The 114502-nt window shown below is 37.4% G+C and carries 120 protein-coding genes, 6 pseudogenes and 3 riboswitches (1 of these 129 cut by a window edge); of the genes and pseudogenes, 54 read left to right on the top strand and 72 right to left on the bottom strand.

The genetic code is table 11. From position 1 onward, the window contains the following. Positions 1-141: the 5' end (the start) of an STAS domain-containing protein gene (locus ACFX4W_RS02455; RefSeq protein ID WP_013058183.1), read on the bottom strand. The gene continues 729 nt to the left of window position 1, outside the view; only the first 141 of its 870 coding nucleotides appear in the window; its start codon is at positions 139-141; its stop codon lies off the left edge, out of view. Between the two features lie 232 nt (positions 142-373). On the opposite strand from ACFX4W_RS02455, the gene ACFX4W_RS02450 reads away from it, so the two are divergent. Continuing rightward, on the top strand, positions 374-586 hold the full coding sequence (locus ACFX4W_RS02450; protein ID WP_016764987.1) for a cold-shock protein: 213 nt from the start codon (positions 374-376) through the stop codon (positions 584-586). A gap of 527 nt (positions 587-1113) precedes the next feature. Beyond that, positions 1114-1554, top strand: a pseudogene (locus ACFX4W_RS02445) (hypothetical protein); the annotation flags it as partial. 200 nt (positions 1555-1754) lie between these two features. On the opposite strand, the gene ACFX4W_RS02440 reads toward ACFX4W_RS02445, so the two are convergent. From ACFX4W_RS02440 to ACFX4W_RS02430, 3 genes are all read right to left on the bottom strand, one after another. Continuing rightward, the gene (locus ACFX4W_RS02440) at positions 1755-3266 is read right to left on the bottom strand and encodes a methyl-accepting chemotaxis protein (RefSeq protein ID WP_052500334.1); all 1512 of its coding nucleotides are present in this window, start codon (positions 3264-3266) and stop codon (positions 1755-1757) included. Between the two features lie 17 nt (positions 3267-3283). Beyond that, positions 3284-4927 carry a sensor domain-containing diguanylate cyclase gene (locus tag ACFX4W_RS02435; protein WP_052500333.1) on the bottom strand — a complete coding sequence of 548 codons (1644 nt, stop codon included), beginning with the start codon at positions 4925-4927 and terminating at the stop codon, positions 3284-3286. 454 nt (positions 4928-5381) lie between these two features. Then, positions 5382-6716, bottom strand: a complete 1335-nt coding sequence (locus tag ACFX4W_RS02430; RefSeq protein WP_043981160.1) for an SH3 domain-containing protein — start codon at positions 6714-6716, stop codon at positions 5382-5384. A 345-nt stretch (positions 6717-7061) separates the two neighbouring features. Here ACFX4W_RS02430 and ACFX4W_RS02425 point away from each other — a divergent pair, with 345 nt between their 5' ends. The 3 genes from ACFX4W_RS02425 (at position 7062) to ACFX4W_RS02415 (ending at position 9029) form a co-directional block, all read left to right on the top strand. Next, positions 7062-8273 (top strand): AGE family epimerase/isomerase, encoded by a 1212-nt coding sequence (locus ACFX4W_RS02425; RefSeq protein ID WP_043981158.1) that lies wholly within the window; start codon positions 7062-7064, stop codon positions 8271-8273. 133 nt (positions 8274-8406) lie between these two features. Continuing rightward, positions 8407-8709, top strand: coding sequence for a hypothetical protein (locus ACFX4W_RS02420; protein WP_028409496.1), 303 nt, complete (start codon positions 8407-8409; stop codon positions 8707-8709). A gap of 17 nt (positions 8710-8726) precedes the next feature. After that, complete coding sequence (locus ACFX4W_RS02415; RefSeq protein WP_155660409.1) at positions 8727-9029, top strand: hypothetical protein; 303 nt, start codon at positions 8727-8729, stop codon at positions 9027-9029. A gap of 46 nt (positions 9030-9075) precedes the next feature. Here the strand turns inward: ACFX4W_RS02415 and ACFX4W_RS02410 are convergent, their stop codons facing one another. Further along, positions 9076-10017 (bottom strand): magnesium transporter CorA family protein, encoded by a 942-nt coding sequence (locus tag ACFX4W_RS02410; protein ID WP_025750842.1) that lies wholly within the window; start codon positions 10015-10017, stop codon positions 9076-9078. A gap of 166 nt (positions 10018-10183) precedes the next feature. Between ACFX4W_RS02410 and ACFX4W_RS02405 the strand changes: the two genes are divergently transcribed. Continuing rightward, positions 10184-11041 carry an STAS domain-containing protein gene (locus ACFX4W_RS02405; protein ID WP_043981155.1) on the top strand — a complete coding sequence of 286 codons (858 nt, stop codon included), beginning with the start codon at positions 10184-10186 and terminating at the stop codon, positions 11039-11041. A 41-nt stretch (positions 11042-11082) separates the two neighbouring features. On the opposite strand, the gene ACFX4W_RS02400 is transcribed toward ACFX4W_RS02405, so the two are convergent. Next, complete coding sequence (locus ACFX4W_RS02400; RefSeq protein WP_043981153.1) at positions 11083-11307, bottom strand: hypothetical protein; 225 nt, start codon at positions 11305-11307, stop codon at positions 11083-11085. A 31-nt stretch (positions 11308-11338) separates the two neighbouring features. After that, positions 11339-12208, bottom strand: a complete 870-nt coding sequence (locus tag ACFX4W_RS02395) for an SDR family oxidoreductase (RefSeq protein WP_043981151.1) — start codon at positions 12206-12208, stop codon at positions 11339-11341. A gap of 222 nt (positions 12209-12430) precedes the next feature. Between ACFX4W_RS02395 and ACFX4W_RS02390 the strand changes: the two genes are divergently transcribed. Both ACFX4W_RS02390 and ACFX4W_RS02385 read left to right on the top strand, forming a co-directional pair. Further along, complete coding sequence (locus tag ACFX4W_RS02390; RefSeq protein ID WP_043981149.1) at positions 12431-12769, top strand: YflT domain-containing protein; 339 nt, start codon at positions 12431-12433, stop codon at positions 12767-12769. A 345-nt stretch (positions 12770-13114) separates the two neighbouring features. Next, positions 13115-13468 (top strand): annotated as a pseudogene (locus ACFX4W_RS02385) (SDR family oxidoreductase); the annotation flags it as partial. 45 nt (positions 13469-13513) lie between these two features. On the opposite strand, the gene ACFX4W_RS02380 reads toward ACFX4W_RS02385, so the two are convergent. The 5 genes and pseudogenes from ACFX4W_RS02380 to ACFX4W_RS02360 form a co-directional block, all read right to left on the bottom strand. Continuing rightward, positions 13514-15169 carry a M14 family metallopeptidase gene (locus ACFX4W_RS02380; RefSeq protein WP_043981145.1) on the bottom strand — a complete coding sequence of 552 codons (1656 nt, stop codon included), beginning with the start codon at positions 15167-15169 and terminating at the stop codon, positions 13514-13516. 481 nt (positions 15170-15650) lie between these two features. Further along, positions 15651-16235 carry a hypothetical protein gene (locus tag ACFX4W_RS02375; protein WP_162214687.1) on the bottom strand — a complete coding sequence of 195 codons (585 nt, stop codon included), beginning with the start codon at positions 16233-16235 and terminating at the stop codon, positions 15651-15653. A gap of 159 nt (positions 16236-16394) precedes the next feature. Continuing rightward, positions 16395-17474, bottom strand: a complete 1080-nt coding sequence (locus ACFX4W_RS02370) for a DNA alkylation repair protein (RefSeq protein ID WP_162214688.1) — start codon at positions 17472-17474, stop codon at positions 16395-16397. 2 nt (positions 17475-17476) lie between these two features. Beyond that, positions 17477-17959: a GNAT family N-acetyltransferase gene (locus ACFX4W_RS02365; protein ID WP_043981141.1), complete on the bottom strand. Its 483-nt coding sequence runs from the start codon at positions 17957-17959 to the stop codon at positions 17477-17479. 79 nt (positions 17960-18038) lie between these two features. Continuing rightward, positions 18039-18260, bottom strand: a pseudogene (locus ACFX4W_RS02360) (DUF2306 domain-containing protein); the annotation flags it as partial. Here ACFX4W_RS02360 and ACFX4W_RS02355 point away from each other — a divergent pair. After that, positions 18260-18769, top strand: coding sequence for a GerAB/ArcD/ProY family transporter (locus ACFX4W_RS02355; RefSeq protein WP_323618052.1), 510 nt, complete (start codon positions 18260-18262; stop codon positions 18767-18769). The pseudogene ACFX4W_RS02360 and the gene ACFX4W_RS02355 sit on opposite strands and share 1 nt — an antisense overlap. Before the next feature lie 74 nt (positions 18770-18843). Then, positions 18844-19311 (top strand): hypothetical protein, encoded by a 468-nt coding sequence (locus tag ACFX4W_RS02350; RefSeq protein ID WP_043981135.1) that lies wholly within the window; start codon positions 18844-18846, stop codon positions 19309-19311. A gap of 86 nt (positions 19312-19397) precedes the next feature. Here the strand turns inward: ACFX4W_RS02350 and ACFX4W_RS02345 are convergent, their stop codons facing one another. The 8 genes from ACFX4W_RS02345 to ACFX4W_RS02310 all read right to left on the bottom strand — a co-directional run bounded on the left by ACFX4W_RS02345 (position 19398) and on the right by ACFX4W_RS02310 (position 28116). After that, complete coding sequence (locus ACFX4W_RS02345; RefSeq protein WP_280560042.1) at positions 19398-20723, bottom strand: MFS transporter; 1326 nt, start codon at positions 20721-20723, stop codon at positions 19398-19400. Further along, complete coding sequence (locus tag ACFX4W_RS02340; protein ID WP_162214689.1) at positions 20710-22344, bottom strand: PEP-utilizing enzyme; 1635 nt, start codon at positions 22342-22344, stop codon at positions 20710-20712. Before ACFX4W_RS02340 ends, ACFX4W_RS02345 begins: the two co-directional genes overlap by 14 nt. Positions 22345-22366: 22 nt before the next feature. After that, positions 22367-23260, bottom strand: a complete 894-nt coding sequence (locus ACFX4W_RS02335; protein WP_280560043.1) for a PEP/pyruvate-binding domain-containing protein — start codon at positions 23258-23260, stop codon at positions 22367-22369. Positions 23261-23478: 218 nt separating this feature from the next. Then, on the bottom strand, positions 23479-23724 hold the full coding sequence (locus ACFX4W_RS02330; RefSeq protein ID WP_043981129.1) for a hypothetical protein: 246 nt from the start codon (positions 23722-23724) through the stop codon (positions 23479-23481). Continuing rightward, on the bottom strand, positions 23699-25258 hold the full coding sequence (locus ACFX4W_RS02325; protein WP_237074303.1) for a sodium:solute symporter family protein: 1560 nt from the start codon (positions 25256-25258) through the stop codon (positions 23699-23701). The genes ACFX4W_RS02330 and ACFX4W_RS02325 overlap by 26 nt, the downstream gene beginning before the upstream one ends. Positions 25259-25532: 274 nt before the next feature. Continuing rightward, positions 25533-26228: a FadR/GntR family transcriptional regulator gene (locus tag ACFX4W_RS02320; protein WP_013058211.1), complete on the bottom strand. Its 696-nt coding sequence runs from the start codon at positions 26226-26228 to the stop codon at positions 25533-25535. 224 nt (positions 26229-26452) lie between these two features. Beyond that, on the bottom strand, positions 26453-27082 hold the full coding sequence (locus ACFX4W_RS02315; protein ID WP_280560046.1) for a CPBP family intramembrane glutamic endopeptidase: 630 nt from the start codon (positions 27080-27082) through the stop codon (positions 26453-26455). 104 nt (positions 27083-27186) lie between these two features. Then, positions 27187-28116 carry a hypothetical protein gene (locus ACFX4W_RS02310; protein ID WP_280560047.1) on the bottom strand — a complete coding sequence of 310 codons (930 nt, stop codon included), beginning with the start codon at positions 28114-28116 and terminating at the stop codon, positions 27187-27189. Positions 28117-28230: 114 nt separating this feature from the next. On the opposite strand from ACFX4W_RS02310, the gene ACFX4W_RS02305 reads away from it, so the two are divergent. Together ACFX4W_RS02305 and ACFX4W_RS02300 are read left to right on the top strand one after the other, a co-directional pair. Next, positions 28231-28731: a GNAT family N-acetyltransferase gene (locus ACFX4W_RS02305; RefSeq protein ID WP_043981121.1), complete on the top strand. Its 501-nt coding sequence runs from the start codon at positions 28231-28233 to the stop codon at positions 28729-28731. Positions 28732-28803: 72 nt separating this feature from the next. After that, entirely contained in the window at positions 28804-29490 is a 687-nt protein-coding gene (locus ACFX4W_RS02300; protein ID WP_043981119.1) for a YoaK family protein, read from the top strand. A gap of 346 nt (positions 29491-29836) precedes the next feature. Here the strand turns inward: ACFX4W_RS02300 and ACFX4W_RS02295 are convergent, their stop codons facing one another. Together ACFX4W_RS02295 and ACFX4W_RS02290 are read right to left on the bottom strand one after the other, a co-directional pair. Continuing rightward, positions 29837-30046 carry a hypothetical protein gene (locus ACFX4W_RS02295; RefSeq protein WP_162215279.1) on the bottom strand — a complete coding sequence of 70 codons (210 nt, stop codon included), beginning with the start codon at positions 30044-30046 and terminating at the stop codon, positions 29837-29839. Positions 30047-30098: 52 nt separating this feature from the next. After that, the gene (locus ACFX4W_RS02290; protein WP_014458988.1) at positions 30099-30857 is read right to left on the bottom strand and encodes a DeoR/GlpR family DNA-binding transcription regulator; all 759 of its coding nucleotides are present in this window, start codon (positions 30855-30857) and stop codon (positions 30099-30101) included. A 164-nt stretch (positions 30858-31021) separates the two neighbouring features. Here ACFX4W_RS02290 and ACFX4W_RS02285 point away from each other — a divergent pair, with 164 nt between their 5' ends. Further along, on the top strand, positions 31022-31897 hold the full coding sequence (locus tag ACFX4W_RS02285; RefSeq protein ID WP_280560048.1) for a Cof-type HAD-IIB family hydrolase: 876 nt from the start codon (positions 31022-31024) through the stop codon (positions 31895-31897). 28 nt (positions 31898-31925) lie between these two features. Here ACFX4W_RS02285 and ACFX4W_RS02280 read toward each other — a convergent pair whose 3' ends face one another. Together ACFX4W_RS02280 and ACFX4W_RS02275 are read right to left on the bottom strand one after the other, a co-directional pair. Further along, positions 31926-32156: a YczI family protein gene (locus ACFX4W_RS02280; RefSeq protein ID WP_043981110.1), complete on the bottom strand. Its 231-nt coding sequence runs from the start codon at positions 32154-32156 to the stop codon at positions 31926-31928. An 11-nt stretch (positions 32157-32167) separates the two neighbouring features. Continuing rightward, positions 32168-33133: a 2-hydroxyacid dehydrogenase gene (locus tag ACFX4W_RS02275; RefSeq protein ID WP_043981108.1), complete on the bottom strand. Its 966-nt coding sequence runs from the start codon at positions 33131-33133 to the stop codon at positions 32168-32170. 126 nt (positions 33134-33259) lie between these two features. Between ACFX4W_RS02275 and ACFX4W_RS02270 the strand changes: the two genes are divergently transcribed. The 5 genes from ACFX4W_RS02270 to ACFX4W_RS02250 all read left to right on the top strand — a co-directional run bounded on the left by ACFX4W_RS02270 (position 33260) and on the right by ACFX4W_RS02250 (position 35751). Continuing rightward, positions 33260-33748, top strand: coding sequence for a DUF2500 domain-containing protein (locus tag ACFX4W_RS02270; protein WP_016765014.1), 489 nt, complete (start codon positions 33260-33262; stop codon positions 33746-33748). A 153-nt stretch (positions 33749-33901) separates the two neighbouring features. After that, positions 33902-34099, top strand: coding sequence for a hypothetical protein (locus ACFX4W_RS02265; protein ID WP_043981104.1), 198 nt, complete (start codon positions 33902-33904; stop codon positions 34097-34099). Between the two features lie 77 nt (positions 34100-34176). Continuing rightward, positions 34177-34617: a DUF5391 family protein gene (locus ACFX4W_RS02260; RefSeq protein ID WP_280560049.1), complete on the top strand. Its 441-nt coding sequence runs from the start codon at positions 34177-34179 to the stop codon at positions 34615-34617. A 194-nt stretch (positions 34618-34811) separates the two neighbouring features. Then, a complete protein-coding gene (locus ACFX4W_RS02255; RefSeq protein WP_176521205.1) occupies positions 34812-35444 on the top strand; it encodes a LysE family translocator in 633 nt (210 codons plus the stop codon). 166 nt (positions 35445-35610) lie between these two features. After that, complete coding sequence (locus ACFX4W_RS02250) at positions 35611-35751, top strand: hypothetical protein (protein ID WP_013058226.1); 141 nt, start codon at positions 35611-35613, stop codon at positions 35749-35751. Between the two features lie 86 nt (positions 35752-35837). On the opposite strand, the gene ACFX4W_RS02245 is transcribed toward ACFX4W_RS02250, so the two are convergent. The 14 genes from ACFX4W_RS02245 to ACFX4W_RS02180 form a co-directional block, all read right to left on the bottom strand. After that, the gene (locus ACFX4W_RS02245; protein ID WP_043981102.1) at positions 35838-36251 is read right to left on the bottom strand and encodes a DUF5301 domain-containing protein; all 414 of its coding nucleotides are present in this window, start codon (positions 36249-36251) and stop codon (positions 35838-35840) included. A 31-nt stretch (positions 36252-36282) separates the two neighbouring features. After that, positions 36283-36447: a hypothetical protein gene (locus tag ACFX4W_RS02240; protein ID WP_280560050.1), complete on the bottom strand. Its 165-nt coding sequence runs from the start codon at positions 36445-36447 to the stop codon at positions 36283-36285. A gap of 162 nt (positions 36448-36609) precedes the next feature. Beyond that, positions 36610-36810 carry a helix-turn-helix transcriptional regulator gene (locus ACFX4W_RS02235; protein WP_034276269.1) on the bottom strand — a complete coding sequence of 67 codons (201 nt, stop codon included), beginning with the start codon at positions 36808-36810 and terminating at the stop codon, positions 36610-36612. A gap of 187 nt (positions 36811-36997) precedes the next feature. Then, entirely contained in the window at positions 36998-37132 is a 135-nt protein-coding gene (locus tag ACFX4W_RS02230) for a hypothetical protein (protein ID WP_259468782.1), read from the bottom strand. Between the two features lie 176 nt (positions 37133-37308). Continuing rightward, the gene (locus ACFX4W_RS02225) at positions 37309-37809 is read right to left on the bottom strand and encodes a GNAT family N-acetyltransferase (protein ID WP_043981100.1); all 501 of its coding nucleotides are present in this window, start codon (positions 37807-37809) and stop codon (positions 37309-37311) included. 143 nt (positions 37810-37952) lie between these two features. Further along, positions 37953-38570: an acetate uptake transporter gene (locus ACFX4W_RS02220; protein WP_043981097.1), complete on the bottom strand. Its 618-nt coding sequence runs from the start codon at positions 38568-38570 to the stop codon at positions 37953-37955. Positions 38571-38712: 142 nt separating this feature from the next. Then, positions 38713-41007, bottom strand: a complete 2295-nt coding sequence (gene metE, locus ACFX4W_RS02215) for a 5-methyltetrahydropteroyltriglutamate--homocysteine S-methyltransferase (protein ID WP_377559222.1) — start codon at positions 41005-41007, stop codon at positions 38713-38715. A 149-nt stretch (positions 41008-41156) separates the two neighbouring features. Next, positions 41157-41345, bottom strand: a riboswitch (cobalamin riboswitch). A 79-nt stretch (positions 41346-41424) separates the two neighbouring features. Continuing rightward, positions 41425-41535, bottom strand: a riboswitch (SAM riboswitch). An 80-nt stretch (positions 41536-41615) separates the two neighbouring features. Next, entirely contained in the window at positions 41616-41867 is a 252-nt protein-coding gene (locus ACFX4W_RS02210; RefSeq protein WP_013058233.1) for a hypothetical protein, read from the bottom strand. 529 nt (positions 41868-42396) lie between these two features. Then, positions 42397-43272, bottom strand: a complete 876-nt coding sequence (locus ACFX4W_RS02205) for a metallophosphoesterase family protein (RefSeq protein ID WP_234943547.1) — start codon at positions 43270-43272, stop codon at positions 42397-42399. A 242-nt stretch (positions 43273-43514) separates the two neighbouring features. Next, a complete protein-coding gene (locus ACFX4W_RS02200; protein WP_377559221.1) occupies positions 43515-43703 on the bottom strand; it encodes a hypothetical protein in 189 nt (62 codons plus the stop codon). Between the two features lie 144 nt (positions 43704-43847). Further along, positions 43848-45227, bottom strand: coding sequence for a sugar porter family MFS transporter (locus ACFX4W_RS02195; protein ID WP_043981093.1), 1380 nt, complete (start codon positions 45225-45227; stop codon positions 43848-43850). 147 nt (positions 45228-45374) lie between these two features. Continuing rightward, positions 45375-46799 carry an L-arabinose isomerase gene (gene araA, locus ACFX4W_RS02190; RefSeq protein ID WP_230183242.1) on the bottom strand — a complete coding sequence of 475 codons (1425 nt, stop codon included), beginning with the start codon at positions 46797-46799 and terminating at the stop codon, positions 45375-45377. Between the two features lie 29 nt (positions 46800-46828). Beyond that, positions 46829-47527, bottom strand: coding sequence for an L-ribulose-5-phosphate 4-epimerase (locus ACFX4W_RS02185; protein ID WP_165574846.1), 699 nt, complete (start codon positions 47525-47527; stop codon positions 46829-46831). Then, positions 47521-49152, bottom strand: coding sequence for a xylulokinase (locus tag ACFX4W_RS02180; protein WP_043981088.1), 1632 nt, complete (start codon positions 49150-49152; stop codon positions 47521-47523). The genes ACFX4W_RS02185 and ACFX4W_RS02180 overlap by 7 nt, the downstream gene beginning before the upstream one ends. Positions 49153-49476: 324 nt before the next feature. Between ACFX4W_RS02180 and ACFX4W_RS02175 the strand changes: the two genes are divergently transcribed. Beyond that, positions 49477-50583: a GntR family transcriptional regulator gene (locus ACFX4W_RS02175; protein WP_043981086.1), complete on the top strand. Its 1107-nt coding sequence runs from the start codon at positions 49477-49479 to the stop codon at positions 50581-50583. Between the two features lie 90 nt (positions 50584-50673). Here the strand turns inward: ACFX4W_RS02175 and ACFX4W_RS02170 are convergent, their stop codons facing one another. After that, positions 50674-51657, bottom strand: coding sequence for an HD domain-containing protein (locus ACFX4W_RS02170; RefSeq protein ID WP_322552320.1), 984 nt, complete (start codon positions 51655-51657; stop codon positions 50674-50676). Between the two features lie 230 nt (positions 51658-51887). Between ACFX4W_RS02170 and ACFX4W_RS02165 the strand changes: the two genes are divergently transcribed. Continuing rightward, positions 51888-52268 (top strand): FixH family protein, encoded by a 381-nt coding sequence (locus ACFX4W_RS02165; RefSeq protein WP_377559220.1) that lies wholly within the window; start codon positions 51888-51890, stop codon positions 52266-52268. A gap of 45 nt (positions 52269-52313) precedes the next feature. On the opposite strand, the gene ACFX4W_RS02160 is transcribed toward ACFX4W_RS02165, so the two are convergent. The 5 genes from ACFX4W_RS02160 to ACFX4W_RS02140 all read right to left on the bottom strand — a co-directional run bounded on the left by ACFX4W_RS02160 (position 52314) and on the right by ACFX4W_RS02140 (position 55991). Further along, on the bottom strand, positions 52314-52691 hold the full coding sequence (locus ACFX4W_RS02160) for a hypothetical protein (RefSeq protein WP_028409531.1): 378 nt from the start codon (positions 52689-52691) through the stop codon (positions 52314-52316). Positions 52692-52764: 73 nt separating this feature from the next. Next, the gene (locus ACFX4W_RS02155) at positions 52765-53448 is read right to left on the bottom strand and encodes a hypothetical protein (RefSeq protein WP_043981080.1); all 684 of its coding nucleotides are present in this window, start codon (positions 53446-53448) and stop codon (positions 52765-52767) included. Between the two features lie 180 nt (positions 53449-53628). After that, positions 53629-54996, bottom strand: coding sequence for a nucleoside recognition domain-containing protein (locus ACFX4W_RS02150; protein WP_043981624.1), 1368 nt, complete (start codon positions 54994-54996; stop codon positions 53629-53631). Positions 54997-55009: 13 nt separating this feature from the next. After that, entirely contained in the window at positions 55010-55741 is a 732-nt protein-coding gene (locus ACFX4W_RS02145) for a FeoB small GTPase domain-containing protein (protein ID WP_043981078.1), read from the bottom strand. Beyond that, positions 55734-55991, bottom strand: coding sequence for a FeoA family protein (locus tag ACFX4W_RS02140; RefSeq protein ID WP_013058246.1), 258 nt, complete (start codon positions 55989-55991; stop codon positions 55734-55736). Before ACFX4W_RS02140 ends, ACFX4W_RS02145 begins: the two co-directional genes overlap by 8 nt. Positions 55992-56421: 430 nt before the next feature. Between ACFX4W_RS02140 and ACFX4W_RS02135 the strand changes: the two genes are divergently transcribed. Beyond that, on the top strand, positions 56422-57351 hold the full coding sequence (locus ACFX4W_RS02135; protein ID WP_043981075.1) for a DUF3298 and DUF4163 domain-containing protein: 930 nt from the start codon (positions 56422-56424) through the stop codon (positions 57349-57351). Between the two features lie 232 nt (positions 57352-57583). On the opposite strand, the gene ACFX4W_RS02130 is transcribed toward ACFX4W_RS02135, so the two are convergent. Further along, positions 57584-57751 carry a hypothetical protein gene (locus ACFX4W_RS02130; RefSeq protein ID WP_098247867.1) on the bottom strand — a complete coding sequence of 56 codons (168 nt, stop codon included), beginning with the start codon at positions 57749-57751 and terminating at the stop codon, positions 57584-57586. A 329-nt stretch (positions 57752-58080) separates the two neighbouring features. Between ACFX4W_RS02130 and ACFX4W_RS02125 the strand changes: the two genes are divergently transcribed. Beyond that, positions 58081-58461, top strand: a complete 381-nt coding sequence (locus ACFX4W_RS02125; RefSeq protein ID WP_377559219.1) for a VOC family protein — start codon at positions 58081-58083, stop codon at positions 58459-58461. 79 nt (positions 58462-58540) lie between these two features. Here ACFX4W_RS02125 and ACFX4W_RS02120 read toward each other — a convergent pair whose 3' ends face one another. Both ACFX4W_RS02120 and ACFX4W_RS02115 read right to left on the bottom strand, forming a co-directional pair. After that, entirely contained in the window at positions 58541-58924 is a 384-nt protein-coding gene (locus tag ACFX4W_RS02120; RefSeq protein ID WP_013058250.1) for a FixH family protein, read from the bottom strand. A gap of 205 nt (positions 58925-59129) precedes the next feature. After that, a complete protein-coding gene (locus ACFX4W_RS02115; protein ID WP_377559218.1) occupies positions 59130-59477 on the bottom strand; it encodes a DUF6054 family protein in 348 nt (115 codons plus the stop codon). Between the two features lie 145 nt (positions 59478-59622). Here ACFX4W_RS02115 and ACFX4W_RS02110 point away from each other — a divergent pair, with 145 nt between their 5' ends. Next, positions 59623-60042 carry a MarR family winged helix-turn-helix transcriptional regulator gene (locus ACFX4W_RS02110; protein ID WP_016765035.1) on the top strand — a complete coding sequence of 140 codons (420 nt, stop codon included), beginning with the start codon at positions 59623-59625 and terminating at the stop codon, positions 60040-60042. Between the two features lie 45 nt (positions 60043-60087). On the opposite strand, the gene ACFX4W_RS02105 is transcribed toward ACFX4W_RS02110, so the two are convergent. Both ACFX4W_RS02105 and ACFX4W_RS02100 read right to left on the bottom strand, forming a co-directional pair. Then, positions 60088-61251 (bottom strand): DUF4179 domain-containing protein, encoded by a 1164-nt coding sequence (locus tag ACFX4W_RS02105; protein WP_322552323.1) that lies wholly within the window; start codon positions 61249-61251, stop codon positions 60088-60090. A gap of 19 nt (positions 61252-61270) precedes the next feature. Continuing rightward, the gene (locus tag ACFX4W_RS02100) at positions 61271-61783 is read right to left on the bottom strand and encodes a sigma-70 family RNA polymerase sigma factor (RefSeq protein ID WP_322552324.1); all 513 of its coding nucleotides are present in this window, start codon (positions 61781-61783) and stop codon (positions 61271-61273) included. Between the two features lie 148 nt (positions 61784-61931). Between ACFX4W_RS02100 and ACFX4W_RS02095 the strand changes: the two genes are divergently transcribed. Next, entirely contained in the window at positions 61932-62945 is a 1014-nt protein-coding gene (locus tag ACFX4W_RS02095) for a S66 family peptidase (RefSeq protein WP_377559217.1), read from the top strand. Positions 62946-62979: 34 nt separating this feature from the next. Here the strand turns inward: ACFX4W_RS02095 and ACFX4W_RS02090 are convergent, their stop codons facing one another. Then, positions 62980-63333 carry a DUF4181 domain-containing protein gene (locus tag ACFX4W_RS02090; protein WP_025750793.1) on the bottom strand — a complete coding sequence of 118 codons (354 nt, stop codon included), beginning with the start codon at positions 63331-63333 and terminating at the stop codon, positions 62980-62982. Between the two features lie 193 nt (positions 63334-63526). Here ACFX4W_RS02090 and ACFX4W_RS02085 point away from each other — a divergent pair, with 193 nt between their 5' ends. Beyond that, a complete protein-coding gene (locus ACFX4W_RS02085) occupies positions 63527-64177 on the top strand; it encodes a DUF975 family protein (protein WP_013058258.1) in 651 nt (216 codons plus the stop codon). 48 nt (positions 64178-64225) lie between these two features. Here the strand turns inward: ACFX4W_RS02085 and ACFX4W_RS02080 are convergent, their stop codons facing one another. Further along, positions 64226-65140, bottom strand: coding sequence for a DMT family transporter (locus ACFX4W_RS02080; protein ID WP_043981058.1), 915 nt, complete (start codon positions 65138-65140; stop codon positions 64226-64228). Positions 65141-65654: 514 nt separating this feature from the next. On the opposite strand from ACFX4W_RS02080, the gene ACFX4W_RS02075 reads away from it, so the two are divergent. Next, positions 65655-66500 (top strand): C40 family peptidase, encoded by an 846-nt coding sequence (locus tag ACFX4W_RS02075; protein WP_043981056.1) that lies wholly within the window; start codon positions 65655-65657, stop codon positions 66498-66500. A gap of 57 nt (positions 66501-66557) precedes the next feature. On the opposite strand, the gene ACFX4W_RS02070 is transcribed toward ACFX4W_RS02075, so the two are convergent. Beyond that, positions 66558-67223, bottom strand: a complete 666-nt coding sequence (locus tag ACFX4W_RS02070; protein ID WP_043981053.1) for an MOSC domain-containing protein — start codon at positions 67221-67223, stop codon at positions 66558-66560. Positions 67224-67656: 433 nt separating this feature from the next. Between ACFX4W_RS02070 and ACFX4W_RS02065 the strand changes: the two genes are divergently transcribed. After that, entirely contained in the window at positions 67657-68832 is a 1176-nt protein-coding gene (locus ACFX4W_RS02065; protein ID WP_025750788.1) for a NupC/NupG family nucleoside CNT transporter, read from the top strand. Positions 68833-68888: 56 nt separating this feature from the next. Here the strand turns inward: ACFX4W_RS02065 and ACFX4W_RS02060 are convergent, their stop codons facing one another. Further along, a complete protein-coding gene (locus tag ACFX4W_RS02060) occupies positions 68889-69014 on the bottom strand; it encodes an FDLD family class I lanthipeptide (protein ID WP_377559216.1) in 126 nt (41 codons plus the stop codon). Positions 69015-69282: 268 nt separating this feature from the next. Here ACFX4W_RS02060 and ACFX4W_RS02055 point away from each other — a divergent pair. Beyond that, positions 69283-69336: pseudogene (locus ACFX4W_RS02055) on the top strand (hypothetical protein); the annotation flags it as partial. 20 nt (positions 69337-69356) lie between these two features. Here the strand turns inward: ACFX4W_RS02055 and ltrA are convergent. From ltrA to ACFX4W_RS02040, 3 genes are all read right to left on the bottom strand, one after another. Continuing rightward, a complete protein-coding gene (gene ltrA, locus ACFX4W_RS02050; protein ID WP_483879985.1) occupies positions 69357-70916 on the bottom strand; it encodes a group II intron reverse transcriptase/maturase in 1560 nt (519 codons plus the stop codon). 834 nt (positions 70917-71750) lie between these two features. Continuing rightward, positions 71751-71933 carry an aspartyl-phosphate phosphatase Spo0E family protein gene (locus ACFX4W_RS02045; protein WP_043977720.1) on the bottom strand — a complete coding sequence of 61 codons (183 nt, stop codon included), beginning with the start codon at positions 71931-71933 and terminating at the stop codon, positions 71751-71753. 420 nt (positions 71934-72353) lie between these two features. Then, positions 72354-72419: a HepT-like ribonuclease domain-containing protein gene (locus ACFX4W_RS02040; RefSeq protein WP_322552764.1), complete on the bottom strand. Its 66-nt coding sequence runs from the start codon at positions 72417-72419 to the stop codon at positions 72354-72356. A gap of 413 nt (positions 72420-72832) precedes the next feature. Here ACFX4W_RS02040 and ACFX4W_RS02035 point away from each other — a divergent pair, with 413 nt between their 5' ends. From ACFX4W_RS02035 to ACFX4W_RS02020, 4 genes are all read left to right on the top strand, one after another. Beyond that, a complete protein-coding gene (locus ACFX4W_RS02035; protein ID WP_043977721.1) occupies positions 72833-74014 on the top strand; it encodes an Alp7A family actin-like protein in 1182 nt (393 codons plus the stop codon). A gap of 17 nt (positions 74015-74031) precedes the next feature. After that, positions 74032-74406 (top strand): hypothetical protein, encoded by a 375-nt coding sequence (locus ACFX4W_RS02030; RefSeq protein WP_043977722.1) that lies wholly within the window; start codon positions 74032-74034, stop codon positions 74404-74406. Positions 74407-74731: 325 nt separating this feature from the next. Beyond that, positions 74732-75634: an Rpn family recombination-promoting nuclease/putative transposase gene (locus ACFX4W_RS02025; protein ID WP_043977725.1), complete on the top strand. Its 903-nt coding sequence runs from the start codon at positions 74732-74734 to the stop codon at positions 75632-75634. 469 nt (positions 75635-76103) lie between these two features. After that, the gene (locus tag ACFX4W_RS02020; protein WP_043977727.1) at positions 76104-76748 is read left to right on the top strand and encodes a hypothetical protein; all 645 of its coding nucleotides are present in this window, start codon (positions 76104-76106) and stop codon (positions 76746-76748) included. Between the two features lie 23 nt (positions 76749-76771). Here ACFX4W_RS02020 and ACFX4W_RS02015 read toward each other — a convergent pair whose 3' ends face one another. Together ACFX4W_RS02015 and ACFX4W_RS02010 are read right to left on the bottom strand one after the other, a co-directional pair. After that, complete coding sequence (locus ACFX4W_RS02015) at positions 76772-77056, bottom strand: AbrB/MazE/SpoVT family DNA-binding domain-containing protein (RefSeq protein WP_340448769.1); 285 nt, start codon at positions 77054-77056, stop codon at positions 76772-76774. 104 nt (positions 77057-77160) lie between these two features. Next, positions 77161-77373, bottom strand: a complete 213-nt coding sequence (locus tag ACFX4W_RS02010) for a hypothetical protein (protein ID WP_043977732.1) — start codon at positions 77371-77373, stop codon at positions 77161-77163. A gap of 1129 nt (positions 77374-78502) precedes the next feature. On the opposite strand from ACFX4W_RS02010, the gene ACFX4W_RS02005 reads away from it, so the two are divergent. Then, the gene (locus ACFX4W_RS02005) at positions 78503-78940 is read left to right on the top strand and encodes a ferritin-like domain-containing protein (protein ID WP_377559214.1); all 438 of its coding nucleotides are present in this window, start codon (positions 78503-78505) and stop codon (positions 78938-78940) included. 388 nt (positions 78941-79328) lie between these two features. After that, positions 79329-79760: a cytidine deaminase gene (locus tag ACFX4W_RS02000; RefSeq protein ID WP_377559213.1), complete on the top strand. Its 432-nt coding sequence runs from the start codon at positions 79329-79331 to the stop codon at positions 79758-79760. Between the two features lie 801 nt (positions 79761-80561). On the opposite strand, the gene namA is transcribed toward ACFX4W_RS02000, so the two are convergent. The 3 genes from namA to ACFX4W_RS01985 form a co-directional block, all read right to left on the bottom strand. Then, positions 80562-81587 (bottom strand): NADPH dehydrogenase NamA, encoded by a 1026-nt coding sequence (namA, locus tag ACFX4W_RS01995; RefSeq protein ID WP_377558866.1) that lies wholly within the window; start codon positions 81585-81587, stop codon positions 80562-80564. 42 nt (positions 81588-81629) lie between these two features. Next, positions 81630-81944 (bottom strand): ArsR/SmtB family transcription factor, encoded by a 315-nt coding sequence (locus ACFX4W_RS01990; RefSeq protein WP_097825324.1) that lies wholly within the window; start codon positions 81942-81944, stop codon positions 81630-81632. Positions 81945-82100: 156 nt separating this feature from the next. Beyond that, complete coding sequence (locus ACFX4W_RS01985) at positions 82101-83006, bottom strand: alpha/beta hydrolase (RefSeq protein WP_097825325.1); 906 nt, start codon at positions 83004-83006, stop codon at positions 82101-82103. 1058 nt (positions 83007-84064) lie between these two features. On the opposite strand from ACFX4W_RS01985, the gene ACFX4W_RS01980 reads away from it, so the two are divergent. Then, positions 84065-84490: a GNAT family N-acetyltransferase gene (locus ACFX4W_RS01980; RefSeq protein ID WP_377256863.1), complete on the top strand. Its 426-nt coding sequence runs from the start codon at positions 84065-84067 to the stop codon at positions 84488-84490. Between the two features lie 183 nt (positions 84491-84673). Here ACFX4W_RS01980 and ACFX4W_RS01975 read toward each other — a convergent pair whose 3' ends face one another. After that, the gene (locus ACFX4W_RS01975) at positions 84674-85573 is read right to left on the bottom strand and encodes a LysR substrate-binding domain-containing protein (RefSeq protein ID WP_377256866.1); all 900 of its coding nucleotides are present in this window, start codon (positions 85571-85573) and stop codon (positions 84674-84676) included. Between the two features lie 244 nt (positions 85574-85817). Here ACFX4W_RS01975 and ACFX4W_RS01970 point away from each other — a divergent pair, with 244 nt between their 5' ends. From ACFX4W_RS01970 to ACFX4W_RS01950, 5 genes and pseudogenes are all read left to right on the top strand, one after another. Continuing rightward, positions 85818-86939, top strand: a complete 1122-nt coding sequence (locus ACFX4W_RS01970; protein ID WP_377558867.1) for an MFS transporter — start codon at positions 85818-85820, stop codon at positions 86937-86939. Positions 86940-87250: 311 nt separating this feature from the next. Then, a complete protein-coding gene (hemB, locus tag ACFX4W_RS01965) occupies positions 87251-88228 on the top strand; it encodes a porphobilinogen synthase (RefSeq protein ID WP_377256869.1) in 978 nt (325 codons plus the stop codon). Positions 88229-88270: 42 nt separating this feature from the next. Next, positions 88271-88829 (top strand): annotated as a pseudogene (locus ACFX4W_RS01960) (DDE-type integrase/transposase/recombinase). Positions 88830-89112: 283 nt separating this feature from the next. Next, on the top strand, positions 89113-89607 hold the full coding sequence (locus ACFX4W_RS01955; RefSeq protein WP_162215350.1) for a 2,4'-dihydroxyacetophenone dioxygenase family protein: 495 nt from the start codon (positions 89113-89115) through the stop codon (positions 89605-89607). A 177-nt stretch (positions 89608-89784) separates the two neighbouring features. Further along, positions 89785-91107 carry an MFS transporter gene (locus ACFX4W_RS01950; RefSeq protein WP_377256872.1) on the top strand — a complete coding sequence of 441 codons (1323 nt, stop codon included), beginning with the start codon at positions 89785-89787 and terminating at the stop codon, positions 91105-91107. Positions 91108-91431: 324 nt separating this feature from the next. Here the strand turns inward: ACFX4W_RS01950 and ACFX4W_RS01945 are convergent, their stop codons facing one another. Beyond that, a complete protein-coding gene (locus tag ACFX4W_RS01945) occupies positions 91432-93177 on the bottom strand; it encodes a sigma-54 interaction domain-containing protein (protein ID WP_377558865.1) in 1746 nt (581 codons plus the stop codon). A 349-nt stretch (positions 93178-93526) separates the two neighbouring features. Here ACFX4W_RS01945 and ACFX4W_RS01940 point away from each other — a divergent pair, with 349 nt between their 5' ends. Together ACFX4W_RS01940 and ACFX4W_RS01935 are read left to right on the top strand one after the other, a co-directional pair. Continuing rightward, a complete protein-coding gene (locus ACFX4W_RS01940; protein WP_377558864.1) occupies positions 93527-94294 on the top strand; it encodes a glucose 1-dehydrogenase in 768 nt (255 codons plus the stop codon). Between the two features lie 282 nt (positions 94295-94576). After that, the gene (locus ACFX4W_RS01935) at positions 94577-95581 is read left to right on the top strand and encodes a zinc-dependent alcohol dehydrogenase (protein ID WP_377256881.1); all 1005 of its coding nucleotides are present in this window, start codon (positions 94577-94579) and stop codon (positions 95579-95581) included. 154 nt (positions 95582-95735) lie between these two features. Here ACFX4W_RS01935 and ACFX4W_RS01930 read toward each other — a convergent pair whose 3' ends face one another. After that, positions 95736-95933 carry an IDEAL domain-containing protein gene (locus ACFX4W_RS01930; RefSeq protein ID WP_377256884.1) on the bottom strand — a complete coding sequence of 66 codons (198 nt, stop codon included), beginning with the start codon at positions 95931-95933 and terminating at the stop codon, positions 95736-95738. A gap of 1210 nt (positions 95934-97143) precedes the next feature. On the opposite strand from ACFX4W_RS01930, the gene ACFX4W_RS01925 reads away from it, so the two are divergent. Further along, positions 97144-97416, top strand: a complete 273-nt coding sequence (locus tag ACFX4W_RS01925) for an HU family DNA-binding protein (RefSeq protein WP_377256887.1) — start codon at positions 97144-97146, stop codon at positions 97414-97416. A gap of 95 nt (positions 97417-97511) precedes the next feature. Here the strand turns inward: ACFX4W_RS01925 and ACFX4W_RS01920 are convergent, their stop codons facing one another. Then, positions 97512-97658, bottom strand: coding sequence for a hypothetical protein (locus tag ACFX4W_RS01920; RefSeq protein ID WP_162837702.1), 147 nt, complete (start codon positions 97656-97658; stop codon positions 97512-97514). A gap of 482 nt (positions 97659-98140) precedes the next feature. On the opposite strand from ACFX4W_RS01920, the gene ACFX4W_RS01915 reads away from it, so the two are divergent. The 3 genes from ACFX4W_RS01915 (at position 98141) to ACFX4W_RS01905 (ending at position 100131) form a co-directional block, all read left to right on the top strand. Beyond that, on the top strand, positions 98141-98332 hold the full coding sequence (locus ACFX4W_RS01915) for an anti-repressor SinI family protein (protein ID WP_377256890.1): 192 nt from the start codon (positions 98141-98143) through the stop codon (positions 98330-98332). 109 nt (positions 98333-98441) lie between these two features. Further along, positions 98442-98526, bottom strand: a riboswitch (cyclic di-GMP riboswitch). 347 nt (positions 98527-98873) lie between these two features. Next, complete coding sequence (gene clpP / locus ACFX4W_RS01910; protein ID WP_057238046.1) at positions 98874-99458, top strand: ATP-dependent Clp endopeptidase proteolytic subunit ClpP; 585 nt, start codon at positions 98874-98876, stop codon at positions 99456-99458. A gap of 472 nt (positions 99459-99930) precedes the next feature. Beyond that, entirely contained in the window at positions 99931-100131 is a 201-nt protein-coding gene (locus ACFX4W_RS01905) for a hypothetical protein (protein WP_377558863.1), read from the top strand. 198 nt (positions 100132-100329) lie between these two features. On the opposite strand, the gene ACFX4W_RS01900 is transcribed toward ACFX4W_RS01905, so the two are convergent. Further along, positions 100330-101004, bottom strand: a complete 675-nt coding sequence (locus tag ACFX4W_RS01900; RefSeq protein ID WP_377558862.1) for a sigma-70 family RNA polymerase sigma factor — start codon at positions 101002-101004, stop codon at positions 100330-100332. Positions 101005-101112: 108 nt separating this feature from the next. On the opposite strand from ACFX4W_RS01900, the gene ACFX4W_RS01895 reads away from it, so the two are divergent. Continuing rightward, a protein-coding gene (locus ACFX4W_RS01895) for an IS3 family transposase (RefSeq protein ID WP_377559212.1) occupies positions 101113-102263 on the top strand; the annotation gives its coding sequence in 2 pieces (ribosomal slippage) (positions 101113-101365 and positions 101365-102263; 1152 coding nt in all). A 166-nt stretch (positions 102264-102429) separates the two neighbouring features. Here ACFX4W_RS01895 and ACFX4W_RS01890 read toward each other — a convergent pair. The 4 genes from ACFX4W_RS01890 to ACFX4W_RS01875 form a co-directional block, all read right to left on the bottom strand. Beyond that, positions 102430-102900, bottom strand: coding sequence for a hypothetical protein (locus ACFX4W_RS01890; protein WP_377256935.1), 471 nt, complete (start codon positions 102898-102900; stop codon positions 102430-102432). A 4-nt stretch (positions 102901-102904) separates the two neighbouring features. Next, the gene (locus tag ACFX4W_RS01885; protein ID WP_377256932.1) at positions 102905-103693 is read right to left on the bottom strand and encodes a hypothetical protein; all 789 of its coding nucleotides are present in this window, start codon (positions 103691-103693) and stop codon (positions 102905-102907) included. 552 nt (positions 103694-104245) lie between these two features. Beyond that, positions 104246-104665: a hypothetical protein gene (locus ACFX4W_RS01880; protein WP_377256929.1), complete on the bottom strand. Its 420-nt coding sequence runs from the start codon at positions 104663-104665 to the stop codon at positions 104246-104248. A 225-nt stretch (positions 104666-104890) separates the two neighbouring features. Further along, positions 104891-105130: a hypothetical protein gene (locus tag ACFX4W_RS01875; protein WP_377559205.1), complete on the bottom strand. Its 240-nt coding sequence runs from the start codon at positions 105128-105130 to the stop codon at positions 104891-104893. A 315-nt stretch (positions 105131-105445) separates the two neighbouring features. On the opposite strand from ACFX4W_RS01875, the gene ACFX4W_RS01870 reads away from it, so the two are divergent. Both ACFX4W_RS01870 and ACFX4W_RS01865 read left to right on the top strand, forming a co-directional pair. Beyond that, entirely contained in the window at positions 105446-105757 is a 312-nt protein-coding gene (locus tag ACFX4W_RS01870; RefSeq protein ID WP_377256923.1) for a hypothetical protein, read from the top strand. A 208-nt stretch (positions 105758-105965) separates the two neighbouring features. Beyond that, positions 105966-106802, top strand: coding sequence for an STAS domain-containing protein (locus tag ACFX4W_RS01865; protein ID WP_377256920.1), 837 nt, complete (start codon positions 105966-105968; stop codon positions 106800-106802). A gap of 362 nt (positions 106803-107164) precedes the next feature. Here the strand turns inward: ACFX4W_RS01865 and ACFX4W_RS01860 are convergent, their stop codons facing one another. Further along, complete coding sequence (locus ACFX4W_RS01860) at positions 107165-107470, bottom strand: STAS domain-containing protein (RefSeq protein ID WP_377256917.1); 306 nt, start codon at positions 107468-107470, stop codon at positions 107165-107167. 520 nt (positions 107471-107990) lie between these two features. Here ACFX4W_RS01860 and ACFX4W_RS01855 point away from each other — a divergent pair. Next, positions 107991-109406: an MFS transporter gene (locus ACFX4W_RS01855; protein ID WP_197227541.1), complete on the top strand. Its 1416-nt coding sequence runs from the start codon at positions 107991-107993 to the stop codon at positions 109404-109406. A 385-nt stretch (positions 109407-109791) separates the two neighbouring features. Continuing rightward, positions 109792-110001 (top strand): annotated as a pseudogene (locus ACFX4W_RS01850) (transposase); the annotation flags it as partial. A gap of 902 nt (positions 110002-110903) precedes the next feature. On the opposite strand, the gene ACFX4W_RS01845 reads toward ACFX4W_RS01850, so the two are convergent. After that, on the bottom strand, positions 110904-111065 hold the full coding sequence (locus ACFX4W_RS01845; RefSeq protein ID WP_377559204.1) for a hypothetical protein: 162 nt from the start codon (positions 111063-111065) through the stop codon (positions 110904-110906). A gap of 710 nt (positions 111066-111775) precedes the next feature. Between ACFX4W_RS01845 and ACFX4W_RS01840 the strand changes: the two genes are divergently transcribed. The 3 genes from ACFX4W_RS01840 (at position 111776) to ACFX4W_RS01830 (ending at position 113214) form a co-directional block, all read left to right on the top strand. Next, positions 111776-112093 (top strand): hypothetical protein, encoded by a 318-nt coding sequence (locus tag ACFX4W_RS01840; protein WP_377256911.1) that lies wholly within the window; start codon positions 111776-111778, stop codon positions 112091-112093. A gap of 662 nt (positions 112094-112755) precedes the next feature. Beyond that, complete coding sequence (locus ACFX4W_RS01835; protein WP_043978786.1) at positions 112756-112935, top strand: hypothetical protein; 180 nt, start codon at positions 112756-112758, stop codon at positions 112933-112935. A 129-nt stretch (positions 112936-113064) separates the two neighbouring features. Continuing rightward, a complete protein-coding gene (locus ACFX4W_RS01830; protein WP_116733210.1) occupies positions 113065-113214 on the top strand; it encodes a phosphoesterase in 150 nt (49 codons plus the stop codon). The last annotated feature ends 1288 nt before the right edge of the window (positions 113215-114502 follow it).

The raw sequence follows: 114502 nt of genomic DNA, 5'->3' as shown, positions 1-114502 counted from the left end.
TCTCCATTTTAAAACTTCGCTTTCTTCGTGGTAAACCAGCTTCCGCTTATATTCAGAGTCCATCAGATCAGAAAATTGTATCGCTAATTCCTGCTTATTATCGATAATTTTCTTCCCTATATATAACAACTCATCCCTCATTTTTTTCTTTATCTCCTTTAGTTAGCAGAATTAACGATTACATTTTATAACAATAGTTATATCACATACAATATAAAAATATAACCGAAATAAAAAAATTGTTAGGCCCTCCCTATTTACTTTCACCCCTATTCTTCTAATCAGTATACCTGCCATAATGGGATTGAAATTTCAGGGTTTGGGTAAAAAACTACTATGAATTTATTTCTATACTTATAAGGGGGCTTTTTCAATGAGCAAACATAAAGGAACCGTTAAATCTTTCAACGAATCAAAAGGATCTGGATTTATTACACCCGAAGACGGATCAAAAGAAGTGTTCGTTCACTCCAATGCGATCGACCGTGAGGAATATAAAAACCTGGCAGAAGGACAAAAAGTAGAGTTTGAAATTCAAGAAGGAGCTAAAGGACCCAGCGCTATAAAAGTACACCCAGTTGACTGATAGAGTGACATTTACATACAGGTTATGGGTAGACTGTCGAATCAAATACTTTTCGAACTCAAAAACACCTCTTCGCCTTTTGTTCGAAAGAGGTGTTTTTTTGTATAATGCAACTAATTCTACATTCAAAATTAGTTACTATTAGCTATTTTAAAAAAACAGTTCTAAAGTTGGCGGACAAGTATCCAAACATTTCCTCTACGAGTGAATACAGTATAGAGTACTGCAAAGAAAGGGTGATTATTATAAAAAAGTATTATTTCAATTACAATGATAAAGATGACAAATATTATGTAGAAAAATCTTATCCTTACAAGAAGAAATCTCGCGAAGCTTCCCTTAACAATAAGAAAGAGCAGCTTCAAGAAGATGCCCCTGAGGAAGCACGCGGCTGGGCTTATGGACGTGAAGAAGATAGCTCTGAAGAATCACAAGTTTGGATGTATGAACGCGAAGAAGATTTCTATGAGGAATCACATGATGGGGCTTCTAGATATAAAGAAGATAAAGGCAAAAAAGGAAGCACGCGGGAGTCAGCATTTAGAGCGCTTAATTTAACGATGCCTCAAAATGTTCCTGCAAATACGTTTGTGAAAGCAGTTTTTCCAACTGAACAATTTGATTTAGCAAATGAATATAATCCGATTACTTCTACCTTCCGCCCCAAAAAAGATGGCGTATATTCCATCATTGCTACAATTGGATTCTCTCCTAACGACCAGATGCTAGATTATAGAACTCGTATAGAAATACGTGTAAATGGGACAACCGCTATCGCTATCGATAACGATTTCTTTGGCGGGGACACACCGTTTGTTAATGCGGTATCCGTGTCTACTATTTACAATTTAGAAGCTGGAGATCGCGTTGAAGTTTTTGTTCAAAGCAGCATAGCTGGTACAATCGTCACATCAGAAAATGGCTCGCATTTTGAAGCAGCGAGATTTCCTTCTCCAACAAATAACTAACACTAGCTTTTAGACAAAAGCATCAATCCCCTCTTTTTAGATGGCTTCATCTTTCTAAAGGAAGGGATTGATATGAACATTAGTGATCTAAAGGTCCATAGAAACTTTTTAAGCGTTTGTATGTACATAATTATTTAGTAGATTTATAGCATTAATTCAGTGTATCAAATCATGTACTTCTATGTAGTCTGCTGCCTCACTCACGCTTGCTTCGCTAACTTTTCCGTTACGCTGCCAAGCTCTTCAACTAACCCACTTAAAAATTCCGCCGTCTGGCCAATGATCTGCAGCGATTGCAGCTGACGCACGGAAGCAGAAGAAATGCCCCTGCTGCTTGCAGCCGATTGATTGGCAAAAGCGGTCATATCGCTGACGGCATGGAGCACCTGCGTAGATCCGACTGCTATTTGCTGAGCAAAAGCAGCCGTTTGCTCAATTTGCTCGTGAACGTAGGCAGATGCGTCGGCGATTCGATTAAAAACATTTTCCGCTTCGTTGGCTAGTAAAATACCGTTTTTTACATCGGCTGTTCCTGATTGAATGAATGCTACGGCTTGAGACGTTTCTTGCTGAATATGCTGAATGAGCCTTGCTACTTGTTCAGCTGACTGATTGGATTGTTCGGCAAGTTTGCGAACTTCCGCTGCTACGACCGCAAACCCTTTACCATGTTCGCCTGCGCGCGCTGCTTCAATTGCAGCATTTAGCGCCAGTAGATTTGTTTGTACAGCAATGCCTGAAATCACACTCATAATATCGTTGATTTCCGCAGAACGTTCTTTTAACTGATGAATAACGCTAGCTGCATGCTGAACAGAAGAATCGATTGTATGAATTTGTTGAATTGCTTCTTGAATTTTTCCTTTTCCCTGCACGGCTTCATTTGCTGTTTGATCAGAAGCTTCGCTGACTGCCGCTGAAGCCTCAGCTATTTTGGTTACGCCTTGCGTCATCTCTTCTAGAAACTCACTGCTTTTTTGAGCCATTATTACCTGCTGCTCAGCTCCTGCGGCTAGCTCTTGCATTGAAGCAGACGTATGGTGACTAGCCGTTTTTGATTCTTCTAAATTCCCCTTTAAGTTGTCAACCGTTTGTCTTACCTGCCCATTCGTTTCATGCAGTTTTTTCATCATGTCATAAATGATATGCTGCTTTTGTTCATTTTCCTGATGAAGCTGTTCTGTGTATTTTTTCTTTGAAGTAATTTGCCAAGCGGTTGCCCCTGATGTAAAAAGCAGATAAGCCGCGTGAAGGCAAAGCATCGAAAAGGAATAAGAAGACGTTCCGAAAATAATCGGCGTAAAAATTGGCACGAAAAATCCAGCTAGATGCTCGATGACAAAAATACCTGTCATTAACAATAACAGCTTTACATTTTCATAGTAGGAAAGAATAGCTATCACCATAAAAATTGAAAAGTGATACTCGACCATTCCTCCTCCCCCTACAACCGTGCTGATACTTGAAAACGTCAGCGTTAGCGTCACAAACGCAGATACTAGCTCATGCTTTTTAACGTACAGCACAAGCAGCACACCAAGAAAAAGAATAGGAAGCATCAAAAAGATCATGGACACTTCGCCTGGCGTTGAATTATGTTCCATGGACATGCCGGACATACGCACCGGCCAAATACGATGAATGATATGTATGAGCAGAGAAAGTGTCACTGCTCCGCTTGATAAAACAACCATTAATTTATGTTTATCCATGTTTATCCCTTTCTATATTAGACAATACTTCCTTTATCTATAGAATCGGCTGCAGATTGGTTTTTTTTATAGAAATTCACGTTATTTTTCCCCTGTCGTTTTCCTTCATACAGCGCTTGATCCGCCTGTTTTAACAGCTCTTGAAACGATTCTCCGTTTTCTGGATAATAAGCGGCTCCAATGGTCGATGTAGCTGTAAAGATGCAGGATTCAATACTCCATTCTTTTTGAAGCTCTCCGTGAATTCGTTCAATGATTTGCTGTATTTCCTCGCACCTTTCAATCTGCCGAAGCAAGATAACAAATTCATCGCCTCCAAGGCGATATACTTCGTCACATGCGCGAATGCAAGACGTTAAACGATGTGCGTACTGAATTAAAAATGCATCGCCAATATCATGGCCAAATTGATCGTTCACTTCTTTAAAATTATCGCAGTCTAAAAACAGCAGGCCAAACCTTTCTTTTTGCTCAATCGCAGCCTGTACTTGTTTTTGCAGCATCATTCGATTCGGCACCCCCGTTAAACTGTCATGAAATGCCTTAAACTTCAGCTGATTTTCCAGCTTTTTTTGTGCAGTAATATCGGTTTGAATCAGCACGTAGCTTGAGATGCGATGATGAATATCGGTCAGCGGAACAATCGTCTTATGGCTCCACACGATGACGCCTTCTTTTGTTATGCTTTTGACTTGCCCTCTCCAAACCTTTCCTTGTCCAATACTTTCAAGAATCCGAGGGTCATAGCTTACATCAAACAGTTCATATGATTGTCCAATTAGCTCTTCTTTTTCATAGCCGAATATCGTACAGAACATATCGTTTACATACATAATCGTTCCATACGGATCCAGGACGCTTACGATAGCAGACTCATCAAGGGCATACTTCATGTTTGCTAAATCTTTCACCGTGTTTTCCAACTTTATTTCAGCTGTCTTTTCCTGTGTAATGTCCTGAGCAATCAAGTAAATACCAATCCATTCATTTTCCACTATGATGGGCACGTTTGTAACATATAAATAAATCTTTCCTTTTTCTTTGTGCCACGCTTGGATTTCTTTGCTGTAGCTTTGGTCGTATATGATGTGATGAAAAGGCAAAGCACGTGCGTCAATCTTCAGTTTTTCTAGAAGCTGCCTGTAAGAACTGTTGATGATCTCCTGCGCATCGTAGCCGAACATTTGCTCACAGGCAGGATTTGCTTGAACAATTTTACCGCTTAAATCCATCATGCATATAGCGTTTTCATGGTTCATAAAAAGCGATTTATACTGCTCCATGCTTTGGGCTAATTCTTTTTTTAACTTCTGGATATTTTTACTCATCACTAATAGGTGCGTACTATTGTCGGCATCATCAAAAATTGGAGTAAGCGTTGTTTCAAACGCTTCAGCTTCATCTAAGAAGGTATTTATGTCATGGTAGGTAACTGGCTTTTTTGTTTCCATTGCTTTCATATAGTAAGGGTAAAGGGAGCGATACGTTCGCTCAGGGAGTACGCTTTCTAGCCGCATGCCCGCTTCTCCTTGGCACCGTATAAGCTTAGCAGCCGCTTTATTCATTTTTTTATAATAAAGATGTTGGTTCTTTACTTCCGCTAAAAAAACCAGCTCATTCATTTGATCAAAATAAAATTCAAACATATGATCTTTCAACATGGTAGGATGGATCTCCTTCGTTTTTTCACAGATGAACGCCCCCTGTACTTTACACTTCTGTATGAAATATACACTAGATCTTTTCACACACAAACACAACTTTAAATGTACAAACAGTAGTTCTTTTGTATCATTACCTACCCTCCTTTACAAGAAGGGTAAACATGGTGAACAAAAATAAAAGAGATTGAGGCATACCTACATCCATCCAATCTAAAAACGAACAAATGGGATAAAGCAGCTAGTATGAATCACTTGTTCCAACGCTGTTAATTTTTTTGCTGGCGGCCAATGAGCCTTGCCCTCTATTCAGCACTTAGAAGTCCCTGCATATATGAAACCTACCTTCATCAAAACAATAAAAAATCCGAACGCGTTTGATTCTCTATCAAGAATCAAACGCGTTCGGATCTTCCTTCAACTAAACTGCTTTTATTCTAGGCTCTTTTTTAAACTACTTAATTCCGTAATATTCTTCAAGCGTAATGCCTTTACTCTTAATCGCCTGCGCCACTGGTTTGCCTACATATCGCAAATGCCACGGTTCATATTTATAGCCGGTCACCGCATCTTTTCCTTTTGGATAACGAATAATAAATCCGTATTCTGCTGCGTGGGCATCGAGCCAAGTTGCTTCTTTAGTTCCGCCAAAGCAGTCTTGAGCAGCACATGTGCCGTCTCCTTTTGTTACATCAATTCCAAGACCCGTTTCGTGTTCACTCGTGCCTGGCAATGCGCTATAAGTTGCCGCTTTATCATAACCGTCTCTTTGAACATACGAACTAAAAAGCGCGCTTTGCGTTGCATGTGAACGGTAAGCTGATACGCCAAGAAGCGTAACGCCTTGTTTTTTCGCACCTGCAAATAACTGTGCAATAGCAGCGGCTGCTTCACTGCGCATTTTTTTCTTTTCCGTTTGTTCTTTGAATGTAAATGGAATCGTTGTATATACTAAATCTTTCGGAACGTAGTTTTCCGGAAGCTTGTTTTGTTTATTCACAACAACTTGTATGCTTTCAGGGTTCGAAACCACTTTCATACCAGCTAATGCTCGTACGTATTGACCGCTTACATAGCCAACCTTACCTTGATACGTAATTTTCAGCCAGCCGTTTGCTGCTTTAGCCGTTACGTCGAGCTGTGTGCCGGCTTTTAGTGTTGCGATAACCGCACCAGAAGTTGAAGCAGTTGTTCGAACATTTAAATTCGCTGTCGCCACATAGACAGAAGCCGCCGGAGTAGGAGCTGGAGCCGGTTCAGAAGAACCCGTTGATTCCTTTACGTACTGCGTGCTCACATAGCCCGTTTTGCCTTGATAGCTTACTTTTAGCCAGCCGTTCGCTGCTTGTTCTGTCGACGTTAGCTGCGTGCCTTGTTTGACCGTTACAACAATCGCGCTTGACGTTGAGGGAGCGCTTCGAATATTTAAATTTGCTGTTGTTACATAGGTTTTGGTCGTTGAACTCGCTGACTTTTTAACATACTCACTGCTTACGTAACCCGTTTTGCCTTGATAGCTTACTTTCAGCCAGCCGCTTGCTGCTTGTCCAACTACCGTTAGCTGCGTGCCTTGTTTGACTGTTGCAATAATCGCGTTGGACGTCGATGGGCCGCTTCGAATATTTAAATTCGCCGTTGTTGTATATGTTTCCGCCGCTGCGCTTGCTACAGTTGGCTCACCCGTAAAATGTGAAGAATGAAGACCTAGAGTTCCTGCCCCTACAAGTGTAAAAGCAAGACCTGTTACCGCTAATTTTTTGTAAAATCTTTGTTTGTTCGCTTCTGTCATTTTTTATACCTCATTTGCAAAATATAATAGAAATATATGCTGCTAGTTTAATAGGTTAAGTGAAAACAGGATCCGATGTTTAAGTTCAACCTTAACTAAACAACATTAAGTAAATTTATTCGACGTCTAGAGGCTTATCATTACTTCGTTCCAGCTAGCACGTACTTTTAGAATACCGGATAATCGTATCAAAAGTATATCAAAATATTTCAAACTTGTTTCCAAACTGATACATTTTCAACAAAAATAGAATAATAGAGCAGAAACAGCAAAAAAACCCTTACGTTTACGCCCAACTGCTTAGGGTAAAAAACAACTAAAAACAAAGATTGAGATGGTGATAAAATGGACACGGCAACGGATTTTTCCTCAACTGCGTTTCGAGAACCTCACACATTAAAACAGCATATTTTTGATACGCTTCATTTCTACTATCCCGCTTGTATTGACAAGAAAAACGGCGGGTATATCCATGAATACTACGACGACGGTACCGTCAACAACACGCATTCAAAGCACTTGGTAAGTACGGCGCGCTTTATTTATATCTTCAGTGTAGGGGCTCTTTTAGACGGACCGGATTGGTGCAAAGAAGCAGCTCAGCACGGCATTCGTTTTCTACAAAACAGCCATTATGATAGAGAGCACAGCGGGTATTTTTTTGAAATAGCCGATGACGGAGAAGTAAAAGATCATTCTAAACAAGCATATGGGCACGCTTTTGCTCTTTTAGCTTCTTCCATCGCATATCAAGCCGGCATTTCAGAAGCAAAAGAAACAATTGAACAGGTATATGACGTGACGGAAAAGTACTTTTGGGAAGATGCGCACGGCTTTTACCGAGACGAATGGGACGCATCGTGGTCGGCTTCTTCTTTATATCGCGGCCAAAATGCAAATATGCATATGTGTGAAGCGATGCTTTCTGCCTTTGAAGCAACAAGAGATAAAAAATACTTAGACCGAGCGTACATGCTTGCAAAAGGCGTTACTCAGCAGCTTGCTGAACGATCTGGTGGCATGGTTTGGGAGCACTATGATACAGACTGGCAGCCAGATTGGGACTACAATAAAAACAATACAAAAGATGAATTTCGTCCGTACGGCTTTATACCAGGACATCAGTTTGAATGGAGCAAGCTGCTTTTATGGCTTGATCGGCACCGTTCGGAAAACTGGATGATAGAACGTGCAAAAGATTTGTTTGATAAGGGCTGGAACCTAGGCTGGGATGCTAAGTACGGAGGTCTTTACTTTGCGCTGTCGCCTCAAGAAGAGGTCATTGACCGGGATAAAAACTACTGGGTGATGGCTGAAGCCATTTCTGCGGCTTCACTGCTCGGGGTAAAAACCGGAGACAGCGGATATTGGAAAGCATACGATGCCCTGTTCTCCTACTGTCAGAAACACTTTATCGATCACACATATGGAGGCTGGTATCAGCTGTTAAATCAGCAAAACGAACGCTACAGCTCGAAAAAAAGCCCGGCTCCTAAAGCCGATTATCACCCTGTGGCAGCTTGCTATCAAACGCTGATAGCACTGAATTCTCTTTGAGAGAATGATCATGAAGAAACCGTTTTCTTCCAAATGCGTTTATTTCTTTTATTTAAGGGAATTTACTTACTAACAATCATTGTTTACACATTTTAGAAAAAGCTCGACTATATATATGCAAGGAGTGAGGACGATGTATTTTTACGCGTTAGCACAAGGAACAGATTCTGGAGATCCAGTAACACTGCACCATGAGAAGCAATTTTCGAAAAAAGAATTTTTAGAAATGTTTAATGAAGCATTAGATGAGTTGGATACGCATCCATCTCCAAGTGCTGTCGGTGAATACCTTTGCCGTGCGTACGGATTTCAAGAAATTGAAATTGAGACGGGTGTTGTATGCTACTGCGCTCCTTTTAGAAAGCTAGACGACTCAGATATTATAGAAGACCGTACGTACATGGACGCCACGACCGGAACACTAAAATACAACTAATCAAAAAGAAAGGTTGGATGCGTGTGAAGACCGTACAGAACATTTATCGAACGAGTGAAGCTGTACCAGAATCGGGCGCTTACGTTTGTGCAGAAGGTGAAATTAAACTCTTTCAAAAAGATGATCTTTTTACACCTTGCCCGCACACACGTGAATCAACGACGTGGAAGCCTGTAGATGACGCCTTTTCAACCGGAGAATTGGTTCCGCAAACCGGTCGCTATACCGACGAAAACGGCAATCAAGTAAAGCTAAAAGAAAACGATTTATTTCCAAGATGCCTTCGTTCAGGTGAGCCTACGACGTGGAGGCGAGGATAACAGACAACAAAGCAGCCGCTTATTAAGCGGCTGCTTTTATTAAAGATTATTTAAAAAATGAATTCTTTTTTCTTCCTTTTAACAGATCGCCCGTCCACCCTTTCATTCGTAAATAGAGATAAATGGCCACGGTCGAAAGGACAATTAAAATGAGTGCATAGATATAGCCAAACTTCAAATCAAGCTCCGGCATCCCTTTAAAGTTCATTCCCCAAAGAGCTCCAAAAGCCGTTAAAGGCGTACTGATTGCCGTCAGCAGCGTTAAAGCTTTCATAATCTCATTTCCTCGATGAGTAGACACAACTTCTTCTAATTTAATTAACGCATCAAATTCTTTTTGATATTGTTCAATCAGCGTTAAGCCAATTTCAATTTTTTTACACATCCGCTGATATTCGACCGTTTGGTTAATTTTTTTATGAAACGCTTCTTCTATTCCCATGGTGACTTCTCGAACAGAACTGATTAAATTTGTCCATATAAGCAGGTCATACCGCGCTTTGTGAATTTCATCTAACACGTCGATGTTATTATTATGGCGCACTTCCCACAGAAGCTCTCTGAAATGACTTTCAAACTGATCAAACCCATTTAAATGTTTTTTCATAATTTCGCCTAAAAGAATAAAAAAACTTTCCGCCGTGTTAGCAGACTGCTTCATGCGTTCAATCATTCGTTCATGATTGGTGTTCTCGAGGATTTTCAAATCGATTCCTGCCGTTATAATAAACTCCTCGGTAATATAAAAATGAAACGAATCGTAATTTTTTTGATCAAACGACTCCTTATGATAAATCAGTGAACCATAAATGAGCTCACTTTCTCCTATTACATCTACTTGAATATGATTAGAATTTTTCTTTTGAAGCTGCTGACAAAACCATTCATCTCTTGGATACTGATATTCTTTGATTATATCAGCTATTCCGTCTGCTTCTTCTAAATCAAACTGATACCATTTCCACTGATCGTTCGTCACAGTATTCATACTTTCCCTCTTTCCCCTTTTATTAGAATTTTTCCCTATATACAATCATTTAAAACCTAACATACAAAATAAACATACATTTCATATACATCTTTATAAAAAAGGTGCTATAATAAATACGTTGCGCACCTGCGCGATGCTTTATCAGTTTGAGAGGAGAATAACAGTGAAGAAAGATATCGCTTTACGTTCTTATCTGCTAGAAAGTGCACCTAATATGACGGAAGAATGGTATGAATCTTTGGACAAAAAATCGTCTGAAGGCGTATATACCTCTAATGACCCTGACGTCATTCAACGCTTAAAAGCGCAAAACTATGAATTTCATTTATATATTAGCAACGTCTTTATAGAAGATGAAAAAAGCTTTTTTGAATCTTTTAACACGTGGCTAAATAAAGTTGCCAAAGACCAACAGCATCTCAGAACCTCCATTCAAAGTATTATTAAAGAATTTATGAACGTCCGCAAACAATACTGTGAGTATATTAGCCGGTTTGCAGAACTTCATGATGACATTACTCAGCAGCACCTCGATGTATGGAATGAAAAAGTAATAAGGGTATTTGATATTATTATTTTGAAATTCATTACAGAAGCGCAGGAATATGCCTCAAACCGCCTCCGCTCTCAGCAGGAAATGATTCATGAATTAAGTTCACCTGTTATTGTGATTAAAAAAGACGTTGCTCTTTTACCGTTAGTCGGCGATATTGATACAGCAAGAGCCAAAATGATCCTAGAAAGCACGTTAAAACAGTGTGCAGAAAAACAAATCGCTCATTTGTATATTGATTTGTCAGGAGTTGTGATGATCGATACAATGGTCGCGCACGAGCTGTTTCAGCTGATAAATGCGCTTGATTTAATCGGCGTTAAATCGATTTTATCGGGCATTCGTCCTGAATTAGCCACTACTGCGATGCAGCTTGGTTTAAATTTTGAGCATATACGAATTAAATCGAACCTTGCTCAGGCATTGGAAGATGATTCAAAAATTGTAATTGCTTCTAGCACTCATTAATATAGGGATACAAACAAAAAACAGCCCCGAAAGGCTGTTTTTTATTTTCTATGATGAATGTTTTCAGAACCTGATTCATCTTTCGTTTTCGTTTTATTTTTCTCTTCTTTTTGTTCAAGTCTTATATCTTCCAACGGCATAGGATCGACCGTTTCTTCTTCTTTGAAACGTTCAAATAACGTTTCGTCTTGATCTGTTACACGCTGTTCCGTTTCATCTCTTTTTTTTGATGTATTTGAAATAGATCTTTTCTGGCGTTCTCCCATCTTTTCTCCTCCTCTACTATAGGTGAAGCAATTATGTGTTCATAAAATCTCCGCCGTTGACATGAAGCGTTTGACCCGTCATATAAGATGAATCATTTGAAGCTAGCAGCACATAGCAGCCTACGTGCTCCACAGGATGCCCAGGTCTGCCCATCGGCGTATCTGTACCGAATTCTCCTACTTTATCACCTGAGAAAGTAGACGGGATAAGCGGTGTCCAGATCGGACCCGGCGCTACAGCGTTAACGCGAATGCCATCTTTGACAAGCGCTTGCGCCATACTGCGCGTAAAGCCGTTGATTGCACCTTTTGTCGCCGTATAATCAATCAGCTGAGGATTTCCGCGGTAAGGATTAATTGACGTTGTATTAATAATCGCACTGCCTTTTCCTAAATAATCAAGCGCTTTTTTCGTAAAATAAAAGTATGAATAAAAGTTCGTTTTGAACGTTCGTTCAAGCTGTTCACTTGTAATTTCTTTAATGCTTTCTTTTGGATGCTGCTCTCCTGCATTGTTCACAAGGATATCAAGCTTTCCAAGCTCACTTACTGTTTTTTCTACCGCTTCGTTACAGAACGATTCGTCTCCTACGTCTCCTGCAATCAGCAAGCATCTTACACCTTCTTCTTCAATGCGGGATTTTGTTTCCTCGGCGTCGCTATGTTCGTTTAAGTAAACGATGGCTACGTCCGCTCCTTCTTTCGCATAAGCAATGGATACAGCTCGTCCAATTCCGCTGTCTCCCCCGGTAACTAGCGCTACCTTTCCTTTTAATTTTCCTGTACCAATGTAATTGTCATCCTCATAAATAGGGAGAGGATTCATCTCACTTTCGATACCCGGCTGGCGGTCTTGCGTTTGTTGGGGCTGGCCTTGTGTTTGTTGATCTTGTAAATTCATTTTAATCTCCTCCTATTTTTGATGGAACTTTTTAGTATAGTCTAGGTTTAGCCTTCTGTTTTGAAGTTCAAACATCTTTTTTAAAAAATTTATGATGTTTCTATTCTCTTTTACTATCTTAGAAAATTCATAGAAAACAAGTTTAAAGTTGGAAACAAAGGCTACAGAATGAGTAGAAGATGTATTTCAGAAATATCTTTTATCAGGAGGTTTGGTTCGTGTATGAAACACATTCAAGTAGCAGAAAACCAAGAGGAGGCAGCCTGCGTCATCCGTTCTTTTTTAAAGAAAGGATTTACAAGCAAAGATATTTATTTGCTGGCCTACGATAAAGAATGGGCTCAGAATTTAACGGAGGCAACACATACAAAAAAGTACAGAATGGCAGAGCAAGGTATGTTTGAAACGGCGGTAAATAAACTTCTTTCAAGAGAAGATGAGCTTCTTTCAAAGATGGCTTCGCTCGGCTTATCCAATCAAGAAGCAAACCGCTATAAAGAAGAAATGAAACAAGGACATATCGTGGTTATTGGCGCACAGAGTCAATCAATTCCCTACTAAAATAGCGAAAACGTTTTTTATCAGCTTATAAGGGTATTTAGTAAAATAAACCATTGTCTATCAAGAAAGGAAGTTATAACGATGTTAAATTATTTGGGAATTCAGATAGGCTCTCTTTATTTTCCTACTAGTATTTTGCTTATCACGTTTCTTGTATTAATCGGCTTTTTTATTTATTTCCTCTCTAGAAGAAGAAAAAACCGTCATGAATCACGTGAGCAATCACGAGGAAAATAAAAGAGAATGCCAATTTAAAAGCCCTTCATGCAAAAGGGCTCTCTGTACTATAAAACAGGCAGATACTTTTCATAGCGAGGGTTTACATAAAAAGGAGGACGAGGTTCTAAAAGCGGCAGATCCATTATTAATACCGCTTCAATTTTGACGTATAAAGGCTATGAACAGTTAATTGACTATACGGCAACTAAAGGAGCCATTGTTGGCTTTACTCGTGCGCTTTCCAATAGCGTGATTAAAGACGGCATTCGCGTAAACGCCGTAGCGCCGGGACGCATTTGGATACCGCTCATTCCAGCAAGCTTTTCAGCTGATCATGTAACGCAAGTGGACAATCCGATGGAGCGCCAAGGGCAGCCGTTTGAACTTGCTCCAACCTACGTGTACCTCGCAAGCGACGACTCACGGTTTGTCACGGGGCAGACGCTGCATCTAAACGGCGGAGAGTGGGTTTCTTCTTAAAAATCTCAATATAAAAAGCGTGAAGCCAAGCTCCACGCTTTTTCATTATTTACGGGATTCTTTTTGCAAAGGCGATTTTTCAATAGAACGCGTAAAGCGGTAAACATCAAGTTCTTGTCCTACCTCTGAAGGCAAATACCCAAACGTTGTGAAGCTGTCCACAGATTCCGGCTCAAGTGATAGAGACAATAAATTGTTTTGCGGCTGAGATGTTAAAAAGACGTAGCTTCCTTTTGGGAACGTCACCGTTTTTTTCTTCACGATTGTTTGCACGTCTACATTTGGTTTGTTTTCGTAGGCTTCATTTTCAATGCGGCTGCTAACACTATACGCTTCTACTGAAAGAACCGTTTCTTTCGTTAACTTGAAGCCCTTTACTCCTTGTCCCTGCAATTTCGCTGCTAACTCTTCATGTCCTGGCTTTAAAATATAAGCAGTCGGACGTTCGCGGACAAGCGTCGGCGTAGCTTTCTTTGCACTGTAGTACGTCACAGGAATGTCTTTAACAGACGCGCTTTCCACATCAACCATTTCTAACGTCGAGTTTGGTATTTTTTTATTTTCACTGTTCACAACAATTGGATCACGGTCATTTGCATTTTTTCCTTTTTTGACAAGCGCCGCTTTTTCTTTTGCAATCAGCGCTTTAATTTGTTTCGCATGAGCGGCTGTTTGCGTAATCAGCTTTTCTTGCGTAGCAATTTGGGCACTCACTCGCCGCGGAAAATCTTCTCGTCCAATACCGATCCCTCTGCTTTCGACTAAAAATGAAAACGATGGATACAAGCCTAGTGAATTTCGTCCGATCCGCGGTTCAACTGAGCCTTCTTCCACTTCAAGCTGCCCTTGTTTGTTCACTTGAGACGTATAGTATACTTCTCCTGAATATCCTTGCTTTTCAATGGCTGTAAGCGTGCTGTTCACAAACAGCTCATCAGACACGTCTCGAATGTTCTGCGGAATATTTAAGTTTCGACCGGACTGCAGTAAAATATCGTGATACTTCCACACGCCTTCTTTACCGATATTTTTAAGCCCGCTGCTGTAAGGCGTATATTCATGAGCGTCGATGACAACTTCTGGTGAAAAACGGTTAAATTCAGCTCGTACGCTCTGCACTTCCGGGCTTTCAAGCTTTATGTAGTCGCGGTTTCCATCTAAATTATTTGCTAGCTGACGCTTGAATGCATAAGATCCGTCTGGATTAATGCGCGGCACAATGACGATGTTCACTTTATTTAGCACATCTTTTCCAAAGTCTTCTGTCAAACGCGTCGCAACGGCGAGTACGGATTCACCGCTTGCCGGTTCATTACCATGAATCTGACTTTGAAGCCAAATCGTTGGTTTTTTGGATATTTTTCCATCCGCAAATTTCTTTTCCTTTGAAAAATACAGAGCCGGAATGTCTCGTCCTTGCTGTGATTTACCGATAATCTTCAGCTTTACGTACGGACTTTTATGAGCAAGCTTTTGAACATAGCTCATCATTTCTTCTTGAGTCGTAAAGGCTTCTTGTCCTTTCAGAAATGCCGGCGTGGCTTCATTCACCTTTATTTCCGGATAAAGCGCTTTAATTTTTTCCGGCTGGCTATAGTCTTTTCCGTAATAAGGCATCTCAGCTTGTACCGCAAGCGGCGACAGCAATAATCCAATCGACAAAAGAGCTGGCACGGCCGTTCGTTTTACTGTTTTTTTCATTCATTTACTCCTCCCCATCCCCTTGGTTAGACATTTTAAATTTTTAAAATATTTAAAATGTTACATAAATAATTATACCGTTTAAGGAAATAACTTCAAGATAAGGGAGCTGAACCTTTTTGACTATTTTAATATAGGAGACGAGTGCGGTTTTATAACAAAGAGATTAGGACATAGCAAAACCAACTCAATATGAAGACGACCAATCAAGGTAAATGATCTAAACCGCTTTTCCCGCAGGATCCTTCCCCTTCAATCAACTGCTAGAAGGAATGAAACAAATGAAATCTCCGTTCGCCATAACAAAAAAATGTACCTCTAATCAAACATGTTGATCAATGGTTCATTTTTCATTTCAGCTAACATACGTTTGTTCCAGCCTCTTTTTTATGTATGAACTGCTATAAAAATCAGGATTTCCTTGAGCTTGTATTGCGCTAGTCTAGCTGTTTCATAGTCCATGCAGCTATCTCTCCTATGTTCATTTCTTTACGGATTCTAGCGTTTCTAAATCATATCGGCCAATTTCTTTGTTATTTCTCGTAATGACGAGTGTTCCATGCCTCGCCACCTTTTGGAGTTTTTTTAATTCCTGATCGGACGGAGCCATAGGCATTTCTTTGTTTTTAACAGTCGCGCCCAGATCGTAGTGCACATCGACTTTTCCTTTTTTCATATAGTTAAACTCTTCAATTCCCATACCTGTACCGAACTGCTCATGCCCTTCATCAAATACATTAACACCTACTGTATTGATAGATGCTTTCTTTAAATCTTCATTCGGTATAATTTTAGCTTCTATTTCGTCTTTATCATTTTGATAGAATTTACGCTTGCCTTGCTGCTTCATTTTAAACTCGTAATACAGCGCTTTTGGTTTTACGTCCACCATTTTTCCTTTGCTATCTTGTATACCAACTTTTCCAATTAAATCAGCAGCATCCGTTATCTTGACTTTCACTTTTTGAATGCTATAGCCGCTCTCTTCTTTACTAGCAAAGTTTGAGCACGCTACCAATGACATTGCCAAAAAAGCACTCAATGTGCCCACCATAAATTTCTTCACTTCACCACTCCTCAAGGATTAATATACCATAAAAGGAATTTAAATGGATGTTTATCAGTCGATTTTGTAAATAAGTACAGAGGCAGCAACCAACCTATTGACTTAAGTTTCCTCACCAGCTCTATAAAAACAGAAAAAGCTCTCTCCATGAGGAAAGAGCTACTCTATCACAAAGTCCGCTTCTGCTTTTACCACTCCGTTTACAATAACAGAAAGCGTATGCGTACCGCTGTAATGTTTTCTTGTACTTAAATCTTTAAACGCATGCTTTTTTGTGACTGTCAGCGTTTGGCCTGCTTTTGCTTGAACATTTTTTAGCATAAACACTTTTTGACTGCGGTTTCCTTTTGCTTTTACGTAATGAATTCCATACTCTATGCGAAGGGGCATGTTTTTTTTCACCGATAATCGGAAAGAAAAGTCAATGCTATCACCGATTGTAATAGTATGCGGATGTACGCTAAGTTCTGTGACAGTCACGCCCGGATCATCTCCATAGCCAAAAAGAGACAGAGCTTCAGGATCTCCTTTTTTCAACAGTGAACGGCACGCATGTTTAACGATCCAATCGGTTTTAACGTCTTTTCCGTACCAGCTTTTCACCACATCAAGCATCCAGTCTTTTTCTATGTAAGAAATATCATTTAAATGATTGGCTACGCTTTTTCGGACATAGAGCGATTCATCGCATTTTAACTGCTCTAAAATCGGCAGCGTTTGTTTCGGATCTTGCTTTAATGCAGGTACTGATTGTCCCCACGGAAGTCTAGGCCGGCTCCCTTCGCTTGCTAATCTGCGAATATGATGATTTTCATCTCCTGCCCATTCAATCATTTGCTGGAGCATTCGATTTTTATCTTGAATTAAAAACGGACGCACCGCAAATTCTGATGTGGAAAACGGCGTAAAAAACGCGAGTGCTTTTATTGAAGCTTTCCAATCGTTCAATCCGTACAGTTCAACGTAATCTGGAAAAATCGTGCCTTGAAGTCCTCCTACCGTTGGAGCCACTTTATAAAGGATATGAAGTGCTTCTTCATAATCCTCCGGCAGCACTTCATGCATGGAAAGCGTAATTCTTCTCATGCGCTCTTTCAGCCCTAAGTCTTCCCAGTCCTGTTGAAAAACCAGCTCATGAAATACTTGTTTATCAAATGAACTCATTTCACGTGAAAAAGCGTCGCTCAAGTGCGTAATCAACTCTTCATTAAATACGCTTTTACGTAACTCTTCAGCCATACTTATCCCTCTTTTCCAGGCAGTATTTTATTTTCTTTTGAATAAAGCGCCCGCTCGTACATGCCTTTTTTAAAAATTTGCATAAACAGCTGCTTATTTTTAACTTCTTTAAATCCGTACTGACTGTACAAACCGTGAGCATCTTTTGTTGCCAATAAAATTTTTCGTACGTGTTGAATCGGCTGATAGCCAATCATTTCTTGTACCAGCGCTTTTCCAAGCCCGTTGCCCCGTGCGTGCGGAAGAATAAACACATCCGCCAAATAAGCAAACGTGGCAAAATCAGAAATAATTCGTCCGAATCCTACTTGTTTATCGCACTCATCATACACGCCAAAACAAACGGAGTGTTCAATGGACGTTTGAACAAGGTGAAGCGGAATTCCTTTTGCCCAATATGACTCATAATGAAGGTACGAGTAGATGACATCTATATCAAGCTTTTCTTTATTCGTATGTATCGTAAACTGATGATTTTCTTTCATGCTGCATCCTCCTTGCTTCTCTATCATAGCACAAATGTTCGCAATAGAAAAAAGCCTTTTCGGTAAAAGGCTTTTTTGCCTAGTATGATATTTTTTTAGAAACAGAAGCATTTTTTCTATAGCGTCTTGCGACTATGTAAATAAGCGGACTGCCAATAATCGTCGGCAAAAACCAATAAGAAAGTGCCGGAAGCTTGTTTAACAGCGGAATACTGTCTCCAACATTTACAAGCAGTGCGGTAACCGCTCCGATATAAGACCCTAGCATACCGCGAATATGATGCTGAAGCCAGTTCTTCCATGAATGTGAAAAAGACCGCTTTGATTGTATTCAGCGCCATTACGTTAAACGGTATTAACCTTATGATTACAATGATTGTGAATATAGGTGTGCTGGGCGTTACCTTAACATCGAGGTCTGCTTTTCCGCTTTTAAGCACGGTTCAAAGCATTCAATTCGCAGGTTTTTTAGAACGGCTTGATGTGTTTTTTATGCTGGCTTTAATCACTGGCGGCTTCTTTAAAATCGGTCTGTTTTTCTATGCCACTGTGCTGGGGCTTTCCCACGTGTTTAAGCTTAAAAACCCGTCACCGCTTGTATTTTCAATCGGCTTAGTCGTTTTGTTTTATTCATTGTCTATTGCTCAAAACTATTTCGAACACGTATATGAAGGGTTAAAAATCATTCCGCTCACTTTACATCTTCCGTTTCAAATTGTCATTCCTGCTCTTTTACTCGTGATCGCATTTTTAAGAAATCGAAAAAAAGTACAGTCCGTCCCTGTGAAAAATACCGCAGAAAATTCGTAGTATGTCCATTTCTCTATTGGATTTAATCTCCTAAAATTATACAATATAATCAAGAAGCCAAAAGGAGAACCAATATGATTGGATTAATTCTTTCTATTTTAATATTTAACATTCTTGCTTTTAAAACAAACAAGCGCTTCACAACAAATCAAATTGTTCACATTTGGATGTTCACCATTGCTGCTCAGCATATCTTTGACGTCTTCATTAATTTCAAATTTCACGGCTACTGGTATTTTACACAAGAGACAGACTGGCAAGGTATTTTTGCCTATACTGTTCTCATTCCGCCTGTGAACATGCTTTTTCTTACCTACTATCCTTTTGCCGGAAAGCTCACAAAAAAAGCCGCCTATATTTTACTTTGGTCGGTTGCTGTTTTACTTTATGAAGTAGTGGCCCTTCTCCCTGCTCCTTGGGGTTATTTTCACTACGGATGGTGGACATGGTGGTATTCGCTCCTGCTAAATCCGCTGTTGTTTTGGATGGTGGTGCAGTATTACCGGTGGGTGTGTAAAATTGAAAAAAGAGCGATCACTTAAAAATAGAATAGCCTTTGGATCAGCACATCATCATTTTCAGGACCTGCAATAAAATGAGTGTCTGCTTCTCCGCTGGCTATTCTTTTTTATTTAAAAACGTCTTTAGACAAGGAAACTTGCTTTTCTTTTTCTTTTCCAACTAACGACACAAGGAATCCTGCTATTCCGGCTATACATAGAACCACTAATAGACCAGTAGTGCCTACTAACAAGCTCACCGCAGCTGACGCTAACATTCCTCCAATATAGCGAAAAGTAGAATAAATGCCCGATGCAGTGCCTGATTGCGCTTTTTTGACGGATTGAATATTCATAGCCTGCATAGATGAAACACCGATCCCTGCTCCCACTCCTCCTACTAATAAAGATACAATGGTATAAGAAATGGAGGCATTTGCTAAGTGGAAATAAAGCATCGCCGCAAGCAGTGAAATAAGAAATGATAGCCGTATCGGATGTTCTTTCCCTACCTTTTCTGCTAACAATCCTCCCAGCCAAGAAGAAATAGACATGGCTAATGAAAAAAAGAAAAGAAGCAAACCAATTAAACGAATGTCATACTGCTTCTCTAGTAAAAGCGGAACAAACAAAATGGTACTATACATCATAAAATTACTGCATAGAATGGAAAGATTTGAAGAAAAAAAAGGACGAACCTTAAAAAGCTTAAAATCAATCAGCGGCTCTTGGACTTTGCGTTCTTGCACAATGAAAAGAGCGATAGACGCTATGCATATAAAAATAGTCCAAGCATTAAACAAATCACGGTGCGTCAGCATTAGCGTAAAGCTCGTCATGCTTACTCCAAGTAAAAAAGCGCCCCCTATATCCAGCATTTTTGCTTTTTGTTTTACGTTAGACGGCACGTATATAAATGAGCAAATCAACGATAGAACAGCAAAAGGAACGTTAAACCAAAAAATCGACGTCCACCCAAGATACTTAATTAAAAAGGCACCTAATACAGGACCTACAGCTGCTCCCAGCCCCATTGATAAGCCAAATAACCCAAGTGTTCTTCCAAGCTTTTCTTTTGGCAAACTGTGTCTCATAATGGCTGTTGCGTTAGGCGTAGCTAGTGCGCCTCCTAATGCTTGCAGCGTTCGAAAAACGGTGAGCGAAAGTAAGTTATATGAAAACACACAGGCGGCAGATCCCACTAAAAAAATAATCATTCCAGCTACGAACATCGTTTTATTTCCATATAAATCGCCAAGTTTCCCCGCGATGGGCTGAGCAACTGCCATCACAATTAAGTAGATAGTTACCACTACTGATACATGTACGATGGAAAGATGAAGCGCTTTGGCAATAGACGGTAAGCCTACTGCAATCATAGTGGAATTAACGGGAATTAAAAAAGTTCCCGTTAAAATAGAAAAGATAATCAAAGACGGCTTACTGCTGTTCAATCGTCACCACTCCGTTAGTTCCGTCTACGGTAACAACATCTCCGTCTTTTAGTAGATCCACGGCTACTTTTGTGCCAAGAACCGCTGGAAGTTTATATTCACGAGCCACTGTTCCTGCATGAGATAAAATCCCTCCTGCATTGGTTACAATTGCGCCTGCAAGCGAAAATAACGTGGTCCAAGCCGGTGCTGTTGTTTCACACACAAGAACCTCTCCTTGTTTAAGTTTAGAAAATTGACTTGGATCTGAAATGATTTTTACTACTCCCGTATAAACGCCTCTTGAAGCGGCACTTCCTTTAAAGATTTTTTGCGTTTCATCTACTTCTGGAGGCCCCATTTTCCCGAATATACGCTCTAATAAAGGATCTTCTCCTGTTTGAGGAGGCGTGCCATAAGCAGGCGGCGTTTTTTTATGACGATTTTCTTCAAACTCCTGCTTTCTATTGACGATCAGTTCATGAGATGCCACGGGCGTTTTTAATACTTCCAGCAATTCATCGTAATAGAAATAAAAGATATCTTGAGGCTGATGAATCACTTGGTGATCAGCTAAAAGAGTTCCTACATTCAGCAAAAACAGTCTTGCTGTAGCAGGCAGCATCGCATCGATATAAAAATGATGATCTTCATCCAACCCCCACGCGTCTAGGGCCCATCCATAAAACAGCTTAAACTGCTCTTTTTCTTGGCACTCTGGCATTTTTGCGAGTACATCATGATAGCTTTCTTCTCTTTTTTTTACGACATCTTCATAATTTTTCTTGAAGTCGTAATCTTTACGCACATAGCCAGCAATAATCGATAGCGCATGTAAAGGATTCTCTACCCACGTCTCATCAATAAACTCGTGCGAATTTGCAGAACGATAGCCATACTCATCCAAAAAGTTTTGCAGATTCTTTAAAAATTCTCTGCCTTCAGCTGTGCCTAATAGATTTGCTTCTATGTCTTCTGACTTCTGGTCCGTAAAAGCTTGTTTTAACGGCCCAGAACGCTTTACCTTGTCAGTTAGTTCCCAAAGTGCTTGATCCGTTTCAAGTGACTTGTTCATTACGCCTTCTAGCAGATCATATACGTAAGCGGTATTCTCATCTCCCGTCAAGGCTCCATATAGCTCTTCTAAAATCATTCCTAAGTCACTTCTTGGCATGACAATTTCAAAGTGAAGCTGCCAAGCTTTTTTATAAAAATCATGCAGTTCTTTTACTTTTTCTTCTGCTTCTTTTAAAGATAAGGGACGTTCTGCATTTCTTTTAACTTCCGTATAAAAAGGTAAAAACACCTCATTAACGTACTCGTATAATCTAGGTTTAAGTCGAGGTAACAGCGGCTTCACTGCTTCTTGGTGCTCCTTTAAGCGATCGTTTACGTCACCGGGAAACGGGATATTTTGCTGATACATTTTTCCATCAGCTAATTTCACTACAAATTGATAGATAGGCAGTTTTAACGTTTCAAAACCTTGCTTTGTCCCATAAGTCATTGCCGGAAGCTGAAAGGAAGCGTATAAAGGACTTAGCGCATGTGCGATATGTAGGTTGTCTTGCACCCAAAATCCTGTTTGTTTTTCTTCCTCACTTAAAAATAGGTCGTTTTGAAATGCAGATAATACGTTCATTTGATTTCCCCTTTCCTTTTCATTATGTAGTAACAGGTCTCACTTGAAGCAAATAAATATGTTCATTTTTTATGGCAAATTCAATGTCTACAGCGTACTGACAATACTGCTCTACTTGATTCGTTAAACAAAGCAGCTGTAGTGCTGTTTCATCTGATATGGAAAATTCATTTTTTTCTTTATCCGTTGTCACAGCTTTTGTTATTCCTGTAAAACCTGACACTAGCTTATACTCTTTTAATCCTAGTTCTTTCACTATACTTTTTGTCTGTTTATGAATAATAAATAAATCTGGCGTAACACCACCTGATACGATTCCCTCTCCTAAGCCGTACGCCACGTTAATGACTACTTCATCTTCACTTTCTGTAATAGGATTTACGCTAAAAATCACTCCGGATACATCGGCTTCAACCATTCCTTGTACAAGGACACCCATCTGGGGATTAGAAAGCGAAATTTCTTTATCTTCGGCGTACGCTTGAACAACGGATGAAAAATAAGAAGCCCAGCATTTTTTTATACTTGTCAAAAGTTCTTCTCTGTTTCTTACGTTTAATATCGTTTCATACTGTCCGGCAAAAGACGCATTCTCCAAATCTTCAAGTGCGGAAGAAGATCTTACGGCTACGGCTTTTACACCAGCACCTTGAATATTGGCATACGAAGAAACAATTTCTTTTTGCAAAGCTAAAGGAAACGTGCCGCTTTGAATCTTCTTTTCTATGAAGCTGCTATCTTTTGCTTTTATTTCTATTTGGTTAAACGTTAAAAAGGAATGTAATGCGTGAGATGTTAAAACAAATCCTGTAGGGATATGAGAAACGTGCTGAATCATTTTTGAGAGATTGTAAGCTTTTGAACCTACTGCTTGAAGTTCTGCATAACATGCTTTTTCTAAAGAGACGATGTACAATCACTTAACCTCCTTTCATTTATGTTAAAAGACAACCAAATAAAATAGGAAAATCTATTTAAAACCATAATGTAATTTTATGGAACTAAGTCCAGTTTACCAAAAATTAACATAACTTTAAATATCTTTACAAAAAAATCACAAACCATATTCACTAGAATATGATTTGTGATTTTTTTTATAACTAACACATTTGAAATTCGTAGCGTTTTAACAAATTAAACGGTATCTCTCTCCTTCTTCTCCCTCACAAACTCCACCACAGGCCCCACAATAATACAAATTCCCGCGATAATCAGCCAGCCAAACGCAAAATACGTCCAGCCTTTAAAAAAGGAAAGCGTGTATTGATAGCCCGTTAAAAACATCACGCCTGGAAACAAGAGGACAAACAAAAATGTAAGTCCCAGCGCCCAGCGCGCACATAGCTTTGCGTCTTTATTTAACTGTTGTTGTGGATCCATACGCCACTTCCTCCCTTAGTGGTTCATCTCCATGTTCATCAAAGCTTTTGAATTTGTCTTTTAGTTCATCAAAGTCAAATTCTTTTTTAGCAAGCAAGCCGTGTCCAATTGATATGATTCCGCTGATAATAAAAACGGTAGAATTTCCAATAAGCATTGGATACAGTCCGCCAAGGGCTTCTACATTAATGTGACCGTTAATCAAGTAAGCAGATGTGTTCCATGCGACAACGCCGCCAATCATCCCTAAAAGCGCTCCGTAAAATGCACCTGTATTCGTCGCTTTTTTCCACATCAGTCCAAGCGTAACGGGAATAACGGCTCCGCTGACGAAAATGCCCATAGCCATATACACAAACCCAAGGCTAATTCCTAAGTAAAACAGTAAAATGGAAAACACACCCATCGCAAGCCCAAAGCCAAGCGTCACTTTTCGCGACGTGCTTAAGATTTTTTTACTGCTTGCTTTTGGATTAATAGAACGCAGGTAAATGTCCGTTACGATAATATTTGTGATCGCTGTTAATTCAGCCGCTCCTGTCGACATTACCGCCATAAACAGCATCGTTAAAAACAAAATAGAACCTAGATTTCCAAGCACGTGTGACGCCATAACGGGCGCGATAGAATCCGGTGAATCTACGGCAATTCCAAGCCCAGCCGCACTTACACCTAGGAAAGTGGCAACGGCAAAGGGAATCGAAAACCAGGCAATTCCGCCGTAAATATACGCTTTTGAAGCAGCGCTGTTTTTACTTGCGATGGCACGCTGCCAGTATGCTTGATCCACAAAGACCGTACCGAAGTTCCCGATAATATTAATCATCCCAAACAAAAGACCCGGCACCGATGCCATCGTAAGCATATGCTGTGACGAAGGCAGATTTTTCAGCCCTTCGTACACGCTTGTTATGCCGAACTTATAATAAACGGCAGCAGCAAAAATAAATAAAATAATGAAAATAAAAACGGTGTTAAAATAATCAGCAACAAATGAGGCTTTTAAACCGCCAATCATGGTGTAGATGGTAAACGTAAGAGGAATTAAAAAAGCAGCAATAAAAATATTCATCCCGGTAAGAGAGTTTAAAGCAATGGCTCCTCCTAAAATAACCATGGCGGTCACAATAATATTTGTCATAAGAGCAAAGCCAAGCATTAAACGATGATTTTTCACGTCGAAACGCTGTGCAATAAATTCTAAAAACGTATGAGCATTCGGTGCTTTTTTCTTCAGGTTAATCGCGACAATGGCAAACAGCAAAATTTGAATGCTTGCTCCCGCTGCGTACCAATACGGTCCGCTAATGCCGTACTGATAGCCTGTGGAAGAAGACATCATTAACGTAGCGGCCCACGTCCATGCAGCAATAATGGATGCACTCGCCAGCCCAACGCTTACATTTCTTCCGGCTGTACTAAACTGCTCAGCCGTCATTTCCTTTCCTTGGCGGCGCTGCATCATGATTGTAACGGCCGTAAAGCCTCCTCCAAAAATCAGTAAAATCAAATACCCGACGCTTGATGAAAGCATCTTCTCCCTCCTCCTCCTATTAATGTTATATTTACTAACATTAATATGTAAATAAAAGTAACATTTGTTAATAAAATACCACGCCATAAAATTATTAACAATACTGTATTTTCTGATTATTAAAGAGTATAATTAGATATTTTCTCTTTTTATATACAAAAAGCCGGCACATTCGCACCGGCTTAAGCGTAAATTTTCGTTTTCAACATGTTTTATTTCCTCACATGAACGAAATATAAAAAAACGATAGCCCTTGAGACTATCGTTTTTTTTATTATTGAGATACCATTACTTTTTGGCGAACGTGCTCTAAGTGATCACGAACCGCTTCTGCTGCTTCTTCTGGCTCACCATTTTTAATCGCTTCAAAAATACGCTCATGGTCGGCATCCGTTTGCTTGCGATTTTCTTTTTGGCTTTTATTTAACGAATAAGCAAGCGCTTTTCGATACAAATGGCCTAAATCTTCTACAGCATGAAGAAGGAATGAGTTATGAGCTGCTTTCACGATATCATGGTGAAAGCGATAGTCCGCTTCATGTCCAATTTCTTCACTGTTGTGAACCGTCTTTTTAAATGCTTCTAACGATTCTTTAATTTCAATCAGTTCTTCATCCGTACGGCGCAGCGCGGCTAAGCTTGCTGCCTGCGACTCGATGATAATACGCATTTCAATTAATTCAAGAACCTGATCTGCTTCAACCATTTCAAACGTCATTGGATCAAGCATACCCACTAAGTTTACACGTTTTACGTAGCTTCCTCCGCCTTGTCGTGATTCAATTAATCCGCTGGCAGAAAGAACGCTTAGCGCTTCACGAATTGGTGCGCGGCTCACTCCAAACATTTTGGATAACTCATGTTCCGACGGCAAACGAGACTCTGGCGGGAACGTTTTCTCTTTAATCATCTTTTTTAATTGATCAAGCACTTGACTAGATACTTTTTTACGCTCAATAGGTACAAACATACTTCTATTCCTCCTCCAAGTAATTATCTCTCTCTTTTTTTTAGTTTTCATCGGACCCAGATTAACTATGTGTATTCCGATTTATGTAAACGCTTCAATCTTTGTATTACAAGTATACATTATTTCAATTCAAATGTGTTGATAAAATTTTACTATTATTGTTATTATACCATGAAAACAAGTTATAAATGAATAACGATTCATGGTTTTTTGACATAATACCACTATCTTACATATAATCCGTATACAATCATAATCGCCGCGTCCGCTAACGCATGACTAATAATTGCCGCTTCGGCACCATATCGCTCCCTTATACACGCCCACGTTATACCTGCTAAAAAAACGCCTACAGCCGAGATCCAATTAAAAGGAAACGCAAAAACGGGCAGAATAATAAACAGATGATAAAGCGTATAAAAGCTTGATGTAACAATGGTTGAAGCGGGTAAGGACAGATGCTTCTTCACTTTATTCTGTATATAGACGCGCCAATACATTTCTTCTAAATAAGGGTTAATAAAAATCAAAATGACGGCTAAAATGATCACTTTCCATCCGCTAAATCCCCATATTTGCAAAACCGCTTGCATATCTTCTACATGAAAGATTTTACCAGAAAAAAACAGGCTGCTTCCAATTATCACAGCGGCACATAGAACTCCGCTCAGAGTTCCCATATACAGAGATTTTTTTGTAAGCGCTACCTTCAAGTTAATTTTATTATTCGCATATAAAATCATAAACATCCAGCCGTAAAAGCAAACAAATGTTACCAACACATTTTGGATAAGCCACAAACCGAAAAAAACAAAGATTGTTGGCATAAACAGCAAAAACAAAAATTTTATCACGTTTATGGCGCACCTTCTTTAAGAGACGCTTTTCTTTTACCTAGTAAACCTTTCGTATTCAAAAGGTTTACTATCTTTTATCTTATAAAAGTCCGGGGGTATTTTCAATTATTTTTTAATTCCTGCTCCAGCTCACGAAGACTTTCAGCAAGCTTTTTCTTTTCTTCTTCAAAGTGGGCATCGTTTTTAAAAGCAGGAGCTGAAGGTTCTAGCTCTTCATTTTCTCTTAGCCAATCCGGCGTCAATTCCTTGCGAACAACGCGCTTTTTAGTAGCGTAGGAAAGCGGCTTTTCAGTCTGCTGACTCGCTAGCGTGCGCTGTGATGTTACATAATGCTTATGAAAAAGATGCTGTTTAATGTAGGCAAATGCTCGAATGGTATCTCCGCTGTATTTAGGCACGTAGTGATCAAATGCTTCATGCAGTCCAGCTAGCGCCTCTTCTATAGGTATTTCGCTTTTGGCGACTTCGTACATATGCTTCAAGTCACTCGCTGAAGGATACACTCCTCGGTTTCTTCTAGCAATAAAAGCGGCTTCTAACGTTTGTACGTAAGCGTCATGCGCGGCTTCTTCTCTTTTTATTTGATTTGTATTTTCTGCTGTAGTCTCTGTTAATGACGCCGTCACAGTGAGTGAATCCGCTGCTTCAATTTGACTCTCTCCTTCTGTCAAATTGACATCTTCGAGCTCTTCAAATTCATCGCTTGGCATATGCTCTTCTAGTTTCTTATAATCAATCCGGTACCAGACCGTGTTGTTAAATTTAGAGCGGTTGTACTTTCCTTTTACAATCAGGCCTTCTTTTTCAAGCTTTGAAATGATGCGTTGAATCGTTGAAAGCGACCAAAATGGAAACTGCTGCAGCCACTGCTGATTGGTGTTGTATACCCACGTATATCCGTCCTGCACGTTTACGCTTTTTTCAAGCCAGTAGTGAAGCTGCTGAAGAAACAGGGCTCCGTTCACTCCTACTTTGACTGCCAGCGCCGGTAGTACAATTAACGGCTGATCTTTTAATAATAATTTACTCATTATATCATCTCCTTTGTTATGTAAAATAGCTCCTATATATATACAAAGAAAATGAAAAAACGGGGATGCCCGTTTTAAAATTATGTTAAAATATAGGAAAAATGAGGTGAGCATATGATACGTCCAGGCAGAATTGGCGATGAAGCAGGCATTGCAAATGTACACGTAGAAAGCTGGAAATCAACTTATAAAGGACTTGTTCCGGATTCTTTTTTAGATTCTTTGAGCGCTGAAAAGCGAAAGCCCGTCTGGAAAAAGCAGCTGGAATCAAATTCTATTTTTGTTGCAGAAGAAAACGGTCAAATCGTAGGCTTTGCTTCTTATGGCAAAGAAAGAACCAGCAAGCATCCTTTCTATAAAGGAGAACTGTATGCCATGTATTTACTCGCAGAGCATCAGCGAAAAGGAATCGGAAAAGCGCTTATGCATAAAATAGCGCAAGAGTTGGCAAACCAACATATACATACGATGCTCACATGGGCTTTTGAACAAAACGGCGCCTGTCAGTTTTACGAAGCGCTTGGCGGAAAAAGAATCGATCGTGCTGAGGTTGTTATTGAGGGGACCTCCCTATCTGAAGTGGCTTTTGGATGGGACACGCTTAAAAATTTGTAAGACAACTCTCTGGACAGATTTTTTTCTTCACGGTAAACTGTTTAGTTGGTATAAAAGAAAGGATGACTTACCGTGACGAATTCTACTTATCGAAACATTATTTTGCTGGTTCTTTGTGTCACAGCGGGTATCGTCGATGTGATTGGCTACTTAAGCCTTGGCCATATCTTTACTGCAAACATGACCGGAAACATCGTGCTGCTCGGGTTAGCAATCGGAAACTCGCTTGAAACAACTGTTTTTCACTCTCTGACAGCTTTAGGAGGCTTTATTATAGGAGTTGTAGGAGCTGCAATTTTAGTTGGAAACAAAGAAAAAACGTTTTGGCCTAAAGCCGTAACGATCGCGCTTGGAATAGAAGGATTAATTTTACTTGTTTTTGCACTTTTATCTTCGTTTTCTCCTTCTTTACACTTAACTTACTTATTTATTTTCTTATTAAGCTCAGCGATGGGTCTTCAAACAACGGCGGCTCGAAAGCTTGGCGTAGCCGGCATTTCCACAACTGTATTGACAGGGACGCTTGCTAACTTTTTTGAAGACGTAACGGCACGTTTTCGCAGTTCTCGCTACCGCAAAACGTTTAACACCGATGCTATTCTTCGCGCGCTGTCTCTTGTGCTTTACTGCTTTGGCGCTGTTATCGCCGCGCTTGCAGAGCCTGCTTATAAATTTGAAATTATTTGGCTGCCAATTGTGATTTTGTTAGCCATTATCATTTTTGTCAGCACGAAGTTTCACTCTGATTCAGAAAAATAATAATAAAACGAGGCTGGGATAAAAGTATTTTAGTCAAAGGAAAATCCGAACGATTTTGATTCTTGATTGAGAATCAAATTTGTTCGGATTTTTATTAGTATAGTGAACGTTCATATATATAGCAGCTTCTAGCTGTTGATTGGAGGGCAAGACGAAGACTCCTGCGGGAAAAGCGGGCTAAGTGAGACCCCGCAGGAGTGAAAGCGACGAGGAGGCTCACCAGCCGCCCGCGGAAAGCGAAGTCTTGCACGGAAATCAATAGCGCTGTAACAAGCGAACACAATAGCTCATCTATCCAATTTGTTCGCCTTGAGATTATATTGATTTAGTTATGTCTCAACCTTTTTCATTTTCCCGCTAGTGCCGCTAAAACGCCAAAAATGATTGCTGCTGCAGGCCCTACAATGAATAGTCCAATTAAAATCGATCGTATGGCTTCCCATAATGACCGCAAAGGACCTTGCTTAGACTCTGCTTTTTCCACTCTTTCCTCTAGGTGTTCGACTCTTTGCTGAAGCTTCGCTAGTTCCTGCGTAACATCTATTTGTTCGCTCATCGCTCAAGCTCCTTTTTACTCTACATTACCATATACTTCCTTACTAAAACGACTATTTATTTGTGATTACTTCAATGCCGATTTCGCGGTAAGCATTTAACACGGTTTCGTTCACATGTTCTTCTGTAATGAGCCAATCTAGTGAGTTGGCTGAACTGAACGTGTACGTTGACGATGTATTGAGTTTTTTAGCTGTTACAATAGCCGCTACTTCACTCGCACTTTTAATCATTTGGCTTTTAATGTGCATTTCTTCAAGCAAAGGAATGCTCATGCCGATTTTAGGATCGATTGCGTATACGCCTAAAAAACAGAGATCCGCTCGAATTTGTTTCAGCGTATCAACCACGCTTTGTCCTACCGTGACCATCGATTCTTTTCGAAATGTCCCTCCAAGAGAAACAACTTCTACAAAGTCATGTTCCGCTAGTGCAACGGTAATTAACGGACTGTTTGTAATAACCGTGACGTTTAAATTCTTTGGAAAAGCTTTGACAAGCTGAATATTTGTTGTACTTCCGTCCATCAAGAGCACCTGCCCGTCTTTAATTAACGGAAGCGCCGCAACGGCAAGTGAATGCTTGACATCCATCAATTCACGTTTTCGCTCTTTGTAATCAACCGCAGACGTGGAACGCGGAAGCGCTCCTCCGTGTACGCGCTGCAGCAGACCGAGCGCGTCCATTTCCCGCAGATCTCTGCGGATTGTATCTTCTGAAACATTCAGCGTTTGGCTAAGCGTGGTAGCCACAATTCGCCCTTCTTTTTCAAGCAAATTCATAATTTGTTTGCGTCTTTCTTGTTTTAACATTGCTTGTTCACCTGTTTTCTTTCTGCTTTTTACTTTATTATACTTGTTTCTTTTGTAAAAACAATGTAAAAACGCTTGATTATCAGTGTTTTTTCGTTTATTGTAGGATAAACAAGATAAAACACGCAAAAACAAGTAACAATAGTCAAAGGGAGAGATCGTTTATGAAGATGATTTTTACAGATTTGGATGGAACGCTTTTAAATAGCAGCAGTGAAATTAGCACAATTAATGCAGAAGCCATTAAAAAAGCGCAAAAACACGGAGTTGACGTCGTGGTTGCTACGGGGCGCGCTTATTTCGACGTGCAGGAAATTTTAAAAAAAGCTGAGCTTTCAAACCTTTGGGTGATTGCCGCAAACGGAGCGACTATTCATGACCCAAACGGACAGCTCAGACATTCTGTTCCGATTGATGCACATCACGTCAAAGAAGCGCTTCAGTGGCTGGATGCAAACGAATTTTACTATGAAGTGTTTGCTGAACATGCGATTTATACGCCAAACTCAGGCCGTGAGCTGCTGGCTATTGAAATTGACCGAGTAAAAAGCGCCAATAAAAACGTGGATGAAGAAAGACTTCATCACGCAGCGGCTAAGCAATACAGCCAAACGGGATTTGCCTTTGTTGCATCGTATGAAGATATTTTAAATACAAACGCTGAGCTTTATAACGTACTGGCTTTTTCATTTGATGATGAAAAACGACAAAAAGGCTGGGATCACTTTAGCAAGCAGCACGACATGACGCTTGTATCTTCGGCTGATCATAACTTCGAACTTGAACACAAAGACGCGTCAAAAGGAAACGCATTAACATACGTTGTAAAAGAGCTCGGCGGCTCTCTTCATGATACCATTGCTATTGGAGACAGCTTTAACGACGTATCCATGCTGCAAACAGCTGGAAAAGGAATCGCTATGGCAAATGCGCACGCGGAAATTAAAGCGTTAGCTGATGACGTTACATTAACAAACGATGAAAACGGAGTAGCTTCCGTTATTGAAAAAGTGTTAGAAGCACAGCTGGAAGCACATTAAAAAAACGCTTGGCATTTGCCAAGCGTTTTTAAATGGTCATGCGATAAATACCGACAAACCAGCTAAACAGCGCAACTAAAAACAACAGCCATGCGCTGGTTTTCTTTCTTTTTTGCCACTCGATTGCTCCTAAAACTAGCATCGTTAAACCTAAAAGTATATTTAAAAACGAAAGGAACTGGTAACTGTGAGTAAGCATGATATAAAGAGCCAGTCCAACAGTAATAATTGAAAAAATAAGTTGTAATGCTTTTAACAAAAAATCTCTCCTTACTTGTAATTCACGTCTTCATTCACACACGTCACTAAAGGCTTTTTTTCAAGACCTAAAAGCAGGTTCTGGACGGCTAAATCTGCCATGCGATTACGCGTTTCGTACGTAGCACTTCCAATATGCGGCGTCACCAGTACGTTTGAAAGCTGCAGGAGCTTATGATCTGCCGGAAGCGGCTCTGGGTCTGTTACGTCCAGTGCGGCATACGCAATTTCTTCATTTTTCAGCGCTTCGTACAGTGCTTCCGTGTCCACTAATCCTCCGCGCGCTGCGTTCACAAAATACGCGCTGTTTTTCATAGCTTTAAATTCCGCTTCTCCGAACATGCCTTTGCTTTCATTTGAAAGCGGCACTAAGCATACGATACAGTCAGCTGTGTGAAGCAGCTCTTCAAATGAAAGGTATACGGCATCAAGCTCTTTTTCGGCTTCATGCTTGCGGCTTCGGTTGTGGTAAACGATGTTCATGCCCGATGCCTTTGCTCGTCTGGCAACGGCGCTTCCGATATCGCCCATTCCAACAATACCAAGCGTTTTTCCAAATAAATCAACGCCAAACAGCGTTTCCCAGTTTCCTTGTTTCACTTTTTCATAGCCTTCATGAATGCGGCGAGCTGCTGACAGCAAGAGACCAAACGTTAAGTCTGCCGTTGCTTCTACTAGAACGCCTGGCGTATTACTAAACGGCACCCCTTTTTTGGTGCATGCTTCGACATCTACACTGTCATACCCGACGCCTGATTGAGAAATAACGCGCAGATTCGGCGCTGCTTCTAACAGCTCTTCGTCCACTGTGATGTGGCCGATATTAAAAAAGCCGTCGGCGTCACGAAGCCAGTCGCGCAGCGTTTCTTGTGGAATCTTTCCTTCTCCTTCCCACATTTGAATATCGCAGTGCTCCGCTAGCTTCTCGTAAGCATTTGGCCACGTTTTTCCAGACATAACAACTTTGTATTTCCCCATGTGTATCTCTCCTTTTCCTTGTTCACTCATATGTATGAATAGTAACTAGCTATCCTATCATAAGCCTACTATAAAGATGAAACTTTTTCCATTCAGTAATCGTATTTATAGTAAGGGGGAATACGAATGTTTGAAGATGAAATGATATTTGAAGATGATCCGTCCGGAGATGACATTGTTTTTGAAGGTGATGTGCCCGATGACGTAAGCGGAGGCGCTTTTTTTCCAGACGACGCGTTATTTAACGGAATGCCTACGTTTGTGATGCTATTTTTTGTTATTGTTATTGGTATTTTTCTATTTTCTATTTTTAAAGGGATCGGCACTTGGAGTAAAAATGAGCAGTCTCCCCGTCTATCCGTAAAAGCAAAAATTACGGGCAAACGCACAAACGTCCACCGCCATGGCGGTCATGCTCACGAACATCATCACTCTCACACGTCTACAACTTACTACGTAACCTTCCAATTTGAAAGCACCGACCGCTCTGAATTTACGGTTTCAGGCCGCGAATACGGCATGCTAGCAGAAGGCGATGAAGGAATGCTGACGTTTCAAGGAACTCGTTTTTTGGATTTTCAAAGACATCCAAGTGAAGAACATACAGATGCCTAGGTTATGACCTCTTGCTTTTAGAGGTCTTTTTTACTGTAATGGAGCATTCATATAGCTAATGACTTATTTGTGCCCTTTTTACACTGTAGAAGAACGTTAATCCATATAAAAACATACCGTGTAACACATTCATTTAAACAGGCAGGTGATTTTATGTATTCTCCTTATTCAGGAAGCGGCCTCTACTACGGACATTACGGAGAAGCTCCTCATTCGCATCCTATTCAAACAATACTGGCGCAATACTGGCATGAAACCCACTATCCAGGTCCACACAAAAAATATGTACACGTGTATTATCTTAACCCGGCTTCTCTTCATTATTATCCAACCTACCAAAGGTTTTTGTAAAAAACTGGTGATTCCCAAACTTTTGTATTGTAAAATTAATCCATACACTTATTTATTAGAAAGGAGGCTAAAAAACAATGCGTAATTCTACAGCAAAAAATAGTGTGATAGTCACCACTTTGCTTTCTGCCCTATTTTTCTGCTTCATTTTAGTTCTTTGTTCGCTTTCTCCTCTAGCAAATTCAGGTCCCAACGTTAATACGTTCGGCTCAACAGGGCTGTGGTTATCTCTTGGCATGATTCTGTTTTTATATTTGTTGCCGTTAGCTTTTTATATGTTGGGAATGCATTTCTTAAAATTTATCATGGCCGCTTTTTGCAGCATCGGCCTTTTAATCGCTGCTAGTACTCTATTACTGATGCCGGCTCTGTTTTTATTCGGATTAGAAGATTTCTCAGGAAACTTAGCTTCAATTATAGGAATAATGATTTCTTGTTTAGGCTTGCTGATTACGAATATTGTGTGGTTTGTTGCTGCGTTTAAAAGACCGTCGGCCACCGTGCAGGAAAGCGTTTAAAATGGTGAAGAGGAGCAGTTACTGCTCCTCTTTTTATAGCTCGGTAAGAAAAAAGTGTCAATATACCGAAGCAGCCTTTGTGCTTACTGTTTTTTATACATAACATCAAATTTCATTACATATTTTTATATAATGAAAGACCACTTAAACGGAAAACGATAGTAGATACAAGATTGAAAGAGGTTTTGTTTTTGGTGACGTTATTTTTAACAAATGTGCTGCTCGGTCTTTCGATTGCCCTTCCCGTTGGTACGGTGACAATTGAAATGACAAAACAAGGTTTAAAAAACGGGTTTCTTCACGGATGGGTTGTCGGACTCGGAGGGATGACGGTTGATTTATTATTAATTGTGCTTCTTTACTCTGGACTGGCTTCTGTTTTATCGGCTCCTTTTATACAGCTTATCATGTGGCTTATAGGAGCGCTTTTTTTACTTTATATTGGCTATGACAGCATTAAACATGCCGACCATGATATAACAGCTCCTGGAGAACACGTAAAAAAGTCGTTTGCCTCTTCTTATGTGAACGGGATCTTTGTTGCGATTTCTCCTAGCAATCTCATTTTTTGGCTCAGCGTGTTTGGAACGGTGCTGACCAATTCACTTCAATCCTCTCATTCTTTTCATTTCCTGCTGATTGCTGCCGGAATATTAACAGGGATTTTAATTCATGACCTAGGCTTAATGACGATTGTCTCTGGAACTAGAAAAGTACTGAATCAGTTTTATATTAAATGGGTTTCTATTGCCGCAGGATGTATCTTAATTGGTTTTTCATGCTATTTCCTCTACCGATTTGTTGAGAATTTGCACATGTATTTTTAATGTTTCTACATATTTTATGACGTGCTATATCCCCTCTTTATCTAGTATAGAGAGGGAATTTTTATCATCTATCAGGGACTATTAGACAAAAAGTTCACAATTTCGTCACATTTCTATTGATTTTTTTCTCTTTTTATACGAAAATATAAAAAAGGGAGGAAATATCATGAAAATCAAAAAAGCACTTCGCATCTTTATTGGATCAAACGTTCTTGTATTATTAACATTTGGCCTTCTTCCAGCACTATTAGTTAACCCGGATATTGACCTAATTCAATCATTTATTAATTATATAGGCAAGGATTAATTCCGCTTAAAATAATCTAAATTTTCAATCTATTATTTTTATAAAAAAAGACAGCTCAGGCTGTCTTTTTTAGTAGGTTTACACGTTTATTTAGTTGAAAACAGCTTTTTAACATCTACTTTTTGGTCTTTAACAATCGTATATGTCGCCTGTTTTTTATCTTCAAAGCTAAACGCTTTTATGTAGTCATCATCATAAATCGTTAAACCGTACGCATCTTTTCCGTTTTCGACGATTTTTACCCAGTAAGCTTGGTCAAACTTTGGGTCGAGCTCCTTGCTTTTTTTTACTTCTATTTTTGCCAAAGAATGTACGATTTGCTTTATCTCTTTTTTATCATCTACTACACGTTTTCCTTCGTCCGTATCTATTTCAATACGCGTAACGTTTGCTTCGTCTACTTTTATGACGTCTTTTAACTGATAGGCTTTCCCGGTATATGTAAAATAAAATACGACGATAAATAAAAGTGCAGCTATAATAATTGTTCTTTTTTTCAAAAGGAACCTCCTTTTCTACATCACCCTGCATTCACGTGATACACCTTTTTATTCCTCCTGTTCCGCAGCCCTTTAGTACAATGCTGCTTCCTACAAGTAAACTATACGTTACTCCCGGAACAGGAAATACTAACGTTACCATCAACAGTAACATGCCCGTACTTGTAAGAGCTACTCCGGCAGCTCGATTTTTCATTCCTTTCACCACCGTTGCTCTGTAAATCTCTTTTTTATAAAGTGATAGAAGTAATATTGATCTACTGTTTACTTATGTGCTTTTAACTTATAGTACAGAAATGTCAAAACTTCTACTAGTAACATCACTACTTCACATTACCTTCTCTGTTTAACTAACTCATCATGATTTATGAAATAAAAACAGCTCATCTACTGTTGCTCCCAGCTCCTCAGCCAGCTGAAAAGCTAGCGTTAAGCTTGGATCATACTTATTGTTTTCAATTGCATTAATCGTTTGTCTCGATACGCCGCATACTTTTGCCAGTTCATCCTGAGACATTCGCTTGCTTTTACGCAGTTCTTTAATTCGATTTTCCACCATTCATCACTCATCTCTAAAATGTAAAAAACTTTTTACATCCATATCTTATATTATTTTTCTTGTTACTGTCAAATATGTTTGACAAATCAATGTCTCTTACCTACCTAAAAAAGAGATTGAAACATAACGAGATTGATCCAATCTAAAGACGAAAAAATGAGAGAAATGATTGAGTATAAATCGCTTGTTACACCGCTGTTGATTTCCGTGCAAGGTCTCGCTTTCCGCGGGCGGCCGCTGAGCCTCCTCGTCGCTTTCGCTCCTGCGGGGTCTCACCTGTGCCGCTTTTCCCGCAGGAGTCTTCGCCTTGCCCTCCAATCAACCGCTAGAAGCAACGAAATAGATTAAACACCTGTGCACCCTCTCAATAAAAAAAGCCGTACTTATTCATGTAAATACCACCTTTACTTTTACATATTTACAATAACTACACAGAAATTAATATAAAAAAGCACAAACTCCTTAAAGGAAGCTTGTGCTTTTCTATTTCATTGTTTGTTAAAGCTCCTTGCTCATATTAAACCACTGCACGCCTGCATGCTGAGACTCCGCTACTCCTTGATTCACATATCCGTTTTTTTCGTAAAACGGAATCAATTCTTCTTTACATGTTAAAGTAACCGTTAAGCGCTGTTTGTCCTGCGCTTGCTTTTCAAACTCTCTTAGCAGCATACTGGCAATTCCTTTGTGATGATGATTGGGATTTACAACGATACCTAAAATGCTTTGATGACCGCCTGCCTCAGGGTTCGAAATCGTTTTTTCAAACAAATCATCCGTAATAAACGGAGCTGAAATGACGGGACCGTTCACATATCCGATTATTTCTTCATTTTCTTGAGCGATAATAAACGTATCAGGAATAGTGTTGATCCGCGTGATAAATGCATCTTTTGAGGCAGCTTCTGCAGGTGTAAAGCCTTTGTTTTCTAACGTAATTAATTGGTTTAAATCTTTTTCCTCCACTTGTCTTATAATCATTGGAACGTTTCCTTTCATTATGTATTTTCTTTTTTCTCTAAAAGCTTCTATTACATATAACTATCTCTTTCTACTATATATAAAAATGCCCAAACAAAAAAGGATTGACCTCTGCATCATACAGAATTCAACCCTACTTCGCTTTTTAATTAACATCTTGATTATTTGATAAATGCTCCAAACGGCTTGCCCACCGGAAGCACAATTCGACCATAGTGAGTATTTAATACAGCCGCTGCAGATCCATAGAATGAAAACAGAGCAATCAATAGCTCTGACACTGCTGCTAGTAAGTGCGTGTATTCATATGCCACACCAAATGTACTTAGCGATAATCCAATGAATAAGAAATCAATTAACACAAAAATAATAAATAATACTTTATGAGTGCCCATTGCTCCAACTGTCATAAAAACGCTGAAAATCAAGTAGCCGACAAAAGCAAATGCGAGCTGCTTTGGATCCGCTTCTTTTGCGAGCGCTTCTCCAAATGCTCCAAGCTGAATAAGCCATGTCATAGCTACACCTAGCCAAAATAACCCGAAGGCACCAAAAGCAGTTGCGCCGAAGGTATTATTATGTTTGAAATCTTGCATAGACGCGATTAACTGTCCTATTCCGCCTAAAAAAACCGCCCATGGCAATACCAATGAAACACCATCGGTTACCCCAAGCTTTTGAAACGATGCAACAAGTGTCACCATGGCAAGTCCGAATAGACCTAGCGCTGATGGATCCGCTGTTACAATTTTAACGTGCTGCGTGCTGTTGTTACTCATGTTGTACCTCCCTGATTTTAAAAACACCTTTAAAAAGATACAAAAATGTACGGGAAGTGTCAATGGATATTTTTGGCCTTTTAAAATCCCATAAGACCAAGCAGTGTAGCGGTTACACTGCTTGGCCTTTACTTTCTTATTATTAAACGTTTTGTAATAAATTTTTTCTGGTTTGTTTTGCAGACTCAACCATCACTTTTAAAGCTTCAACCGTCTCGCTGATTCCTCTTGTTTTAAGGCCGCAGTCGGGATTAATCCAAAATAATGCAGGATCAAGCACCTTTAGAGCGCGGTCAATGTTTCGCTGAAGCTCTTCAAGCTTCGGTACGCGCGGGCTGTGAATATCATATACGCCAAGTCCAATTCCTTGATTGTACGTATGTTTTTCAAACGCATAAATTAATTCACCGTGGCTTTTAGACGTTTCAATGGAAATCACGTCGGCATCCAGCGCTTTAATCGCATCAATAATCTCTTCGAATTCTGAATAGCACATATGCGTGTGAATTTGCGTCTCGTTTTGCACCGATACCGTCGCTAGCTTGAACGCATACACCGCAGCATTTAAGTAGCTGTCCCAGTTTTCTCGTTTTAACGGCAGTCCTTCACGCAGCGCCGGTTCATCTACTTGAATCATTGAAATGCCCTGACTTTCAAGTGCTTCTACTTCTTTTCTAAGAGCAAGCGCAATTTGATTTGCGACGTCGTAGCGCGGGATATCATCACGCACAAACGACCAGTTTAAAATCGTAATCGGACCCGTCAGCATTCCTTTAAGCGGCTTATTTGTTAGAGACTGTGCGTAGACCGTTTCTTTGATCGTCATCGCCTGCTCATACGATACATCTCCGTAAATAAGCGGCGGCTTCACGCAGCGAGAACCGTAAGATTGCACCCAGCCAAACTTCGTAAACTGAAAGCCTCCTAATTTCTCACCGAAGTATTCGACCATATCCGTACGCTCAAACTCTCCGTGCACAAGGACATCTAAGCCGATGTTTTCTTGAATTTCAATCCATTTTTTTATTTCCTCGTTAATGTACGCTTCATATGCTTCATCGCTTAACTCGCCTTTACGCCATTTTAGACGCTCTTTTCGCACTTCTTTTGTTTGCGGAAAGCTTCCAATCGTGGTCGTTGGAAGAAGCGGCAGTTGAAACGCTTCTTGCTGAACGCGCTGACGTACGTCAAACGGCGCTTGTCGCTCTGCTTTATAGCTGTGCAGCTGCTTCAGCTCTTTTTGCACATCTTGACAATTTCGAAAAGATGATCCATTTAATGCTTGAATTGCCTGCTTGCTTACGCTTATTTCTTCTTCTATTGCTTCTTTTCCTTGCTGCACCGCTTTTGTTAACAGCGTAATTTCCTTTAGCTTTTCATCTGCAAAAGAGAGCGCATTTTTCAATACTGGATCAATCGTCTCTTCATTTTTCACCGTGACAGGAACATGTAGCAGACTTGATGAAGGCTGAAGAATCAAACGGTCTTTTGATACGGCTTCTTCAATTTCACTGATCGTTAAAAGCTGCTCGTCCAAATTTTCACGCCAAATGTTTCGTCCGTCAATCACTCCTGCTGCCAGCACTTTATCAGTTGGAAAACCATATTTATTAAGGGCAGTGAGATTTTCGCCTCGGTCATGCACAAAGTCTAAACCAATTCCTTCAACAGGAAGAGACACGACTTCTTTATAGTAATCAACGCTGTCAAAATACGTTTGTAAAATGACTTTTACATTCGGTGCTGCTTCCTTCAAAGCTTGATAGACTTCTTTGTAAAGCGCCAGGTCTTCTTTTGATAGCGTTGTAGCTAAAACCGGCTCATCTATTTGTACCCACTCTACTCCTTCTGCTTGCAGCTCCGCTAAGATAGTTGCATAAAGCGGAACAAATTGTTCAACTACTTCTTTAAACTCACTTTTTTTATATCCTTTTGACAGCTTCACAAATGTTACTGGACCTAAAATAACGGGCTTGCCTTCAATATTCAGCTTCTGTTTTGCTTCTTTGTAAAATTGAAGCGGGCGATTTTCTACAAGTGCCGGCGTACATTCCTCAAGCTCTGGTACGATATAGTGATAATTTGTGTTAAACCATTTTGTCATCGTAGAAGCTACCGCACCTTTTGTTCCTCGCGCGATGTCAAAATACGTTTCAAGCGATACCGGTCCCCCGTCATAATCAAAGCGCTTTGGCACTAGACCAAACATAGCGGCTGTATCTAACACGTGATCGTATAAGCTAAAATCGCCGACTGGAATCAATTCAATTCCTGCGTCACGCTGTTTTTTTAAATGCCCTAGACGAAGAGACTCAATTTCCTGCAAAAAGATATCTTTCTCTAGTTTTCCTGCCCAAAACTGCTCAAGCGCTTTTTTCCATTCTCGTTTTTCACCAATTCTTGGATAACCTAAGTTTGAACTTTTTACACTGCTCATTTTTTCCACTCCCTGTATATTTTTTATCGGTAAACTAAAAAATCTCTCTTTTCGAAATGAAAAGAGAGATGATACGCATACTTAACTAAAGTTGAGATAGCCTGTTTTTCTCAACACGTATTCCTCACTCCTCTCTATATCCCGTAGAGCTTAAGTGCATACAACAGGCAGGTCTCCTGACTTAGGTTCATCGCTTCCTATCCCTTCCCATTTCAACATGAAACAGTGGTTAATAAGTTGCTCCCCATTACAGTGGCGGGACCGCGCCGGCTTTTCACCGGTCTTCCCTTTTAAGCTGCGTACATTCGTTACACAGCACCTGATGCATTTTTATAAAATTGTTCATTCAAAACATATTCACATAAAATAAAAAGCCTCTCTATCACGAATAGAGAGGCATAGTATCTATGAAATCCTCTCTTATTTTTCAAAGCTGTACGCTTTGCAGGATGTAGCACCTTTTCAACAAGAATGTTAAATGGTTGCCGGGCTTCACAGGGCCAGTCCCTCCGCCTCTCTCAATAAGAGTTTTAATTGTTTATAATATTTTGAATGTAGAGTCATCTTAACACCTTACATTTATGCTGTCAAAAGAAATTTCAAAAAAATTAGTTTTTAGGAGGCGCTGACGCTAACTTTTGCCTTAACAATTTGTAATCATCTTTTCGGTGCGTTTCGATTAAATCTTTTGCCCCTTGGTGATATCCTGACGAATAAATGTACTCTACCGCTGTTTCGATAAGCTTTCTTTTTTCTTCGGCACACTCCCGGTCCATTAAGGGGAACAGTCTACCTAAAAGGTCATTTAAATCTTCCTTGATAAAACGATCAAGTCCTTCTTGCATCTTTTCGTTTGCCATGATTGCTCCTCCATTTGCTGTGTATGTTCTAAGCCTCTATAAACAGGCATTTCACTGTAAATTTTAAGATAAAGTTAAGTCATTAAACAGTATATCAAGTGAATGTTTTTCTTTAATTACATATGTAATACAAATATATGACAAATATAGAGAATATATCATCATTCATTATCTATTATAACGTTTGACTGAGCCTTCTGCTACAAGGTTTCGTTAAGAGTTATGCACATTTTTCCAAAAGAGGTTGAGACATCACCAAATGAATCCACTCTAAAGGCAAATGGAATACATGAGCTGAATCGCTTGTGACACCGCAGTTGATTTCCGTACAAGACTTCGCTTCCCGCAGGAGTCTTCGTCTTGTCCTCCAATCACCTGCTAGAAAGACCTATACACATGAAACCTACGTTTGCCTTAACAAAAAAACGAACCACTAATCACACATCTTGATCGATGATTCGTTTCACTTCGTCTAAAACCCTTTTGTTCCAGCCTCTTTTTTTGAACCTAGCTTTCTACTTTCTTGTTTTTACAAACAATTTCTTCGAGGTCGTCCAAAATCCTTCCAAAGAAGAGGACCTAAAATGTCGTACCTGCTTACAAAAAATTCCGTAAAATTATAATTATTTAAAATTAAAGGCGGCTCAAAATCAAGGGGAGCGCCGGCGCCTCCTGACAATACAAAATCAGTGCCTCTTCCAAGCGTAAACGACCCGTTTCTGTTTTTTCTAATAAACTGCTCGTCATACGCATGCACGTGGCTGACTAACACTTTTTTCACGCGGTGTTCTTGAATTAAATCAAAAAATTCTTGACTTTGAGGAGTCGTTACAGGAAACCCTTCAAGATTTGACCACCGGCCAATATTTGGCTGCGCATGCATAGCTACAACGGTATTACGAGGAGCATCCTCTAGCTGCTGCTCTAAATAATTCAGCTCTCTATCTGTAAATCCATATATTTTATTCTTGGGACTGATGACATTATTTAATGCGATGCACCGGAAGTTGAAGACAGGAATATCAATGACCCAGTGTACTTTTCCGATAGTGGCTCTGAAGTTTTCGAGATTGCTTTCATCAAGGTACAGTTCATCATGATTCCCTACGCATACAAACATAGGAATGTTCGGGGCGATTTTTTCAACAACCTTAACAAAGTGCTCCAAATACTCTTTTTTCCCTGTATAGACGGTGTCTCCCCCATGAATAATAAACAGCGGGTTCAATTCCACCGCCTTTTTTAACACAAGCTCAAATTCACCGCTCATCGTGAAACAATTATCGTTTGGTCCGTCACCTCTGCTGTCTCCCATAAAAACAAAGTTAAATGGATCTCTCGGATTTAATTGTTTAATTCTTTGCTTTAATAACTTTTCAGAACGTTCATGAAGCGTCAAATTCATCAACTAGTTAATCCCCCTATTAATAAATAAATTTAGTTAAAAGTAAACAAGCTTACTTATTTATATGAGAATTTGTTGATGATGGTCACTACCTTCTTGTAAGCAGAACGCACATTTAGCTTTCGTTTTAGAAATTGCTAGTTATGAATATCTATTAAAGTCTACATTATGATAAGCTAACCTATCTTTCCATTTTATTAGGCACTAATAGGACAGGGTAAAAGATGAACTCTCTGTATCTACTAATAAGAAAGAGGCTGGGGACAAACAAAGGCCGACATGAGCTGAACCGCTTGTTCCCCCGCAGTTGATTTCCGTGCAAGGCTTCGCTTTCCGCGGGCGGCCGATGAGCCTCCTCGTCGCTTGTGCGCCTGCGGGGTCTCATCTGTTCCGCTTGTCCCGCAGGAGTCTTCGCCTTGCTCTCGAATCAACTGCTAGAAGAAACGAAACAGCTGAAACCTGCGTTCACCATAAAAAAACGAACCACTAATCAAAGTGTTTGATTAGTGGTTCGTTTTTCACTTCAGCTAAAATACTTTTATCTCAGCATCTTACATTTAAAACATTTACGACAATTAAACATATTTATTACGCTCAACTGGACTTACAGAATTTCTTCCAGAACGAGCTGCCATGTCCGTTTCAATTTGCTCTAGGCTACGTCCTTTTGTTTCAACAACTACAAAGCGTATGAAGAATAAACCGAGAATACAAATGATCCCGAACGTTGAAAAGATAACGCCCAAACTAAACTGATCAGCTAAGATAGGGAACACAAGCCCTACTGCCAGCGATCCCGTCCAGTTAAAAGCAGATGAAATCCCAGCACCGATGCCGCGTACAGAAAGCGGGAAAATTTCTCCTACAATAATCCACGTAAGCGGCGCCCAAGAAAACGCATAGCAAAGGATAAAGCAGCAAAGAGCAATTAACGTAACCCAGTTAACAACGACTTCATTAACGCCTAACGCTCCTAGAATAGCCGGTGTAAAAAATGAAAGAGCCATACCCGCGCCGCCAATCGTAAGAATGGTACGGCGGTTGAATCTATCGACAAACTGCAGAAAAATAAGTGTTGTCACGACAAAGATTACCCCAACAATAACCGTAAAACCAGCAGCTACCTGCGGGGCTAAACCAACTTGACGAGCAATGCTTGTTGCATAATAAACAATTGAGTTTGAGCCTTGAATCTGCTGAAAAGTTGCCATTCCGACGCCGATAATTAAAGCTAGACGAAACTTTTTCTGAAACAGCTGCTTAATGCCTGATTGTTCATGCACAGCTACGCTTTCAATTTCAGACACTTCAGCTTCTACTTCAGCTGTTGAGCGGCGAAGCGTACGCAGCACTTCACGCGCTTTATCTGGCATTCCATTTTTAATTAAGTAGCGCGGCGACTCTGGAAGCTTGATCATACCGATGCATAATACAATTGCAAAAATACCGGCGCTGCCAAGCATTAATCGCCAGCTGTTTGGAACCGGCTCAAAAATAAAGGCTACGATATAGCTTAATAATAATCCAATTACAATCATTAGCTGATTTAAACCTGAAAGCTTCCCGCGAATATGAGCGGGTGCGATTTCTGACATATAGGCAGGAACTAAAGAAGAAGCCGTTCCTACTGCTGTACCTAAAAAGACGCGCGCAATCGTTAACGTAATTTCCTCTGGTGCAATCGCGGAACCGATGGATCCTAAAAGAAAGATGATCGACGAAATTAAAATTAACTTTCTTCTTCCAAACTTATCGCCTAATAATCCGCTTAAAATGGAACCGATAATTGCTCCTCCCATTAGCGACGAAACCACAATCCCCAGCCAGAGCGGACTCAAATGAAACGCTTCACGGATATGACCTTCTGCACCAGCAATAATCCCAATATCATAACCGAATAAAATACCGGCAAATGAGCCGAAGAAGAAGATAAACTTACTTGATACTTTACTCATGATTATAGATCCCCTTTGTATTGTCTTAGTTTTGCTTCCTATCACACAAATTTAAAACGCTTTCATTTATTTCTAAAAACGGCGTTCTTTTACTAACACTATATTTTCACTTTCAAGGAAGCAGCGCTCCCTCGAAAGTAGTGATGCTTACTTAATAATGACGTACTCTAGATCCACAAGCTTTGCATAGCTCACGATTTGATCCGTCGTTAAATTTAATGAAAGAACCGTATGATGGCCTCCTCCGTTTTCAATCCACGCTTTAACGCCGTCTTGGAAGTTCGGCTTAATGTTCCAAAGCACGCGCGCCACGGGAAGATGTGGAGCTGGAACTTCCGGCTCAAACGCCGATACTTCGTTAATTAACAGCTTGTAATGCGTGCCGAAGTCGGCCATGGAAACCACTACGCCTTCTCCTTGTTTACCGTCAAACACTAAGCGGGCCGGATCTTCGCGGTTACCGATACCCAAGGGAGAAACGATTAGTTTTGGCTTGTTTACTGCTAGCGTCGGGTCCACTTCAAGCATGTGTGATTGAAGCACTGACTCACGTCCGGGTGCTAATTCATACGTGTAGTCTTCCATAAAGCCCGTTGACTGATTATGGCTCATTACTTTAAGCAAGCGGTCAAGCGCTGCTGTTTTCCAGTCTCCTTCACCAGCAAAGCCGTAGCCCTGTGCCATCAAGCGCTGTACGGCTAGACCTGGAAGCTGTTTCATACCGTATAGATCTTCAAAGTTAGTGGTAAAGGCGCTGTAGCCGCCTTCATCTAGAAAACGTTTAATCGCAATTTCATAGCTTGCCTGTACTTTTACGCTAGACTCCCAGTCTTCTGCAGAATAATCACCGTAGACAAATTCATACGCGTCTGCATATTCAGCAAATAAATCATTGATTTCTTCTTCCGTAACGGCATTGACATATTGAACAAGGTCACCGATTCCGAAGTAGTCAACCGTCCAGCCAAATTGAATTTGCGCTTCAATTTTGTCTCCTTCCGTTACGCCGACGTTGCGCATATTGTCACCGAAACGCGCAACTTTAATGTTGAAGCTTTCGTTATAAGCAGCGGCTACGTCCATCCACTGTGCAATTTGCTGCTGTACTTCGGGGCGCTCCCAGTAGCCCACTACGATTTTATTTTGCTTGTTCAAACGAGCGTTGATAAAGCCGTATTCACGATCACCGTGAGCGGATTGATTCAAGTTCATAAAGTCCATATCAATCGTTTCCCAAGGAATGCTTTCGTTAAATTGTGTTGCTAAATGAAGCAGCGGTTTTTGCAGTAGTTTGGTACCGCGAATCCACATTTTTGCAGGCGAGAACGTATGCATCCACGTAATTACGCCGGCAACTTCATCTCGGTAATTCACTTCTTTCATCATCTTTGTAATCGTGTCAGCATTCACAGCTAAATCTTGCAGAACAATCGGATAAGGCAAGACACCGCTTTCATTTAAAGCATCAGTCATCGTTTGCGCGTGTGCTTTTACTTCTGCTAGCGCTTCTTTTCCGTAAAGATGCTGTGAACCAACAATAAACCAAAATTCTTTTTGAGCTGTTTTTAACATGATAATCCCCTTTTCTGTATGTAAGTCTTTTACTGTCCTTGCCCGTAATACGCATTTTGTCCGTGTTTTCGTAAATAATGTTTGTCTAATATACGCTGCGGCAGCTCTTCAGCCAGCCCGTTTAATTTTTGTGTAAAGAAGTTCATTTTGGATACTTCGTCTAATACGACGCTGTTCATTACCGCCGTTTTGGCATCTTTTCCCCACGTAAACGGCCCGTGCCCTTGAAGTAAAATACCAGGAACCGCTAGTACATCTAAGCCGCGCTCTTCAAATGTTTCGATAATCACCTTGCCCGTTTCCACTTCATATCCGTCATTCACTTCTTTTTCTGTCAAAAAGCGCGCGCACGGTACGGAACCATAAAAGGTATCGGCATGAGTCGTTCCCATTGCCTGTACATCAAGTCCTGCTTGAGCCCAAATGGTCGCCCACGTTGAATGCGTATGAGCAATACCGCCAATTTGCGGGTAATGTTTATAGAGTACGGCATGTGTCAGCGTATCAGATGACGGATTAAGCTCACCTTCTACCACGCGACCTTCTAAATCAACGACTACCATGTCTTTAGCCGTCATTTTTTCATACGTAACGCCGCTTGGTTTAATAACAAACAAACCGCTGTTTCGATCAATGGCACTTACATTTCCCCACGTGTACTTGACCAGTCCGTGTTTTGGCAAATCGACGTTTGCTTGAAATACTTCTTCTTTTAATTTATCTAGCACACTAACTCCTCCCGTTCTTCGCTGTGATGCTCTGCAGCTGCTTTTTCAATCACTAGCCCTTTTTTATATCTTTTAATAAATGCTTCAAACCCTTTTACGTCGAGTTCGTCAGGATAAATTTCTTGTGCGGTCACTTCTTTAAAGACTCTATCATCCAAGAAATCTTCTAAACTTTCATTCTCACTTTTATTGAGCATATAAGAAGAAAGAATAGCCATTCCCCACGCGCCGCCTTCTCCTGCTGTGTCCATGACGGAAACAGGCGTGTTGATTGCCGCTGCCATCATTTTCTGACCGACTACCGGCGTTTTAAATAATCCTCCGTGCGCTAAAATACTGTGAATCTTTACGTTTTCTTCTTTGACTAAAAGATCCATTCCTATTTTTAAAGCGCCAAAAGCTGTAAAAAGATGTGTACGCATAAAGTTTGCTAGATTAAAATTGCTTTTTGCTGAACGGACAAATAGCGGACGTCCACTTTCTACTCCGGTAATATTTTCACCTGAGAAATAGCCGTAGCTAAGCAAGCCCCCTCCATCAGGATCAGCTTCTAGCGCTTTATTTAACATCACTTCGAATAATTTATCCGACTCTACTTTTTGCCCCATCGCCTCCGAAAATTCACGAAACAATCCGAGCCAGGCGTTTAAGTCGCTTGAGCAGTTATTCGCATGAACCATTCCAACTGGACTGCCGTTTGGCGTGGTAACCAAATCAATTTCCGGATAAACGTTTGAAAGCTTTTTATCTAGTACAATCATCGCAAAAACGGACGTTCCTACTGAAACATTTCCCGTGCGTTTTCTTACGCTGTTTGTCGCCACCATTCCCGTTCCCGCATCTCCTTCTGGAGGACAAAACGGAATGCCCGGCTGCAAATTTTTTGATTGATCTAAAATGCTAGCCCCAATGGCTGTTAATGTGCCTGCTTGCTCGCCTGAAGTATGAACTGCAGGCAGAATATCTGATAGTTGCCACGGATATCCTTTGTAAGAAATAAGCTCATCAAACTGCTTCATCATATCTTCACTGTAATTTTGCGTGCGTTCATCAATTGGAAACATCCCTGAAGCGTCTCCAATGCCCAGCGCCTTACTGCCTGTCAGCAGCCAGTGAATATAGCCAGCTAGCGTTGTCATGTAATCAATGCGCGGCAGATGTTTTTCTTGATTGATGATTGCCTGATACAGATGCGCAATGCTCCATCGTTCAGGAATATTAAATTGGAAATGTTCAGTTAATTCTTTTGCTGCTGCGCTTGTTGTTGCATTACGCCACGTTCGAAACGGAACAAGCAGCTCACCCGTTTTATCAAACGCCATATATCCGTGCATCATAGCTGAAACGCCGATGGAGCCAACTGTTCGAATGGTGATCCCGTAGCTTCGTTCTACCTCTTGCTTCATTTCACGGTAAGCACTTTGCAGACCTGTAATAATATCGAGTAAGTTGTACGTCCAAAAACCGTTTTCTAAGAGATTTTCCCATTCATAACTGCCTGATGCGATCGTTTCAAAGTTTTCATCAATCAGCACCGCTTTAATACGAGTAGATCCAAGTTCAATTCCAAGGGACGTTTTCCCTTTAGCAATTGCTTGTTTTATGCTTTCTTGAGTTGTTTTCACGTTTAATCTCCTTTCTGAACCTATAGCAGTAAGGAAGCGCTTTCCGTTTTATGTAACGCTGTTTGAATTTGTTAACAACCTAAGTATATTTATTTGTACGTACATTTGTCAATATAAAAATTATATATGCACACAAATACTTAAAACATCCTACTCTTTCCTTCTTAAACTTTTAAAAAATCGGTATTCAACCCTTAAATCATTTCCCCTTCGATTAAAAATCAAGGAAATCTTTTCATTTATTCACGTTCATGATAAAATATGTCCATACAAATTTTACACATAAAAAAGTTGAATGTATACAACTACGAAAGAAGTGAAAACATGAAGCCAAAATATCAGGTGATTATTGAGGATATAAAAAGCAAAATTCTTTCAGGCGATTACAGCATTGGCGAACAAATCCCGACTGAATCGGTCATGCAAGAAACGTATGGTGTCAGCAGACATACGGTTCGAAAAGCCATTTTAGAGCTGTCGAATGAAGGATTTTTAAGAAGCGAAAAAGGATCTGGCACCTATGTGAGCAATCAGTATCAATCCAAATCTAGCGGGGCTTCTGCCAACAAAACAATCGGTGTAATTACCACGTATATTTCCGACTATATTTTCCCTTCTATTATTCGCGGAATTGAAAGCAGGTTAAATAAAGATAATTATTCGCTGCTGCTGGCGAGCACGAATAACGATGTAGAACAAGAAAAAAAAGCGTTGGAAATGATGCTTTCCTACGGAGTAGACGGTCTAATTGTTGAGCCTACAAAAAGCAATTTGTACAATCCAAACATCTCGTATTATTTATCATTTAAAGAACAAGACGTTCCGTTTACGATGATTAACGCCTACTACGAAGAATTGGACGTTCCGTTTTTTTGTCTAGACGACGTTCAGTCAAGCTACCTTGCCACAAATGAATTAATTTTAAAAGGACATACGCAAATTGGGCTTATCGCAAAAATGGATGACCTGCAAGGAAAGTACCGAATGAAAGGCTACATAAAAGCGCTCGGTGAAGCAAAGCTCCGCTTTCAGCCTGAGCATATTTTGTCTTTCAACACCGAAACAAAACTTGATTTGTATGCTAATTTAAAAGAATTTCTTACTGAAAATCAAAACGAAATGACCGCTCTTGTCTGCTATAACGATGAAGTCGGATTAGAAGTTGTAAATGTATGCAGACAGCTTGGGATTTCCATTCCGGACAAGTTGTCAATTATTGGTCAAGACAATTCATACATCGCTAAAAATGCGACGATTAATTTAACAACGTTAACCCATCCGCAGGAACAAATGGGACACGACGCGGCGGACTGGATTATTAAAAAGCTGCAGGGCAAAAAAGATTTGCCAAACGAAACTTACTATCAGCCTGTATTAATTGAAGGTGAAACGATTAAAGAGTTAAATGCGAAGCGTGATGAAGTTCGTTAAAAGAAGGCTTCCTTAGAGGTCTATAAAACTTCTTATGAGAGAAAGGGATGCACATTATTATGCATCCCTTTCTTTATGTACTGATTCCCTTTATAACGGAGCCTGAATGTTGAGATATACTCCTTTTTCGATCTTTTGTTTTGCTTGTTCTATTAGTCTTTTAGCAGTAAGTGATAACTGAGATGCAGAATTTGCCCCATCTGAGCCAATAACAAGGGGATCAACCCAGCGCATTTTTGTCGTTTGGTGAACGTCATGACAAGACGCTGTTCCTTTTTGTACTTTGCTGTTAAAAAGAGCAGATAACATCCCTTCAATGCTGCTATCTCCAGCATTTTTCAGCAGCCGAACCACATCGTCATCCTGCTTTAAAAAATCTTCGATAGATAAAATATCTTTTTGCAAAGCGAGCTTGATAATTTCCGTCAGCTGATGATTTCCAAACATATTAAGCGGATTCATAAAAAAGCCAATCACTTCTTTGTAGTAAGCATCCACAAACCAATCTGCCGCTGCTAAATTACTGCATGCCATTTGTCCATTAAATACGACAAGCTGATCCAAAAAAGCATGCACTTCTTGTAAAGTAATCTCCCCGCATACGTACAAATCCCGCAGCGTATAATCCACGCGGTCAGCGCATAAGTGTGGAGCGTTCTGTTCGAGCAGCGTCCACTGGCTTTCATCAAGCAAGATATCTCGCCAGTTTAAACCGGCGTTTTTTAAAATAGAAGGAATAGATGACCCGGTCACAATTTGTTCGTAAATCGTTTCATGATAATTTTCTTCTTTTTGTTCCAAAACATAGTCAATCACATGAGAAAATGCCGTATGTGAAACATCATGTAATAAAGCCGCTATTTGCTCTTCCAAAGAGCCTCCGAGTCTATTTACAAGCATCATCGCACCAACGGAATGATCATATCGAGTAGTATTCCAGTCTTCATTTACAAACCGGCTCGCTCCGCCTTGGTAAATTCCTTTTAAACGCTGTACGGGATCACTTTGAATGAGTTCCAAAAGAACGCCGTCTGCTTCAAATTTGCCGTACAGCTCATCATAAAGTATGAGCATATTTCTCTCTCCTTTTCCTAGCTTATTATGTTTAATCCTAAGCTCAAGACAGAATGCTGTAAAGTTGTGTTGCGATCGTAAACTATTTTTTGTGACAAAATGTTCGAGTTTCTTGCCGTCACACTCATAAAAATCACTCATTGGGATGATTTTTTTTTGTGACTTCAGTGATAAAGTTTTATGGAGAAATGTATTTAATAATAGGATATAAGATAAAAAAGGAGATATTCATGAAAAAGCTTAGCATGCTGCTGCTCGTTTTAGTCATTGCCGTGGTCGGCTGTTCAAAAGGAAATGAGCAACAGTCACAGGAAGTAAAAGGAACAATTGAAGTGCCGCAAACTATTAAAGCAAACGAAAAAACATCTATTAACGTGCTCGTTACACAAGGAGATAAAAAAATCGAAAATGCAGACGCCGTACAGATTCAAGTTGAAAAAGAAGGCTATATTAACCAGGAAATGATCGATGCAAAACACGAAGGTAACGGCGCATACAGCATCGACTATACGTTCAAAGACGACGGCGAATATACGGTTACTGCTCATGTGACGATAAAAGGCGACATGAAGATGTTTACGAAAAAAGTGACGGTTGGCGAGAAAAAGTAAATACCCTATCAAAAAGCGACCTCTGCTTGTCAAAGATCGCTTTTATTATTTCTTTGATTCTTTAATACGGTCAAGATACTGCTTCGCATGAAGCAGACCAAGATTTTTTTCTTTTCGTATGTATTTAATAGCCTGCACATCACTTCGGCCATTCATCATCATCAAATTGACTCTGTTTTCAAAAGCCTCGTCTTTCTCTATTTCTAGCTGCTTCCACTCTTCATCTAAATCACGTTTAGGTGTTTTGAGCAGGAATATCACTAGTATAACAAGAACGCTACTTGTGGTGATATAAAGCCAAAGCCAATCGAGAAACCAGCTGTTAATCACATTCACTACGATGAGAATGGTGAAACAAGAGTATAGCCTTGTTTGATACTTATTAGCTTTTTTTGAATCTATTTTATTAGAAAATATCCCCACTGTCAGCCTCCTTTTAGCACGTTATCCGCGCTTTTTTCTACTAATCTCTCTTAGTGTAAACTGCAGCTTCTTTTTACCTGATGATGACGCTTTTGGTCGTACCCTCGCTTGTCTGATAGCTTCCCGAACTGTTGCTGCCAATCACTTGTATGCTGCCGTAATTACGATAATCTTTGTCCGAAGCATGAGAGGTTTGTAGTTGTTTTAACTCCGTTCCCTCTAAAATAAAGTAAGGGCCGTCATAACTCGTATTCTCGTACTCACCGGAAGAATAAAGGTGCGTGTACGCATAGCGACTAGTTGTAAAGAAATGCTGATTATTAAGAACCTCTACCTTCGAAAAAAACTCATCTGCGGTCATTAATCGGTCATATTGAGCAGGCTTTCGATCAACTTTGTCACTTGTAACCGTCAACCGATCCTCTCCTTTGTCTTCGCATAAAAAACAAGAGCTGTAATCTAGCATTGTATAGGAGTTATGATCAGAAGGATCTATTACTGTAAACCGCATAGAAGATATATTTTGATTCCTATCGAGCGTTAAACGAAAATCTTCTATTCTTGCATTGTTCTGTGACAGCTGCTGTTCTTTTTGAAATGATTCCCAGCTTTTGCTTACTTCTCCAGACTTCAGCTCATCTCTTGTAAATAGAAGCGTTTGTTTTGTACCTTTATAAACGACATTTACGATACTGAGAATAAGGAGAGCAAGGATTGCCAGCCAGCAGATGGTTTCTGCTGCCTTGTTTTTCGCCATAGTTGTTCTCCCCCAGAAGTTACATGTGTGCGTATCATAAAACAAATACACATCATACAAATTACCATTTATCCTAAAAAATATCAATTAATCTTACATTATAAAACTGAAAATCTAGTTAATTAACAACTCATAAAAAATACAGGGCTCTTTTTAAAACCCTGAACTTTTATATCATATTTAAATAAGGTTAAACGCTTTTACCACTTGAGCAACCGTAAACGTAACGCCAATCGCAATCACTGTTGGTATTGCAAAAGCAAGAAACGTCCACTTGACATTTTTGGTTTCTTTATAAATATTCACAAGCGTCGTTCCGCACGGAAAATGAAGGAGCGAAAACAACATCATATTAAGAGCGGTTAGCCACGTCCAGTGGTGATCAAGGAAAATTTGCTTAAGTCGAGTCGCATCTTCAATTTCAATTAATGAGCCCGTTGATAAATACGCCATCAGTAGAACCGGTACAACAATTTCATTAGCCGGCAAGCCAATGATAAAAGCAGCTAATATATACCCGTCTAGCCCCAGCGACTTAGCGAACGGATCAAGAAACTGAACGAAGTGCATCAAAATACTTGTGTCACCGATATAGATATTAGCCAATACCCACGTTAACACCGCCGCGGGTGCTGCAACAATAATCGCGCGTTTTAACACAAACAGTGATTTATCCAGCGTCGCGCGCACAATCGTATCAACAAATTTCGGCTTGCGGTAAGGCGGAAGCTCCAGCGTATAGTGTGTTGGTACTCCGCGCAGCGCCGTTTTAGAAAGTGCCCACGATACGAACAGCGTCACCACAATTCCGAATAACACCGTTCCGACTACCACAAGCGCCGTTACGAATGTTTTAGCACTCCCTGTAAAGCCTGTTGCCATAAATAAAGAAGCTAACAAAATCAGCGTAGGCCATCTGCCGTTACACGGAACAAAGTTATTTGTTAAAATCGCCATCATACGTTCACGCGGCGATTCAATAATACGCGTTGACATAATTGCTGCAGCGTTACATCCAAATCCCATCGCCATCGTCAGTGACTGCTTGCCGTGTGCGCCTGCTCGTTTGAACAGACGATCCATATTAAACGCGACGCGAGGCAAGTAGCCGTAGTTTTCTAAAAGCGCAAACACCGGGAAAAAGATGGCCATCGGAGGCAACATGACGCTAATGACCCATCCCGTACCGCGAAACAGCCCTAATACAAGAATTCCGTGCAGCCATTCCGGTGCATGCATCGCTTGAAAGAAAGCTGTTAAATATCCTTCCGCCCAGCCAAAACCTTGTGCGATTAATCCAGAAGGAACGTTTGCGCCGGCTATGGTGATATAAAAAATTACCGATAAAATACCGAGCATAATCGGAAATCCCCAAATTGGTGAAGTGAAGACTTTATCTAACTTTTCTGTGCGCTGAAGCTTTGAGCGGTCTTCGTACACAACTGATTTTTTACATATTTGCTGTGACGACTTGTAAATGCTTGCGACCATATTGGAACGATGATCTTTTTCTTTTGCCTGCTGCGCATAGCGCGTTAATTGTTCCATGGCTAATGAGTTTTCAGGAGTTAACGGATTTCCCATATGCGCTGTTCCTCCTTTCTGTGTGACTGATATCTTGCTGCTGACGCTGCTGAATGGTTTCTAAAAATGACGTGTCTCCATCAAGAACCCGTAAAGCAATCCAGCGTAGAGGAAATTGATTTCCCACAATAGAAGCGACTTGAGGTTCTAGCTCCTTTAGTGACGCTTCAATTTCTTTTGTGTACTGCACCTGGTAAGGATTAAGATTTACTTGCCCTCGCACGACTCCTTCAATCGCATCCAGCAAATTCGTAATTCCTTTTTTATTGCGAGCTGATATAGGCACAACCGGTACGCCTAACGATTCAGCGAGCTTTTTTTCATTAATCACAATTCCTTTTTTCTTTGCTTCATCCATTAAGTTCACGCAAATCACGACGTTTTCCGTCATTTCCATTACCTGCAGGGCTAGATTAAGATTTCGCTCCATCGCCGTTGCATCGACCACCACAACCGTAACGTCAGGTCTTTCAAATAAAATATAGTCACGCGCTACTTCTTCGTCCGCTGAGTTTGAATAAAGTGAATACGTTCCAGGTAAATCAACGATTGTGTAGAGCTGCTGGTGATGTTCAAACGTCCCTTCTGCTTTGGCTACGGTTTTTCCCGTCCAGTTTCCCGTATGCTGCTTAAGACCGGTTAAGCTATTAAATAACGTACTTTTTCCTGTGTTCGGATTTCCTGCTAATGCAATACGATACTTACTCACCGTCGTCACCTACTTTTTTTACATAAATTTTTGAGCTCTCTTCTTTTCTGAGACCAATCGTTGTATGACTGACTTGATAGGCAACAGGATCTCCTAACGGGCTTTTTTGAAGCACTTTGATAATTGCTCCTGGAATAAATCCTAAATCTAACAAGCGTCGCTTTAAGGCACCTTCGATTTCGATTCGCTCTAGCTGTACCGTTTCACCTGTCGTAAATGTAGACAATGGATAATTATTTACACTAGCCATCTATTTTTCGTCCTTTCTCATTTTTTACCTAAGGTTATGTTTTTTTCACCAGACCAACTTTTAAGGTAAAAAAAATATGCTCGTTGATTTTTAATAGGGTATTCTGCTTGTGCAGAAAAATGAACATGTCAGCATAATTTATTTAAAATTTTCAGTTTTTACTGTCATGATACCGAAAGTTTACCACAGGAAACTTTTTTAGTCTAGGGTAAAATACTGTGTTTTTTCTTATTTCTACTGAAGGCATAAAGTGCGCCGGCTATTTTATTTAATCATTTAATAAGAGGAATCAAGTCGAAAAATAATTTAGTAAACACGAATTAACAAAAGTGAAAAACTGTAAAAATATGCTATACTAGTAAATGGGTTTTTTTGAAAATAAAGTATTGATTAGCTTTAAAACCTCAAAAAATCACTTTAGGGGGCTTTTATGAAAAAGTTCAAAAGAGTTAGCGCAGTTGTTTTAGGTTTGGCTTTGTTATTCTCACCGCTTGCTCCGCAAACAGTTGCAGAAGCAAAAGTCGTGTGGGGGAATCAGGAACTGGTTAAAGGGCAAATAGGACGCGTTACCGTTTTAAAGAACACGAATCTTTACAACATTAAAAACAACAAGTTAGTAGCGGCTAGAAAAGTGACAAAAGGGCAAGTATTCCGCGTGTATTCTGAGTCCAGCAAATTTGGTGGTCTGTATGGGGTATCAAAGGGTACCTATGCTCAGAAGTCATCAAGTATTAAGTATGAAAAAGCACCTAGTGACAAAATTCAAGCACTAGGAGTAACGGTTACGAAGAAATCTTTAGCAAGCAACATTAGCTATCCGCAGGTATCCGGCCTTATCAATAAACCATTTGAGGCTAGCTATAATCGAAAATTTTTAAACATTGCGAAAGAAGCACAAAAAGAACACAACGAGCTAAAAGAACAGGAAAAGGAAGACCGCAAAAACGGCTGGGCACCAGGTCCTTATTCTCGTAATATGACATACTCTGTACCTTACAACCAAGATAATATTTTAAGTGTTGCTATTACGAATGATGCGTACGCTGGCGGCGCTCACGGCAACGCTTGGATTGATACTTATAATTACGATTTGTTGAAAGCTCGACAAATTAGCTTAAAAGATATTATTAACAACAACACTAAGTTGAATAAAGTTAATAACTATATTCGTAATGAAATGATTGCTCGCAATAAAAAAGGTGCTCAGTTCTGGGTTAATGAATTTAAGTCTGTAAACTTAAAAGAAGATCAGTTTTACTACACAAGTAGCGGCATTGCCATTATATTTGGTGAGTATGAGTACGGCCCTTATTCTAACGGCATTCATACGTTTAAAATCCCGTCCAGCGTTTATAAATAAGATAATCGTATAAAACAAAAAAGAAGCTTACGAATCATCAGTTCATAAGCTTCTTTTTCTTTTTTTCTGCAAAATAAGCGGAGCAAAAAAGAAAGGTTATTCCTAATCCCCTTCCCTTTTACCATCATTTTTTCGGATATTGCAGAAAATCAAATTATACAGCCATGGAAGAACTCAGGGCTGCCTACATTACGCTGCTGATAGCCGAGGAAAACTGCTTTTTGAGGTATTTTTATAGCGTTTGAAAAAGTGAAATGGTCAGAACTAACGTCAGCAAGGAGCCTGCGGATGTTAACATCATTATTTTTCGGTTACTCTGATTCTTTTCAGGTTTTAAAAACTCTTGAATGGCTGCAAACCAGACAACAAAAGTGATTAAAGAAAGTATCCCCATAGACATACGAGCCTCTCCATTCATATATATATTTAAATTTTTAACACATCTAATCAACAAACTTTCCAGACCAAGTTACTAAAATAAATGCCACTTCTCATCTAATATTAACATAAAATCCCATAAATCTTTAATGCATTGTGTAAAACCACAATATTTAAAAAAACAAGCTATTTATAAAACACTCTTTTGAACTGAAAATAGACATACAGCTGTCTTTGTCTATTCTCCTTTTTACAAATGATATACTTATTTATAGAAAAATTTCTCAAAGCTCACCCAGTACTTACCCTATCGTCAGAGAAAGAAAGCTTACATTGTGAGGAGGAAACGAAATGATTAAAAAATTAGACCATTTTGTGCTAACGGTAAAAGACGTTGAAAAAACGACTCACTTTTATACGGTTATTTTAGGCATGAAAAAAGAAACGTTCGGAGAAGGAAGAATAGCGCTTCGTTTTGGTGAACAAAAAATAAACTTACATCAAGCGGGCCATGAATTTGAGCCAAAAGCAAAGCATCCTCTTCCCGGCTCTGCTGATTTATGTTTTATCACAGAAGAAAAAATCGAAAGCGTAATTAGTCATTTACAAAAACATGATATAGAAATTGAAGAAGGACCCGTCAAACGAACAGGTGCTGTAGGTCCTATTGTTTCTGTTTATATTAGAGATCCTGATTACAATTTGATTGAGCTATCGAACTACTTAGATTAAAGCCATCTTACTAAAAAAGAGAATGCACGAGGCATTCTCTTTTACATGGCTATATAAGCCCCTTCTGCAACTATAAGCTTTACTCTTTAGACTTACCTACCTCTACTTTTTTCGTAAACATTTTCATGTCACCGTCTACCGTCACGTGAGCGGTAATCATATATTCGCCGTCTTCTTTAAACGTATAGTCCGTGCTGTATACACCTTTTCCTTCGTGCGGTGCTTTTGTCATTTCTTGATTGATATACCCTTCTTTTTCAACTTGGAACTGTACGTCATCGGCGTTTTCCACTTTTTTATCTCCTTGTGTCACAAGGACTTTAAGCTTGACTTGTTCATTTGCTTGAATTGATTCCGGTACTTCAATCGTTCCTTTTACTTCTTTTGAACTTGAATCATTTCCTTTTGAACAGCCTACTATAGCTATCATTAAAACAAATAATACGATGCTGAGTTTTTTCATTATGTTGTTCTCCTTTGTTATGTAAATGTGAAGTCTTCCTGCAATTTCATATTATACTCATTTATCCGGTAAAAAGAGAAAAAATGCTTATTGTCCACATAAAGTTCTTATTTCTACAGTAGCTTTTGCATCTTTTCATTTCTCTACTCACCCTTCGCTTTATAAAAAAAGCTGAAGAAGCTCATTGCCTTCCCCAGCTTTGCCTTTATCTCTGCGGTTCTTCTAACGTGTATGATGAGAGGGCGTTTTCTACCCATCGTACAAAATCTTTGCTTGCTCCCCAATCAATATTTAATATCCCTTCTGCGCTTCCTGAAGGAATACACTTTACTTTGTTTGGACCGGACACATTTTCTAAAATAATCGTTAGTGATCCCCTGCCGCCGGTGCGAAAAAAATAGCGTTCAAACACAAGCGTACACATCTGCTTGCCGTCTCCGGGATCATAATATTCTTTGTATAATAAGTCACTTTCCGAATTATTTGCATTCACAAGCTTTTTTGCTCCATCAAAAGGAAGCAGCGTCGTTTTAAACTCAATTACTTTTTCCATCACTCAAGCCCCTTTCTATCGCAACAGATATGTACTACTTCTCTTTTTTTCTCTAAAAAACCTGCCGCTTCTCTTTATGTACAATCAATATGGTACAATAGAAGAAAAAGAATTGTTTGAACGGAAAAAGGAGCATACAACCTCTATGAATACACGAGATCAACTTATCCAAAATGTGGTTTCCACGATGCGAAACCAAACGAAAAAAATGCAGCTATCGGTTATCCCCACTTTAAAATCATATATTCCTTTAAATGAATTTTTAGCGCTTCGCCTGCTGTATAAAGAAGGCAATCATATCGTTTCTGAGATTGCAGAGCATATGCACATCTCAAACAGCAGCATGACGTGCGTCAGCGACCGTCTTATGGAAAGAGAATTTGTCACGCGCGTACGCAGTCAAAAAGACCGCCGCGTTGTCTACTTATCCATTACGGATAAAGGAAAAGCGTTTGCAGAAGAAATGGAAAAAGTACTCACCAAAGAATATGGTGAAAAGCTTAGCCATTTTACGGATGAAGAATTACAGACGTTTCTTCGCTTGTTAAATAAAATGGATATCTAATAAAAAACCAGATGCACGCTAAGCAGGCATCTGGTTTTTATTTTGTTATTTGTTGTTTACCTTCAAATTAAAGGCGTCTGAGGTTAAGTCTTTTGACCAGTCCTTTTCATGATCACTTACATATGGAACAAATCGCAGCATAACCACTCCTTTGTCGTTTCGGTACTCTTCGTCCATTTCTAGCACTTTGTCTGTTCCTCCTCCACTGCCGCTTTCAGAAAGATCTCTTCCATTTTGGTCTTTTATTTTTACGCCCACGTTCGTTCCGTTTCGAATGCTTCCGGTTGACGATGTAAATGTATAGTGCAGCTTAATTGAAACAGGCGATACGCGAACTTCTTTGATGGACAATACACCTTTTATTCCTTTTTCGTTAATGGGAACTTCTTTATTCAACGGATACACTTTTGTGTCAGCAATAATTTTCGAGCCGTTTACGCTTGTATGCACGGTCCAATTTCCTTTAATTTCTCCGTAGGAATCCCGGTAGTTCCCGCTTTTCGTCTGAGCAGGATTCTTTTCAAATTCTAGACTTGTGAACTGCGCGCTGATTTGATAGTTTTTATTCGGATCAATATGATCTAGTACACTGTAGCCTTCCACATCGATTTTCCCGTCTCCGTTCGTGTCCGCTTGCGTTAGTTTTAAAGCGTACAGATAGTTCCAGCTTCCGTCTTTATTTTTGATTGGTTCCTCTCTAATACTTGAAGCCGAATCAAAAAACGACATGTTGCCAATTTTCACGCGCAGCTCTCCTGGGCGAATTGGCGCGTCTCGGTTAAGCCCTAGTGCAGTTCTTCTAAATTCATCTGCGCTGATCGTTAATCCAAGCAGCACCTGTCCGTCATCAAGCATCATTTCATTTACTTTTACTTGAATGCCTTGGTCCGTTGCTGTTTCATTTACCGTTTTTTTATAGCTGCTCAAGCTGCCTTCAGGCTTGTTCATAAGCAGCTCAATTTGCTGGCCAATTTGCTGACTGATCCGCACAGCCGATGCCCATACCGTTTCGTTTTGCATCATCACAGGCGTCACAGCAAGCAGCAGCACCGCAGCGGCAATCAGCGGACGCGCTTTTTTTCGCGCCGGCTTTATGTCACGTTTTAAACGTTTTTTCATTCGCTTTTTCTCGCTTGCCGTTAGCTCAATTTCTTCATATTCATCAAAATCTACAGAAGATCCGTTTAATAAGTCATATTGATTTTTCATCTTTGTCCCTCCTTATTTCTTATTTGAAAATCGCTTTTAATTTTTTTCGTCCGCGCGACAGCCGGTTGTATAAATTGCTGATGGTAGTCTGCTGTGTTTCAGCAATTTGCTTCAGCTCAACTTCCTGTAAGTAATACGCTTTAAACAGCTCGCGGTCTCCTTCGCTTAAGTGAACTAAAAGTTCTTCCACGTCGTTTGTTTGAATGTTATGAACTTCTGACGTTTCACCCACTCCCGCTTCGCTAAGCGATTCGTGCTGCGTTTTTATGTATTTGCGCTGATAGTCAATGGCTTTGTACTTAGCAACAGCTGCAACCCAATTTTTAAACGTATTTTTCTCCGGATCAAAGCGATCAATATGATACCACACCGCTAACAATACGTCGTTTACACATTCTTCTTCGTAGCTTTTCAGCGTGCCTAAATGCTTGCGTACAATGGCCGTAATTAACCCTCCGTACTGATCGATTAACAGCTCTAATCCTTTTTCTTTTTTTCGCGTTATACACGTAACAATCCAGTCATCTTCCATGACATTGCTCCTTTCCGCTTGCTTTTACATCTATTAATACGGATTCTTTTTACAAAACCTATCAATCTTCCTAAATTAAATGAAAAATAAGCTTGTTCCGTATTTCCCTCGCTGGTAAAATAAGCTAAAACCTTTGAAGGAGGCCGCTATGATTACCTATCCTTTTCTTACATCCAACCCAACCATCGGCATAACCGCACCTTCTTCTGGTGTACCTCAAGCTCTTCATTCCATGTTTTCTTTATCGTGTGAACGAATGAAGGAAAAAGGCTTTCCTGTTATACCGGGCGAAACCGTGTGGACGCAGCATAAAGCAAAATCCGCTTCTCCTAAAAAACGTGCAAATGAGCTTCAAGCCATGATAGAAGATAGAAACATTGATATCATTATCCCGCCTTGGGGAGGCGAGCTGCTGATTGAAATGCTTGAACATCTCGACTTTACAAAATGGACAGCAAAATGGGTGCTTGGCTATTCTGACACCAGCGTTCTTTTGCTGGCTATTACACTTAACACCGGGATTGCAACGGCTCATGGAACCAACTTTGTGGACTTGCGAGGAGAGCACTGGGATCCAACCACTGCGATGTGGCAGCAGGTGCTGACGACCCAAAAAGGAGAAAGCGTGCTTCAAGTTTCTTCTGATTGCTATCAAAAAGAATGGCAGCATGACAACCCGTCACCATGCGTGTTTCATTTAACGGAACAAACCACTTGGAAGCATACGGAGTCAAGCGACGTGCACATCAAAGGGCGTCTTCTCGGAGGATGTATTGACGTGATCAGGCACTTAGTAGGAACTCCTTTTGGAGATGTAAAAACGTTTAGAGAAAAATACATTCCTGCTGAGCCGGTCATTTGGTACTTTGACAACTGTGAACTCACGACCGCTGACCTTCGCCGCTCGCTTCTTCAGCTTAAGCTAGCGGGCTGGTTTGATAACTGCTCAGGTATTTTATTCGGCAGAAGCAGCGCTAATAAACCCATTGATTCCTACACCGCTGAAGATGTGTATCATGACCTTTCCTCTGACTTACATATTCCAGTTATCTATGATATCGACTGCGGCCACCTCCCTCCTCAGCTCACGCTTATTAACGGCGCGTATGCGAGTGTTAACGTAGAGAAAAACAAAGGCACAGTCGTTCAATACTTTACATAAAAAAACAAGAGAACTTTTTTGCTCTCTTGTTTTTTCACATATCCGTCATCAGTAATATAAACGTCCCAAATAAGAAAAAAGTTGCACCAAACCACGAGTGGTAGTGCTCTTTTTGCTTTCTTTCAAACTTCCATTCTTCGAAACCTCGAATTACGTATAGGAGAAAAAAGAAAAGAAACATAAAAACCGAGGTGTAGGCTGGAGGTATAACGAAGATGAGCACTAAAAAAGAAGCAAGCATCACCATTTCAATTGTGACAAACAGCGGACGCCTTCCTTTAAAGCTTCTCCAATAGCTTTTTTTCATCTTTGTATGGAGCTTTTTTCGCATGACAAGATCCAGAAAGATATAAACAACTGCCAGAATCAGCAAATACACAAGCGTCATTTCCGTTCCTCCTTCCGACCAAAAATATCCTTATACTTCCATTTTAAAGAACTTTCCATAAATTTCAAGGCTCTAAAAAATCTTTACACAACTTATTAGTGCAAGCATTCATATATTCAAAAATCGCTAATATATTGACTAATGTACAGGTTAAATTCTCTGTATAAACTCACCTAGAGGGGGACATCAAGTTATGAGAATAAAAGAAGTGAAGCAAGGTGCACTCGCAGCGCTGAAAAACCGCTGGGGATTTGCCGTACTGCTTACGTTCGTTACGTATTTAATTGCTGCCGGCATTCCAGGACTTATTGACTTTTTAATCAACGGATTTCCAAGCGGGTCCGAAACCGAATACTCTCAGTCTACCTTAGCTAATATTGTATCCCTGCTGCTCGTACCGCTCTTCTTTTCTTACTACTGGGTATTATTGCGTCTGGTGCGAGGAGAAAGTGTACGTGTAGGAAACGTGTTTGATTCGTTTTCATCTGCGGGATTATACTTTAGAACCCTCGGACTTTACTTACTAACGATTATTTATACCGTGCTATGGAGTATTTTATTAATCATTCCTGGCATCATCAAAAGTCTTGCCTATTCACAGGCTTACTACGTATTCCGGGATAACCCTGATTATTCAGTCAACCAGTCTATTACTGAAAGCAGACGGTTAATGAACGGCTACAAGTGGACCTACTTTTTACTTGTTTTAAGCTTTATCGGCTGGGGAATTTTAAGTATCATCACGCTTGGCATTGGGTTATTATGGCTCGTTCCATACGTCACAACTTCGCTTGGCGTATTTTATGAAAAGCTAAAAGCAAATGAAACTGAAGTCGCTGAATAAACGAAAAACCGTATTCGAGTTGCGAATACGGTTTTTTTATGGATAGCTTTACGCTGCCTGGTCTCCTCCATCAGAGGGCTTTAACTTTTGATTCTTCGCTTTTTTATTCACTAAATAAATACTGATAATAATAAGCACCAGCCCTACAAGAAGTGACGACGTAAACGGTTCGTCTAAAAAGAGCGTGCCAATGACAATTGAAATAATCGGAACAAGAAAATTAAAGGACGCCACTTTGCTGGCCTCTCCTCTACTGATTAAATAAAAATAAATGAGCCACGCAACAGCAACAGAAAACAGTGCTAAAAATAAAAGCAGCAGCATAGATGATGAATTCCACACCATATGAGACCATCCTTCCACTCCGCTTCCAGCTGCTGTCATAACCACTCCGCCGACAAGACTTTGAACGGTAATAAGCCAAATGCCATCTACACTGTCGCTAATACGCTTGATATAAACGGTTCCAATCGCCCAGCTCAGTGCCGTAAGGACAGCTAAAAGAATTCCAACGGCTGAAGCATTAGCAGATAATTCTCCCGTGCTGATGGTAGCTACACCTACAAAACCAAGAAGCAAACCCCCTATCTTCACAGCGTTCATGCTTTCTCCAATCCACATCCATGCAATGATGCCGATGAGCACCGGCTGCAAGTAGACAATAACGCTGAAGACCCCTGCTGGCATAAACATAAGTCCAATCGTTTGCAGACCGTAGAATAAGATTGAATTAAATAGACCTGACACCATATATTTACGCCAGTTCTGCTTCCAGTGAAGCTGTTTATATCTTGGCAGTGCGACTGCTAATAAGATGATTCCCGCACTTAATGACCGCAGTCCAGATAACAAAATAGGCGATGAATAGCCAAGTGCCAGTTTCGACATCGGCCACGTTAATCCCCAAATTAGTACAAGAGCAGCTAAAAGAATCCCATTAATAAAAGATGATGACTGTTTCATACAACAACCACTCCTACGTATATGAATGTAAATGATTCACGCGTTCATTCCTCCTTGTATACTACGCTTCTTTTTTGCTCACTTCAACTGGATGCTTTTGATGTAATTTATGTATAGCAGTTATAGTAACTGAGTTTCTTTTATGACAGCGTATCTTTCTTTTCTATGTGTTCACCCAGAAAAAATAAAGTGCATGGCTAGTGACGATATCACTTTTTATCTATAGCTTTTATACATCCTAAAAGCCTTGAAGCCATTCAGCTGCTGGGTTTCTGCTCCCCTTTTTCATTTAGCTTACATATTTTCTAATAAATCTATGAATCTCCTAAACATTTCTACCTAGATAAATTGTCAGAATTATTACAGAGAAGGTGACAATTCTACTTATATCGCCCTTTAATATTAAAACTATGTTACAAAATGTCGTAATTTGGAATTAGATGTTTACTTTTCCTGTCAGGATTGATAGACTCACACTTGTGAATAAAACAAGTTATGGAAAGGGAGAAAGAACATGCTAAAGAAAGCAAATCGTACAGTTATGAATATGGGGTTAGCAGCATTACTTGTTCCCGCTGCCCTAACATTTAGCACAACTTCAGCAAGTGCTAATGACGGAGGCGCTGCACCAGCACCCGTACAAGAAAAGGTAACGCCAAGCGTACCTCAACAACAAGCAACTACTACTACTAATCAAAAAGTCATCGTAAACGTGAGTGCGTTAAATATTCGTCAAGGAGCTAGCTTTTCATCTCCAGTCGTTGGAACTGCAACACAAGGTCAAGAGTTTGCTATTTTAAAAGAAGCAAACGGCTTAGTTGAAATTGCACCAAACAAATGGATTTCAAAAAGCTCAAGCTACGTAACAATTGCATCAGGTAAACCCAGCGCAAGCCAAGTAAAAGGTGTAAGCACATCAACTCCTTCTACTTCTACAGCATCTGCATCTACATCTGCAGCACAAGAAACAAGCACACCAGCACCTGCTCCAACAACAAGCACGGCTTCTGGAAGCACAGTAAATGTTGCACGTAGTTTAGTAGGATCACCTTACCAATGGGCAGGAAACACACCAAGCGGTTTTGACTGCTCAGGCTTTATCGCATACGTGTTCAACCATAGCGGTCACAGCATTTCACGTACAAGCGTAGCCAACTACTGGAACATGGCGACAAAAATTTCGTCTCCACAACCAGGAGATCTAGTATTCTTCCAAAACACATACACAAGCGGCCCATCTCACATGGGAATCTACATCGGAAACGGCCAAATGATTCATGCTGGTTCACACGGTGTAGCTGTAGCTGACCTAGATGTTTCTTACTACCAAGATCATTTCTTAGGATACGGACGCTTCTAAGAAAAAAATGCCCTCTAATCGTTAGATACGTTCTAACGATTAGAGGGCATTTACTTTTTATCTCTGCGCGACGGAAAGCGCCTTTTCAATACGCGTTTGAAATTTATGCTTCCAGTCTTCAGCCAGCTCAGCTACTTCTAAAGCCCGCTTCATCCCTTCTACATCTTTTGAACGATGGAAATATAAATCAAGCGTAAACCAAACGGATACTTGGTTTGGATGAGCTTCAATCAATTTCACTTCCGCATCTTGCGTAATCGTACCTTCTTTCAGCACGCGGCAAAGGTAGCCCGTATAGCTTGTCTCAATCATTCGTTTTAAAATCCCTTTAACGCCCGTTCTCTTTGTAATCGTGTCGCATGGATTTCGACCTTGCGTCACTTGAATAACGGCGTCTCCTACTTGATAAACGTCTCCAATGCATACGTCTTTTTCAATCATGCCTGCTACAACAAGATTTTCTCCAAACGCAGACATTGGGAGCTCCGTATCAAACTCTTCGTTCCATTTCTTATAGTGCTCATACGGATATACGCACACCGCACGATCCGGACCGCCGTGATACTTTAAGTTCGCTACGCCGTCACCTTGAAACCCTTCTTTTGCTAAAAACGTTTCGTCTACTTGCTTCTTGCATATGCCTGTACGCATTTCTTTATCAGGACTGTAAGCCATTTGTTCAGGCATTCCGGTTGCTAAATGAATTATTTTACGTTCATTCATTTGTACCTCTCCCTTCCCCTTTTTCCCTTACTAATTACGTCATATTTTACCACATTTTAAAGATGGCGTTCTTATCTTTTGTGTATCCCACTAAAATCTTGGCAATATCATGAAAGTTTAAAAAATATTTCACAATTATATTAAAAATATCTTCATTTCCTCTTTTTCTTTTGTTCGAAATGATTTAAGATAGTAGAGGCTGTCGAAATATAAGTTATTATGTCATCTCTGCATGTTTCTTTACATAATAGCACATAGTAAATATTATTTTACAATTACGTCATTTTTTACAATGGCCTAAAAAATTTTGCCCATTTTTAACAAAATTGGCGTAAAAGTTCCGTTTTTGTATAAAATAGAGGCCGATTTACATAGTCATTTCTATGCACGTCCCTCTTTTATAAATATAGAATACATGTAAGGAGAAAAGTAAATGTCAATTTTAATGGGAATTATCGGGATTGTAATTATCTTAGCAGTTGCATTCCTCATGTCGAACGACAGGAAACTTATCAACTATAAAGGCATCGCAGTTATGCTGGTTATCCAGCTTGCTATCTCTGCTTTTATGATGAATACATCGATTGGTCGCAAGGTGCTTGACTTTATCACAAGTGTATTTACAAAGATCTTATCATTTGGTAACGACGGAATTTCGTTCGTGTTTGGAGATCTTGCAGGAAAAGGCATTTTCTTTATCCAAACGTTAGTTATGATTGTATTCGTTTCAGCATTATTAAGTATTTTAAACTACTCTCGTATTTTACCCTTTGGGATCAAATATATCGGAGGACTTGTTTCAAAAATTACCGGACTTCCTCAAATTGAAAGCTTCACAGCCGTGAACGCAATGATTTTTGGTGATACAACGGCGCTAATTGCGGTGAAAAACCACATCGGAGGTTTAACACCAAACCGTTTATTTATCGTTACAACAACATCATTAGTATCCGTTTCTTGTTCGATTCTAGGCGCATACATGCAGATGATTCCGGCGGAATACGTATTAATTGCCCTTCCGCTAAACGTATTCTCTGGCTTAATTGTTTCTTCTATCGTTGCGCCTGTAAAAGTAGAAGATGAAAACGAAGTCGATATCAAAGCACCTGCTAAGCAAGGCACGCTGTTTGAAGCAATCGGCGACGGAGCACTAGACGGCGGACGCGTTGCGTTAATCGTAGCAGCGATGCTTGTAACGTACGTTGGTCTTTTAGCATTAGTGAACTACGTATTAAACGGCGTCATCGGATTAACTGTTCAAGACATTTTAGGCTATATCTTCTACCCAATTGCCTTTATCATGGGTATTCCGGCAGATGAACTAATGAGAGCCGGCGGCGTAATGGGAACAAAAGTAGTAGCAAACGAATTCGTTGCCATGCTTGACTTCCAAAAAATGATGCCTCACCTTTCTGAAAAAACGGTTGGTATCGTATCAGCTTACTTAATCTCATTTGCAAACTTCAGCTCAATTGGTATCGTTCTTGGTACGATCCAAGCAATCAACGGCGAACAAGCTTCACGCGTTGCGAAGTTCGGCTTGAAGATGCTGTTAGTCGCGACGATGGGATCGATATTAACAGGTATTATGGTTGGATTGTTTATTTAATGGAAAAGCACTCACTTTTGGTGAGTGCTTTTTTGTTGGGGCTGGTTCTTTTGGGGTTATAGCTGGAGCGTTTCTACAATGTTGAAATTTATTAAATATCTCTGTTGNATTTGCGGATCCACATCACTTGAAGTTGTTGTTACTTGTACATCTAAATCAAAAAGGTTTTTTACGTTATTCATTTTTCATTCCCCCAGAAAGTTTTTATTAAGAATTATATCTTGTCCATTTCCTTTTTATAAAACTCTATTGTTAATTAGCAGCAGAAGCTGTTCCAGNCAAATTTAAACACGATTTCTGAACAATATTCTTTATATTCTTTTTCTCTCTCGTTTGAATGCTGAGCTTTTTCAATTGAAAACCTTTTGTTAAACATCTACATCTGTCCTTTTAAACTATTTTCCTTTATTATCTCATGCATTCAATACATAGATATAATTCACATAATGGATTTTATCGGNGAGTAAAAGCGGAAGCTGGTACAAAATCAACTATAACGGCCGCACGGGCTATGTAAGCAGCGATTATGTACAAGCATCAGGAACAGCAACGCCGCCAGCAGAAAGCACAANTAGGTTTCGCACTGTAACTTTTTCTCCATTTTGTAGAGTCTGCTTACACAATGCACAACGATATCCTTGTTTTCTTGCCAGTTTCATCCTATCTAATGTATTTTCACTATTAAAGACCTTACGGTCTCGCTTTTCCCAATACTCTCTTAGACTAGGATTATCCGGGCTGTTTTTATAGGCTACCATGACATGTCGTTCTATCTTAATCCAGGACATTTTTAACAATTGAATGTTAGTAAGTGGACATGTAAGAATCCATCTATTATTTCCACCGTGATAGGGTTTCCTAAAATAACGCTTTGTAATCCATTTCCACGACTTTTTTTGGTGTAAATGTTTAAGGTGTTTGACTAATTTAGAGAAAATATAATTGTCCATATAGCTAAACGTCTGTTTGGATACGACATGTTTCCAATACTGCCCGTAACCTCTAATAATAGGGTTTAAGACACGTATAATTTCTTTTACTGGTCGTCCTCTCATCATTGTGAACGTATCTTTTATCTTGTTTTTAGCTTTTTGAATACTGTCTTTACTAGGTTTGATAAATAACTTCTTTCCTTGTCCTGTCTTGTATTGACGCAGCGAAAAGCCTAGAAAATCAAACCCGTCCTCAATGTGTGTAACTCTCGTTTTCTCTTGGCTAAGATTAATTCCTCGCTTTTGTAAGTACGGAGTGAGTTTCCCATACATGCTTTCAGCCTGTTCCTTTGTTTCTGTTACGATGACAAAGTCATCTGCATAGAGAACGCGTCCGATCTTACATTTTGGGTCGATTACGTACCCTCCATTTGGTTTGTATGTCTTTTTATAGACAATACCAATTTCTTCTTCCATACCGCATAAGGCGATATTAGCTAGAAGGGGAGACACCAAACCACCTTGAGGGGTTCCTTCTGTTGTCGTATGAAGCATGTCATGTTCTACGTATCCCATTTCAAGCCACCTTTTAATGAGAGTGTTTCCTGGAAACATAGACGTCTGTTTCGTTATCCACTTATGATTAAGATGGTCAAAGCATCCTAGAAAGTCTCCCTCAAACACCCACTTTTTCTTGCTGTTGGTGTTAAGCTTATTAAAAAGGTTGCTTATCGCATCATGTGTGCTTCGTTTAGGACGAAAACCGTAGGAAGTAGGCTCAAACTTAACCTCCCATTGAGGTTCGAGTGCGTTTTTTACTACGTTTTGATAGACTCGATCTCGCATTGTGGGAATGCCCAAAGGTCTTAGCTTTCCGTTTTTCTTAGGGATAAATGTTCGTTTGGCTGGCTTTGGGCGATGTCGAAAGACATTGTATTTCACTAGCTGGTGATAAAATTTTATACGTTCGTTTGGTTTTGAGGCCATGTAGCCATCTACACCAGGTGTACGCTTACCGTTGTTTTGTTGTGTTACTCTACGAATAGAAAGCAGAAGATTTGCTTTACTCCGGAGGAGTAAACGTTGAAGTTTCCTTACTTTTCTTCGTTGTTTTTGTTGTTCGGCACGATAAATTCTTTGTCGTAACTTCATTACATATTTTTGTATAATACTCCAGTCAATAGAGTACCAATCTTTATGCGAGACGTGCGCCGACGCTCGTAGAGAGGTATTCATAACAGCACGCTCCTTTTCGTTAGAAGATAGCCACAAATTTATTTTCGTGTTGAAGACCAATGAGAAGTGGGCGCTCTTTCGAGCCTGTCATTGTCTGTAAAACCGACAGTATCCGTCCAGTTATACAATCATTCTGCTTTCCTGTTCCTTTTCAGGGTAACGGCTTTCGCTTTTTCTCATATCCCATACCCTCTGTCACATTGTTTGACTTTACAGTCATCCTACTGCTTATGCAGATGACATAGGGCTTACCAAGTTTCACTTTCTACAGATGCAATAGGGGAAGGCAGGTTCTTTACTCCGGGCAAGATGCGGGACGCATCAGAGTAGCTTTATGAATCTACTGTTCCTCTTGCCAAGACCCAAGCAAAGCTGTGCATTATCTTGAGCTAACCTTGACGAAGCTTACAAACCTTCACTTTCGTTTGCCGTGCCTATTTTCTCCTAGCAGTATTCTGGACCATGCATTTGTCCTCTGTTTCCACATTTCCTCATGCAACCGACAGACTCGTTACCAAGAATGCCGTTTCGGATGGAGATCATCTTCGCGTCTAGATGAGTAGCGTTAGCTACACTGTAAGAAAGCGACTTCTTGTCGCACCATAATATAAATTATCGTTATAAAGAAAGCCTTATTTATAAGGCTTTCTTTATCTATTACTTTACTTACTCTAGCCAATTCTGTGTATAAGCTAGTATTCCTAAGATCAATATCGAGGTGTCTTATACTTTTTTCATAAAAAATAAGAACTAATAAGCCGTAGAGGCCTCTTCTAATTGGTTTAGCAATTGATCAACGAATTGGCTAATTACAATGGTATTTTTACTGGTGAATCCTTCTTCTAAACCTATTTGAATCATAAGTTCTCTTCCTGCCTCTATATCTACAAGTAAAGCCTTCCTTAAAGTATTGTTGTATCTATTTGTTTGCACTTATCTAATCATCTATTTCTCTAAGTTGTTACGTTTTTATTTAACAATAACTATATTTTTAGTTTGTAACAATATTTTTTCCTGTAAAACCCAATTGAAAGCTTGAAATACCTTTTTTGGGGTTTGAATAGCTCATTTTTCATACCTAATACATGATACAATACGTCTTGTAGATGCGAATGAAAATTCCATTTCTTATTTCATAGTCAAGAAAAGTCCTCGAGTTATGAGGACTTTTCTTGTTTTTAACATAGAGATGTTCAATTTTTAAAGGTTAAAATCGGATAAACATCTACAAAACACCAAAAAGGACAAACCTCCTAACTTATTTGTCCTTTTTAAATAGAATAACTCACTCAATTAATAATCAATAATCTGCTTAGTATACGTAGTAAAATCATTTAAATGCTTATCTAATATTTACCGCAGAATATCTTGATTGATCGCTTGATAATCGTGAACAGAAATGTTTCGAAACCCTACCATAGCTTTCATTCTATACGCAATCTCACTTGTAATGATTGTGACTCTAACATATTAAAAGCTTCCCTGCTGGTTTGAGGAAGACCTAATCGTTCTTCAGCTATAAGAATAGGTTCTGTACGTTCTTTTATTTCCTTTTAAACTTATGGAAACTATGTATTTATTTTATATTGAGAAGAATGTTATGTTTCTCACACATTCTTTCTTATTATAATCTACTTGTGACCTTCACATTCTCTAACCGGAACTTTCATAATACTTTTTTTACCCCTTAATAAGTTCAACTAGATAAAAATATTTGTTGATATATGTAAGTTTTTGAAGATAAATAAGTTGAACCAAAGGATTGAATTTTCGCCCTTCTTCTTGTATAATGAGTTCAACAGAAGTTCAACTTAAAAATGAGGTGTATAAACATGAAAATTTCACGTTTTAATAAAGACTGTGGAAACTCCGTTGATATGAATATCATTGATGGATACCTATTTGATTTCCCAACCAACGTTGTAGAACTACAAAAAGATGTTGCTGATTCATTTTTTACAGATGCAGTAACAGCACCAGAAGAATTTAAGAAGCGTATCTTACTATCTACAACAATCGGTGACGAAGAGAAAGAACGTTATTTCTTAGTCGGTGACATCGCTGCAAGCCAACAACTTGCGAATAACCACATCAATCGTTTACATAACAAAATTACAAGTCATATTCCTTATGTGACATTTCTAGCTGCTATTGCATACTACCATGCGTTGCATGCGAAAGATCAAAAAGATAATAGCATCGAGATTAACTACTTCTCTACGATGTTACCAATTTGGTTACTAAAAAAAGAAAGTACGTTTGGCGAAGCGCAAAAAGCCATGGCTACTCGCTTCCTAGGTGACCATGCTTTCCACATTCATACACCAGGGTTCGAAAAAGACATAAAAGTATCTGTAGAAGAAAGTGCATGCTTAAAAGAAGGCGAGATTGCACGCTTTGCACTAAAGAAAGACCTAACGCTTCAAAACCGTGAAGATGCCAATGAATATGTGGAATGTGAAACCGTGATGGTCGATATTGGTGGAGGATCCATTGATGTTGTTATTTTACCAGAAGGATTAAAAGCTGCAAATAGTCGCGAATCATTCCAAAGTATTGAAGGTATTCCATATCTAGCGCACATTGATAAGTTACGCAAAGAGAAGTTCCCAGAGTTGTTTACCGATTTACGGGCATTTGATCAATTTATTTTGGATAACTACAGCAAACAAAAGTTTGAACTAAAAAATGAAAACACAGGTCAGTCCATTGATTTAACAGCTCAAATTACATCTTCTCTAAAAGACTATGTAGAGATTTTATTAGCGAAGTTAAATGATGTAGCGCCACCACCAGCCAATAAAATTCGTAAATATGTATATAGTGGCGGTGTCGCTCCTACACTAGAAGTAGCCATTATGAATAGCATGAATGAAAAAATCGGTGAAGAACGCACAGAGAAATATCATAAAGTTCCAGAAGATAGTCGTCACTTGAATTTATTCGGCTTAGAAATTCGAAGCATTGGATATCTTCAAAAGAAACAAGCAGAGAAGAAAGCCGTTAAATCCTAACAGCGTAGGTGATAACCATGACAGAGCGTCAGAACGCCTTTACGATTAAAACCAATCAGTTAAGTGATGAAGTCTATGACATACTCGCAAAATATGCAAAGTCTCGAAAATTAGGGGACTACATTTCATCTTTAATTGTTCGTGATCTTCATAGTGCATCTATCAACCAAGTAGAATCAGCACATAGAACAGAAGAGCTTCTCGAACATATCAATTCAGAACTCCAGGAATTAAAGCAATTAGCTAAAGCTAATGGTTTTGTAGGTAAGCAAGAGGAGTTAGAAGACAAACCTTCAGAAAGTCAAACCTTAAAAGAAGGTAAGATCGCAGATTTAGAGCAAGTATCTGGCTCTTTAGACGACGATGATCTCGAAGAATATAGTGATTTTTAAAACACTAAGCCACTAGGTATCCTAGTGGCTTTTTTGCTTTCGGTGGTTTATTGATTTTTAAGGCATTTCCATTTTCATATTTACAGAGAACGTGCTCAGACTAAAAGAACGATGTAAATAAGGAGTTTATTTATTGGTAATAGCAATCAGCCCCAGTACTTCTATTTGTTTTAAGTACCCCTTCATACTTCTTTGTATCAAGAACATAAATAATTGATGTAACAAATACCGTATTGATAATCAATTTGCTCCTAAAGTGTTAGATAGAAGGAATCGGTATAGTCATGGTATACTAATAACAAACATGGAAATGATGGAGGGTATTATGACAAAACGATTAGATTTGCGTGTCGACTTTGCATTTAAATCACTATTTGGCACACATGGAAATGAATCTATTTTAGCTGCTTTTTTGAACGCAGCACTCCGTTTTCCAGATGATAAAAAAATTCAGACGGTGCAGTTATTAGATCCGCATTTCAATAAAGAAAACCAAGAAGATAAACGCTCAATTTTAGATGTACACGCACAGTTAGAGGATGGAAGCCGTGTTAATATTGAAATTCAACTTAACAATAAACATGACATGGAAAAACGAACACTCTACTACTGGTCTAAAATGTACAGTAGTCAAATGAAAGAAGGCATGGACTACGGAGAGCTCTGTAAAACCATCACCATTAATATTGTGAACTTCCGTTATTTATCTCATATTCATGATTACCACTCTACCTTTCAGTTATATGAACGAGAGCAGAAATTACTCTTAACGGATATGCTGGAAATTCATTTTATGGAGCTACCTAAGTTATTAATAAAATGGCGTAACAGAGAGGTAGATCCACGAGAAGATCAACTTGTGCGATGGTTATTATTACTTGAAGCATCCGAAGATGAGGAAATCACTCAGGTATTGGAGGAGATTGCGATGCAAGAAGATCAAGTATTAAAGAAAGCAATGGACGAGTGGGAACGTGTTAGCCAAGATCCGGAAGTGCTATTAGCATATGAAGCACGAAGAAAAGCATTATTAGATGAAAAGTCAGCTTTACGAAGAGCTGAAAAACTTGGAGAAGAAAAAGGAAAACAAATTGGTGAAGAGATAGGCGAAAAAAAAGGTATCATAAAGGTGGCTTTAAGTATGATCCAAAAGGGTTTAGATAACCAAACAATCGCTGAATTTACAAACCTTGCACCAGAAGAAATTGATAAACTACGTCACCAATAATCATAGTTAAAAAAGAGACTGCCTAATAAATTAATTTTATTAGGCAGTCTCTTTTTTAACTTCTTCATTATCAACTCATCTAATTTGAAGTTTATTGTAAGTAAGTTCGCTTATATTTATTTTATCTTTATTACGCAGCGTACTATAGGAGGAAAATATAAGACTTATATTTTTTGTTAAATCGAAGACCTTTTCTTATATATTCCCTTTTAGTTTGTACTAGCATTTTTCTTTTTTTTCACAGGCAATCCGTACTTATTAGAGTTTTCTTTTATTTTTTTTGCGATTTCTTGTGCTTCTTCTTTCGTCATTTTCATACAAAAGACTCCTCTCATGTTCTACTATTATAAGTTTTTTCCACTATCACAAAAAAATATACATGCTCCTCCCTCCCCTGCCATATACATGTTTTAGGTATGTACAAAAAGTCATTGTCCTAGGGGTAATTTTAGATTTTAGGAGTGATTATGTGAGAGTAGAAGAGAAGAAAAGAAAAATTCGAAGTGACAAAAAAAGAGATGTAAAACCATCACTTCCAGTTGATCTTAAAGAATGTGTTTATCGATTGTCTTACATTACAAATACACCCGTGAAAAGTGTAGTTGAGTCAATTTGTATATCAGGCCTTGCTTCTTCAAAAGTAATGGACTACCTATCAAATTATTTTAGAAGAGGATTTAGCTTTGGCAGCACTGTGTATATGGGGGATATGTCCAATGAGCCAATTAGACACCTATACAAAAATATTGAGAAAGAGCGTGTCTCTACACGCTTAAAAGATGGGCATGGAGAAACGTATGATATCCTGAAACGCTTAGCTTATGCTTTAGATTGCTCTCCTGCATTAGCTGCGTCCTTTTTAATTGAAGCGAGCATAAGGAATTCTGATTTTGTTGATGAATACATGACTCGCCATTTAGAAGAAGAATTGGATCCAGGAAGAATGCAGGAGTTAAAAGAGGTGTTAAAATTCATCAATAAAAACAATCCTTATAAAGAAGAGTACAGTTTACACAATTTAATTTCTTATATTATGGATGAATTAAAAGTAGGAGCAACTAGCTTGGGATCTTCTATCCAAAACTGGTTAGAAAGTGTACAGCATAAAAAATAGTTCGACCTAAAAAACCTTTGAATTTAAGATTCAAAGGTTTTTTGTTTGTCCTTTATTTCGTTATATAGAATTTTTGCACCTAATGGACTTAGAACTAAATTATTTGCATATCTATGGTTTTGAGATGTTATCTCACCTGTAATCAGACATTCATTAGATTCTCTGTATTTTTTTATCTCTATATGATTATCTTCCAATAAAATCTCTACCTCATCATCTTTACCTATATCCAATAGCTTTCTTAGCTCAATGGGAATTACTATACGTCCCACTGCATCTATCTTTCTTAACGTACTTAGTCCCTTCATGCTGACTCTCCTTTTATATGTTCATAAGCGCAACTTTCATATTATACTATAAATGTACAAATTAACCAATTTTATTTTTACAAACTAGGTTTTAAGATACAGGTTTAGAACTTTTTCTTAGATTGCTCTTGTACATAAGTACACGTACGCTCATGTTCACGTGAAAAGAAATGATCTTGTTTATGATAAACTTTCACTCCACAAGAGGGGCAAGCAAAGAAACCCACTTTAGGACCTTGAGTCACTTCGTGTGCATAAAACTCACCAGCTGTTTCAAACATCACTACATGGTTCGCTTTCTCAATCTTAGCTCTCATACAAGCATCTCCCACCTTATTTTGAGTTTAATTCCATAATAAGGGTTAATAGTGTAAATTGTAAAAGGAAATGTATAGATACCTATTATGGAAAAAAAGAATTTTATACCAACTATCCATAGACATACAAACCTAGTTACATATGCGTTATATCTGACATGGTAGCTTTTATACATAAGCTGATAAGAATACGAATTGCCATTTTTAAACTATATGGGTTAAAAAAAGGCCTGTATCTACTTAGATACAGGCCTTTTTTTTTGAGTTCAGTTACCATAAATTTGATTATAGAAAGTAGACTTTTCAATCTATTACTTTGCTAAAGTCGTTTGTAAAACTACATGCATTTTAAAGAACGTTCATAAATTGTTTTCAATTTTAAACGAACGTCGAGAATGATAATTTTTTATACAAACACACATTCCGTAAACGTATACTTTTACGGACGGTATATTTTGTTACGCTTCATCGAACTATCTCCTATACCCTCATTCTAATTTTTACGTATAACGAATTATTCAATGAAAATTTCAGCGCTTTGGAAACTTTTATTTCTTATTCGCATTGATTCTTCAAAAAAGCTTAAAAACCGTAATTTGGATATTGAGACAGAATTAGTGGATTTGAATAATTTCGCATGAAAAAAAGATAAATAGGAGAAAATCACATATGTTTTTGGTCATTTTTTAAAGAATTACGTAAGAAAAAACTTCATGGGATAAAAGAGTCTGTAAGGGAGGAGGTTATTTTGTGATAGAGGTTTATTCGCATTATCAATAAAACCAGCTCCTTATATAAAGATAGCTGGTTTTAAAATTAGGTAGATCAAAAAAGCCGTAATTAAAATATAATCATACACTAAATCGTTATAATCATGTTTTGCAGTTACTGTCTCATCATTTCCAACAATAAATCTCACTACTCTTCACTCCTTTTTTTATCCCTTTTATTTTCTATTCTTTATGTTAAAGTTTGATGAATTCATAACTTTTCCCACCTATTTTTAATACCTTCTTTCAACGCTCTATACTTATCTATCTAGTAAATGTTTAAACTACTAAAAAGGTTCTATTCCTATGATTTTATGACATATACTATATTAGATTTTAATCCGAATAAGGAGGTACACATGACATATCCTCAATTTCCAACCTACAGTTATATGAGAGTGGATCCCGTTTTAATTAAAGATATTGAAAAAGCTATTAATGGGGAGTATAACGCCATTATCTGTTACGAACAACTAGCTAAGGTTGCGCCCACAAAGAAAGAGCGTGAACGTATTCTAGAGATAAGAAAAGACGAAATTAAGCATTATCAAACATTCTCTACAATTTATGCAAATCTAACAGGTAAACAGTTTGAAGCCAGCGTTTCAGAGAAGTGTCCAAATACTTATAAAGAAGGGCTGCAAGTTGCTATTGAAGATGAACAAGAAACGGTAGACTTCTATCTAGATATTTCAGACAAAGCACAAGATGTGTATACTAAAGAAGCCTTTCGGCGAGCTGCAGCAGACGAACAAAATCATGCTGTATGGTTCTTATATTTTTACACCGACCTTTAAATTATGTACGTAAAGAGATCAACAGTGAGTTGATCTCTTTATTATTTACTTATATAAGAGAATAATTCCCTCCTTCTGTAGACATATATTGATATTTGGAAATGAACACACAGGTAGCATCCTCTAGATCAGGAAAATGCCCTTCTATGCTTTCTTTTCTATTGACCACTTTACCTAAACCCTTTATAAAATTTGCTGTATAGTGCTAATTTAACCGTGACGGGATAGCACAAGAAGGAATTTTAATGATGAATAGAGAATATACAATATTGCTCCAGAATAAAAGAAGAGTAGTGTTTGAGAAAACTAGTACAAAACGGGACGTAAATTAACCCAGGCAGCCCTATCGGAAATTAAACATACTTGTGTATAAGAGAGGTACAATACTGTGTTAAAAGTAAAACCCCTTGAAAATAGTGACTATGAACTTATAAAGGAAGCTGAAAGAGTTATAAAGCAGAATTACTTATATGGAAGACACCATATAGGGTCAGCTATTTCTACGAAAACAGGTAAGATATATTCAGCAGTACATTTAGAAGCGAATGTAGGGAGAATAACTGTTTGTGGTGAAGCTATGGCAATCGGAAAATCCATATCAGAAGGCGAACGTGATTTTGATACAATAGTTGCTGTTGCACATCCACATCCCCACGAGAATATAGAAAACTGTTGGGTAGTTGCCCCTTGTGGTATGTGTCGTGAATTGATAAGTGATTATGGTGAAGAAATTGATGTAATTATTCCCTACAATGACGAAATTGTAAAATGCAACGTAATGGAGTTAATTCCAGAAAAATATTCAAAGGTTACGGAGTAAAAAATGAGGATTGCCGAAGCAATCCTTTCTTTACTCCGAGTAAGTTTGCAAAAAATAGTACGTGCGTTAGTTAAGGAATGGGGAACCTAGCAAATATAGGTTCCCCTAATTATTATACAGAAATCAACATTTAAATTTAACAGAGCCAAATAAAAAAGGAAACAGCTCCAATTAAGGCTGTTTCCTGTAAAATTCCAATCCGTACTAATTCTCTTACCCATTTTAATTAAAATGAAACATGAATATGGTATTTTTTTATAAAATATATTTCACTTCCGATATCTGTGATTATGTTAACTAACTTTGTATATTCTATACAACATAAAAACAGAAAAAACTACCTTGGAGTTGGGAAGGTAGTTTTTTCTGAAGTAACTAAAGAAAATAGGTTGTGGATGCCTAGTCGGAGGGCATCTTGAGTAGTTTGCTCGAATAATAATAACTTATTCATTTTTAAGTACTTTTGTTAGAAGTACTATCTGATTATGCAACTCGTTCTTAGTAGGTAAATGTCTACAGTTATCATAATCTGCAATTAGACATTTAACCTCCCTATAGAATAGGAAATGTTCATAGTTATCGAGCATATTTTCTCCTCCTGATGCTATCCCTATCTTTTATATGTACCCCTTCAACACGTTCTTCTAACACATGATTTCCGATAACGTACATAAATGTATACCTTTTTGAACTATCTACACTGGACAGACTTCAACATAGGTTAACTTTATATAGTTATTAATAAAAATTAAGGGCATTTTCTTTAATAAATCTCGAAATTCTGCCAACAGCTGTTTATATTTAAAGCGTTTTAATCCATGACCATGAATACTGTTGCGGCAATTCTAAATCATAATTCAAACGATTGGCTGCATAATATGTCCAGTGAGGATTCACTAATAATTCACGTCCTATAAAAACTAAATCGGCACGTCCATTTGAAATAATTTCTTCAGCTTGTTCTGGCTGAATGACTTTTCCTACTGCCCCTGTAGCAATCTCTGCTTCCTTGCGAATAGACTCTGCATATAAAACTTGATAGCCAGGAAATGTTTTTGCTTTTGCAGGCGTAAGTAATCCATTACTTACATCAATTAAATCTACTCCAAGCTCTTTTAACCATTTAGCATATACAATGCTATCTTCAATTGTGTTGCCTCTCTCTGCTTGATCAGTTGCAGAAATCCTTACAAATAAAGGCCCCATCCACTCAGACTGTACTTTTTCAATGACTTCCTTCAGAATACGAAATCTGTCTTCTGGAGAGCCTCCATACTCATCAGTTCGATAGTTAGTAACTGGTGAAAGAAACTCATGAAGTAAGTAACCATGCGCAGCATGGATTTCTACCACATCAAATCCAGCTTCTGTACAACGTCTTGCACTTTGACCAAATGCCTCTACTACTTGATTAATTTGTATCTTAGTAAGCTCTTCAGGAACTTTTCCACCTTTTGAGAAGGCTATAGCAGATGGAGCCGCAATAGGATCATCGATTTTAGCTTTACGGCCTGCATGATTTAATTGCATTCCTACCGCCGCACCTTGACCTTTAATTAAATTGACTAGGTCCCTTAAACCTTCTACTTGCCCATCTTCCCAAATACCGAGGTCGGTTGGTCCCATTCTTCCTTGTTTAGTAACTGCTGTTGATTCAATTATGATAAGTCCCACTCCGCCAACAGCTCTTGCAGGATAATGGATACGGTGCCAATCTTGTACAAGACCAGAACCGTCTTTACAAGCATACATACTCATGGGAGACATGACAATTCTATTTTTTAATTCTAAGTTTTTAATTTTATATGGACTAAATAAATTGGACATTTTATGCACACTCCTGCGAAATGATTGAGGAATGGCTCTTTTCTATAGATCGACTTGAATCTTTTCTTTGAACCGTTTAATATTTTCCTCATTTCTTCGATAATAAGTCCATTGGCTAATATGTTTCGATTCCACTAAGCCTACCTTTTGCAGCTGAACTAAATGATCGGAAATGACTGATTGGGACATCCCAGTTTTCTTTTTAATAGAACTTACACAGACCCCTTTAAAGTCGGAGTTTTTCGGTAAATTAATTTGAGGTTCAAAGTTTTCATCCGGATCTTTTAGCCATTCTAAAATGTTATATCGGGTTTCATTAGACAATGCTTTTAACACAGGTAAAGTTAAAGTATCCATATGCTATCTACCTTTCTAAAAATAAAATCGAATAAACGAATATATAATATATTTTTGTCACCGTTTAAACATAGTATTTATAGTTTATCATATTTAACATTTAACCTTCCTGTAGAAAAAGCCCGGAGATATATCCAGGCATTTTTTCCTCTTTTTTTATTTAGTTTGTTTTGAAAAGATTTCGTTCATGAAATCTCCAGCACTTAGAATAGCTTCCTTGCCTTCTTCTAGGAAAGAATGAAATGCTGGCCAGTTATGAACCATACCAGGGAAGGACCTAAATCTAATGTCGATTCCTGCTAATGCAGCATTGTTAACAAATGTTAAAGCCTCACTTAACATTACTTCAACTTCTCCCACCATTACATAGATTGGTGGTAACCCTCTTAAATCACCATAAATTGGTGATGCTAAAGGAGCCTCTGGTGAAGTACCATTTAAATACGTTTCTGCTAGATATTTAACACCTGCAGTTGAATTCATTGGGTCAATTCCTTCTTTTGTTATATAAGTTTCACCAGTTTGAGCCAAATCAATCCAAGGTGAAATCATTACACCACCAGCTGGAAGAGGTAACTTTGTATCACGAATGCTCATTAATAATCCAGCAGTCATGCTTCCTCCTGCTGATTCACCAGCAATAATAATATTTTTAGCATCATAACCTTGATCTAATAACCATGTATAAGCTTTTAGTGCATCTTCAATTGGTGCAGGAAATGAATGCTCAGGAGCTAATCGGTAGTTAATTGCAAGTGTACGTGCTTTCGCTGCTCTTCCTAATTCACTCGTTTCTCCGCGATGAGATGCAATACTTCCAAATAAGAAACCTCCACCGTGTAGGTAAAGAAGTACACGATCATCCTTAGATTCAGGAACGATTTGCCACTCGCCTTCCATTCCGTTAATATCTACTTTTTCTGTTGCTACATCATCAGCAACTGGTAATTTCCCATACATTTTCTCAGCTTGCACACGTAATTCTTCAACCGGAATAGTGAAGTCAGGTATATTATCTTTGAAGAAATTATTTGCTTTTTGAATATCTTTATAGTTACTCATATATAACACTCCTTAAAATTATGAAGATTAACTTCATTTATTCAGTTAAAACTACACCTATTTATTACAAACATTAACTACTCAAATATAGAACCTTTCAAGCACAATACAGAGTATTAATCGGTTTTTACCGATATTAACATTTAAAAATTTTTATATGGTTTATTCCTATATATTTTTTAATTCCATTCTATATCACTAAAATTAAAAAGGTACCTCTATCCTTTCAAGCTTTAAATAAAACACATTGGTTAATCGCCAAAAACCGATTAACTGGTGTAAAAAAATATATTTTGGATATTTCAATTGTATCCACGTGAATATAATTAACATTATTGTAAATGAAAGTTAGTTAATCTCTTTTTCCCGATATTGTAATGCAAAATAGGTTTTATATTGCGCTTGAAAGGTGTAAGGAAAATTTAACACACTTAAAATATATCGTCAACTAAAAAACGATAACCAATATATTACAGTTTATATCTGTATCATAATACAAAGTTAGTTTATATATACAATTATACTTAGTTTTGTCTATTATTTATTTGAAATTATGTTACTTATCACTCCTTATATAGATATAAAGTTTTTACTTCTTATCATATACCACTCTCTCTTCTACTTTCCTTTGGAGAATTTTTTGTATTCGCGATAAATAAACATAAAATTCACAATTATTTAATGTTGATGTGTTTTTAATAAGGAAAATTCAATCAAAAATAAAAATAATACTTTTTTTATATAGAACAGTAAATGAATAAACTATCTTCTAAAAATAATTGTTTTATCACTTACACTTAGTGACGACAAATACGCTATTTTTCTACAACGTATATACTTCTAAATCACAGAATATCAATTATTATTTAACAGTTATTTCTTTTACTCCGACTTTCGTGTTTCTAAATAGGTATACTTTTACGGACGAAATATTTAATTCTATTATAAGATGTTAAAGTAATTATTATCGTTAACAAAATAAAAAGCTATCTTGGCAGTGTGGAAGTGAGGTACCTATAATAAGAGTTAAGCATACTAATAAGAGTGGAGAAGATAAAATGGTGCAGGTAAGAATGGCAACACTTAATGATTTAGAGAAACTGGTATGTATTGATTCTGAAGTTATCGGTAACAGAGAAAGAGAAGCAGACCTAAGGGAGTTCATTAAACAGAATAGATGTTTTTTAGGACAAATAGAAGATCAGATTGCCGGTTTTCTAGTGTATCATAAACATTTCTTTGGTCATTTGTTCATAGAATTAGTGATTGTACGCCCGACACTACAACGACAAGGTATTGCAAAAACACTTATGAAATATGTAGAAAATGTTTGTCCCACAAATAAAATTTTTTCATCAACGAATAAATCAAATGAAAAAATGCAAAAAGTCTTTAATTCACTGAATTATGTTAGAAGTGGATGTATTGATAATTTAGATGATGAGGACATAGAAATCGTATTTTTCAAGAAAATTAGTAACTAACAATAAGAGACCTTGAAGTTTCAGGTCTTTTTTAGTGCCGGGAATGGCGATTATGGTAACTAGGCATACGTAGGATATACCATTTTCATTTTATATACTTGTACTTAAACTAATGACTAGTTTAAGTGCAAGTATAAATTCATTAGAAACTGTGCTTGAACTCAAATAATATCAAAAACAATCCTACTTAATAAAAATCGGAATGACAGATTCTTTTACTAATTCAACAAAAGCTTTGACTATTGACGATTGATTTTTACTTTCCCATACAAGGGCCGTTACAGTATTAAATTTGTTATTCCTAATGTCCCGATATATAACTTCATTTTGTAATAATAATTGGATGGAAGCAGGAACGATAGCTACACCAATTCCTGCAGAAACTAAAGATATAACCGTAGACATTTCTGCTGTTTCTTGTACAATGTTTGGACTAAACCCTGCTTCATAACAGCTGTTAATCACCCCATCATAATGATGTTGGTTTGATTTTCTTCCAATTAAAATAAATGGATCATTGGCTAACTCAATAAGATCAATTAAGGATGTTTTGAAAGCTAAAGGGTGTTCTTTTGGTAAGGCTACAACCATAGATTCTCGTCTAATTATTTCAAAATTAAGTGTTTCATCTTCAATGGGTTCACTAATTATCCCAATTTGAATAGTTCCCTCTTGTAAGGCTTTTAATTGTTCTGCAGACGTAAGTTGTTTTAAAACTACATGAATAGAAGGATATTGTTTTCTGTACTGTTTTATGATGGTTGGAAGAACATCATAAGCTGATGAAGCTAAAAAACCAATAATGATTTCTCCAAGCTCTCCTCGACTTACCATTCTAACTGTTTCGATTGATTCATCTAAACTTTTGAAAAGCAGATAAACTTTTTCTAAAAACACTTGCCCTTCTTTGGTTAACTCCACATGTCTTTTCGTCCGATAGAAAAGTGAGACTCCCAATTCTTCTTCTAACTTACGGATCTGAAGGCTTAATGGCGGCTGTGCCATGTTTAAACGGGCTGCAGCTTTGCCAAAATGTAGTTCTTCAGCTACTGTTTTGAAATATTTCAAATGACGTAATTCCACTGTAATCCCTCTCTTATTGTTTTTAATACTTTTAATGTATTAATTACTTATAATATATATATTAGACATGTTTATTCGCGTCTTGTAAAGTAGAAACGAAGAATTCTTCATATACAGTTACATTATTTAGAGTCATCAATAAAGAATTAATAAGTTTTAATCACGCAGAAAGAGGGTTCTTAGGTTGAATTCACCAATATCGAAATTATGGACGTGGCAGTTTTTCCTTATTATTTTAATAACTATGTCATTTTACCTGTGTCTACAGATGCTTACAGGGGGATTTTCAATTTTTGTTACAAAACTTAGTCACAACCCAACCTTAGGAGGCGTTATGACGACAGCTTTTATGTTGGCCGCGATTATAACTCGTCCAGTAACAGGAATTTTAATGCATAAAATAAATATCAAAAAGGGGCTATGCGTTATGCTCCTTTTTGTACTTGTTTGTATCATGATTAGTTACGGTCAACAAGTTATTCCTTTATTAATATCACTACGAATTTTAGAAGGTATAGGCTTCGGAGTTACAACAACTCTATTAGCTACACTTGCAACAAATTTGATTCCCGAAGAACGAATGGGTGAAGGGATTGGCTACTTTGGAATGGCGACAAGTCTAGGAGCAACTCTCGGTCCGATGATTGCCCTATCAATTTTACATTCATTCTCTTTTAAATTTCTTCTTTTTGTAACCATGTTTCTAATAGTAATCTCATTTGTTTTTTCATTTTTTATCAAAATCAAACAATCGCAGTCATTTGCTGAACCGCCGACCCAAAAAGAAGCATTAATGGATTTTGTTTTTGATAAACGAGCTATGCTTCCATGCTTTTTAGTCATGCTTTTTTATTGCACTTATTCCGGTATTGTGAATTTTATTAATAGTCTAGGGGAAGAAGAGCATTTAGGTAGCAAAGTTTCTCTCTTCTTTTTAATTATTGCCGTTGTCATCGTATTAGTTAGACCCTTTTCAGGAAAAATTTATGATCAAATGGGGCATAAGTACTTAATTTATCCGGCAAGTATCTGCAGTATCATTGGTTTGATCTTAATTGCATTTGCACATGGCTTTACGACATTTTTCATTGCAGCCGTACTTTACGGTATTGCTTACAGTGTCATGCAACCCTCATTTCAAGCATGGGCTGTAAGCAAGGTATTTGCTGATAAAAAAGGGACGGTCAATGCCATGTCCCTTAGTTCTATGGATTTAGGAATGGCCCTTGGTTCTCCAATTCTTGGTGGTGTTGCCAGTTTAACAGGTTACAGAGGGATGTACAGCCTTTCCTCCCTGTTAATTGTCGCCCTTGTCTTAATGTATATGATGAGACACCTTAAGGACATTAAGGCGCAAAAGGTATAATTAAAATTCAACTAGCTAAAGGAGACAATTGCCATTTAGAACTGGGAAATTAAATTATGTAACTTCATCTAAGTTTAAAAAGCGCGCAAATTAAGATTTTTAACTGGTGAAAACCTTCATGCGAAGATAGTCCAAGACCATGGGAAAGTAACAGCTACTCTTCATTATCTAGAATCATAAAATTATAATTACAACAAACAGCAATAACGGCAAATGTTTAAAGAAAAAGAAGACTCTATAGTTAATGCTGTAATAAAAAATTATTGAGTGAAAGAATCTTGAATTAATCTATAAAGAAAGAAGGAATAAAAATGAATACTTTAAGTTTTAGACGTCACCGTCACCTACGTTCCTCAGAAAACATGCGCACGATTGTTCGAGAGACTCATTTATACAGAGAAGATTTAATCTATCCTTTTTTCGTAGTTGAAGGCGGAGAAGAGAGAAAACCGATTAAATCTATGCCTGGTATAGAACAAATTCCTTTAGATCTATTGAATGATGAAATGAGTGAAATTGTAGAATTAGGTATTAAAGCTGTCATTGTTTTTGGTATCCCATTAGAAAAAGATGAGATTGGTTCTGGAGCTTATCATGATCATGGGATTGTCCAAAACGCTATTCGCCAAATTAAAGAAAAATTTCCTGAGTTGATTGTTATTGCTGATACTTGTATGTGCGAATTTACAAGTCATGGACATTGTGGCGTTGTTCAAGGAGAAAAAGTCTTAAATGACCCTTCCTTAGATTTATTAGCTAAAACCGCGATTAGTCAAGCTCAGGCAGGAGCAGATATTATTGCACCTTCTAATATGATGGATGGATTTGTTAAAGCTATTCGATTGGGCTTAGACAGTGCTGGATTTGAAAATATACCGATTATGTCTTATGCAGTAAAATATTCATCTGCTTTTTATCAACCTTTCCGTGAAGCTGCGGAATCAAGTCCAGAGTTCGGCGACCGAAAAACCTATCAAATGGATCCGGCAAACCGTTTAGAAGCATTGCGTGAAGCTGAATCTGATGTATCAGAAGGAGCAGATTTTATCATCGTAAAGCCTGCTTTATCTTATTTAGACATTATTCGTGATGTAAAAAACAGATTTAAGCTACCAATAGTGACATATAATGTGGGTGGTGAATACGCTATGGTTAAAGCTGCAGCAATAAATGGTTGGATTGATGAAAAACAAACAGTGTTAGAAGTACTAATCTCTATGAAACGAGCAGGTAGTGATTTAATCATTACTTATCATGCTAAAGATGTTGCTCGATGGTTGTCGGAATAAACGATTCTGGTATAAGAAATCTATTAAACATAACCTGCTGACATTATTTTGCCGACGTTAGAATGTTGCCTACGGGTTAATTTGAGTTTTGGGTATTTTGGCTGAAATAATGGAGACACAGGGAATATCCATTCCAAATATAAAAATTATACGTTTAGAATTAGCTGAAAAGAGTAAGGCATTACCTTAAAGTAACAAATGGCTCTTGAAAAATCGATGAAATATATATTAAGGTAAAGGGCAATAGATATACCTATATCGTATAGCCGATTACGAAGAAAACACCTTGATTTTTATCTTAGTAGAATAAGAGACAAAAAAGCTGCAAAGCGCTTCTTCAAAGAAGCTTTGTAGCTTTTTGATGTTTCAGTTTCATGTGTCATAACAGCAGATAAGACCTCTTCCCTACCATGGAGAAATTTAGGCAAGTTAAGTAGAGCTCAATTATAAGGTAGAGCAAGATCACTGTTTAATTCGTTCTATGCTGGGATTGAAGTTACTTCGTACAGCTATTTACATACTGTGTGGTACAGAAGCCATACATATACTTAAAAAGAAACAAATTCGTCAAAGGGTGATGTCTATTCAAAATCAAAAATAATTCATCCATAAGCCATTTGGATTGGCTTCATAAGCTAACAACTTTAGAGAAACTCCCTCTTTATGTTTTTAGTGAATAATCAGTCTTTATACCAGACACAAACCGTGCATATTTGCACATAACGTGCGAATGTGCACGGTTTTTACATGAAAAAGTTTTAAAAATTGCTGTTTGTCTTTTTAAATAACTTAATTTCAATAAAATTATATGTTGGCACGAATATTGCATTCTTAATAAATGACAAAACATATTGTCAAAATGTGATTAATTAGGAGGAATAAATGTGTCAACAACATTAGATTTAAATGCGTTTACGGAGAAATATAATTTACCGGATCAAGCCATTGATGTTAATGAGATTCCTTGGGTACCAACTTTTACGGAAGCAGATGGTGTCTGGTTTAAGCCGGTCCGATTTGATTTAACAACAGGTAACTGGATTCATATTTCAAAATTTAAAGCAGGTAAAGGCAACGCGCGACACCGACATACGGGGGGGACTGTGTTGGCCTATACACTTCAAGGAACCTGGAGATATTTAGAAAGAGACTGGATAGCCAAGCCAGGTACTTTTGTTTATGAACCGCCAGGTGATATCCATACCTTAGTAGTGGATGAAGGAGAAGATATGATTACCCTTTTCAATTTAGGAGGGGTCATTGAATATTTCGATAAAGATGGAAATGTCACATTACAGGATGATATTTTCTATAGAATGAAAAAATACTTCGACTACTGTGAAGAACATAATATTCCTGTGAAAGATTTAACTTTTTAATTATGATCTCTTCTGAAATAATATTGTTGTTTAAATAATTTCTAGCTCATTCATTTTATTTGAATGAGCTAGAAATCAAACATCCTGTACAACATAATTTTAATAATAAAAATAGGCTAACATATCTGCATTATTGTTTGGAAACGCTTTCTTAATTAATTTTTTTGGGGGTATAAAATGGATTTTCAAGAGAAAAAGGATGAAGCTCTTCGTAAAAAACAAGTAAAAAAAGCAGCGATTGCAAGTATTGTAGGAACCTCTATTGAATGGTATGACTTTTTTCTATATGGAACTATGGCAGCGTTAGTTTTTCCAAAGCTATTTTTTCCAGAATCTGATTCTTATATCGGCGTATTGCAGGCATTTACAACTCTTTTTATTGGGTTCCTTGCCAGGCCTATTGGAGCTATGATATTTGGTAATTACGGAGACCGAATTGGACGAAAAGCAACCCTAGTTATCACACTTCTGTTGATGGGTATTAGTAGTACACTAATAGGCCTGTTGCCTACTTACGAAAATATTGGCATTTGGGCGTCTGTTTTCCTCGTATTATTAAGATTCATTCAAGGAATTGGTGTTGGGGGTGAATGGGGAGGATCAGTTGTCCTTTCTATAGAGTGGAGTTCTAAAAAACACCGTGGATTAATGGGAAGTATGACTCAATTAGGTGTTCCGATTGGACTTTTAGTATCAACATGTGTTGTTTCAATTTGTATATTTTTTACTGGTGATAGCTTTGAGTCATGGGGATGGAGAATTCCTTTTCTAATAAGTATTTTACTTGTAGGTGTTGGTCTCTTTATCCGTCTAGGTATTAAAGAATCCCCACAATTCTCAAAAATGAAAGAAGAAAATCTTGTAGCTAAACGACCTGTTCTGGAAGTTATTAAAGAACATCCAAAAACTATTATGCTCGCTGCCTTTTCTCGTTTATCAGAACAAGTACCTTTCTATCTCTTTACAACTTTCGTTATTTCTTATGGGACGGAACAAATTAATTTAGATAAACAATTTCTTACGAATACCGTTTTACTTGTTTCAGTTGCATATCTTTTTGTTGTCCCTCTTTCTGCTTATTTATCAGATAAATTCGGCCGCAAAAAAATGTACTTTATTGGAAGTTCAATCACGCTCTTATTTGCATTTCCTTACTTTTATCTTTTGAATACTGGGGTATCTTCCTTAATCATTCTAGCTATTGCGATTTCAGGTATAGGTCCTGGCATGGTATATGGTCCACAAGCTGCCATGATTGCAGAGAATTTTCCACTTCACCTTCGTTATAGTGGATCATCATTAGCTTATCAATTGGCTTCTATTATTGGAGGAGGGATTGCTCCTATGATTTCCCTTTTTCTCTTCCATGAATTCGGAAGCACAACACCGATCAGCCTGTACATCATTCTCTGTTGTATTATTGCTATTGTTTCTGTTTCACAATTTAAAGGAGCAGGACAAGCGAAAGATGATAATCATGATATAAAACAGACAATGTAAATAAAAAATATTTTTTTAGAGAGATATAATTTTATAATCGAAACTTAAGAGGTTCTGGTGCGAATTCACACTAGAACCTCTTTTACAATTGGAATTATTACACCCGAAATTTTTTTGATTGACTGATTATTTGTAGATTATCATCGAAAATAACAATATAGAAACACTCTTTACTACCTTATTAACTAATGGATATATAATGATGTTTATATTTCGTTGACTTAAATTGCTAAGGTATTTAATCTTTGCAATCATGCACAAATTTGCATTTTCGCACACACTATACATCATTAAAGCTACTAATGGGTTAGTAAAAGTATTTATTTACTTAATAAGATTGAGCCCTATTTTTTTTGCTTTGCGAACTAAGGTTGTTCGATGCATACCCAATCGATCAGCTACAAGACTAACATCTCCAAGGTCTTCCCACGTTGCTTTAATAACTTGAAATTCAATATCTTTAACGATGGCATCAAGTTTTTTGAGTTTTTTGATATTTTTAGATATAGTTGAGTTTTTCGAATCATGTACATAGTCAGGCAAATCATGTACGTCAATCATATTACCATCACAAAGAACCACTAACTGCTCTATTAAATACTGCAATTCTCTTACATTCCCTGGCCATTCATAATTCTCTAACGCTAAGTAAACTCCCTTCGATAAATGAACTGAACTTTTATATTGATCATTATACTTATTAAGAAAATAATTCGTTAATACATAAATATCCTCTTTATAATCTCGTAGAGATGGAAGTTTAATGGGCACTACTGATAAACGATAGTAAAGATCCTCTCTAAACTTTTTTTCGGTAATTAGTTGTTTGAGATTCTGGTGTGTTGCTGCAATAACTCTAACATCTACTTCATTTGAATTATTTCCCCCGACTCGTCTAACTTTTTTATCTTGTAAAAAAGTTAAAAGCTTAACCTGTAAATGTAACGGTAATTCCCCAATTTCATCAAGAAATATTGTTCCTTCATGAGCAATCTCTAGTAACCCTGCTTTCCCGCCTCGTACAGCACCTGTAAATGCTCCATTTGCATAGCCAAATAATTCGGATTCAATCAACTGTTCCGGAAGAGCGCCACAGTTAACTTCTATAAAAGGCTTGGATGACCGACTGCTTAATTGATGGATCGCTTTAGCTACTACATTTTTTCCGCATCCAGTTTCGCCTAAAAGTAGAACTGTAGAATCAACGCCTGCAATTTTATTGATCTTTGTTTTAACGGTACGAATGGTATGACTATTGCCAATTAATCCTGGCACCTCAACGATTTGAGAACGAAGAACTTGTAATTCTACCTTTTGGTTATTGTTCATAATTTCTTGAGCTTTTAAAGATTCCCTTAATCGATTCAGTTCAGTCATATCATAGACTGTGTTGAACATTTTTACTAAATCCCCATCTTGATTAAAAATTGGATTTCCAGTTACTAACCATAGTTGATCTCCATCTTTAATTTTTTGTAACATAGAAACTGTCTTTTTATTTTCAAGTACTTTTAATGTAATGGAATTGTCAAAATATCCTCTATAGACTAATTCGGATACATGACGTCCAATGACCTCTTCCTTGTGTATTCCAGTCATTTGGGAATATTTATTATTGATTCGAAGAGTAAACCCCTTTTCATCTGTGATATATATGCCATCATGGACAGAGTCGATTATCATATCCATTTCATTAATTTCAGTTTGAGATTTCTCCATTCTACTTTGATAGACATACAAAGGCTCTAAAGTTTCTAATAGAAATATAACGTCATTAAAGCTAATTTTCCGTACAGATCGATAATAATTGATTTCATTTATAGAAAACTCACTATCCATTTGATCTATATTATTATCTACTAATTGTTGACTTAAAAAAAATAGTGAAGAATCATGAAAAGAAAAGCCCTTTTTAAAATTAAAGAGTTTTTTCGCTGGGTCATTATAATGCAACAAAGATCCATTTTCATGAAATAACATAGTCGCGTGTTCCATTATATCTATAAATGTATCTAGCTTAGTCATCTTTATTAATTTTTTTTCGAGTTTGTTGTCTAATAATTGATTCATTTTCCCACCCCTTATTAACATAAAAACAGTGTTAAATATAATTTTTATTATACCATTGATTTTTCATTTCTAATTTAGAGCCTTCATCTTGAATAAACTTACAAATTAGAAAGGTAACATAGATATTTTTTATTATGTCATATAGAATTTTTAGTTCCCGTTCGTATAGTCCAAAAATATAAGTTGGTATGGAAATTGCATGTTATTAAAGTGATGATAAATACGCAGTGAGGGAGAAGAGGAAACGGGTTAAATTATTGTGATCTATCAATTGCTTGTTAGAAATAGGACAAATTGAAATTGTTAATCAAAGAAATTCACTTTTAAAAATAAAGGAAGTGTGCGAAGAATGACAGCAAAAAATCTGTTTGATTTATCTGGAAAGACGGCTTTCATAACTGGGGGGACCGGAAGCTTGGGAAAAGGTATAGCTTTAGCCTTAGCAGAAGCAGGCGCTGAAGTTGTGATTTCTGGAATTGAAAATATAGAAAAGTTATCTATTATCCAACAAGAGTTTGAAAATAAAGGTTTAAGATCTTCAGTCATGAATCTTGATGTGTCTAATTATGAAGAAGTTCTAACTCTTACGAAAACCCTCAAAAATAAGTTTGGAAAAATAGATATCCTCGTAAATGCAGCAGGTATTAACATTCGTGGCCCCATCTTGGAAACGACTCTTGAAGACTGGGAAAAAGTCATCAATATTAATCTTCGAGGGACATACTTTGTATCACAGGCAGTAGCCCGAATCATGATGAATCAAAAAAGTGGGAAGATCATTAATATATGTTCATTAAGCAGCCAGATTGGCTTGCCTAATATGGGACCATATGTTGCCTCTAAAGGTGGCGTTGATCAAATTACTAAAGCAATGGCGATTGAGTGGGCTTCTCATATACAGGTTAATGCCATTGCTCCTGGATATTTTCACACAGAGTTAACTGCGCCTCTCTTCAAAGATCCAGAGCGTAGCAAGGTTATCCTGAGTCGAATACCTCAAGGTAGACTTGGTGTTGAATCAGACCTTGCAGGAACTGCTGTTTACTTAGCTTCAGATGCTTCTAATTATATAACTGGGCAAACCATTTATGTTGATGGCGGATGGGTAGCATCTTAAAATGGTTAATCAATCTTATTTCTAAATTACATTGAAATCTTAGGAATGACCGAAATCGGAAAAGATTTTACTATACCTCCAAATTGATATTACTTTCATTTGTTATTTATAAGATAGTTAAAAAGAAGATATAAATGAATGCGTTTTCTTAGGTGTTTTGATATATAAGGTCAGCACAACTCAAATTTTTAATCAGCTAGATAAGCAACATAATTCAAAGTTTTTGTGAAAATATGAAATTCTTCTAATAGGAAAAAAGTATCTTTAGGATGTGATAATTAAATGTTAACAGTTGTTAAAACAGAAAAAGTAAGAGAGCTTAAGGTACAAAATCAAGAAAAGCCTCTTTTAGATAAAAATGAAGTTCTAATTAAGGTCGACTATTGTGGTGTGTGTGGAAGCGACCTACATGCCTATAGCCACTCTAAAGGATATGAGTTTGTTGAAAAACCTATTATTCTTGGCCATGAGATATCAGGTGAAGTTGTTGAAAGTTATGATAAGTCAACCAGTCATTTAATAGGAAAAAAAGTAATTGTTGAATCCATGAATTATTGTGGGGAATGTGAAAACTGCAAAAATGGTCGCCATTCAATATGCGAACACAATAAAGTCATAGGGCTACATTATGACGGAGGAATGGCCCAATTTGTCAAAACAAAATCGATATATGTAAGAGAAATTCCTGAAGATTTGTCCGTTAGTACTGCAGCTTTAAGTGAACCTCTTTCAATTGCTGTTCACGCTGTTAATAGAGCTGGAGAGATTAATAATAAACATATTGTGCATGTGCAAGGACCCGGTATTATTGGTTTTTTCGTTGGACTAGTATGTGTGCAAAAAGGTGCGAAAGTAATATTATCCGGGCTCGAAAAGGATTATGAAAATCGATTATCAAAATGCTCTGAATTCGGTATGATCCCCCTTATTGCTGACAAAGAAAGTTTAACTGAAAAAGTTGATGTTTTATTTGAATGTTCAGGATCAAATGCTGCCGTTAAAACTGGTTTCAAAAGCTTAAAAAAAGGCGGAAGATCAATATTTGTAGCATTATATGAGCAAGAAATCAACTTGTTTTTAACACAATTTGTTAGAAATGAATGGCCTCTTATTACAAGTTATGGATGTGGACCTGAGGACTACCTTGATGCTTTTAAAATATTAAAAAAATATGAAGAGCCACTAAATCGTATTATCGCTCTCTACCCAGCTTCACAAGCAAATCAAGCTTTTAAAGATAGTTTAAACCAAGATGTTCTTAAGGCAGTACTTTCTTTACAAAAATAATTTGAATTCTCAGTTCTAGTACAAATACTTAAAGAAGTGAAAGGTCCCTACTCGAATTAAGACTTAAAAAGCACTTTCAATTTAAAAAGGAGTTTTGCTCTTATTAAGCAAAGCCCCTTTTTTTACGAGTTTCTTCTATTATATATTGCTTTTATCAAGATACAGATTTAAGTTTCTCTGTTAAACGTAAAAAAGCTTCTTTATCTCGATTTTGTAATGTCTGATCAATTTTCTCAAGAATTTGTTTCTTTTTAAAATCACGAAGAGATTTATTTAGTATCAATTGTGCTTTAGTTGAATCCGACATCTCTACTTCTGGTTGTTGAATATCACCCGACACATGATTTTCCATAAACGTTTACTCCTCCTCTTTTTTATATGTATATGTGAAAGTATTCCCTTTTTTCATCTTTTTAGTACTAGATTGATAGATATAATGGAACATAGAATATCTTCAAATACACATATACATAATACCCTTTCATGCATAACCTTTATCATAGATATAAACTCCAATAAGAATGTGAGAAACTATTTATTTGAAATTAGATGTATTTAAAACAATAACTATAAATAGTAAAAAAATATTTAATTTTACTCATTGAAGTAAATGTATAAACTAACTTATAAAAATAAAAGTTTTACCATTTACACTTAGTGACGACAAATATATACTTTTTCTACAAGATGAGTAAATAATAAAACTAATTTTTATAAAGTATTTTACCATTTACTTTAATGGATAATATAACAATAAATATTATCTATATTCTGAAGTTAAAAGGTATTAAAGATTCATTTAATAAGTTATTTTAAAATTTTCTAACGTTTATTACTTTTATTTTGATGTTTGTTTGGATAAATGGGTGTATCTTAAGATACACAAGTAGAAACTATCTTTAACTCTTTCACTCAATAATTCCTTTACAATTTGATTTTCTAAATATTTAAGACAAGTTAACTAAAAAAGGTTAAATTATCCATATCCATCTTATATACTAAAAATGAACCAATACACAATAAGAAAGAGGAGGAAGAAATCCTATGATAAGCATAAAAAAAGTTGCTTGTACTCATTATGGAATAAGAATGGACGTTTTTAAACCTGAGGAAATAATTAGTTTTAATCATTTGCAATCCAGAGAATACCTCACTTGTCCTTATTGTGGCGATATCGAAATCGCTCATGAATGCTAAGAAGGAAAATCAAGGTTTGTAGTTGCTGCTAATAGAGTTCATACTCATGATTGCCTCTCTAAAGAGTCATAAAAAATTAGTCGCTCTAAAAAGATCCATCCTTTTAGAGCGACTAATTCTACTTACACAAAAGTCTTTTCAAAATGGCCTATTTTATAGAAGAAACTCGTCAAAAAAGTAGCCTTTGCTCAACGGGAGCAAAGGCTACTTAGAATTTAGGCGGTTGGGAAATATGATATTAGTTTGAGCTAAATTAAAAATTCATCTTCCTTTTACCTTACCTTATTAAGTGACAAGTGTGTAGAAGCTATGATATGTTAGCATTTCTACATATGATCTAAAATAAGAGAATGAGGTGTTTGAATATGAATAAAACTGAACTAGTAGATGCAGTTGCAACACAAGCAGAACTATCGAAGCAAGATGCTAAGAAAGCTGTGGAAGCGTTGTTTGAGACGATTTCTAACACACTTGCGAAAGAAGAAAAAATTCAGTTGATTGGATTTGGAACATTTGAAGTACGTGAACGTGCAGCCCGTACAGGTCGTAACCCTCAAACAGGCGAGGAAATGACAATTGCGGCTTCAAAGACTCCTGCTTTTAAACCAGGAAAAGAATTAAAAGAAGCCGTTAAATAAATATGCCTTATAATCAGCCCTCTCTAGAGATAGACTTCTAAAGGGGGCTATTTTACAGGGTGAAAAACTTCTAAATACCTACACACAAATATTACCTAATCAAGGTTTCTATTTTCTTGTGTCGTCTTAGAATTTGAGGTAGGCTCTTTGCCAAGTCCAGGTTTCCAATTACCTAACTTGTTTTTTAAGTAATCCTTTAAAAAATCACGTTTCTTTTTTCGTCTTTTATCCCTGTTTTTCATAAGTACTCACCACCTTTAGGTTACTTAATAGGTGCAATTTCTCCTTATTATTATAATTATGTCGAAAAATCCACTCCTTATGCTAAATCTATAAGTGATAAGTAGTTCATCTTACTACTAAAAGGTATATATAAAGGAAAGAAGCAAAAATTCACGTTAAAACACGTTGGGGTAAGGAACGCCATGGATCTTCATGAAACTACTAATAAGCCTGTAAAGGAAATCTGTAAAATCACAAATATAAGTGAAGCTATTTTTTATCGTCGATGGAGAGAATATCACAATATAAATAATGCGGTGAATCCGGAAGAATAATAGAAAGAATTTTATTTTTCACTACATGAACAGCTATGTATAGTCGATTAAAGTAAAGAGGATTAACTATTTAGTTGTAATATAGTGGATGGTCACTATAAAATTAGGGTTTTAAGCTTAAAAAAAACGGTAAATGATAAAAAGTATTTATGTAAGGAGGTACTATTATGAAAAAGTCTATAGCAGTTCTGCCAGAAGAGTGGATGAAGCTAGTTAAAGATGCAATGAATTCAAATGTGAGTAAAGAAGAATTTAAACAGTTTCTAGAAGCAAAATCTCAAGATAACACGATAACAAAAAACATTAGATTGCGTGCCTATCTAATGTTTTTGTTATCACTAGGTTTGTGTATTATCTAAAAATGCTTTTACTTCTTTAACCGATAACCCTACTTCCTTAGCCTCTTGGTCTAAATGGGGCGTTATTACTTCTTTTTTACTGTCCATAAACATAAATTCCTCCAGATTTTCAGGAGGCTCAGCTGTCATAGTCAATTGACTTTAGACCTGTAGCTTTGCGTCCTAGCTTTTCAACTAGTTTGCCTTTATCTGAATGTGTAAATTTATATAAATATTACTACATAATGTATGATGAAGTATGTCGAAATAAGTATTCTTATAATTATTTTCTGAATTAAATAACTATTCCTAACTCCAAAAATAATACTAAGAGTTATCAGCTGGGAAGAGAAGTAAACCAAGCGTACAATAAGGCCTAGTATTTTTAATACGTCTAAAAAGGTGTATCTTTTTGGATTGTTTTATTAGGAAGAACTAAGTTTAAAAATCCTTAAAATTAAAAGATAGGCATATATTAATTATGGTTGGTTATGAAATGGCTATCATCGTAAACCAAATTCCACATAAAAACAACCGAATTCTAGAAGATGGAGGAAACCAAATGAACTTTGTCCCATATGTAATTGAGCAAACAAGAACAGGTGAACGAGCTTATGATATTTATTCACGATTATTACAAGATCGTATTATTTGGATAAGTGGAGAAATTAATCGCGAAACTGCATGTAGTATCATTGCACAATTATTGTTCCTGCAAGCAGAGGATGACAAAAAGGACATCATTATTTACATTAACTCGCCAGGAGGGTCTATCACAGATGGCTTGGGAATTTATGATACCATGCAACAAGTCCGTCCAGATGTAAGTACATTATGCATTGGAATAGCTGCATCAATGGGGGCTTTTTTACTTGCCGGTGGTAAAAAAGGAAAACGATTTTGCCTTCCCAATAGTGAAATTATGATTCATCAGCCATTAGGCGGGGCTAAGGGGCAAGCATCTGACATTGATATCAGTGCTAAAAGAATCCTAAGTATGAGGAATCGACTAAACAAGTTACTGGCTTACCATACAGGAAGAACAATAAAAGAAATTGAAAGAGATACAGATCGTGATTATTTTCTAAATGCTGATTCTGCAAAAGAATATGGTTTAATTGACCGAATTCTAACAAACCAAATTTAAGAGCAAAGAGAGATTCAATGGTGCTATGTACAAAAAAACACCACTTAGATATAACGCCAGGTTCTATTAGGTATCTGTGTGTCTTTTTTTAAAGAATACAACTTTTATCTCAGACGCCCATTTTCCGTTATTCACCATCGGTGTAGATGGGATTCATAATCGAAATAAACAGCAGGAACGAGATTTTGAAAGATAGTCATTGATTGGTTATCAATCGACTTATAGAATTGACCTACGATATCATTGAACAAACTTAATATTCCAAAGGGGAGTAGCTGTACAACAATAGTCGTCATTACGAAACATTTTGTTTCCGGCTTTGTTGGCAATTTTAATTGTTAGCAAGACCTGTGCCTACGTTTTTAGTTAGGTGAAGTCTCCGTCTATACATCGAACGCTTTTATCTACTAGAAAGATAAAAGCGTTTTTTGTTTTTCATAGATTTAAAATGATTATGAGGAGTGAGTAAATCATGTTCAAGAAACTGTTTGATTCACTAATGAATAATAAGCAGAAGCGTTATAGTAGCAGTGATTGCAAAAGAGGAAGATCAAAACCTTTTAAAAGGTACAGTAGCAGCGATGATCATAGAAAAAGTCATCGTGATTATGGGAGTTATGGACATCATCACTATAAAAGAAAAAGAAAGAGTGGAAGTTTCTTCAGTAGTTAAATAAGAAAAAAGCTCCCTCACTCCAAATGGCATCTCGGAGTGAGGGAGCTTTTTAAGGGAAACTATAACTGGAGTTAAACAATAACATATTTTTGCTGTAAAGACGATTTTTGTCATGTGGAAGAATGCTTTCTTGTACTTAAGATTATTTTAATATTGAATGAATATATAATTTGAAATACGTAAAGGATAAGCCCTTTAAGTGGTCAATTTCTTTTTCCGCAATCGATTTAGCCTTCGTTGAATCCCATGCCTTGATCGTCCTATAAGTTGACCAATTTCTTGTTGAGTACGATCTTCCTCGTAGAACATATACCATAGACGAGCATCTTCTTCTTCTGTCCACTTTTTATTTTCATATTTTGGACGATTATAATAATCATATTTCCGTTGTTTATTTACCCAATCGGGCTCAGGAATAAGAGTATTTCTAGGTATCTTAGAAAAGTTAAGAAATTCTTTATTCTGTTCAGCCCATTTCCAAAAGGCCAATACATCGATTCCTATGAAATTCCGTGTTCTTGCCCTCGTCATTTTATAGGGCAACCTATTATTCTGAATCCAGTTATAAATGGTATGAACATCAACTTGTAGGCACTTGGCCAGTTCATATACCGTAATTTTTCCTGTATAAGCCCTTACTCCATATACGCCTAAGCGACTTAATCTGGACTCTAATGCTGGTATACTTCGCTGCAGTCGTCTGGATATGCGTTCAAGAGATTTAGATCCATAATACTTTAATAGGTATTCATCTTCCTGCTCCGTCCATCTACGCAGTGTTTCTCTTCGGGATAGTTTTAATATTTTAATACGAGTAGCAACAGAAGCAGGGCTCTTACCTAAATGATTTCCTATTTCACGGTTATTCATGATGTTAATGTTTTCTCTTAGGAAAGTATCTTGCTCCGTTGTCCATTTTTTACTGGAGATGGTACGATAAACTGGACACTAAATTAAGAGAAAAAGGTGATTCGGTTTATGGGTAGAAAAGTTTATGATCGTCAATTTAAAATGGCTGCAGTTCAGTTGGTACTGGAAGAGAACCTATTTGTAAAAGAGATTGCGAAAGAATTATCTATTCATCCTAATACGCTATATCGTTGGGTAAGTGAATACGAAGAATATGGGGAAAGTGCGTTTCCAGGCCGTGGGAGCGCACTTTATAATTCCCAGTATGAAATGAAAAAGCTTAAACGTGAGAATGAAGAACTTAGAAAAGAGCTTGATCTACTAAAAAAGTTCCGGGTCTTCTTGAAGAAAAAGAATGTGTAAGGTTTCAATTCTTAAAAGAAAATAAACACAACTATAACATCAAGAAGGCTTGTAAAACGTTAAACATCTCACGATCAGGTTACTATGAATATTTACAGAGAAAACCTTCTAAAAGAGCTTTAGAGAATGAAGTGTTACGTGCGGAAATACAGGAGATATTTAAGGAACATAAGGGTCGATACGGATCTTTAAGAGTTACAAAGGTTCTTGAGAAGAAGGGAATCAAGGTAAACAGAAAAAGAGTAGGAAAACTGATGCGTCAAATGAACCTATATGCGAAAGGAAGCAGGTATCGCTATAAACGTTATAATAAAAAATCACCTTCTATAGAAAGACCCAACCTCCTTAATCAAGTTTTTCACACAGACGGACGAAATAAAATATGGGTCGGTGACATTACCTATATCCCTACTCAAAAGGGTACTTTATACCTTGCGGTATTTGTGGATATGTACTCGAGAAAAGTGAGTGGCTGGTCTATGAGTACACGGATGAAAGATTCTCTTGTGATAGACGCTTTTTTACAAGGATATAACAAAGAACATCCTCCAACAGGATTAATTATCCATACAGACCAAGGATCCCAATATACGGGTAGTAATTTTCAAGCCGTACTGAAAAAGTATGGTGCTGTTTCAAGTGTCAGCAGAAAAGGAAACCCCTACGATAATGCATTAATGGAATCTTTTTATAAGACCATAAAAAGAGAGCTCATTCATGGTGCCAAATTTACAACACCAGAACAAGCTCGAAAAGAAGTATTTAAATATATAGAGCTCTATTACAATACCAAAAGAATGCATTCTTCTCTGCATTATCTTTCCCCTATTGAATACGAAAAAGCCTATTCATCATAGTATCTTAACTTAGTGTCCAATAAATATTGACAAGTCCATTGGGGTGCTTTTATGTCTAGACATACATTTGAAGATAAAATTAATCGTCACTTATCATAAAATCAAAAAAAGCAGAAGTTAATTTATCTTATGTCTGGTCATTATATTGTACGTTCATGACTTGTTTTTATAAACCATCTGATCTAATTTTTGAAACCCCTAAGGCTAAATTATTCCACAAAATGTGTTCAACCACTTCGGCGTCTACAGCATGACAATCAACAATGAGTATGACTTCCGAATGTTTACCGCGTAGAAGCCGTTGCTTTTTCTTAATGACTTTAAACATAAATAGTTTAATTCCTAGTCCTAAGACAAATCCGATAAAAGCACTAATAATCCCCCAATAAATAGGGCCCCAGCTTAGTTTAAAACCAATACTCGCACCAATAACAGAAAAGGCTGTGGCTAGAGCCATTCCTAAATCAATAAGAGAAACCCCATCTGCTCGATGAAGGCTATCAAAAATCCGACGGTTTTCCGTTCGATTATTGAGAGGAACAATAAATGTGTCTTCTTTTCCTATTCCTTTTTCCTCTAACTCGGAAATAGCTAGTTCTACATAACTTGAGTATTCAAATGTAGAAAAAATTTGCATATGTTCATTTCACCTTTTTTCCTTTTCCAATACGAAAGCCGGGGTGTTGATACATTTTCTCGAAGAAGTTTTTCTGCTCTCTTTCAACAAGTTTATTATTCTCCACGGTATTCATATAGGAATCGAAGATAGCAAAACCATATAAAGAGGGGAAAAACAACAACCATTCTGCATCTAAAACAGAAGTCGCCTGTTGTATTTCTCCTAAAAATAGCAGAGAAATACCCTCAAGTAGGTGAGAATAATAAAAGAAAACGACTGCCCAAATGATGACAAAGAAAGCACCAATGATCCGATGAATATAGAGTTGTCCTAGGCCAGGCATTAATACCGACCAAAAAACGGATAAGATGGGATTCCGTTTATCTAAATAGTTTATTTCCATGGCTCCTATACTGAAGGAGTTGAACCGATGATTTTCTCGTTCAGCTAACACGTATATTTTATTTAAATCAACTGTTGTTCGGTAACTATCCCATATAGCAAAAATATAAACGGGAATATAAATAAGAAGCCATCTTGTATTAAGCACGTCTTTGGCCATATCAATGTTTCCTTGAAAAGAATAAATCATGGCCAAATTTACATGAGATTTAATATTTATGGTGACCTCCCATATAAATAACACAAAGCCCCGAAGGTATTTAGACAGTAGTAAATGTCCAAAACCAGGAAAAGCTGCTGACCACCAAGCAATAATATAGGGGTTTCTTAAATGGATTTGAGTCGTTCCAAATATACTAACATGAGCAATATAGCGTCTTATAGTATTGTCATTATTATAATTATTCATTTGCGATCTCCTATAGATGTTATGAAAATATACTTTTTATACCTACCATCCATATTTAACATGCTCTTGTTTGTTTATTCTGATTCAATCAATTGATATAAATCTAATCCTTATCAAAATGAAGAGTCTTGTGACTAGAAAAATCCCTCTATTTTTCCATAAATAGATTTTTTATATGTTATTTTCAAGAAAACAAAGTATGGTAACTAAATTCGTATATTCAAACGAAAAAAACTACTGCTCCTGTACAGTAGTTTTCCTAGTCGTTGAAATATAGATGTTATGTTGATAATGCTCTATTGCATCTTGAGTAGTTTGCTCAATTTACTGTTTATGATTCGTTTTATAATTATCAAAAAAAAAGAAACAAACTTAAAAAAGAATGTTTCTCGAAAATTCCATCCATCTTAATACTATACCCTTACCATAGAAACCGAAACATATTTTATAAAAAATATGTTTTGGTTCTTATAATGAACATGATTCCACCTAAAGATTTATATGAAATGCATCTTTAAAACTAAAAAATTCATGTGAGGCAAAACCAAATAATTAGTGTTTTTTTAGACTTACTATTTTAGCAACTTTGGTTAAATGTTTTTCTGATTCCTCTAACCGTTTTTGAGTGTTGACTAAAGAGTTTTGAATAGATAAAGGTGCAAGAACTTTACTACTTTTCACTTCTGTACATACGAGGTGACCTATACCATCTTTCCATTGGATCGTACATTTAAAATTCCCAAATAACTTGTTACTTGTCTGTAAAATGAGCTGTTTTGTTATAGGATGAGAATTAGGACTCTGTGAAAACATTACTATGGCTTTATTTCGGTCTTCTTTATAAATGATCGTCCATATATTCGATGTAGGGGGGAAATATGAGTGGGTTATGTGTGAAACATTTAGAATTGTTCCTTCCTGATTGATTTGAAAATAAGGAACAGGAAGCCATTTAGTTATACTAGTATCCATGTTCTACCTCCTTTACATTAATTAATGGATCTTTATACTTACGATATCATATCTAAGTGATTTCTGTATGTATTTAGAATGTACATTATGGTAACTAAAGACAGAAAAGCTCCTGAATAGGCATCAGGAGCTTTTCTGTCTACAAATATTCATTCTACTACCTACTGATATGGTGAACAGTAAAGAGAAACATCATACTTGTTATGTAAACTTTAAAATGGATTATTACTCAGTGACTTCTTTTTTCACAATACTTATTATTCTATACAAAGCTAAAGATGTAGTCTCCACATCCGGAAAATGTTCAATATGGCCCGTTTCAATATTCTTCACTTGAAAATTCTTTAGTTCTTTAGAATAACTGAGAGAAAAGGTATGATTTCCACTACAAAAGGTATGAGTGATTTCACTATCTTCATATCGTAATAACGTTTCTAACATTTCTTTGATTTTTATTATTGTCATGTATCACCAAACCCCTTTCTCACTATTAAAAAAAATTTTACAAATGAAAGTTTAATCCATTTTAACATAGGGTATATTTATAAGTTATTACCTTTAATAATTGAAATAAAGATTTTAAAAATGAAATAAATTTGTAAAAAAACAAAAAATGTAATGTTGTATTAGGATTAGGCGATATATGACAAATGCAACATAGTTGGGAATTACAGATAGATATGGTATAAAAGATGTAAATAAAATATATGTTTTAGGGGTAAAGATACAAAGAATCTTATTTGAAAATGAGATTCTTTGGGAGGTAGGAGGTATCTGAAGTTGAGTAGTGCATCTAGATTCAAAATGCAAATATACAGTCCTCTGTTGGGATATAAGGACCTTTATCATTTCAAAAAGACAAAAGATGGTTGGAAGTTTGAAAACTATAGATGTAAGGGTGAAGTAGATAAAGGTGGTAATCCTTTATTTTATAAAGCCCTTATTACTGAATCCATTTCCTGTCCTGATCATCTAGAGATTTATATTTCTAGTGCATGGGAGAATGTTGACGCGTTAAATAAAGAACAAGTGCAGAACATTTTTGATGAACTATCTGAATGGATAGCAGCCAGTGAAAATTATCTCCATTAACCCTTTATCATATTGGAAAAAGTGGGCACGACCATGGGTATATTCAGGTTTAAAGATTCATTATAAAAGTCTTATTGTTCTTTTATTTAAAACATATGTAGTGGAGGTAGTACAAGGCATGAAAATAAAAATAAATAATAACTCATTTGGGAATATTTATTAATTAAGGATAACAATAATCAGTAAACAAATAAGGGGCGTATTCAAAATGGAAATTATTTATAATCAGAGAGAGAAAATGACCGATTTCATTAAAGATAACAAACAGAACTTCCAGGATAAACTCTTATCAGAGGCGGTTAACGTAGCCTCTAAGATTAATGACATTTTAGAAACTGGAAATATTGATCTTTTAAAAAATGCTCAAAAGTTATCTCTATATGTCGTGGAGCAAAAGGAAGAACAACTCGTTGCTTTCGCTCAACAAGAAGGGATAGCCTGGGCAGAGCATTCCTTAACTCTTGCCTTCAAACTAGAATGGGTACAGGCCATTAGGCGAACATTGTGGCATTTTCTCTATCAATATGATCGAATAAATAACCATTTTAATAGCCGTGAAGAATTTTATGCCTTAGAGAAACGAATTAATGATAAGATCGATCAATTTCTTAACACTTTTCTCATTAGTTATTCCACGTATAAAGATGAATTAATTGCCTCCCAAAGGGACTTAGTTGAAAATCTATCAGTACCCATTATACCACTTAGCCAATCTATAGCTGTACTACCGTTGATCGGAATGATTGACCTCAATCGTATCCAAACGATTGAGGAGAAAGTATTGATGGGCATCTCAGGTTTAAAGATTCAAACATTAATTATAGACCTTTCTGGAATTGCTAACATGGAGATGCATGTCATTGACCATTTTCAAAAAATATTAACTGGGATTTCAATGATGGGATCTAAAGCTGTTCTTACAGGTTTACGTACTGACCTAGTTCGAACAATGATTCACTCAGGAATCTCCTTTGAGGACCAGGCAGAAGCAAAAGGGACGTTACAGCAAACGTTAAAAGAATATCTAGAACTCGACCGCATGTAGGAGGAATAGAGAAGTTTTCTTTACATGCAGAAATAAAGATGAGTTTGTGAAATTAGAAGCGTTGTTGAAAAAGTAAATAAAGTTTATTTATACCTGAGTAATCATTACTAAGGTAACCCTGGAGTTATAACTCTAGGGTTGTTTTGCGATAGTACCGATAAAATACTAATTCCGCATATGATATACATCCTAAATCAACTTAATGCAAAAAAGCTGGGAAACTTAATTTCCTAGCTTTTTTGAGTTTCTATCGCTTGTTTAACCGTTGCATAGGTTTTAATAGAGGAGAAATCAAAGCCATTTCTAACAACAGTTTGAGCAAGTTCAGGTCGTATACCTGTCATCATGACCTCCTCAATACCTTATAAGCGAAGAACACTGTAGATATCAAAGAGGTAACGTTCAGCTATAGTATCTATATTCAAGATACCTGAAAAATCAACAATCAGATACTCTATTTTCATTTCGATAATTTTCAAGATCACATTCTCCAAGATATATTCAGCTCTTTCTGAATTGATAGAGCCTATTAGTGGGAGAACAGCAGTTTTATCCTGAATGGGGACGACAGGAACCGATAGTTTCAACACCTCTTGTTGTGCCTTTTTAATAATTTCATCTTTTACTTGTTCAAATACTATAACAGTTTCGGTGATACTTATATCCAACAAATAGTTAAATCGTTTATTAATAAATACAATTTCTTCTGTAGAGAGTCCGTGTTCTATACTTATTTTGCGTTAGATATGTATATCAATCAAGTTACATGACTTTTCTTTGAAAGCTTGTTATTCTATAATAAGAAGAAGTTACTCTCTAATGAGGTATCTTCTTTGAAACTACATAACATGTAGTTATTTACAATATATGAGTAACATTCGTATATTGTGGGTAAACTACTTAGGATGCTTAGAGGCATCAACTTTCTTATTCTATGTGAAAAAAGCTACTGTTGGTGGAGTCAGTCAGTAGCTTTTTTCTATGTCTTTCAACTTTACCCCTATATTTGATTACTAACTAAAAGGAACAAATTGTATGTAGTATTTTTTCAGAATGAATATTCCCCCCTGTTTTATTTAAAAATAATGAATGTTTAAATGCTTTTGTATGTCTGATTAAGTAAGCCTTGAGTTTGACTTTGCTTCTTATTCTTGTATAATCATATGCCTTGGAGGTGACATAATATAAATGAAGTTTAACAAGAAAAAAATTAACGTCGTAGATATTGACAAAGCTAAAAAAAGCGTTTTTGCTACAGGCGTAGGAAACGCAATGGAATGGTTTGACTTTGGTTTATATTCATATTTAGCTGTTATCATTAGTCAAAACTTTTTTAGTGCTGTTGGGAATGATGAGCTAAAATTGGTATTCACATTTGCCACTTTTGCGATTGCCTTCTTAATGCGCCCAGTAGGGGGTATTATATTCGGAAGAATTGGAGATAAGTTAGGAAGGAAAGTTGTTCTAACCACCACCATTATTTTAATGGCGTTTTCCACATTACTCATCGGTTTATTACCTACATACGATCAAATCGGTATATGGGCACCGATCCTCTTATTAATAGCAAGAATTATTCAAGGTTTTTCAACCGGCGGTGAATATGCTGGTGCAATGGTCTATATCGCAGAATCGTCTCCAGACAATAAGCGTAATGTACTTGGAAGTGGATTAGAAATTGGAACCCTCACGGGTTATATCCTAGCATCACTGTTGGCTAGTTTGCTTTTTCTTCTTCTAACGGATGAACAGATGGCCTCATGGGGATGGAGAATACCGTTCTTACTTGGCTTACCTTTAGGTCTAATTGGATTTTATTTACGAAGCAGTTTAGAGGAAACGCCGATTTTTGAAAATGAACTTTCCAGCTCTGATGACCAAGTCCAGGAAGAAAGCTTTCTATCCATTTTGAAAAATCATAAAAAAGATGTGTTTGTTTGTTTTGTAGCTGTGGCATTCTTTAACATTACAAACTACATGCTATTATCGTACATGCCTTCTTATTTAAATGAAATTATTGGATTGTCTAATACAGTGGGAACTGTATTAATTACTGTGACCATGATTCTGATGGTACCACTTGCTTTCATGTTTGGAAAGCTTAGTGACAAAATTGGAAACAAGAAGGTTTTCTTAATTGGTTTAGGTGGATTAAGTCTATTGTCAGCTGTTTCGTTTTATTTAATCAACTTGAACAGTTTAGTCTTTATTTCATTAGGTATTTTAATTTTAGGTGTTCTACTTTCCACTTACGAAGGTACCATGCCTGGAACATTACCAACGATGTTCTATACCGATATTCGCTACCGAACATTAGCCGTGACGTTTAATGTTTCTGTTTCAATATTTGGTGGGACGACGCCATTAGTTGCCACATGGCTAGTTCATGAAACAGGAAATAACTTAGCCCCTGCTTTCTATCTAACCATTGTGAGCATTATCGGGTTCTTAGTGATTTTATTCTTATTCAAGAACACGGCAGGAAAATCTCTAAAAGGTTCTTATCCAACAGTTGCTTCTAAATCTGAATACAACGAAGCTGTTGAAAACCCGAAAGATGCATTATGGTGGCATACCGAACAAAAAGAAAAATCAACGGAATAAAAGAAAGTAGCTACTCAACTATTTTGCGTTTTAAGCTGACTTGTTTCTGAAAAGCATTTTCTCACAAACGTGATTTCTCGGGAGAAGAAAGACAAAAGACAACTTTTAAAAGGTGAACTGCACCTCAATTGTTAGACAAAGAAACTCTAATGATTGGGGTGTTTTTATGTCAAGACATACATTTGAAGACAAGTTGAAAGTTATTGATTTGTACCTAAATAAGCGCAACTAAATCAGATATTATAAAATGGGTGGCATTGTACCAAAAACATGGAGAAAAGGGTTTACAGCCGACCTATACAAATTACTCTGTGAAGCATCATATGTACTCAATATGCCATCTTACTCAACGGTGACATTATCAAATGACCAAATATCAGCATTTACTCAAAGTATGTCCCGTAAGGGAAATTGTTTTGATAACGCAGTCATTGAAAACTTCTTTGGTCTATTAAAATCAGAGTTACTCTATCTACAAGAGTTTGAGAGTATGGAGCACTTTCAACAGAAATTAGAGAGCTATATTGTTTATTACAACCACAAACGAATAAAAGCAGAATTAAAAGGATTGACCCCTGTAGAATACAAAATTTAATCCTCATTCGCTGCTTAGATAAAGGGTCTAACTTTTTGGATTCAGTTCAGCTAGGGAGTTTTTCTGCTTTTCTAATGAATATCATATACGAACTTAGTTACCATAATGTGCTTTCCCGGTAGAAAAAGTGCTTGGATAATAATTATCTAAGTACTTTTGAAATTAATTATGTATTGTTTTTCTTTTTTATATTTTTACCTGTATAAATAGAATTAACTATTAATATTCCTGTTTCTAAAAGCCATACCACAGTAAGGAGAGTACTCAAATACATTTTTAAAAGCCATACCTAACATTAATAAAAGTATAGTAATACCTTGCTGTCTTTGCATATAAACCACCTCAGACGCTTTTTCTTCTAATCATTATTCACCTTGCTGCTCTCTTTGCCCTATAATCCAAGCTAAAGATAAAATTGAAACAGTTTACAACTACTGCAGTTAACATACCTATACACACCTCTTTTTCCTTATAATTACATTGTAACATACCTTTAGAACAGTATTTAAAGATACATATAATACCTAGATCTAGTTACGTCGGGTAGGCAGGCACTCTCACGAGCGTCCGCCCCCTAAGAACTGTACGTGACAGATTTTCCGTCATACGACTCAAGCCTTCTTTTTATCCGAACAACTTATTTATTTAATACATGGTACATGTACTAATTTAACAAATTCACCTATAGAAACCTCTAGGTTTCGCACTATAACTTTCTCTCCATTTTGTAGAGCCTGCTTACACAATGGACAACGATATCCTTGTTTTCTTGCGAGTTTCATCCTATCCAATGTATTTTCATTATTAAAGACCTTACGGTCTCGTTTTTTCCAATACTCTCTTAGACTTGGATCATCTAGGCTGTTTTTATAGGCTACCATGACATGCCGTTCTATCTTAATCTAGGACATCTTTAACAGTTGAATGTTAGTAAGTGGATATGTGAGAATCCATTTATTATTTCCACCATGTAACTTCGCTACATATTTTTGTATAATACTCCAATCAATAGAGTACCAATCCTTATGCGAGACGTCCGCCGACGCTCGTAGAGAGGTATTCATAACAGCACGCTCCTTTTCGTTGGAAGATAGCCACAAATTTATTTTCGTGTTGAAGACCAATGAGAAGTGGGCGCTCTTACGAGCTTGTCATTGTCTGTAAAGCCGACAGTATCCGTCCAGTTATACAATGATTCTGCTTTCCTGTTCCTTTTCAGAGTAACGGCTTTCGCTTTTTCTCATATCCCATACCCTCTGCCACATCGTTTGACTTTGCAGTCATTCTACTGCTTACGCAGATGACATAGGGCTTACCAAGTTTCCCTTCCTACAGATGCGATAGGGGTAGGTAGGTTCTTTACTCCAGGCAAGATGCGGGACGCATCAGAGCAGCATTATGATTCTACTTTTCCTCTTGCCAAAACCCAAGCAAAGCTGTGCATTATCTTGAGCTAACCCTTACGAAGCTTACAAACCTTCACTTTTGTTTACCATACCTATCTTCTCCTAGCAGTATTCTGGACCATGCATTTGTCCCCTGTTTCCGCATTTCCTCATGCAACCGACAGACTCGTTACCAAGAATGCCGTTTCGGATGGAGATCATCTCTACGTCTAGATGGGTAGCGTTAGCTACACTGTCAGAAAGCGACTTCTTGTCGCACCATAATCACAATTATAGGCAGCAGATAAAATCCTAAAATCTAATTATTTAAATGAATTTTGATAATTAGGAGAAAATAAATATATCTTCAAAAAAAGAGGTATCTAATTATGCACTCAATCATCAAAAATTTAGATTTATCTGCAAAAGGAATTTGGTTTCCCATCTCTGTAGCATTTCTATTATTATTATTTGCCCTTTTCATGCCTAAAAGAAAAATTAACTGGTTAGAATTTTATATTACTTTTGGAGTTGTAGGTTATGTAGCTTGGAATTCTGATACGGTAGTGGGGAGAATGTTAGACTGGGTGGATCTAGGTAACCCTAAAATTACGGGACTTGGTGAATTTGTGAGTTATAATTTTATTCCTACATCACTTTCTGTTATCTATCTAAACTACTTCAAAAAAATAACAAATGGATCCTAGTTCTTCTTTTTACCTTATTATCAACTCTAATTGAATGGCTAATGATACAAACAGGGTATTTAAAAATGAAAAATTGGAGCTTTTTTATTTTCTCTATAATTGCCTATTTGATTGTATTCAGTATTATTCTTCCTATTCACATAGGAGTTATAAAGAAAAACTTACTCTATAACAAATAAAATTCTTTATTTATGAGTAAACTACTCAAGATGGATGAATCATCACTTAGCTAACTCCTAAAGAACAGAAAAACTCTCTTAACGCATTGGGGGAGTTTTTTTGTTCTTTAGGAGTATATGATATACATTTTTAGTCCCTATAATAAGGGTATAGTATTAAGCTGGATTGAATTAAAAAAAACATTATTCTAAAAGAATTTGAAATGGTAACTTTTTAAAGGAATCTATAACTGGAGTTAAATAATAACATATATTTTTTCTTCATAAAGACTATTTTCTGAGACAAGCATATGTATAAAAAGCTGCATACTCCGGAGAAAGAATCCTTGGTAGAAGGCTTATACATAATCGGCAGTCTTTGTTGTAGTTGTTCTTCATAATTTGTATTAAATATAAATAAATATAAGCTAATTCTAGAAGTATATGTTTTACCTATCTAAAAGAAGGGAATAATAGGGTCAACTTGATAAAGGGAGTGATCTTATGCAAGCCGATATGACGGTCGAAGAAGTCAAAGCCCAAATCCAGTACTTAGGAACAAATGGACAATCTCTAAAAAAGAAAAAAGTAAAGCAAACACATCCAAAACTAATGAAAAATGCACTTTATTTTTTCCCTAGCTGGGAACATGCTATGGTAGAAAGTGGTGTAAATGGCATATAATAAGCAGAAACTCAGTCTTTTTTGACTGAGTTTCTGCTTATTATATATAGAAAGCTTTTAAAGGAAAAAGAATGATGGGTGTGGAATACAAAGAAAAACGGTTGCACAAAGATAGGAGAGATAAAAGACATGAATGCTACATTTAATCAACTTTTATCAATGAAAAATCTACGTGACGTTAAAAAAACAGAAATTTTAGTGCAAATGGAACAAGATTCAAAAAATAAAGATAAAGAAACCCTCTTACGATTAACTAAACAGCTTCGAAGTATCTCATAGAATACCCTCTGTAATAGAATTAACCCACTAACAGGAAGACTTTACATGAGAACAATAAAAAGCGACTTATCTATCCTAATTCGAACAGTAAGGTCGCTTATCCTATTTTTCATTCATATATTTACCCTTCCACTTTACAATATGTGTACATTTATCATGTTATATGTTAATCTTCTAACTGAATTACATCGTTATCCTGAGATTGATTGAATAAATAAGTAAGGTATGAATGTAGTTCGAATCGGTCTTCATCAATAAAATTAGAAAACACCTGTTTATATTCTTTCAACATCTTTTCCTCCTTTATTTATGTTTCTTACTTCTATCATTACCTATCTAGTAATCTCTTATACATCCAAATTAATAATGTACTTATTGATTGTATTAACTTGTATGTACGAAGTTGTATGTAACACAACACAAAGTTAAAAAAAGTTCATTTTTTCTTTTTGTATGGGCTCCACCTGCGCCAAATAAAACGATAGCCACGCATGCTATCCACCTGATTTCATTATAAAAGAAAACGTTTACATTATAAATAGTTATATCTGTAATTATAAAAAGTGATTATATTATTTTTATGGACTTTTTGAAATATACGTAGATTTTAAGAGCGTAAAATACCCTGGGTAAATAAAAATATTCTTCAATGTAAAGAGATAATTAGTGATCAAACGATCGATAGGAGATATTCATGTGCAATACTCTCTGGGAGTTATTCTAAAGGGATCCCTCTTTTTATGTCGAAAATTAGCAAGTATTAAGGAGGGTTAAGGATAATTAGTGAAGGTTGATTGTAATGTCATATTTAAAGCAAAAATTATACTGCTTTGTGGTTATATAACAATGGTACTTGTAAAATTAAGGAACAAGATTCATTAGGAAAAGTTAAATTAGTATCAGTTTCTGAGTTTAAAGTGCTAAAAACATCGTTTTTTTCTAATCCGATGTTTTTTAAGTACTTATAAATTTAGTTTTAAGGGTTAGAAAAGATACATTTTCACGAATGGGTTGTTAACTGTCGTCAAGAGGATAGTTTAAGTGAAAGTGTATTAAATAAAAGGTTTTAAGATTTATACACAATGTAGACAAATAGCGAATAAGGGACACTTTTTATGTAGTGGCCCTTATTCGGATTATAATTCAACTCTTCCAGGTATTTTTTATTAGGAAATGAATAGTTTTATCGTGTGAATATTCAATTTTTATCTAGATTTGGCCTTTTGTTATTCAAATTCATACGAGATTTTTTATTGTCTAGTAGATGCTTAATTTCTTTGAAGCTTAC

Source organism: Priestia sp. YIM B13489 (assembly GCF_042787645.1).
Classification (GTDB): Bacteria; Bacillota; Bacilli; order Bacillales; family Bacillaceae_H; genus Priestia; species Priestia megaterium.
The sequence above is the reverse complement of the archived record's forward strand: the minus strand, read 5'-3'. Positions and strand labels throughout refer to the sequence as shown.

Bases quoted from the DNA above. Each gene is read 5' to 3' on its own strand.
- ACFX4W_RS02450 (WP_016764987.1), top strand. From the start codon at position 374: ATGAGCAAACATAAAGGAACCGTTAAATCTTTCAACGAATCAAAAGGA.
- ACFX4W_RS02440 (WP_052500334.1), bottom strand. From the start codon at position 3,266: ATGGATAAACATAAATTAATGGTTGTTTTATCAAGCGGAGCAGTGACA.
- ACFX4W_RS02435 (WP_052500333.1), bottom strand. From the start codon at position 4,927: ATGTTGAAAGATCATATGTTTGAATTTTATTTTGATCAAATGAATGAG.
- ACFX4W_RS02430 (WP_043981160.1), bottom strand. From the start codon at position 6,716: ATGACAGAAGCGAACAAACAAAGATTTTACAAAAAATTAGCGGTAACA.
- ACFX4W_RS02425 (WP_043981158.1), top strand. From the start codon at position 7,062: ATGGACACGGCAACGGATTTTTCCTCAACTGCGTTTCGAGAACCTCAC.
- ACFX4W_RS02420 (WP_028409496.1), top strand. From the start codon at position 8,407: ATGTATTTTTACGCGTTAGCACAAGGAACAGATTCTGGAGATCCAGTA.
- ACFX4W_RS02415 (WP_155660409.1), top strand. From the start codon at position 8,727: ATGCGTGTGAAGACCGTACAGAACATTTATCGAACGAGTGAAGCTGTA.
- ACFX4W_RS02410 (WP_025750842.1), bottom strand. From the start codon at position 10,017: ATGAATACTGTGACGAACGATCAGTGGAAATGGTATCAGTTTGATTTA.
- ACFX4W_RS02400 (WP_043981153.1), bottom strand. From the start codon at position 11,307: ATGGGAGAACGCCAGAAAAGATCTATTTCAAATACATCAAAAAAAAGA.
- ACFX4W_RS02395 (WP_043981151.1), bottom strand. From the start codon at position 12,208: ATGAATTTACAAGATCAACAAACACAAGGCCAGCCCCAACAAACGCAA.
- ACFX4W_RS02390 (WP_043981149.1), top strand. From the start codon at position 12,431: ATGAAACACATTCAAGTAGCAGAAAACCAAGAGGAGGCAGCCTGCGTC.
- ACFX4W_RS02380 (WP_043981145.1), bottom strand. From the start codon at position 15,169: ATGAAAAAAACAGTAAAACGAACGGCCGTGCCAGCTCTTTTGTCGATT.
- ACFX4W_RS02370 (WP_162214688.1), bottom strand. From the start codon at position 17,474: ATGGCTGAAGAGTTACGTAAAAGCGTATTTAATGAAGAGTTGATTACG.
- ACFX4W_RS02365 (WP_043981141.1), bottom strand. From the start codon at position 17,959: ATGAAAGAAAATCATCAGTTTACGATACATACGAATAAAGAAAAGCTT.
- ACFX4W_RS02355 (WP_323618052.1), top strand. From the start codon at position 18,260: ATGAATGTGAAAAAGACCGCTTTGATTGTATTCAGCGCCATTACGTTA.
- ACFX4W_RS02350 (WP_043981135.1), top strand. From the start codon at position 18,844: ATGATTGGATTAATTCTTTCTATTTTAATATTTAACATTCTTGCTTTT.
- ACFX4W_RS02340 (WP_162214689.1), bottom strand. From the start codon at position 22,344: ATGAACGTATTATCTGCATTTCAAAACGACCTATTTTTAAGTGAGGAA.
- ACFX4W_RS02330 (WP_043981129.1), bottom strand. From the start codon at position 23,724: ATGGATCCACAACAACAGTTAAATAAAGACGCAAAGCTATGTGCGCGC.
- ACFX4W_RS02325 (WP_237074303.1), bottom strand. From the start codon at position 25,258: ATGCTTTCATCAAGCGTCGGGTATTTGATTTTACTGATTTTTGGAGGA.
- ACFX4W_RS02320 (WP_013058211.1), bottom strand. From the start codon at position 26,228: ATGTTTGTACCTATTGAGCGTAAAAAAGTATCTAGTCAAGTGCTTGAT.
- ACFX4W_RS02310 (WP_280560047.1), bottom strand. From the start codon at position 28,116: ATGAGTAAATTATTATTAAAAGATCAGCCGTTAATTGTACTACCGGCG.
- ACFX4W_RS02305 (WP_043981121.1), top strand. From the start codon at position 28,231: ATGATACGTCCAGGCAGAATTGGCGATGAAGCAGGCATTGCAAATGTA.
- ACFX4W_RS02295 (WP_162215279.1), bottom strand. From the start codon at position 30,046: ATGAGCGAACAAATAGATGTTACGCAGGAACTAGCGAAGCTTCAGCAA.
- ACFX4W_RS02290 (WP_014458988.1), bottom strand. From the start codon at position 30,857: ATGTTAAAACAAGAAAGACGCAAACAAATTATGAATTTGCTTGAAAAA.
- ACFX4W_RS02285 (WP_280560048.1), top strand. From the start codon at position 31,022: ATGAAGATGATTTTTACAGATTTGGATGGAACGCTTTTAAATAGCAGC.
- ACFX4W_RS02275 (WP_043981108.1), bottom strand. From the start codon at position 33,133: ATGGGGAAATACAAAGTTGTTATGTCTGGAAAAACGTGGCCAAATGCT.
- ACFX4W_RS02270 (WP_016765014.1), top strand. From the start codon at position 33,260: ATGTTTGAAGATGAAATGATATTTGAAGATGATCCGTCCGGAGATGAC.
- ACFX4W_RS02265 (WP_043981104.1), top strand. From the start codon at position 33,902: ATGTATTCTCCTTATTCAGGAAGCGGCCTCTACTACGGACATTACGGA.
- ACFX4W_RS02260 (WP_280560049.1), top strand. From the start codon at position 34,177: ATGCGTAATTCTACAGCAAAAAATAGTGTGATAGTCACCACTTTGCTT.
- ACFX4W_RS02250 (WP_013058226.1), top strand. From the start codon at position 35,611: ATGAAAATCAAAAAAGCACTTCGCATCTTTATTGGATCAAACGTTCTT.
- ACFX4W_RS02240 (WP_280560050.1), bottom strand. From the start codon at position 36,447: ATGAAAAATCGAGCTGCCGGAGTAGCTCTTACAAGTACGGGCATGTTA.
- ACFX4W_RS02235 (WP_034276269.1), bottom strand. From the start codon at position 36,810: ATGGTGGAAAATCGAATTAAAGAACTGCGTAAAAGCAAGCGAATGTCT.
- ACFX4W_RS02225 (WP_043981100.1), bottom strand. From the start codon at position 37,809: ATGAAAGGAAACGTTCCAATGATTATAAGACAAGTGGAGGAAAAAGAT.
- ACFX4W_RS02220 (WP_043981097.1), bottom strand. From the start codon at position 38,570: ATGAGTAACAACAGCACGCAGCACGTTAAAATTGTAACAGCGGATCCA.
- metE (WP_377559222.1), bottom strand. From the start codon at position 41,007: ATGAGCAGTGTAAAAAGTTCAAACTTAGGTTATCCAAGAATTGGTGAA.
- ACFX4W_RS02210 (WP_013058233.1), bottom strand. From the start codon at position 41,867: ATGGCAAACGAAAAGATGCAAGAAGGACTTGATCGTTTTATCAAGGAA.
- ACFX4W_RS02205 (WP_234943547.1), bottom strand. From the start codon at position 43,272: ATGAATTTGACGCTTCATGAACGTTCTGAAAAGTTATTAAAGCAAAGA.
- ACFX4W_RS02195 (WP_043981093.1), bottom strand. From the start codon at position 45,227: ATGAGTAAAGTATCAAGTAAGTTTATCTTCTTCTTCGGCTCATTTGCC.
- araA (WP_230183242.1), bottom strand. From the start codon at position 46,799: ATGTTAAAAACAGCTCAAAAAGAATTTTGGTTTATTGTTGGTTCACAG.
- ACFX4W_RS02175 (WP_043981086.1), top strand. From the start codon at position 49,477: ATGAAGCCAAAATATCAGGTGATTATTGAGGATATAAAAAGCAAAATT.
- ACFX4W_RS02170 (WP_322552320.1), bottom strand. From the start codon at position 51,657: ATGCTCATACTTTATGATGAGCTGTACGGCAAATTTGAAGCAGACGGC.
- ACFX4W_RS02165 (WP_377559220.1), top strand. From the start codon at position 51,888: ATGAAAAAGCTTAGCATGCTGCTGCTCGTTTTAGTCATTGCCGTGGTC.
- ACFX4W_RS02155 (WP_043981080.1), bottom strand. From the start codon at position 53,448: ATGGCGAAAAACAAGGCAGCAGAAACCATCTGCTGGCTGGCAATCCTT.
- ACFX4W_RS02150 (WP_043981624.1), bottom strand. From the start codon at position 54,996: ATGGAACAATTAACGCGCTATGCGCAGCAGGCAAAAGAAAAAGATCAT.
- ACFX4W_RS02140 (WP_013058246.1), bottom strand. From the start codon at position 55,991: ATGGCTAGTGTAAATAATTATCCATTGTCTACATTTACGACAGGTGAA.
- ACFX4W_RS02135 (WP_043981075.1), top strand. From the start codon at position 56,422: ATGAAAAAGTTCAAAAGAGTTAGCGCAGTTGTTTTAGGTTTGGCTTTG.
- ACFX4W_RS02130 (WP_098247867.1), bottom strand. From the start codon at position 57,751: ATGTCTATGGGGATACTTTCTTTAATCACTTTTGTTGTCTGGTTTGCA.
- ACFX4W_RS02125 (WP_377559219.1), top strand. From the start codon at position 58,081: ATGATTAAAAAATTAGACCATTTTGTGCTAACGGTAAAAGACGTTGAA.
- ACFX4W_RS02120 (WP_013058250.1), bottom strand. From the start codon at position 58,924: ATGAAAAAACTCAGCATCGTATTATTTGTTTTAATGATAGCTATAGTA.
- ACFX4W_RS02115 (WP_377559218.1), bottom strand. From the start codon at position 59,477: ATGGAAAAAGTAATTGAGTTTAAAACGACGCTGCTTCCTTTTGATGGA.
- ACFX4W_RS02110 (WP_016765035.1), top strand. From the start codon at position 59,623: ATGAATACACGAGATCAACTTATCCAAAATGTGGTTTCCACGATGCGA.
- ACFX4W_RS02105 (WP_322552323.1), bottom strand. From the start codon at position 61,251: ATGAAAAATCAATATGACTTATTAAACGGATCTTCTGTAGATTTTGAT.
- ACFX4W_RS02100 (WP_322552324.1), bottom strand. From the start codon at position 61,783: ATGGAAGATGACTGGATTGTTACGTGTATAACGCGAAAAAAAGAAAAA.
- ACFX4W_RS02095 (WP_377559217.1), top strand. From the start codon at position 61,932: ATGATTACCTATCCTTTTCTTACATCCAACCCAACCATCGGCATAACC.
- ACFX4W_RS02090 (WP_025750793.1), bottom strand. From the start codon at position 63,333: ATGACGCTTGTGTATTTGCTGATTCTGGCAGTTGTTTATATCTTTCTG.
- ACFX4W_RS02085 (WP_013058258.1), top strand. From the start codon at position 63,527: ATGAGAATAAAAGAAGTGAAGCAAGGTGCACTCGCAGCGCTGAAAAAC.
- ACFX4W_RS02080 (WP_043981058.1), bottom strand. From the start codon at position 65,140: ATGAAACAGTCATCATCTTTTATTAATGGGATTCTTTTAGCTGCTCTT.
- ACFX4W_RS02075 (WP_043981056.1), top strand. From the start codon at position 65,655: ATGCTAAAGAAAGCAAATCGTACAGTTATGAATATGGGGTTAGCAGCA.
- ACFX4W_RS02070 (WP_043981053.1), bottom strand. From the start codon at position 67,223: ATGAATGAACGTAAAATAATTCATTTAGCAACCGGAATGCCTGAACAA.
- ACFX4W_RS02065 (WP_025750788.1), top strand. From the start codon at position 67,657: ATGTCAATTTTAATGGGAATTATCGGGATTGTAATTATCTTAGCAGTT.
- ACFX4W_RS02035 (WP_043977721.1), top strand. From the start codon at position 72,833: ATGAAAATTTCACGTTTTAATAAAGACTGTGGAAACTCCGTTGATATG.
- ACFX4W_RS02030 (WP_043977722.1), top strand. From the start codon at position 74,032: ATGACAGAGCGTCAGAACGCCTTTACGATTAAAACCAATCAGTTAAGT.
- ACFX4W_RS02025 (WP_043977725.1), top strand. From the start codon at position 74,732: ATGACAAAACGATTAGATTTGCGTGTCGACTTTGCATTTAAATCACTA.
- ACFX4W_RS02015 (WP_340448769.1), bottom strand. From the start codon at position 77,056: ATGAAGGGACTAAGTACGTTAAGAAAGATAGATGCAGTGGGACGTATA.
- ACFX4W_RS02010 (WP_043977732.1), bottom strand. From the start codon at position 77,373: ATGAGAGCTAAGATTGAGAAAGCGAACCATGTAGTGATGTTTGAAACA.
- ACFX4W_RS02005 (WP_377559214.1), top strand. From the start codon at position 78,503: ATGACATATCCTCAATTTCCAACCTACAGTTATATGAGAGTGGATCCC.
- namA (WP_377558866.1), bottom strand. From the start codon at position 81,587: ATGTCCAATTTATTTAGTCCATATAAAATTAAAAACTTAGAATTAAAA.
- ACFX4W_RS01990 (WP_097825324.1), bottom strand. From the start codon at position 81,944: ATGGATACTTTAACTTTACCTGTGTTAAAAGCATTGTCTAATGAAACC.
- ACFX4W_RS01985 (WP_097825325.1), bottom strand. From the start codon at position 83,006: ATGAGTAACTATAAAGATATTCAAAAAGCAAATAATTTCTTCAAAGAT.
- ACFX4W_RS01980 (WP_377256863.1), top strand. From the start codon at position 84,065: ATGGTGCAGGTAAGAATGGCAACACTTAATGATTTAGAGAAACTGGTA.
- ACFX4W_RS01970 (WP_377558867.1), top strand. From the start codon at position 85,818: ATGTCATTTTACCTGTGTCTACAGATGCTTACAGGGGGATTTTCAATT.
- hemB (WP_377256869.1), top strand. From the start codon at position 87,251: ATGAATACTTTAAGTTTTAGACGTCACCGTCACCTACGTTCCTCAGAA.
- ACFX4W_RS01950 (WP_377256872.1), top strand. From the start codon at position 89,785: ATGGATTTTCAAGAGAAAAAGGATGAAGCTCTTCGTAAAAAACAAGTA.
- ACFX4W_RS01945 (WP_377558865.1), bottom strand. From the start codon at position 93,177: ATGAATCAATTATTAGACAACAAACTCGAAAAAAAATTAATAAAGATG.
- ACFX4W_RS01940 (WP_377558864.1), top strand. From the start codon at position 93,527: ATGACAGCAAAAAATCTGTTTGATTTATCTGGAAAGACGGCTTTCATA.
- ACFX4W_RS01935 (WP_377256881.1), top strand. From the start codon at position 94,577: ATGTTAACAGTTGTTAAAACAGAAAAAGTAAGAGAGCTTAAGGTACAA.
- ACFX4W_RS01930 (WP_377256884.1), bottom strand. From the start codon at position 95,933: ATGGAAAATCATGTGTCGGGTGATATTCAACAACCAGAAGTAGAGATG.
- ACFX4W_RS01925 (WP_377256887.1), top strand. From the start codon at position 97,144: ATGAATAAAACTGAACTAGTAGATGCAGTTGCAACACAAGCAGAACTA.
- ACFX4W_RS01920 (WP_162837702.1), bottom strand. From the start codon at position 97,658: ATGAAAAACAGGGATAAAAGACGAAAAAAGAAACGTGATTTTTTAAAG.
- ACFX4W_RS01915 (WP_377256890.1), top strand. From the start codon at position 98,141: ATGAAAAAGTCTATAGCAGTTCTGCCAGAAGAGTGGATGAAGCTAGTT.
- clpP (WP_057238046.1), top strand. From the start codon at position 98,874: ATGAACTTTGTCCCATATGTAATTGAGCAAACAAGAACAGGTGAACGA.
- ACFX4W_RS01905 (WP_377558863.1), top strand. From the start codon at position 99,931: ATGTTCAAGAAACTGTTTGATTCACTAATGAATAATAAGCAGAAGCGT.
- ACFX4W_RS01900 (WP_377558862.1), bottom strand. From the start codon at position 101,004: ATGAATAACCGTGAAATAGGAAATCATTTAGGTAAGAGCCCTGCTTCT.
- ACFX4W_RS01890 (WP_377256935.1), bottom strand. From the start codon at position 102,900: ATGCAAATTTTTTCTACATTTGAATACTCAAGTTATGTAGAACTAGCT.
- ACFX4W_RS01885 (WP_377256932.1), bottom strand. From the start codon at position 103,693: ATGAATAATTATAATAATGACAATACTATAAGACGCTATATTGCTCAT.
- ACFX4W_RS01880 (WP_377256929.1), bottom strand. From the start codon at position 104,665: ATGGATACTAGTATAACTAAATGGCTTCCTGTTCCTTATTTTCAAATC.
- ACFX4W_RS01875 (WP_377559205.1), bottom strand. From the start codon at position 105,130: ATGACAATAATAAAAATCAAAGAAATGTTAGAAACGTTATTACGATAT.
- ACFX4W_RS01865 (WP_377256920.1), top strand. From the start codon at position 105,966: ATGGAAATTATTTATAATCAGAGAGAGAAAATGACCGATTTCATTAAA.
- ACFX4W_RS01855 (WP_197227541.1), top strand. From the start codon at position 107,991: ATGAAGTTTAACAAGAAAAAAATTAACGTCGTAGATATTGACAAAGCT.
- ACFX4W_RS01845 (WP_377559204.1), bottom strand. From the start codon at position 111,065: ATGAATACCTCTCTACGAGCGTCGGCGGACGTCTCGCATAAGGATTGG.
- ACFX4W_RS01840 (WP_377256911.1), top strand. From the start codon at position 111,776: ATGCACTCAATCATCAAAAATTTAGATTTATCTGCAAAAGGAATTTGG.
- ACFX4W_RS01835 (WP_043978786.1), top strand. From the start codon at position 112,756: ATGCAAGCCGATATGACGGTCGAAGAAGTCAAAGCCCAAATCCAGTAC.
- ACFX4W_RS01830 (WP_116733210.1), top strand. From the start codon at position 113,065: ATGAATGCTACATTTAATCAACTTTTATCAATGAAAAATCTACGTGAC.